At 72.3% G+C, this 115,343-nt stretch carries 88 protein-coding genes, 3 tRNA genes and 4 pseudogenes (2 of these 95 running past the window's edge); 56 read left to right on the forward strand and 39 right to left on the reverse strand.

Annotated features, from left to right (window positions below):
• Positions 1 to 857, forward strand: the 3' portion of a protein-coding gene (locus H305_RS0123965; RefSeq protein ID WP_028802633.1) for a hypothetical protein. It extends 97 nt beyond the left edge of the window; only the last 857 of its 954 coding nucleotides appear in the window; its start codon lies off the left edge, out of view; it ends in the stop codon at positions 855 to 857.
• Between the two features lie 544 nt (positions 858 to 1,401).
• On the opposite strand, the gene clpX is transcribed toward H305_RS0123965, so the two are convergent.
• From clpX to H305_RS0123990, 5 genes are all read right to left on the reverse strand, one after another.
• Positions 1,402 to 2,688: an ATP-dependent Clp protease ATP-binding subunit ClpX gene (gene clpX, locus H305_RS0123970; protein WP_028802634.1), complete on the reverse strand. Its 1,287-nt coding sequence runs from the start codon at positions 2,686 to 2,688 to the stop codon at positions 1,402 to 1,404.
• 160 nt (positions 2,689 to 2,848) lie between these two features.
• Complete coding sequence (locus H305_RS0123975; RefSeq protein WP_028802635.1) at positions 2,849 to 3,529, reverse strand: ATP-dependent Clp protease proteolytic subunit; 681 nt, start codon at positions 3,527 to 3,529, stop codon at positions 2,849 to 2,851.
• A 109-nt stretch (positions 3,530 to 3,638) separates the two neighbouring features.
• The gene (locus H305_RS0123980) at positions 3,639 to 4,247 is read right to left on the reverse strand and encodes an ATP-dependent Clp protease proteolytic subunit (RefSeq protein WP_028802636.1); all 609 of its coding nucleotides are present in this window, start codon (positions 4,245 to 4,247) and stop codon (positions 3,639 to 3,641) included.
• A 634-nt stretch (positions 4,248 to 4,881) separates the two neighbouring features.
• On the reverse strand, positions 4,882 to 6,267 hold the full coding sequence (gene tig / locus H305_RS0123985; protein ID WP_028802637.1) for a trigger factor: 1,386 nt from the start codon (positions 6,265 to 6,267) through the stop codon (positions 4,882 to 4,884).
• Between the two features lie 202 nt (positions 6,268 to 6,469).
• Positions 6,470 to 6,546: transfer RNA gene (locus tag H305_RS0123990), tRNA-Pro, on the reverse strand.
• 152 nt (positions 6,547 to 6,698) lie between these two features.
• On the opposite strand from H305_RS0123990, the gene H305_RS0123995 reads away from it, so the two are divergent.
• Positions 6,699 to 6,772, forward strand: a tRNA-Gly gene (locus H305_RS0123995).
• 186 nt (positions 6,773 to 6,958) lie between these two features.
• Here H305_RS0123995 and H305_RS0124000 read toward each other — a convergent pair.
• Positions 6,959 to 9,106 carry a serine/threonine-protein kinase gene (locus H305_RS0124000; RefSeq protein WP_028802638.1) on the reverse strand — a complete coding sequence of 716 codons (2,148 nt, stop codon included), beginning with the start codon at positions 9,104 to 9,106 and terminating at the stop codon, positions 6,959 to 6,961.
• Positions 9,107 to 9,182: 76 nt separating this feature from the next.
• Positions 9,183 to 9,377, reverse strand: a complete 195-nt coding sequence (locus H305_RS0124005) for a hypothetical protein (protein WP_028802639.1) — start codon at positions 9,375 to 9,377, stop codon at positions 9,183 to 9,185.
• 625 nt (positions 9,378 to 10,002) lie between these two features.
• Here H305_RS0124005 and H305_RS0124010 point away from each other — a divergent pair.
• Complete coding sequence (locus H305_RS0124010; protein ID WP_028802640.1) at positions 10,003 to 11,181, forward strand: acyltransferase family protein; 1,179 nt, start codon at positions 10,003 to 10,005, stop codon at positions 11,179 to 11,181.
• 133 nt (positions 11,182 to 11,314) lie between these two features.
• Here H305_RS0124010 and H305_RS0124015 read toward each other — a convergent pair whose 3' ends face one another.
• Positions 11,315 to 11,770 carry an HD domain-containing protein gene (locus H305_RS0124015; RefSeq protein ID WP_234021017.1) on the reverse strand — a complete coding sequence of 152 codons (456 nt, stop codon included), beginning with the start codon at positions 11,768 to 11,770 and terminating at the stop codon, positions 11,315 to 11,317.
• Between the two features lie 120 nt (positions 11,771 to 11,890).
• Entirely contained in the window at positions 11,891 to 13,066 is a 1,176-nt protein-coding gene (locus H305_RS0124020) for a PP2C family protein-serine/threonine phosphatase (protein WP_028802642.1), read from the reverse strand.
• Between the two features lie 159 nt (positions 13,067 to 13,225).
• Here H305_RS0124020 and H305_RS0124025 point away from each other — a divergent pair, with 159 nt between their 5' ends.
• Positions 13,226 to 14,455, forward strand: coding sequence for a GNAT family N-acetyltransferase (locus tag H305_RS0124025; RefSeq protein WP_028802643.1), 1,230 nt, complete (start codon positions 13,226 to 13,228; stop codon positions 14,453 to 14,455).
• A 52-nt stretch (positions 14,456 to 14,507) separates the two neighbouring features.
• Here H305_RS0124025 and H305_RS0124030 read toward each other — a convergent pair whose 3' ends face one another.
• Both H305_RS0124030 and H305_RS0124035 read right to left on the reverse strand, forming a co-directional pair.
• On the reverse strand, positions 14,508 to 15,317 hold the full coding sequence (locus tag H305_RS0124030) for an Fpg/Nei family DNA glycosylase (RefSeq protein ID WP_028802644.1): 810 nt from the start codon (positions 15,315 to 15,317) through the stop codon (positions 14,508 to 14,510).
• A 114-nt stretch (positions 15,318 to 15,431) separates the two neighbouring features.
• Complete coding sequence (locus tag H305_RS0124035; RefSeq protein WP_028802645.1) at positions 15,432 to 15,920, reverse strand: ribose-5-phosphate isomerase; 489 nt, start codon at positions 15,918 to 15,920, stop codon at positions 15,432 to 15,434.
• A 250-nt stretch (positions 15,921 to 16,170) separates the two neighbouring features.
• Here H305_RS0124035 and H305_RS46890 point away from each other — a divergent pair, with 250 nt between their 5' ends.
• On the forward strand, positions 16,171 to 17,646 hold the full coding sequence (locus tag H305_RS46890; protein ID WP_051370889.1) for an amino acid permease: 1,476 nt from the start codon (positions 16,171 to 16,173) through the stop codon (positions 17,644 to 17,646).
• A 152-nt stretch (positions 17,647 to 17,798) separates the two neighbouring features.
• On the opposite strand, the gene H305_RS54985 is transcribed toward H305_RS46890, so the two are convergent.
• Positions 17,799 to 20,378, reverse strand: a complete 2,580-nt coding sequence (locus tag H305_RS54985) for a protein kinase domain-containing protein (protein WP_420708118.1) — start codon at positions 20,376 to 20,378, stop codon at positions 17,799 to 17,801.
• A gap of 240 nt (positions 20,379 to 20,618) precedes the next feature.
• Between H305_RS54985 and H305_RS0124050 the strand changes: the two genes are divergently transcribed.
• Positions 20,619 to 21,344 carry an LPXTG cell wall anchor domain-containing protein gene (locus tag H305_RS0124050; RefSeq protein WP_051370891.1) on the forward strand — a complete coding sequence of 242 codons (726 nt, stop codon included), beginning with the start codon at positions 20,619 to 20,621 and terminating at the stop codon, positions 21,342 to 21,344.
• Positions 21,345 to 21,717: 373 nt separating this feature from the next.
• The gene (locus H305_RS56090; protein ID WP_028802647.1) at positions 21,718 to 21,963 is read left to right on the forward strand and encodes a hypothetical protein; all 246 of its coding nucleotides are present in this window, start codon (positions 21,718 to 21,720) and stop codon (positions 21,961 to 21,963) included.
• Here H305_RS56090 and H305_RS0124060 read toward each other — a convergent pair.
• Positions 21,953 to 22,534, reverse strand: a complete 582-nt coding sequence (locus tag H305_RS0124060; RefSeq protein ID WP_028802648.1) for a biotin transporter BioY — start codon at positions 22,532 to 22,534, stop codon at positions 21,953 to 21,955. The genes H305_RS56090 and H305_RS0124060 overlap by 11 nt on opposite strands.
• A gap of 558 nt (positions 22,535 to 23,092) precedes the next feature.
• On the opposite strand from H305_RS0124060, the gene H305_RS0124065 reads away from it, so the two are divergent.
• On the forward strand, positions 23,093 to 23,734 hold the full coding sequence (locus H305_RS0124065) for a superoxide dismutase (RefSeq protein ID WP_028802649.1): 642 nt from the start codon (positions 23,093 to 23,095) through the stop codon (positions 23,732 to 23,734).
• Between the two features lie 149 nt (positions 23,735 to 23,883).
• Here H305_RS0124065 and H305_RS0124070 read toward each other — a convergent pair whose 3' ends face one another.
• Positions 23,884 to 24,501, reverse strand: a complete 618-nt coding sequence (locus H305_RS0124070; protein WP_028802650.1) for a histidine phosphatase family protein — start codon at positions 24,499 to 24,501, stop codon at positions 23,884 to 23,886.
• A gap of 29 nt (positions 24,502 to 24,530) precedes the next feature.
• Positions 24,531 to 25,235 (reverse strand): annotated as a pseudogene (locus tag H305_RS54995) (FGGY-family carbohydrate kinase); the annotation flags it as partial.
• Between the two features lie 42 nt (positions 25,236 to 25,277).
• Here H305_RS54995 and H305_RS55000 point away from each other — a divergent pair.
• Positions 25,278 to 25,768 (forward strand): annotated as a pseudogene (locus H305_RS55000) (glycerophosphodiester phosphodiesterase family protein); the annotation flags it as partial.
• Entirely contained in the window at positions 25,765 to 25,989 is a 225-nt protein-coding gene (locus tag H305_RS0124085) for a hypothetical protein (RefSeq protein ID WP_028802653.1), read from the forward strand. The pseudogene H305_RS55000 and the gene H305_RS0124085, both read left to right, overlap by 4 nt.
• Before the next feature lie 3 nt (positions 25,990 to 25,992).
• Here H305_RS0124085 and H305_RS0124090 read toward each other — a convergent pair whose 3' ends face one another.
• On the reverse strand, positions 25,993 to 26,655 hold the full coding sequence (locus H305_RS0124090; RefSeq protein WP_028802654.1) for a DsbA family protein: 663 nt from the start codon (positions 26,653 to 26,655) through the stop codon (positions 25,993 to 25,995).
• Positions 26,656 to 26,802: 147 nt separating this feature from the next.
• On the opposite strand from H305_RS0124090, the gene pepN (H305_RS0124095) reads away from it, so the two are divergent.
• Positions 26,803 to 29,388, forward strand: a complete 2,586-nt coding sequence (gene pepN, locus H305_RS0124095) for an aminopeptidase N (RefSeq protein WP_028802655.1) — start codon at positions 26,803 to 26,805, stop codon at positions 29,386 to 29,388.
• Between the two features lie 396 nt (positions 29,389 to 29,784).
• Positions 29,785 to 30,837, forward strand: a complete 1,053-nt coding sequence (locus H305_RS0124100; protein WP_028802656.1) for a hypothetical protein — start codon at positions 29,785 to 29,787, stop codon at positions 30,835 to 30,837.
• An 86-nt stretch (positions 30,838 to 30,923) separates the two neighbouring features.
• Here the strand turns inward: H305_RS0124100 and H305_RS0124105 are convergent, their stop codons facing one another.
• Positions 30,924 to 31,880 (reverse strand): hypothetical protein, encoded by a 957-nt coding sequence (locus tag H305_RS0124105; RefSeq protein WP_158690569.1) that lies wholly within the window; start codon positions 31,878 to 31,880, stop codon positions 30,924 to 30,926.
• A 41-nt stretch (positions 31,881 to 31,921) separates the two neighbouring features.
• Positions 31,922 to 32,359 carry a hypothetical protein gene (locus H305_RS0124110; protein ID WP_158690570.1) on the reverse strand — a complete coding sequence of 146 codons (438 nt, stop codon included), beginning with the start codon at positions 32,357 to 32,359 and terminating at the stop codon, positions 31,922 to 31,924.
• A gap of 517 nt (positions 32,360 to 32,876) precedes the next feature.
• Between H305_RS0124110 and H305_RS0124115 the strand changes: the two genes are divergently transcribed.
• Positions 32,877 to 33,443 carry a cysteine hydrolase family protein gene (locus tag H305_RS0124115; protein ID WP_028802659.1) on the forward strand — a complete coding sequence of 189 codons (567 nt, stop codon included), beginning with the start codon at positions 32,877 to 32,879 and terminating at the stop codon, positions 33,441 to 33,443.
• A gap of 80 nt (positions 33,444 to 33,523) precedes the next feature.
• Here the strand turns inward: H305_RS0124115 and H305_RS0124120 are convergent, their stop codons facing one another.
• From H305_RS0124120 to H305_RS0124130, 3 genes are all read right to left on the reverse strand, one after another.
• Positions 33,524 to 35,308, reverse strand: a complete 1,785-nt coding sequence (locus H305_RS0124120; RefSeq protein WP_028802660.1) for a TIGR03767 family metallophosphoesterase — start codon at positions 35,306 to 35,308, stop codon at positions 33,524 to 33,526.
• 349 nt (positions 35,309 to 35,657) lie between these two features.
• Complete coding sequence (locus H305_RS0124125; RefSeq protein ID WP_028802661.1) at positions 35,658 to 36,527, reverse strand: pyridoxamine 5'-phosphate oxidase family protein; 870 nt, start codon at positions 36,525 to 36,527, stop codon at positions 35,658 to 35,660.
• A gap of 28 nt (positions 36,528 to 36,555) precedes the next feature.
• On the reverse strand, positions 36,556 to 37,008 hold the full coding sequence (locus tag H305_RS0124130) for a VOC family protein (protein ID WP_028802662.1): 453 nt from the start codon (positions 37,006 to 37,008) through the stop codon (positions 36,556 to 36,558).
• Between the two features lie 152 nt (positions 37,009 to 37,160).
• Between H305_RS0124130 and H305_RS0124135 the strand changes: the two genes are divergently transcribed.
• Entirely contained in the window at positions 37,161 to 37,697 is a 537-nt protein-coding gene (locus H305_RS0124135; protein ID WP_028802663.1) for a CGNR zinc finger domain-containing protein, read from the forward strand.
• 222 nt (positions 37,698 to 37,919) lie between these two features.
• The gene (locus H305_RS0124140; RefSeq protein WP_028802664.1) at positions 37,920 to 41,231 is read left to right on the forward strand and encodes a S8 family serine peptidase; all 3,312 of its coding nucleotides are present in this window, start codon (positions 37,920 to 37,922) and stop codon (positions 41,229 to 41,231) included.
• Positions 41,232 to 41,646: 415 nt separating this feature from the next.
• On the opposite strand, the gene H305_RS0124145 is transcribed toward H305_RS0124140, so the two are convergent.
• Positions 41,647 to 42,429, reverse strand: coding sequence for a hypothetical protein (locus H305_RS0124145; protein WP_028802665.1), 783 nt, complete (start codon positions 42,427 to 42,429; stop codon positions 41,647 to 41,649).
• Between the two features lies 1 nt (position 42,430).
• Positions 42,431 to 42,952, reverse strand: coding sequence for a sigma-70 family RNA polymerase sigma factor (locus tag H305_RS0124150; protein ID WP_028802666.1), 522 nt, complete (start codon positions 42,950 to 42,952; stop codon positions 42,431 to 42,433).
• 146 nt (positions 42,953 to 43,098) lie between these two features.
• Between H305_RS0124150 and H305_RS52565 the strand changes: the two genes are divergently transcribed.
• Both H305_RS52565 and H305_RS0124160 read left to right on the forward strand, forming a co-directional pair.
• On the forward strand, positions 43,099 to 45,393 hold the full coding sequence (locus H305_RS52565) for a TerD family protein (RefSeq protein WP_199791450.1): 2,295 nt from the start codon (positions 43,099 to 43,101) through the stop codon (positions 45,391 to 45,393).
• Between the two features lie 273 nt (positions 45,394 to 45,666).
• The gene (locus H305_RS0124160) at positions 45,667 to 46,683 is read left to right on the forward strand and encodes an aspartate-semialdehyde dehydrogenase (protein ID WP_028802667.1); all 1,017 of its coding nucleotides are present in this window, start codon (positions 45,667 to 45,669) and stop codon (positions 46,681 to 46,683) included.
• 92 nt (positions 46,684 to 46,775) lie between these two features.
• Here H305_RS0124160 and H305_RS0124165 read toward each other — a convergent pair whose 3' ends face one another.
• Positions 46,776 to 47,249 (reverse strand): DUF1203 domain-containing protein, encoded by a 474-nt coding sequence (locus H305_RS0124165; RefSeq protein ID WP_028802668.1) that lies wholly within the window; start codon positions 47,247 to 47,249, stop codon positions 46,776 to 46,778.
• Between the two features lie 112 nt (positions 47,250 to 47,361).
• Between H305_RS0124165 and pepN (H305_RS0124170) the strand changes: the two genes are divergently transcribed.
• Positions 47,362 to 49,941: an aminopeptidase N gene (gene pepN / locus H305_RS0124170; protein WP_028802669.1), complete on the forward strand. Its 2,580-nt coding sequence runs from the start codon at positions 47,362 to 47,364 to the stop codon at positions 49,939 to 49,941.
• 198 nt (positions 49,942 to 50,139) lie between these two features.
• Here pepN (H305_RS0124170) and H305_RS0124175 read toward each other — a convergent pair whose 3' ends face one another.
• On the reverse strand, positions 50,140 to 51,405 hold the full coding sequence (locus H305_RS0124175; RefSeq protein WP_028802670.1) for a M14 family zinc carboxypeptidase: 1,266 nt from the start codon (positions 51,403 to 51,405) through the stop codon (positions 50,140 to 50,142).
• Between the two features lie 388 nt (positions 51,406 to 51,793).
• Between H305_RS0124175 and H305_RS0124180 the strand changes: the two genes are divergently transcribed.
• Positions 51,794 to 53,092, forward strand: a complete 1,299-nt coding sequence (locus tag H305_RS0124180; RefSeq protein ID WP_028802671.1) for a ThiF family adenylyltransferase — start codon at positions 51,794 to 51,796, stop codon at positions 53,090 to 53,092.
• Entirely contained in the window at positions 53,089 to 54,285 is a 1,197-nt protein-coding gene (locus H305_RS46915) for a hypothetical protein (RefSeq protein ID WP_078629215.1), read from the forward strand. Before H305_RS0124180 ends, H305_RS46915 begins: the two co-directional genes overlap by 4 nt.
• Here H305_RS46915 and H305_RS56435 read toward each other — a convergent pair.
• Both H305_RS56435 and H305_RS0124195 read right to left on the reverse strand, forming a co-directional pair.
• Positions 54,242 to 54,466, reverse strand: coding sequence for a hypothetical protein (locus tag H305_RS56435; RefSeq protein WP_028802672.1), 225 nt, complete (start codon positions 54,464 to 54,466; stop codon positions 54,242 to 54,244). The two genes, H305_RS46915 and H305_RS56435, sit on opposite strands and share 44 nt — an antisense overlap.
• 353 nt (positions 54,467 to 54,819) lie before the next feature.
• Positions 54,820 to 55,779 (reverse strand): EamA family transporter, encoded by a 960-nt coding sequence (locus H305_RS0124195; RefSeq protein ID WP_028802673.1) that lies wholly within the window; start codon positions 55,777 to 55,779, stop codon positions 54,820 to 54,822.
• A 196-nt stretch (positions 55,780 to 55,975) separates the two neighbouring features.
• Here H305_RS0124195 and H305_RS56095 point away from each other — a divergent pair, with 196 nt between their 5' ends.
• Positions 55,976 to 56,596, forward strand: coding sequence for a MarR family winged helix-turn-helix transcriptional regulator (locus tag H305_RS56095; protein ID WP_028802674.1), 621 nt, complete (start codon positions 55,976 to 55,978; stop codon positions 56,594 to 56,596).
• Between the two features lie 18 nt (positions 56,597 to 56,614).
• On the opposite strand, the pseudogene H305_RS46925 reads toward H305_RS56095, so the two are convergent.
• Positions 56,615 to 58,162, reverse strand: a pseudogene (locus H305_RS46925) (FAD-dependent monooxygenase); the annotation flags it as partial.
• 178 nt (positions 58,163 to 58,340) lie between these two features.
• Between H305_RS46925 and H305_RS0124210 the strand changes: the two are divergent.
• Positions 58,341 to 58,946, forward strand: a complete 606-nt coding sequence (locus H305_RS0124210) for a TetR family transcriptional regulator (protein WP_028802675.1) — start codon at positions 58,341 to 58,343, stop codon at positions 58,944 to 58,946.
• A 236-nt stretch (positions 58,947 to 59,182) separates the two neighbouring features.
• Here the strand turns inward: H305_RS0124210 and H305_RS0124215 are convergent, their stop codons facing one another.
• From H305_RS0124215 to H305_RS0124225, 3 genes are all read right to left on the reverse strand, one after another.
• Complete coding sequence (locus tag H305_RS0124215) at positions 59,183 to 59,422, reverse strand: hypothetical protein (RefSeq protein WP_028802676.1); 240 nt, start codon at positions 59,420 to 59,422, stop codon at positions 59,183 to 59,185.
• Positions 59,423 to 59,536: 114 nt separating this feature from the next.
• Positions 59,537 to 61,777: a 4-alpha-glucanotransferase gene (gene malQ / locus H305_RS46930; RefSeq protein WP_078629216.1), complete on the reverse strand. Its 2,241-nt coding sequence runs from the start codon at positions 61,775 to 61,777 to the stop codon at positions 59,537 to 59,539.
• Positions 61,778 to 62,056, reverse strand: coding sequence for a hypothetical protein (locus tag H305_RS0124225; protein ID WP_028802677.1), 279 nt, complete (start codon positions 62,054 to 62,056; stop codon positions 61,778 to 61,780). It abuts the gene before it with no gap.
• A gap of 314 nt (positions 62,057 to 62,370) precedes the next feature.
• On the opposite strand from H305_RS0124225, the gene H305_RS0124230 reads away from it, so the two are divergent.
• From H305_RS0124230 to H305_RS0124255, 6 genes are all read left to right on the forward strand, one after another.
• Complete coding sequence (locus tag H305_RS0124230; RefSeq protein ID WP_028802678.1) at positions 62,371 to 65,637, forward strand: beta-N-acetylglucosaminidase domain-containing protein; 3,267 nt, start codon at positions 62,371 to 62,373, stop codon at positions 65,635 to 65,637.
• Positions 65,638 to 65,688: 51 nt separating this feature from the next.
• Entirely contained in the window at positions 65,689 to 66,291 is a 603-nt protein-coding gene (locus tag H305_RS0124235) for an RNA polymerase sigma factor (RefSeq protein ID WP_037765091.1), read from the forward strand.
• Positions 66,288 to 67,229, forward strand: a complete 942-nt coding sequence (locus tag H305_RS0124240; protein ID WP_028802680.1) for a zf-HC2 domain-containing protein — start codon at positions 66,288 to 66,290, stop codon at positions 67,227 to 67,229. Before H305_RS0124235 ends, H305_RS0124240 begins: the two co-directional genes overlap by 4 nt.
• Positions 67,230 to 67,294: 65 nt before the next feature.
• Entirely contained in the window at positions 67,295 to 68,089 is a 795-nt protein-coding gene (locus tag H305_RS0124245; RefSeq protein WP_199791454.1) for an ABC transporter ATP-binding protein, read from the forward strand.
• 134 nt (positions 68,090 to 68,223) lie between these two features.
• On the forward strand, positions 68,224 to 69,636 hold the full coding sequence (locus H305_RS46935) for a hypothetical protein (RefSeq protein WP_078629226.1): 1,413 nt from the start codon (positions 68,224 to 68,226) through the stop codon (positions 69,634 to 69,636).
• 5 nt (positions 69,637 to 69,641) lie between these two features.
• A complete protein-coding gene (locus H305_RS0124255; RefSeq protein WP_234021035.1) occupies positions 69,642 to 70,283 on the forward strand; it encodes a hypothetical protein in 642 nt (213 codons plus the stop codon).
• Positions 70,284 to 70,335: 52 nt separating this feature from the next.
• Here the strand turns inward: H305_RS0124255 and H305_RS0124260 are convergent, their stop codons facing one another.
• On the reverse strand, positions 70,336 to 70,872 hold the full coding sequence (locus tag H305_RS0124260) for an HNH endonuclease (RefSeq protein ID WP_028802683.1): 537 nt from the start codon (positions 70,870 to 70,872) through the stop codon (positions 70,336 to 70,338).
• 272 nt (positions 70,873 to 71,144) lie between these two features.
• Between H305_RS0124260 and H305_RS0124265 the strand changes: the two genes are divergently transcribed.
• The 17 genes from H305_RS0124265 to H305_RS0124345 all read left to right on the forward strand — a co-directional run bounded on the left by H305_RS0124265 (position 71,145) and on the right by H305_RS0124345 (position 92,117).
• A complete protein-coding gene (locus H305_RS0124265; RefSeq protein WP_028802684.1) occupies positions 71,145 to 72,257 on the forward strand; it encodes a mechanosensitive ion channel family protein in 1,113 nt (370 codons plus the stop codon).
• Between the two features lie 229 nt (positions 72,258 to 72,486).
• Positions 72,487 to 73,698 carry an ROK family transcriptional regulator gene (locus H305_RS0124270; RefSeq protein WP_028802685.1) on the forward strand — a complete coding sequence of 404 codons (1,212 nt, stop codon included), beginning with the start codon at positions 72,487 to 72,489 and terminating at the stop codon, positions 73,696 to 73,698.
• Positions 73,699 to 73,758: 60 nt separating this feature from the next.
• On the forward strand, positions 73,759 to 75,096 hold the full coding sequence (locus tag H305_RS0124275; protein ID WP_028802686.1) for an ABC transporter substrate-binding protein: 1,338 nt from the start codon (positions 73,759 to 73,761) through the stop codon (positions 75,094 to 75,096).
• 7 nt (positions 75,097 to 75,103) lie between these two features.
• The gene (locus H305_RS0124280) at positions 75,104 to 76,045 is read left to right on the forward strand and encodes a carbohydrate ABC transporter permease (protein WP_028802687.1); all 942 of its coding nucleotides are present in this window, start codon (positions 75,104 to 75,106) and stop codon (positions 76,043 to 76,045) included.
• 2 nt (positions 76,046 to 76,047) lie between these two features.
• Positions 76,048 to 76,941 (forward strand): carbohydrate ABC transporter permease, encoded by an 894-nt coding sequence (locus tag H305_RS0124285; protein WP_028802688.1) that lies wholly within the window; start codon positions 76,048 to 76,050, stop codon positions 76,939 to 76,941.
• A gap of 7 nt (positions 76,942 to 76,948) precedes the next feature.
• Positions 76,949 to 78,214, forward strand: a complete 1,266-nt coding sequence (locus H305_RS0124290) for a 6-phospho-beta-glucosidase (protein ID WP_028802689.1) — start codon at positions 76,949 to 76,951, stop codon at positions 78,212 to 78,214.
• A complete protein-coding gene (locus H305_RS0124295; RefSeq protein ID WP_078629227.1) occupies positions 78,211 to 79,257 on the forward strand; it encodes an N-acetylglucosamine kinase in 1,047 nt (348 codons plus the stop codon). The genes H305_RS0124290 and H305_RS0124295 overlap by 4 nt, the downstream gene beginning before the upstream one ends.
• Positions 79,258 to 79,368: 111 nt before the next feature.
• Positions 79,369 to 79,842 carry a DUF3995 domain-containing protein gene (locus H305_RS46940; RefSeq protein WP_051370897.1) on the forward strand — a complete coding sequence of 158 codons (474 nt, stop codon included), beginning with the start codon at positions 79,369 to 79,371 and terminating at the stop codon, positions 79,840 to 79,842.
• Positions 79,823 to 80,332, forward strand: coding sequence for an RNA polymerase sigma factor (locus H305_RS0124305; RefSeq protein WP_028802691.1), 510 nt, complete (start codon positions 79,823 to 79,825; stop codon positions 80,330 to 80,332). The genes H305_RS46940 and H305_RS0124305 overlap by 20 nt, the downstream gene beginning before the upstream one ends.
• On the forward strand, positions 80,329 to 80,841 hold the full coding sequence (locus H305_RS0124310; protein ID WP_234021021.1) for a hypothetical protein: 513 nt from the start codon (positions 80,329 to 80,331) through the stop codon (positions 80,839 to 80,841). The genes H305_RS0124305 and H305_RS0124310 overlap by 4 nt, the downstream gene beginning before the upstream one ends.
• A 255-nt stretch (positions 80,842 to 81,096) precedes the next feature.
• Positions 81,097 to 82,560 (forward strand): hypothetical protein, encoded by a 1,464-nt coding sequence (locus tag H305_RS0124315; protein WP_028802693.1) that lies wholly within the window; start codon positions 81,097 to 81,099, stop codon positions 82,558 to 82,560.
• 14 nt (positions 82,561 to 82,574) lie between these two features.
• The gene (locus H305_RS0124320) at positions 82,575 to 83,585 is read left to right on the forward strand and encodes a glutamate ABC transporter substrate-binding protein (protein ID WP_028802694.1); all 1,011 of its coding nucleotides are present in this window, start codon (positions 82,575 to 82,577) and stop codon (positions 83,583 to 83,585) included.
• An 85-nt stretch (positions 83,586 to 83,670) separates the two neighbouring features.
• Positions 83,671 to 85,011, forward strand: a complete 1,341-nt coding sequence (locus H305_RS0124325) for a hypothetical protein (RefSeq protein WP_028802695.1) — start codon at positions 83,671 to 83,673, stop codon at positions 85,009 to 85,011.
• Complete coding sequence (locus H305_RS0124330) at positions 85,008 to 87,557, forward strand: serine/threonine-protein kinase (RefSeq protein WP_028802696.1); 2,550 nt, start codon at positions 85,008 to 85,010, stop codon at positions 87,555 to 87,557. Before H305_RS0124325 ends, H305_RS0124330 begins: the two co-directional genes overlap by 4 nt.
• 3 nt (positions 87,558 to 87,560) lie before the next feature.
• Positions 87,561 to 89,240 carry a protein phosphatase 2C domain-containing protein gene (locus H305_RS0124335; RefSeq protein WP_037765174.1) on the forward strand — a complete coding sequence of 560 codons (1,680 nt, stop codon included), beginning with the start codon at positions 87,561 to 87,563 and terminating at the stop codon, positions 89,238 to 89,240.
• A 189-nt stretch (positions 89,241 to 89,429) separates the two neighbouring features.
• Positions 89,430 to 90,776, forward strand: a complete 1,347-nt coding sequence (locus H305_RS0124340) for a vWA domain-containing protein (protein ID WP_028802698.1) — start codon at positions 89,430 to 89,432, stop codon at positions 90,774 to 90,776.
• Between the two features lie 72 nt (positions 90,777 to 90,848).
• On the forward strand, positions 90,849 to 92,117 hold the full coding sequence (locus H305_RS0124345; protein WP_028802699.1) for an FHA domain-containing protein: 1,269 nt from the start codon (positions 90,849 to 90,851) through the stop codon (positions 92,115 to 92,117).
• Between the two features lie 27 nt (positions 92,118 to 92,144).
• Here the strand turns inward: H305_RS0124345 and H305_RS0124350 are convergent, their stop codons facing one another.
• Entirely contained in the window at positions 92,145 to 93,125 is a 981-nt protein-coding gene (locus tag H305_RS0124350; RefSeq protein ID WP_028802700.1) for a methyltransferase domain-containing protein, read from the reverse strand.
• 107 nt (positions 93,126 to 93,232) lie between these two features.
• Here H305_RS0124350 and H305_RS0124355 point away from each other — a divergent pair, with 107 nt between their 5' ends.
• The 4 genes from H305_RS0124355 to H305_RS0124370 all read left to right on the forward strand — a co-directional run bounded on the left by H305_RS0124355 (position 93,233) and on the right by H305_RS0124370 (position 101,536).
• Positions 93,233 to 93,637, forward strand: a complete 405-nt coding sequence (locus H305_RS0124355) for a globin (RefSeq protein WP_028802701.1) — start codon at positions 93,233 to 93,235, stop codon at positions 93,635 to 93,637.
• 409 nt (positions 93,638 to 94,046) lie between these two features.
• On the forward strand, positions 94,047 to 97,328 hold the full coding sequence (locus H305_RS0124360; protein WP_028802702.1) for an FtsX-like permease family protein: 3,282 nt from the start codon (positions 94,047 to 94,049) through the stop codon (positions 97,326 to 97,328).
• Position 97,329: 1 nt separating this feature from the next.
• Positions 97,330 to 100,176, forward strand: coding sequence for an FtsX-like permease family protein (locus tag H305_RS0124365; RefSeq protein WP_078629218.1), 2,847 nt, complete (start codon positions 97,330 to 97,332; stop codon positions 100,174 to 100,176).
• 388 nt (positions 100,177 to 100,564) lie between these two features.
• Entirely contained in the window at positions 100,565 to 101,536 is a 972-nt protein-coding gene (locus tag H305_RS0124370; protein ID WP_028802704.1) for an ABC transporter ATP-binding protein, read from the forward strand.
• Between the two features lie 69 nt (positions 101,537 to 101,605).
• Here the strand turns inward: H305_RS0124370 and H305_RS0124375 are convergent, their stop codons facing one another.
• The 4 genes from H305_RS0124375 to H305_RS54100 all read right to left on the reverse strand — a co-directional run bounded on the left by H305_RS0124375 (position 101,606) and on the right by H305_RS54100 (position 104,947).
• A complete protein-coding gene (locus H305_RS0124375) occupies positions 101,606 to 102,304 on the reverse strand; it encodes a hypothetical protein (protein WP_028802705.1) in 699 nt (232 codons plus the stop codon).
• Complete coding sequence (locus H305_RS0124380) at positions 102,301 to 102,759, reverse strand: acyl-CoA thioesterase (protein ID WP_028802706.1); 459 nt, start codon at positions 102,757 to 102,759, stop codon at positions 102,301 to 102,303. Before H305_RS0124380 ends, H305_RS0124375 begins: the two co-directional genes overlap by 4 nt.
• 6 nt (positions 102,760 to 102,765) lie before the next feature.
• Positions 102,766 to 104,430, reverse strand: coding sequence for an energy-dependent translational throttle protein EttA (gene ettA / locus H305_RS0124385; RefSeq protein WP_078629219.1), 1,665 nt, complete (start codon positions 104,428 to 104,430; stop codon positions 102,766 to 102,768).
• Between the two features lie 205 nt (positions 104,431 to 104,635).
• On the reverse strand, positions 104,636 to 104,947 hold the full coding sequence (locus H305_RS54100; RefSeq protein ID WP_078629228.1) for a hypothetical protein: 312 nt from the start codon (positions 104,945 to 104,947) through the stop codon (positions 104,636 to 104,638).
• Between the two features lie 300 nt (positions 104,948 to 105,247).
• On the opposite strand from H305_RS54100, the gene H305_RS53485 reads away from it, so the two are divergent.
• Positions 105,248 to 105,679: a hypothetical protein gene (locus tag H305_RS53485; RefSeq protein WP_158690571.1), complete on the forward strand. Its 432-nt coding sequence runs from the start codon at positions 105,248 to 105,250 to the stop codon at positions 105,677 to 105,679.
• A 343-nt stretch (positions 105,680 to 106,022) separates the two neighbouring features.
• On the opposite strand, the gene H305_RS0124395 is transcribed toward H305_RS53485, so the two are convergent.
• Complete coding sequence (locus H305_RS0124395) at positions 106,023 to 106,490, reverse strand: hypothetical protein (protein ID WP_028802708.1); 468 nt, start codon at positions 106,488 to 106,490, stop codon at positions 106,023 to 106,025.
• Between the two features lie 160 nt (positions 106,491 to 106,650).
• On the opposite strand from H305_RS0124395, the pseudogene H305_RS52580 reads away from it, so the two are divergent.
• Both H305_RS52580 and H305_RS0124405 read left to right on the forward strand, forming a co-directional pair.
• Positions 106,651 to 106,785, forward strand: a pseudogene (locus tag H305_RS52580) (site-specific integrase); the annotation flags it as partial.
• A 743-nt stretch (positions 106,786 to 107,528) separates the two neighbouring features.
• Complete coding sequence (locus H305_RS0124405) at positions 107,529 to 107,813, forward strand: DUF1876 domain-containing protein (protein ID WP_028802710.1); 285 nt, start codon at positions 107,529 to 107,531, stop codon at positions 107,811 to 107,813.
• An 870-nt stretch (positions 107,814 to 108,683) separates the two neighbouring features.
• Here H305_RS0124405 and H305_RS0124410 read toward each other — a convergent pair.
• Positions 108,684 to 108,759 (reverse strand) — tRNA-Arg (locus tag H305_RS0124410).
• A gap of 310 nt (positions 108,760 to 109,069) precedes the next feature.
• Between H305_RS0124410 and H305_RS0124415 the strand changes: the two genes are divergently transcribed.
• From H305_RS0124415 to H305_RS0124430, 4 genes are all read left to right on the forward strand, one after another.
• A complete protein-coding gene (locus tag H305_RS0124415) occupies positions 109,070 to 110,680 on the forward strand; it encodes a dynamin family protein (protein WP_028802711.1) in 1,611 nt (536 codons plus the stop codon).
• Positions 110,681 to 110,685: 5 nt separating this feature from the next.
• Positions 110,686 to 113,253 (forward strand): GTPase, encoded by a 2,568-nt coding sequence (locus H305_RS46950; protein ID WP_028802712.1) that lies wholly within the window; start codon positions 110,686 to 110,688, stop codon positions 113,251 to 113,253.
• A 174-nt stretch (positions 113,254 to 113,427) separates the two neighbouring features.
• Complete coding sequence (locus H305_RS0124425; RefSeq protein ID WP_028802713.1) at positions 113,428 to 113,898, forward strand: single-stranded DNA-binding protein; 471 nt, start codon at positions 113,428 to 113,430, stop codon at positions 113,896 to 113,898.
• 258 nt (positions 113,899 to 114,156) lie between these two features.
• A protein-coding gene (locus tag H305_RS0124430) for a Cys-Gln thioester bond-forming surface protein (RefSeq protein WP_234021030.1) crosses the window boundary here: on the forward strand, positions 114,157 to 115,343 show its 5' portion. It continues 223 nt past the right edge of the window; 1,187 of the gene's 1,410 nt are visible here — the first part of the coding sequence; it begins with the start codon at positions 114,157 to 114,159; its stop codon lies beyond the right edge, outside the window.

A 115,343-nucleotide genomic window follows, 5' to 3' on the forward strand; every position in this document is an offset into this window, starting at 1 on the left:
CCCAGCCCGGCTACGGCTACCCCCAGCAGGCACCGCCCGCGCAGCAGCCCGGCTACGGCTACCCGCAGCAGGCCCCCCAGGGCGTCCCGCCGCAGACCCCTCCCTACGGCCAGCAGCCGTACGGCCAGCAGCTCTACGGCGCCGTGCCGCAGCCGCCGGCCCCGGACGGCGGCAAGAAGAAGACCGGCCTCATCATCGGCGCGGTCGCGGTCGTCGCGGCGATCGCGGTGGGCGCGTACTTCGTGATCGGCGGCGGAGGCGGCGGCTCGGACGTCGCGGACGACGGCCCGCACAAGCTGACGACGCCGGAGAAGGTCATCAACGGCGAGTACAAGCGGATGGGCAAGGAGAAGCAGCCGGAGGATCCGACCTCCGGTGACGCCAAGGACCTCGCCGCCAGCGGCATCACGAACGCCAAGTCGGTCAGCGCGATCTACTCCACGATCGACCTGAACGACCCCGACTCGCTGAAGGACCCCACGGTGATCGCCGGTTCGAAGGCCGTCAGCTTCTCCGGGCTCTACGGCAAGGTGAAGGACCCGGCCGCGGCCCTCGACGCCGCGCTCACCAACATGAAGAAGGACGCCGACAAGGACTCGTCCTCCTCCGAGGTCGAGTTCGTGGGCGAGGCGAAGTCCGTGAGCCCGGAGGGCCTTGACGGCGCGCTCATGAAGTGCCAGGAGGCCAAGGCCCCCAACCCGGCGACGGGCAAGACCGACACGCAGTACCTGTGCATGTGGGCCGACTACAGCACACTCGGCTTCGGCGTGGCGGCGGAGGGCGGCCAAGGCGTGAGCATGGAGAAGTCCGCGCAGGTCACCGCGGACCTCCGCAAGGACATCCGGGTCAAGATCTGACCTCGCACGCACGCACCGCAGAGGCGCCCGGCACACAGTGCCGGGCGCCTCTGCCATGAGCCGGACCGTCAGGCCTTTTACAGGCGGCTTGCGCGTCGTCGTTCCTGACGTGAATCGTCAGCGGGCCCTTCAGGCAGAAGGGGTCGGCGACTTCGCCGATGGGCATGTCGAGGGCCTTGTCGTGCAGGCTGCCTTGACCTTCGGTCCCACTCGATACCCGTGGTCGCCTGTGTAGTTGACGCAGGTGCTGTGATCGGCCTGGGCCGCGGTGGCGGTGGCGGTGGCGATGACCAACGGCACCGGACCGGCGGCGCCCACCACTCACAGCGCTGTCACCGCGCGCCTCAACTTCATGTCCGTTGCTCCCGTTTCGCTGTCAACCGACGAGGGGGGCGGCCTCGCCACGGAAAGGGGATGCCGCGGAACGGACCCGGCCCCCACCGATACGGGGCGTCCAGAGGATGAGGTGGACATCACAAGCAGGATTACGGCGTGAGGGGCGCCGACGAGTCCGTCGGCGCCCCACACAAGCTGTGCTCCCCTGCTACGCCGTCTTCTGCTCTCCCGAGCCGCCGCGGCGGGCATCGCGGGGGATCAGGGTGGGGTTCACGTTCGAGTGGACGACGTCCGCCGTGATGACGACCCGGGCGACGTCCTTGCGCGACGGGACCTCGTACATCACGGACATCAGGACTTCCTCCATGATGGCGCGCAGACCACGCGCACCGGTCTGACGGAGGATGGCCTGGTCGGCGATGGCCTCCAGTGCCTCACGCTCGAAGTCCAGCTCCACGCCGTCGAGTTCGAAGAGGCGCTGGTACTGCTTCACCAGTGCGTTGCGCGGCTCGACGAGGATCTGGAGCAGGGCCTCGCGGTCCAGGTTGTGGACCGAGGTGATGACGGGCAGACGCCCGATGAACTCGGGGATCATGCCGAACTTGACCAGGTCCTCGGGCATGACGTCCTCGAACTGGTCCTTGGACTCCAGCTCCCGCTTGGAGCGGATGGTCGCACCGAATCCGATGCCCTTCGCGCCCGCCCGCGCCTCGATGAGCTTCTCCAGGCCCGCGAAGGCACCGCCCACGATGAACAGGACGTTCGTCGTGTCGATCTGGATGAACTCCTGGTGCGGGTGCTTACGGCCGCCCTGGGGCGGTACGGAGGCGGTGGTGCCCTCGAGGATCTTCAGCAGGGCCTGCTGGACGCCCTCACCGGACACGTCACGCGTGATCGACGGGTTCTCGCTCTTGCGGGCGACCTTGTCGATCTCGTCGATGTAGATGATGCCGGTCTCGGCCTTCTTGACGTCGTAGTCCGCCGCCTGGATGAGCTTCAGCAGGATGTTCTCGACGTCCTCGCCGACATACCCCGCCTCGGTCAGCGCGGTCGCGTCGGCGATGGCGAACGGCACGTTCAGCATCCGGGCCAGGGTCTGCGCCAGGAGCGTCTTGCCCGAGCCCGTGGGGCCGAGCAGCAGGATGTTCGACTTCGCCAACTCGATGGCGTCGTCACGGTTCTGGCCGGTGCTGTTCTCGCCGGCCTGGACGCGCTTGTAGTGGTTGTACACCGCGACCGAGAGGGCCTTCTTGGCCGACTCCTGGCCGACCACGTACCCCTCCAGGAACTCGTAGATCTCGCGGGGCTTGGGGAGTTCCTCCCACCGCACCTCGCTCGTCTCCGCGAGCTCCTCTTCGATGATCTCGTTGCAGAGATCGATGCACTCGTCGCAGATGTACACACCGGGGCCTGCGATGAGCTTCTTGACCTGCTTCTGGCTCTTGCCACAGAACGAGCACTTGAGCAGATCGCCGCCGTCACCGATGCGTGCCACGGTGTGCTTCCCCTTCGCCTGGGAGACGCCTAGGTCCAGCGGCTCCTGGTGCTGCCTTATGTCCGACGGTACCTTGCCGAGCCCCCCGTTCGGGCCCCCCTTGGCGTGGTTCACTTTGTCGTGCACCACGCCAAGGAGCGACAGACGGTACAGCGATACGTCACACGACCGCGGAGTTGTTCATCTTCCGGGTGGAGATGATCTGGTCGATCAGACCGTACTCGAGCGCGTCCTCGGCGGTGAGGATCTTGTCGCGCTCGATGTCCTCGCGGATCTTCTCGATCGGCGTGGTCGAGTGCTTGGCCAGCATCTCTTCCAGCTGCGAACGCATCCGGAGGATCTCGTTCGCCGCGATCTCGAGGTCCGAGACCTGGCCGCGGCCGGTCTCGCTGTAGGGCTGGTGGATCAGCACACGGGCGTTCGGCAGCGCCATGCGCTTGCCCGGGGTGCCGGCGGCCAGCAGGATCGCGGCGGCCGAGGCGGCCTGGCCCATGCAGACCGTCTGGATGTCCGGCTTCACGAACTGCATCGTGTCGTAGATGGCCGTGAGCGCCGTGAAAGAGCCGCCGGGGCTGTTGATGTAGACCGAGATGTCACGGTCGGGGTCCATCGACTCCAGGCACAGCAGCTGTGCCATGACGTCGTTGGCGGAGGCGTCGTCGATCTGCACGCCGAGGAAGATCACGCGCTCCTCGAAGAGCTTCGCGTACGGGTCGTACTCGCGCACGCCCTGCGAGGTGCGCTCGACGAAGCGCGGGATGACGTAGCGGGACTCCGCGCGAGGGCCGGTGTACTCGGCCTGCGTGCGGGCGTAGAGGCCGCTGCCGGGGAAGTCGTTCACTGTGTCTCCTGAAGAGCCTGAAAAGGGCTGAGGCGGTCGGCTGGGGGCTTGAGGGGCGCGTGTACGTCGATGCACTCCGGCTCGCGCCACAGTGCGCCGCGTACGCCGGTTACGCCGCCCCGGTGCCGCCGCCGCCCGGCATACCGGCAGCGGTGGGCATGATGTCGTCGATGAGGCCGTACTCCTTGGCCTCGATCGGGTCGAACCAGCGGTCGCGGTCCGAGTCACGAGTGATCTGCTCGACCGTCTGCCCGGTGTGGAAGGAGGTCAGCTCCGCCATCCGCTTCTTGGTGTGCAGCAGCCGCTCGGCGTGGATCTTGATGTCCGACGCGGAGCCGGCGAGGCCCGCGGAGGGCTGGTGGATCAGGATCTCGGCGTTCGGCAGGGCGAAGCGCTTGCCGGGGGTACCGGCACTGAGCAGGAACTGGCCCATCGAGGCCGCCATGCCCATGGCGATCGTCACCACGTCGTTCTTGATGTACTGCATGGTGTCGTAGATCGCCATGCCGGCCGTGATCGATCCGCCGGGGCTGTTGATGTAGAGGTAGATGTCCTTGTCCGGGTCGGAGGCAAGGAGCAGCAGCTGCGCGGTGATCTTGTTGGCGATGTCGTCGTCCACCGGCTGGCCGAGGAAGATGATCCGCTCGTTGAGCAGCCGGTTGTAGACCTGGTCGCCGAGGCCACCACCGAAGTTGGGCTCACCGGCGGCGGAGGGCATCAGATTCGTCACGTATCCACCTGCTCGTCTTACGACGGCGCCGGGCCGTCTCACGTCTTCTGCAGGGGCCTGGGACCCCGGGTTCCGTGCCGCCTCCCGGCGGCGTCCGGGGACTCCCCTGCCCTCGTATTCATGGACCCTAACGCGCGGCTCCCTCCGGGGAATCCCGCAGAGGGAACTGTTCGCTGTGAGCGCATGCGCTCCGCTGGTCCGGGCGGGGATTCTCCCAGGCCCGGCCCGTCACCGGCGCCCGCGGCCGCGCCTCCCGAAAGGGGCACGGGGAAACCCGCGAGCGACCACCGCCCCCCCACGGCCGCGCCCGCCACGACCGGGGTCCGGCGGCGGCTGCGGCCTTCGGGGGCTTCGGCCCCTGCGGGTGTGACCTCCGGGACCGGTCCACCAGCCGGTGCGGCCACCGGGACCGGTCCACCAGCCGGTGCGGCCACCGGGACCGGTCCACCAGCCCGCCCGCTGCGGCCTCCCGGACCGGTCCACCGGCCGCTGCGGCCTCCCGGACCAGCCCACCAGCCGCTACGGCCTCCCAGGGGCCGGTCGAGGTCCCCCGCGGCCCCTGAAGGCCCGATGGCCCCCGGGACACAGGTCCCGGGGGCCATCACGGCGTGCAACGAGGCGATCAGGCCTCGGTCGTCTCCTCGGAGGCGTCGGCGGAGGCGTCCGCGGCCTCGGTGGCCGTCTCCGTCTCCTCCTCCTCGTCGTCCAGGTCGACGATCTCGCCGTTGGTGTCCTTGACCGTGGCGGCCTCGACGACGACCGCGAGGGCCTTGCCGCGGGCGACCTCGCCGACGAGCATCGGCACCTGGCCGCCCTCGACGACGGCCTGGGCGAACTGGTCGGGGGACATGCCGGAGGAGGCCGCGCGCCGCATGAGGTGCTCGGTGAGCTCCTCCTGGTTGACGTTCAGCTTCTCCTTGTTGACGAGCTCGTCAAGGACGAACTGCGTCTTGATGCCCTTGATCGCCGCTTCCTTGGTCTCGGCGTCGAACTCTTCCTCGGTCTTGCCCTGGATCTCCAGGTACTTCGCGAGGTCGAGGCCCATCTGGCCGAGCTGGTGGTGCTCCAGGTTGTGCTTGCGGGTGTTGATCTCGTCCTCGAGCAGCTTCTCGGGGACGGGCACCTCGACCAGCTCGAGCAGCTTCTCCAGGACGCGCTCCTGGGCCTGCGTGGCCTGGTCGTACTGCTTCATGTTCTCGAGGCGCTTGCGGCTGTCCGCCTTGAGCTCGTCGAGGGTGTCGAACTCGGAGGCGAGCTGCGCGAAGTCGTCGTCCAGCTCGGGGAGTTCACGCGCGGCGACCTGGGTGACCTTGACGGCGACCTCGGCCTCCTTGCCGGCGGCGGAGCCGCCCTTGAGCTCGGAGGTGAAGGTGGCCTCGCCACCGGCCTCCAGGCCCTTCACGGCGTCGTCGATGCCGTCGAGCAGCTCGCCGGAGCCGATGGTGTAGGAGACACCGCTGGCGATGCCGTCCTCCAGCACCTCGCCGTCGACCTTGGCCTCCAGGTCGATGGTGACGACGTCGCCCTCGTCGGCGGCGCGCTCGACCGGGGAGGTCGACGCGAAGCGCTCGCGCAGGTCGGAGACGGCCTTGTCGATGTCCTCCTCGCTGACCTCGACTGCGTCGACCTCGACCTCGATGCCGGAGTAGTCCGGGATCTCGATGGCGGGGCGGACGTCGACCTCGGCGGTGAAGTTCAGCGTCTCGCCGTCCTTCAGCTCCGTGATGTCGACCTCGGGCTGGCCGAGGACATTCAGCTCAGCCTCGTTGACCGCTTCGGTGTAGAACTTCGGGAGCGCGTCGTTGACGGCCTCCTCGAGTACGGCGCCCCGACCGAACCGCTGGTCGATGACGCGCGCCGGGATCTTGCCCTTCCGGAAGCCCTTCACCGTGACCTGCTGGTTGATCTTCTTGTACGCCGCGTCGAGGCTGTCCTTGAGCTCCTCGAAGGGCACCTCGACAGTGAGCCGAACCCGGGTCGGGTTCAGGTTCTCCACGGCGCTCTTCACGGTTCGGTCTCCTTGTGGCTGACTTCTTGGGGGTTCTACTGCGTGCTCCCGCCGGAACCGGCAGGGCCTTCAGCGGATTCGCGGCCCTTGAGAGACGTGAGAGTGCAGACACACGGGCGCGCAGCTTGCATAGTAACCGCAGGCGGTACACGCCCCAAAAGGTGATCTTCGGAGGGTCGGAGCCCCGCGGGGTTCCGGCTCCTGGTCGGGGTGGCGGGATTTGAACCCACGGCCTTCCGCTCCCAAAGCGGACGCGCTACCAAGCTGCGCCACACCCCGTCGGTGCGACACGTAGGGTACATGCCCGCAGGCAGTGCGGCTGCCGCATTTCCCCGGCGTGCGGGCGACGTGGAAACGGGGTGTGCGGCGGAGGGGTTCGACCCGCTACGATGCCTCCTGTGCCGCGGTCACTGACCTGCGGCGCCGCTTGTGCGGGCGTAGCTCAATGGTAGAGCCCTAGTCTTCCAAACTAGCTACGCGGGTTCGATTCCCGTCGCCCGCTCCACATGGCTCAGGGCCAGGCCGAGGACCACTCCTCCGCCTGGCCCTGAGGCGTTTCCGGGAGGGCTCCCGCGGGCGCGCCCGCCGGCCGCGGCGTCCGGCGACGGCGTTCGGCCACGGCGTCCGGCGTTCCGGCGACGGCGTTCGGCCACGGCGTCCGGCGTTCGGTCCGGGCGTTCGAAGCCGGCGTTCAGAGGCGGCGTACGTCGACGGAGTACACGCAGCGCGTGCCGTACGGGACGTACAGGGCGTCGCCGACCAGGAGGAGCGGGGCGCCGGAGGCGGCCATGCCGGTGGGGCCGGCGTCGTTGCGGCCGGGGCGGGTGGCGTCGACACGGCCGGTGCGGCGGTCCAGGGCTGCGAGGCGGCCGTTCGGCGAGGCGACGTAGACATGGGTGGCGGAGGCGAGCGGCGGGCCCGGGAACTCCACCGACGAGTTGCTCTCCCAGGCCTGGCGGCCGGTGCGCGGGGAGACGGCGCGGACGCTGCCGTTGCCGAGAGTGAAGTAGAGGGTGCCGCGTGCGAGGTGGACGGCCGCTCCGGCGGGCTGCGGGCGCGCGAGCGGGACTCTGAGCAGCCGGTGGGTGGTGGCGTCCACGGTGGTGAGCGCGCGGTGGGCGGTCTCCGGAGCCGTCTCGGCGAGGATCAGGCGGCCGTGGTCCTGGCCGAGGAGGTCGAGGGAGCCTTCGGCGACGGCCGTCCAGCGGGGCTTTCCGGTGGCGGTGTCGAGGGCGGACACGCTGGTGGTCTCCGCGTCGTCGGCCCGGCACACCAGGTAGGGGCGGTGCGCGGCGGCCACGACGGCGCAGGCCGTGTCCCGGGGCATGGGCCGCGTCCAGCGGATCCGGCCGTCGTCCGCGTCGAGGAGCGCGTACGCGCGGGCGTCGTCGCCGAAGACGGTGACGACGCCCTCGGGGACCGCCGTGGCGCCGCCGTCCTGGAGGTCGGGAGCCAGGGCGCCGGCGCCATCGGCGGTGCGGGTGCGCCAGATCACCTGCCCGGTGGCGGCGTCCACCGACTGGACCGAGTAGTGGGCGTGGCTCGTGCCGGTCTTCCGGCCCCCGGAGGACTCCGTCTCGTCGTTGGCGTAGACGTAGACGTGGCCGGCGCGGGTGCCCAGGACGGAGCCCTCGTCGCTGCCGAAGTCGTCGGGGGTGGAGTCGACGGGCCGGGTCCACGCGTGCCGGCCCGTGGCGAGGGAGAAGCGGGCCGCCTTGACGTCGTCCCCCGCGCAGACCAGGGACCTGCCGGCGGCACCGCAGCCGCTGAACGGCCCGCCGGCCCGCTCGGCGGGGTAGGCCGGCTCCGCGGCGGCGTGCCACGGGCGCCAGCCGGGCGGCAGGTCGCTGCGGACGCGGCCGGCGCCGGTGTACCGCACGACCGCGGCCGAGGCGGCGACGGCGAGCAGCAGGGCGCCCGCGCAGGCGGCGACGAGGAGGCGACGGCGACGCCGGGGGCGGCCGGGCCCGGTGGGCGGGCCCGGGGCCCGGCACGGGGGTCGGGCCGGGCCGGGGCGCGGGTTCGGAGGGGTGCCGTCGCGCAGGAGCGTGAGGAGTTCGTCGGGGTTCGGCCGGGACTTGGGGTGCTTGTGCAGGCACAGCTCGACGAAGGGGCGCAGCCCGGCGGACAGTCCGTCGAGTTCTGGGGCGCCCTCGACGACACGGGTGGCCGTCTCGTAGGGGCTGGGGCTGTCGAAGGGGCCGCGCCCGGTGGCGGCGTAGGCGACGACGGCGCCGAGGGAGAAGATGTCGGCGGCCGGGCCGACGTCGTGCGGGGTCGAGAACTGCTCAGGGGACATGAAGGGCGGGGTGCCCATCACGTGCCCGGTCCGGGTGAGCGCGTCGGCGCCGCCGAACTCGGCCGCGCGCGAGATCCCGAAGTCGATGACGCGGGGCCCGTCGTCGGCGAGCATCACGTTGGCCGGTTTCAGGTCGCGGTGGACGACCCCGGCGCGATGGATGTCGCGCAGCGCCTCGGCGAGGCCCGCGGCGAGCTCGCGCAGCCGGTCCGGCGGCAGCGGGCCGTGGTCGCGCACACGGGTTCCGAGGTTCTCGCCCGGTATGTAGAGCGTGGCCATCCAGGGGCGCGGCGCGTCGGCGTCCGCGTCCACGACGGGGGCCGTGAAGGCTCCGCTCACCTGACGGGCCGCGGCCACCTCGCGGCTGAAGCGGGTGCGGAACTCGTCGTCGTCGGCGTACTGGCCGTGCACGACCTTGATCGCGAGGCGGCGGCCGGAGGCGGAGCGTGCGAGGTAGACGACGCCCATGCCGCCCGATCCGAGGCGGTCCTCGATGCGGTATCCGCCCACCTCCGGCGGGTCCGATGCACGCAGCGCCATCCTCGTACGCCCCCCGCTTCCGCGTCACCCGGCTTCCGCCGGTGTTCCGAGGGCGAGCGTATCCGTCCGGTTCCGCTCAGAAGCTGATCGAGTTGATGGTCTCCGCCAATGAGTTGAGGAAGCGGTTGATGGACGGAGCCATGCCGGTGGACGCGAGGAAGAAGCCGAAGAGCACCGCGACTATGGCAGGTCCCGCCTTGATCGATCCCCCTCGGATCAGCACCACAAGGATGATCGCCAACAGCAGCACCACTGACAGCGAAATGGCCACAACTGATCACACCCTACGGTCGGTCCGCTCTCCCGGCCCGGAGGTGCAAGCCCCGCACACCCCCGCCAGAAACCATCGTGCCACCAACCCGGCCTGCGTATGCGGCCGGTGACGCATCGTCGGCCACGGATGCGCCCGACCTGCACAGGCGCAACGCCTCGGGGTGCGTGAACGGAGTGGCCCCGTACGGCAATTCGAGGCTCCCCCCGCACGAGTACGACGGATGTAATTCAGAGGGACCGTTGCCGTGTCCACACATCCTGTTCGCAGGTAATTCGAATTGTTGCCACGGGCACACCGGGACCCGCGCAAGCCGCCCTGAAAGACTAATCAATCGGACATATCGCCAGAGTCGCCCGCGAACGTTATGCACCATTTAGTCAGGATGAAAGAGGACAGAACACCCCTATACGGTAAGCGGATCGGTATGTGGAACCACTTGCGAAGAGGCAGGCACACTTCTTCAAATACGGGGTACTCGCAGGCGATAAGCAGGAATGACGTCGAGCGTTTTACTAACTCGCACATACAACGCTAGGGTGCCTCAGATGTTCCACGCCGCCACGTCCCCCGCACGCGCAGCGAGGTCCAGGGTCTTCTCCACGAGTGCTTGGTGGGAGGGCCTGTGACGAACTCGCTCCGACCGATCGGCCACCACAGATCGCCACTCCCCCCGGCACAGGAGCCGGCGGACGGAGTACCGAGCCCGCGCTCCCCGCAGACCCCGAGAGCGGCCGGTGACGCCGCCCCGGCGGGCACCAAGCCCGCCAAGCAGCGCGACGCGTTCTTCGACAACGCCAAGTACCTGGCGATCGTGCTCGTGGCCATGGGCCACGCATGGGAGCCGTTGAGGGACCAGAGCCGCATCATCGATGCGATGTACACGGTCGTGTACACCTTCCACATGCCGGCCTTCATCATCATCTCCGGCTACTTCTCCCGCAGTTTCGACATGCGGCCCGACCGGCTGAAGCGCCTGGTCACGGGCGTGCTCGTGCCGTACGTCCTCTTCGAGACGGCGTACTCCCTCTTCAAGCGCTACGCCGCTCCGGACCCCGGCCAATCGATCACCCTGCTCGACCCCTGGTACCTCACCTGGTTCCTGGTCGCGCTCTTCGTCTGGCGGCTGACCGCACCCCTGTGGAAGCTGGTCCGCTGGCCGCTGCCGCTCGCGCTGACGATCGCGGTGGTGGCCTCGATGTCGCCCGACATCGGCGACGACTTGGACCTCCAGCGCGTCCTGCAGTTCCTGCCGTTCTTCGTCCTGGGTCTGGTCATGAAGCCCGAGCACTTCCAGCTGGTGCGCCGGCGCGAGGTGCGGATCCTGTCGGTTCCGGTGCTCGCCGCCGCGCTCGCCGTCGGCTGGTGGGCGGTGCCCCGGATGAACACGGCGTGGTTCTACCACCGTGACGCGGCGCAGGACCTCGGCGCCCCGTGGTGGTCCGGCGCGGTCATGACCTTCGCGCTCTTCGGCTGCTCGCTGCTGCTGACCGCCTGCTTCTTCGCCTGGGTCCCGCGTCGCACCTTCTGGTTCACGGCCCTGGGCGCGGGCACTCTGTACGGCTACCTGCTGCACGGATTCCTGGTCAAGGCCGCCGACTACTGGGGCTGGTACGAGCCCTCCTGGCTGCACAAGCCGCTCGGCGAGATCGCCGTGACGCTCGTCGCGGCCGCGGCGGTCACCCTGCTCTGCACCCGGCCCTTCCAGCGGATCTTCCGCTTCGCGATGGAGCCGAGGATGGAGTGGGCCTTCAAGCGGGACGCCAAGGAGCTGGCCCGGGAGCGGGAGAAGGCCAGGGCGTAGGCGGCGCCGAACGGCACACCTCGGCGATTCGTGCGGCACACATCGGCAGGTCGTACGGCCCCCTGACGGGCGGGAGTGCGGGTCCGGGAGACAACTCCGGGCCCGCACTTCGCTGTTCGGCCTCTGTCGCGTCCTAGCCGGGAGGGAGCCCCAGAAGGGTGCGCATCGCCGCGTACTTCTTGGTCAGCCGGGCCCGGGTGTGCTCGTCGAGGACGGCGAGCCGGACCGGGTCCGCGTTGTGCGCCAGGTCCGAGGCCTTCACCAGGAGGGCGCCCGGCGTCGTGCGGATGCGCCGCGCGTACGACTCCGGCGCCTCGCCCTCCCGCTTCGTCACCGCCAGCACGATGTCCTTGGTGCGCGGGCTCAGGGCGGCCTCGCGCAGCCAGTCCTCGGAGAGCGCGTCGTCCTCGACCGCGTCGTGCAGCCAGGCCGCGGCCACCTGCTCGTCGTCGCCGCCGCGTTCACGGACGCCCTCCGCCACGGCCCGGAGGTGCTCGCTGTAGGGCCGCCCGGCCTTGTCGGTCTGGCCGGCGTGCGCCTCACGGGCGAGGGCCTCGACTTCGGCGAGGGTCAGGAGAGTGTGAGTCACGGCACCAGTGTCACCCCGCACCGGTCCGCTCGGGACCCGTGCGGACGAAGAACCCACGGCACGGGAGGCCGGGCCCGCGCGGTGGATCGGACCCGCGGCCCAGTGGGCTCGCGCGGCGGGTCAGGCCCGCGCCGGAGCCGGGCCCTCGCGGCAGATCAGGAGGAGGGCGCGGTCGTCGTTGACGTCCCTGGCCACCGCCTCGATGAGGTGCCAGGCAGCGCCGTGGAAGCCGCCCGCCACATAGCGGTCGGCCTCACCGGTCAGCCGGTCGATGCCCTCGACGATGTCCCGGTCGGAGGTCTCCACCAGGCCGTCGGTGAACAGCATCAGCACGTCGCCGGGGCGCAGCGAGCCCTTCACCGGGTCGAACTGGGCGCCGTCGTACACGCCCAGCAGGGGCCCCTCGGCGGCCTTCTCCTCCCACCGGCCGCTGCCCGCGCTCAGTTGCAGGCCCGGCGGATGCCCGGCGGAGAAGAGTTCGTAGTCGCCGGAGTCGAGGTCGAGGACCAGGTGGATCGAGGTCGCGAAGCCCTCGTCCCAGTCCTGGCGCAGCAGATAGCCGTTGGCCGCGGGGAGGAAGGCGTGCGGCGGAAGCGAACCGAGGAGGCCGCCGAAGGCTCCCGACAGCAGCAGCGCGCGGGAGCCCGCGTCCATGCCCTTGCCGGAGACGTCGGTGAGCACGACCTCCAGGGTGCGGCCCCCGTTCGTCCGGGCCGCGACCACGAAGTCCCCGGAGAACGACTGTCCCCCGGCCGGACGCAGCGCCATCTCGCGGTGCCAGCCCAGCGGGAGTTTCGGCAGCTTGCTCTGCACCCGGATGCGTTCGCGCAGGTCGAAGAGCATCGTGCCGCCGCGCCGCCAGGGGACGCCCACCCGGCTGCGGAACTGGGCGATCAGCAGACCGAAGAAGCCGCAGGCGGCGACGACGAGGACCACGCCCGGCGTCACCCGGGACGGGCCCTCGGTGTACGGGCCCAGTTGCACGGACTCCACTATCAGCGCGGTGGCGGCGGCCGCGTACAGGCCGAGGAGACTGGCCGGGCGCAGCAGCAGTCCGCCGGCCACGATCGGCAGGACCAGGGCGGCCGGTGAGCACCACACCGAGTTCACCAGCGTCGTGGAGGCGATCACGGGGACCGTGAGCAGCAGGCCGGCCAGCGCGATCCAGTCAGAGCCGTCCCCGCGGAAGTAGTCGACAGCGGATCTGCGCAGCCCTGTGCGGGCCCGGTGCCACTGCTTCTTCAACCGGGCCGTGAACGTATCGGCTTCCGCGCGCCGCTCTCGTCCTGCTGCCATTAGTTCGGGACCCTATCCATCGGACCAGGTGCTTGGCACGGGAGGTCCCACTTGTCCCCCGTCCGAGCGCTGAACTTCACAGATAACATCACCGCGAGCGGCCCCCGCTTCGGCCGAAATTCCCTCGCTCGTACCGCATTGCCCTGGTACTCATGGGCCATGACGACTGACGTGCGGGTGCTGCGGCAGAGCGAGTGGAACACGTGGTACGAGACCCTGATCCGCGCGTTCAGCGGCGTGCAGGAGGCCACGGAGGAGCGCGAGCTCTGGGACGCGCTCACCGAGTGCGACCGCTCGCTGGGAGTGTGGGAAGAAGAGCGGTGCGTGGGCACCGCGGGCGCCTTCTCCTTCCGGATGACTGTCCCCGGCGGCGCCTTGGTGCCGGCGGCGGGCGTCACGATGGTCAGCGTCGCGGCCACGCACCGGCGGCGCGGGGTGCTGACGGCGATGATGCGGCGCCAGCTCGACGACATCCACGCCGCGGGCGAACCGCTCGCCGTCCTGACCGCGTCGGAGCCGGACATCTACGGCCGGTTCGGCTACGGCATCGGCACCTTCCAGATCAGGGCCGAGATCGACACCGGCCGGGTACGGCTGTCCGTGCCGCCCGGCACCGACGGCGTACGGCTGCGCTACGAGGCGCCCGCAGATGTCCTGGACGCGTGCGAGGCGGTGTACGCGCGACTCGTGCCGACCCGTCCGGGCATGCTGGCCCGGCAGCCCGGCTGGGAGCGGGTCGGACTGCTCGACCCGGAGAGCGACCGCGACGGGGCCTCGCCCCTGCAGTGCGTGGTCGCCGAGCGGGACGGCGAGGTCGTCGGCTACACGCGCTTCCGGGTCAAGCCCGCCTGGGGACCGTCCGGCCACGACGGCACGGTGCTGGTGCAGGACGTCGAGGGGCTCGACCCGGCGGCCCGTGCCGCGCTGTGGCGGTTCCTCTTCGGCATCGACCTGACGACCGGGCTGCACACCCGGGGCCGTCCCGTCGACGAGGAGTGGCAGCACATGGTGTCCGACATCCGGCGCTGCGGCCTGCGGGTGAAGGACTCTCTGCATGTGCGGCTGGTCGACGTCGGCGCCGCGCTGGAGGTACGGACCTATCAGGCGCCGGTGGACGTGGTGTTCGAGGTCGAGGACGCGTTCTGCCCCTGGAACGAGGGGCGTTGGCGGCTCACGGGCGACGCGAAGGGCGCCTCCTGCGTACGCACCGAGGACACCGCCGATCTCGCCCTGTCCGTACGGGAGTTGGGGGCGGCCTATCTCGGCGGGGTGTCCCTGGTCTCGCTCGGGGCGGCCGGCCGGGTGCGGGAACTGCGCCAGGGCGCCCTGACGGAGGCGTCCGTCGCGTTCTCCTCGGCGGTCGCGCCCTGGCTGCCGCACGGGTTCTGACCGCGCTCCCGGCGCACGCCGTGCCCACCGGGTCCGGCGCGCGGTCGCGCCGTCAGCGGGTCTGGCAGGTGGGACACCAGAACAGATTGCGGGCGGCCAGACCGGCGGTGCGGATCTCGCCGCCGCAGATGTGGCAGGGCAGGTTCGCCCTGCGGTACACGTAGACCTCGCCGCCGTGGTCGTCGACGCGCGGCGGGCGGCCCATCGCCTCGGGGGTGTGCTCCGGGCGGACCGTGTCGATGCGGTTGTTGCGGACGCCCTCGCGCATGAGGCCCACGAGGTCGGCCCAGATCGCGTCCCACTCGGCGCCGGTGAGGTCCCTGCCTGCGCGGTAGGGGTCGATTCCGTGCCGGAAGAGGACCTCCGCGCGGTAGACGTTGCCCACGCCGGCGACGACCTTCTGGTCCATGAGCAGCGCGGCGACCGTCGTACGGCTGCGGGAGATCCGGCGGTACGCGGCCGCCGGGTCGGCGTCCGGGCGCAGCGGGTCGGGGCCCAGGCGGTCGTGTATCGCCCGCTTCTCGACGTCGGTGATCAGCGCGCAGGTGGTGGGGCCGCGCAGGTCGACGTACGCGGCCTCGTTCGCCAGGCGGAGGCGGACCGTGTCGGTGGGCGGGGGCGCGGGGGCGTCACCGAAGCCGACCTTGCCGAAGAGGCCGAGGTGGATGTGGACCCAGTCGGTGTCGCGGAAGCCGAGGAACAGGTGCTTGCCGTGGGCCTCGGTACGGGTGAGTTCCGCTCCGGTCAGCAGTTCGGCGGCGTCGGAGAACTTGCCCTGCGGGCTGCTCACCCGGGTGGGCATGCCGGCGAAACGGTCGGCGTAGTCCTGCGCCAGCCGGTGGATGGTGTGCCCCTCTGGCACGGTGGCCGCATCCTCTCCTGCCGCCCGGGGCTCCGTCCCGGGGCCCGACTCCCGCCCGTCCGGTCGGCGGTGAGGTCACCTCGGACGGGGGGCGCGGTGCCCCCCCGTCACACGTCAGTCCTGCTGCGGGTGGTGGGCCGGGATCGGGGGCAGGTCGCCCGTCGTCTCGTAGACCGACAGCATGTCGATGCGACGGATGTGGCGCTCGTCGCCGGAGAAGGGCGTGCCGAGGAAGGTCTCGACGAACTTCGTCGCCTCCTCCTGCGTGTGCATGCGGGCGCCGACGGCCACGACGTTGGCGTTGTTGTGCTGGCGGCCGAGGGACGCGGTCTCCTCGCTCCACGCGAGGGCGGCACGGACGCCCTTCACCTTGTTCGCCGCGATCTGCTCGCCGTTGCCGGAGCCGCCGATCACGATGCCGAGGGCCTCGGAGTCCGCGGCCGTGCGCTCCGCGGCGCGCAGGCAGAAGGGCGGGTAGTCGTCCTGGGCGTCATAGATGTGGGGCCCGCAGTCCACGGGCTCGTGGCCGGCGGCCTTGAGCCACTCGACGAGGTGATTCTTGAGTTCGAAGCCGGCATGGTCCGAGCCGAGATACACGCGCATGGACCGAGTGTGACACGGCGGCACCGGGGCAGCAGAGCCGGGTGCCACCCTTCACCCGGCCGCCATTTCGCACTCGCAACGCTTACCGTCGACCTCTAAAAATATGAGCAAGACCACAGATCCTCAAGTAAACCTCAAGTAACAATTTGGATTCAAAGGTTCACGAATTCCTTTGCCTCCGATTCACTGGGCCGATCCGTACGCCGCTCGTACGGAGCAACGCTCACCCGGCGCAAAGGAAATCCCCTCCATGACCTCGCAGCCGACCCCCACGAAGGCCTCACACGGCCCCGGAGGCCCCGGAGAACCCGGTGGTGGCCTCCAGGCCGGTCTCAAGAACCGTCACCTCTCGATGATCGCCATCGGCGGTGTCATCGGAGCCGGACTCTTCGTCGGCTCCAGCACCGGCATCGCCACCGCAGGACCCGGCATCCTCCTGTCCTACGCCCTCGTCGGCACGCTCGTCGTGCTCGTGATGCGGATGCTCGGAGAGATGTCCGCCGCGAACCCGAACTCGGGCTCCTTCTCGGCACACGCCGACCGCGCCCTCGGGCGCTGGGCCGGCTTCTCGATCGGCTGGCTGTACTGGTTCTTCTGGGTGGTGGTGCTGGCCGTGGAGGCCACCGCCGGCGCCAAGATCCTCGAAGGCTGGATCCCTGCGGTGCCCCAGTGGGGCTGGGCCCTCATCGTGATGGTCGTCCTCACCGCCACCAACCTGGTGTCCGTGGGGTCCTACGGCGAGTTCGAGTTCTGGTTCGCCGGTATCAAGGTCGTGGCGATCGGCGGCTTCATCGTCGTCGGTGCGCTCGCCGTCCTCGGAATCCTGCCGGGCGCCGACAGCGACAAGGCCTCGTTCGGCAACCTCACCGACCACGGCGGCTTCCTGCCCAACGGTCCGGGCACGATCCTGACCGGTGTGCTGCTCGTCGTCTTCTCCTTCATGGGCAGCGAGATCGCGACGCTGGCCGCCGGCGAGTCCGAGGACCCGCAGCGGGCGGTCACCAAGTCGACCAACAGCATCATCTGGCGTATCGGCGTCTTCTACCTCGGCTCGATCCTCATCGTGGTCTCCCTGCTGCCCTGGAACGACCCCTCCATCAAGGAGAAGGGCTCCTACGTCGCGGCCCTGGACTCCCTCGGCATCGCGCACGCCGGTCAGATCATGAACTTCATCGTGCTGACCTCGGTGCTGTCCTGTCTCAACTCCGGGCTCTACACGGCCTCCCGCATGGCCTTCTCGCTCGGCCAGCGCGGGGACGCGCCCAAGGCCTTCGCGAAGACCACCTCGCGCGGTGTGCCGACGGCCGCGATCGTCGTCTCCGTCGTCTTCGGCTTCGTCGCCGTCTTCTTCAACTACAAGTTCCCGGACTCGGTCTTCCTCTTCCTGGTGAACTCCTCCGGCGCCGTGGCCCTGTTCGTCTGGCTCGTCATCTGCTTCTCGCAGCTGCGCATGCGGAAGATCATCCAGCGCGAGGCGCCCGAGAAGCTCGTCGTGAAGATGTGGCTGTACCCGTACCTGACCTGGGCGACCGCCGCGCTGATCGTCTTCGTCCTCGGCTACATGCTCACCGACACCGAGGGCGAGAGCAGCGGACGGACGACCGTCCTGCTGTCCCTGCTGGTCGCGGCGGTCGTGATCGTGATCGCCCTGGTCAAGGAGAAGGTCCGCGGCAAGCGCCCGGCGCCCGCCGTCGAGGCCGAGGCGGACAAGGTGTCCGTCGGCTAGCCCCGTCCCCCGCGGCGAGGGGAGGGAGTCCTGCGGGGCTCCCTCCCCTCTCGTGTTCCCGGCACCCGGCACCCGCGGCGCCTCGCGGTCGCGGCCCTTCGCGGGCGAGGCTCCCGGTGTCCATGACACCGCGCGTTCGCGGCATCCGGCCCTCACAGCACGGTGAAGCTCTCCTTGACCTTGTCGTACGTCCTGAGGGCCCGCGCCTCGACCCCCGGCTGGTACCAGGTGTTGATCTGGTACGACTTCCCGCTCTCGTCGAAGCCGAGCAGCCGCGCGTGCCAGTGCTCGCCCTTGAGCGTGAACGTGTACTCCCAGACGACCGCGGGCCGGCCCTGGAACACCGTCTCCTCCAGACGGATCTTCCGGTAGTCCCGCCCCTCGCGGGCGTTGCGCTCCGAGGTCTGCCAGGTGTCCATCAGATCCCCCTTCGCCAGCGAGGACTTGGCCGCCAGTTCCTGGGTGCCGTCGGGCGAGGTGTAGTGCACCTCCGAACCCGTCTTCACATCACGCCGCCAGCCCTTCGGCGTCGCCCACCCGTAGCCGCCCGCCTCCCGGTGCGCTCCCGGAGGCAGGCTGGGCGGGCGGGACGTGCCCTCGACGGTGGGCGAGGACGACGTCCGGGGCGACGGTCCGCCGTTGCCACCGGCGGTGACGGCCGGACCGGAGGAGCCGGACGCCCCGGTCCGGTCGCCCGGCGGTCCGCCCGACCCTGCGACGACGATCCAGACGACGAGTCCCGCGGCGGCCACCGCGCCGGCGGCGAGCAGCCCGACGCGCCGCCCGCCGCGGCGCGCGCCGCCGGCCGCGCCGGAGCCCGACGGCACCCCGGGGCCGGAGATTTCGCCCGGCGGCATGCCGCCGGGCGAGGGCGCCGTCGGCAGCGCGGCCTCCGTCACCGCCCGCGCCGACGCCTCGGGGACGCCCCCGGAGGGGATCTCCGAGCCGGGCTCCGCACGCAGCTCCGAGGGCACTTCGGTGGACGCGTTCCGGGCCTCGGAGTGGGACGACGGCTCCGGGACGGGCGTCGGGACGGGAACGGGGGCAGGGGCGGGAACCTCGGCGGGCGGACGCTCCGAGGGGGGCTTCGTGAAGTCGAGAGAACTCTTGCGCACCGGGGTGCGCGGCACCGGTACCGCGTCGTGCACGGGTGGCGGAACGGCCTCGGGCAGGTCCGAGGGGTGCCGTCGTGCCGCGCGTATCAGCTGGGCGTCGAGCAGCGCGGGAGTCGGCTTCTCCCGGGGGATCCTCCGTGTCCCGTGGATGTCACGGGTGTCGTGCGCCGGTTCCTCACGGGTCGGCGGGACCCGTCCGGGCGCCGAAGGCACGGCTTCCGGTGCGTCGCGGCCCGGCTCGGGCGGGAAGGACGACTCGCCTTCCGCCGGCCCCGGGACCGGCGGTACGGACGGCTCGGACGGCTCGGACGGCTCGGACACAGGATCCGGGCCGGAGGCGGACGTCGCGGCGGACACCTCGGCAGCCGGTGCCGGGGTGGGGGCGACGGGCGGCTCGGCAGCGGGCCCCGGGACCCGGCCGGCGGACGGCTGCCGGGCCTGCCCTGCGGAAGGCCCGGACCCGGGCGCCGGATCGGGCCGGGGCTCCGTGTCCGCGTCCGCGTCCGTGTCCGATATGGAGACCGCGCCAGGCACGGGATCGGACCCGGCCACCGGGGCCATGTCCGGTTCGGGCACGGGGTCCGCACTTGCCCCGGCCCCGGTAGCCACGCCGGGTCCGGGCCGAGAGGGGTCCGGTCCGGCCACGAGCGTCGGGTCGGGCCCGGACACGGCCCCGGGCTCGAAGTCGTACTCGGGCACCGTCTCGACCTCAGGTCCTCGCGCGGTCGCGGACGCGGGCCCCGTCCCGGGCCGCTGTCCGCTCCCCGGTGCCGACGTCCGGTCGGGCCCGGATCCCGCCTCCGGCACGGGCGTCGTGCCGGGCACCAGTTCCTCACGGGACGCGAACTCGGCCTCGCGGTCGACGTCGTACGCGGGCCGTACGATGCGTCCGAGCGCCGCCTCCAGTTCTTCCAGGCCGGGCCGGGCATCCGGTTCCTTGTCCAGGAGGGCGGCCAGCACGTCCCGCAAGTCGCCTGCGGCCGCCGGGAGTTCGGGCTCCTCGTACAACACGGCGTGCAAAGTGGCCAAGGTGGTGGACCTGGAGAAGGGGGAACCTCCGCCGAGGGCCGCGCACAGTGTCGCGCCCAGCGACCAGACGTCGGAGGGCGGTCCCTGGGGCCGGCCGGAGATGCGCTCGGGCGCCATGTAGTCGGGGGAACCGACCAGCATCCCGACCATGGTGAGCGCCTCAGCGTCCTGCAGGGCGGCGATGCCGAAATCGGTGAGGACGACGCGGCGGTGCCCCTGGTGTTCGACGAGCACGTTGCCCGGTTTGATGTCGCGGTGCAGCACTCCCCCGGCGTGCACCTGGCGCAGGGCCGCCACGAGTTCGAGCCCGATCCGGGCCGCCTCACGCTCGTCGAGCGGCCCGTCCCGCACCACGATCTGTTCGAGGGAGCGCCCGGCGACCAGTTCCATGACGATCCACAGCCGCTCGCCCTCGTCCACCACGTCGTAGATGCGCACCACGTTGGGATGGTCGATCCGGGCGGTGGCCCTGGCTTCGCGCAGTGTGCGTTCGCGGCGCGTGCGGGTGTCCTCGGCGTCGAGTCCGTCGATGCGCATTTCCTTGACCGCGACCTGCCGGTCGAGCATTTCGTCGGCGGCTCGCCACACCCGCCCCATTCCCCCCTGTCCGATGCTTTCGACCAGGCGATAACGCCCCGTCACCAGTAATCCCGGGACACCGCCCTGCACGTTCGCCGACAATCCCCGCACCCCCTCAACATCAGTCACACCCGCCCGCCACAATGGAAACACAATGGTCACACTTCAGGCCGTACCAGCATAGTGCGGAGAAATCTTGTGGTACCTCTTCAAGTACTGCGAATTCAGGCGCAGCCAAGGGGGACGAACATGAGTTCTCGTCGCACGACGACCATCGCGGGATCGCTGCTCACGGCATCTTTCTCGGCCGTGATGATCCTTTCCTTCACCGCCGTCGCGGACGACCAGGGACCGGGGAGCAGCAAGGGGGGAAAGGCAATTGACGAGGCGCCGGCCGGTGTCAAGGTGATGACGCTTCTGCCGGAGAAGATCTCGGTCGACAACAGCACGCATAAGACGGCTATCACGGCCACGGTAAAGAATGAAGGGACCAAGGAGAGCGGCCAGATCAGGCTTTTGGTGGTCGGATTCGACGGCCTCGAGGTCAAGGGCGTCAAAGGCTGCGACGCCATGGCCGACAAGGATCTGCCCGACGGTTCGAACAGTGGTTTCGTCTGTTCGGTCGGCAGTCTCGCGGCCGGGAAGTCGAAGTCGTACGCCGTGGACGCGACGTTCGACACGAGCAAGACCGGGAAGATCTGCCTCCCGGTCCAGACGAGCGACGGGAAGAAGACGTACTGGCAGCAGGGTCCCGTGCCGTTCGGGACGACGAACCCGTCGCCCAACGCCCCCGCCACCCCGCTGCTGCTCGGCACCGACAACCAGCCGGTGGCGCCCGGCGGCGACCGGCTGCCGAAGACGGGACCCGGCAGTGAGGTCGTGCCGTTGGGCATGGCGGGTGCCGCACTGATCTCCGCGGGAGCGGCGGGACTGTGGTGGGCCCACCGTCCGCGCAGGCGGCAGCAGCAGTCCTGACGGGACGCGGCGGAGCGCGACGCGGGCCGGGCGCCGAGTACGGCACCCGGCCCGCGTCGCGCTCCCGCCAAGTGGCGGTACCTGGACCGTTTCCGCGCCCCCGGAAAGGCCGGTGCCTGCCCGCGTCCGCGCTGACTCGGCTTCCTGGCGCGGGAGTTCGGGTACGCGGCCGATCATGTGCGGTCGCCGGAGGTGGTCGCGGCCGACAGCCGGCTGCGCCGGGTGACCCGGTAGTCGTGCCCCGACCTGTACTGGGCGCTGCCCGGCGGCGGCCACAACGTCGGCGCGATCACCGGGCTGGAGATCGGCCTGGCGCCGGTGGCCCGGCTGTACGACGGGCCGGTCGTCTCCGACGCGGCCGTGGCCGACCCGGTTGCCGGCGACGGCGGAACCGGAGCAGGCCCGCGGTCCGCCGGACCCGGCGTTCGAGCGCCTCGTCCCGTGGACGACCGGGCGGGCGCTCAACGTCGCGTTCGGGGCGGGCGACCGCACCCGAGGCCTGTACGGCCCCGCGACGCACGAGAGGCTCGCCGGGCCGAATTCTCAGCACGACCCGGCGAACCTCTTCCGCAGGAACTACGACGTCACCGGCCGGAGCCGGCCGGACGTCACCGCTTGACGAGCTTCCAGGCGGTGGGCAGCACACCCATCGCCAGGGCGGCCTTGAGGGCGTCACCGATCAGGAAGGGGGTGAGGCCCGCCGCGACGGCCGCGCTCGCCGACATGCCCGTGGCGAGGGCCAGATAGGGCACGCCGACGGCGTAGATGATCGCCTCGCCGAGGAGCATCGTGCCGGCCATGCGCAGCACGGAACGGTCGGCGCCGCGCCGGGCCAGGGCACCCACGACGGTGGACGCCAGCAGCATGCCGAGGATGTAGCCGAAGGACGGGGCACCGGCACCGGAGCTGCCGCCGGCGAACCACGGCACGCCGGCCATGCCGACGAGCGCGTACACCGCGAGGGACAGGAAGCCGCGGCGGGCGCCGAGCGCCGTGCCGACGAGGAGCGCCGCGAAGGTCTGGCCGGTCACCGGCACCGGGGAGCCCGGCACGGGCACCGAGATCTGGGCGGCGAGCCCGGTGAGCGCGGCACCGCCGATCACGAGGGCGGCATCCCGGACACGGGAGGAAGGCAGCAGATCGGCGAGGACCTCGCCGGGGCGGGAGGTCGTGACGGCAGCGGTGCTCATGGGGACTCCGGCGGGTGCGGGCAGATTCGGGACACGGTGACGCTATCCCAGCGCCCTCGAGCCGATCACCGTCAGCGCTCGACAAAGGCTGGAACGGGGACTTGGTGGGCTCCGGACAAAGAGTGAGGGTTACACCGAGTACGACGTGATACGGGTCACTGAGGTGAAGTGGCCTGGCCTACGAGGACGCGGCGCCCGACGTCTGTAGGGTCCCGCCAAACGTGCCGGCCGCTTCTCGCCGTCTCGCCCGTCGATCGCCGTCTGTGCAGCCGCGGCCAGCTGTGCCGGCTTCGAGCACATGGTTGCCCAGGCCCGGAACTTCTCGTCGAGCACATGGTTGCCCAGGCCCGGAACCTCTCGTCGCGTCGCCACGTCGACCTGCGACGAGTCGGCGCGGCCGCCTGCCGCCCGCGTCAGCGCGCATCGCCGAGGGGCCCTCGCGCGGAGGACGGATCCCGTGCGAGGGCCCTTCGGCGCGCCCACGCACGCGCATCCACCCTCTTGCTGCTAGCTTGCAGTTGCAAGTCCTTTGCAATAAGAGGTCGGAGGGGACCCGCCATGCCCGTCTACACGCTCCCTGAACTTCCGTACGACTACTCCGCGCTCGCCCCCGTGATCAGCCCCGAGATCATCGAGCTGCACCACGACAAGCACCACGCGGCCTATGTGAAGGGCGCCAACGACACGCTGGAGCAGCTCGCGGAAGCGCGCGACAAGGAGGCGTGGGGCTCGGTCAACGGCCTGGAGAAGAATCTGGCCTTCCATCTGTCCGGCCACATCCTGCACTCGATCTACTGGCACAACATGACGGGCGAGGGCGGCGGCGAACCGCTCGCCGCGGACGGCGTGGGCGGCCTGGCCGATGCCATCACCGAGTCGTTCGGCTCCTTCGCCGCCTTCAAGGCCCAGCTGACCAAGGCCGCCGCGACCACGCAGGGCTCGGGCTGGGGCGTCCTCGCCCACGAGCCGCTCAGCGGGCGCCTGATCGTCGAGCAGGTGTACGACCATCAGGGCAACGTCGGCCAGGGGGCGGTGCCGCTCCTCGTCTTCGACGCCTGGGAGCACGCGTTCTACCTCCAGTACAAGAACCAGAAGGTCGACTTCATCGAGGCCATGTGGCAGGTCGTGAACTGGCAGGACGTGGCCCGGCGTCACGAAGCGGCCACGTCTCGCGCCGACGTGTTGCTGCCGGCCCGCTGAGCCGGTATGAAGCGTCCTGCTCGTGATCGTCTTCTCACCCTTCACGTGGCAGGCCGATGAACGGGAAGCCCCCGCGAGGACGTGACTCGCGGGGGCTCCTCCGTCCCGGGGCACCGGCCGACCGCCGCTGACGCGGGCGGGCCGGCCACTCAGCCGCAGGGGACGTTGAGCGACAGCAGGGCGGCTCGTCCGTCCTCGAAGCGGAGTTCGCTGACCGCCGCGTTGCGCAGCTGCGGGAAGACGCGGCGGTACTCGCTCAGCGGGACGGACAGGAGGGAGCACAGCACCAGGCGGAGCAGGGTGTTGTGGGCGACGACCAGGACGCGCTCGCCGGGGTGGGCGGCGGCGACGCGGCGCAGGGCGTCCGTGCCGCGGGCCGCGGCCGTGCGCGGGTCCTCCGCCTCGGGGAAGGGGTACGACACCGGATCCGTCCGGAAGGCCTTCGCGCGCTGCGGGTTCTCGGCCTCGAACTCGGCGAGCGTACGGCCCTCCACGACGCCGAAGTCGCATTCGCGCAGGGCCGGTTCGCGGTGCGGAGTGAGGCCGAGGACCCGGCAGGCGGGACCGGCGGTGGCGATGGCGCGGGGCACGGTCGAGGTCCAGATGGCGTCGACGGGGTGGGCGGCGGCCCAGCGCCCGAGGGCCTCCGCCTGGGCGCGCCCCTCGTCGGTGAGGGCGACGTCGCTCACTCCGGCGTAGCGGTTCTCGGCGTGCCAGACGGTCTGCCCGTGCCGGGCCAGCAGCAAGGTCGTGCTCGTGGTCCTCATGAGCCCGCAGTATCCAGGCCAGGACGCGTTCATGAGCCCGTACCGCCGAGGTCGAGACGCGAGCGCGCGTGCGCGGCGACGGAGGCGGTCAGCCAGCCGCGCCGCTCCAGTTCCGCGACCAGTCGTGCGTAGGACGCGGCGAACAGCGCGGTGCGGGCCGGGCGGTGACGACCGTGCGGACCCGGACCATCCGGTCGGCCGCCCCGGCGAGAGTGGACGCCGCGCCTGTGCCGTGGGCGGCCAGCGCGGCCATGCCCAGGGCGGGCTCGGTCTCCTCGGGGATGTGGGCGGGGCGGCCGAGGATGTCGGCGCGGAGCTGGTTCCAGTACGGGCTGCGGGCGGCGCCGCCCGTGAAGGTGAGCGTGCCGTCCATGGGGGCTCCGAGGGAGTGCAGGGTGTCCAGGCAGAGACGCTCGGCGAAACCGACGCCCTGGAGCAGGGCGGCCCACAGGTCCGCGTCCGAGGCGGGGCTGCCGAGGACGAAGGCGGTGGCCTCGGGGGCGAGGAAGGGAAAACGTTCGCCGGGTGAGGCCAGCGGATAGGCGATGACGGACGCGGGTTCGTGGGCGGCGGCGGCCCGGTCCAGGACGGCGGGGTCGGCGTCGGGGAAGTACACGGCGAGCGCACCGGCACCGACGCTCGACGCGCCGCCCGGCAGCCATCCCCCGTCCGGCGCACGGTGGTTAGACCACGCCGGTGGCGTCCCGCACCGGCCGCGGGGCCGCGCCCCGAAGGCGGACCTCGTCCGCGCGACCTGCGAGGGCATCGGGTTCGCGGCCCGGCACTGCCTGGAGGCCGCGGGCGTCGTGCAGTCCTTCGAACCGACCAGCCTGAAGCGCGTCGCGGACCAGCGGCTCGGTGTGCCGCTCTGGCAGGCGCTGGGGACCACGGGCGGACCCTACGACCTGGTGTCCGCCGGGGACCCGACGACGTACAAGGACATGATGACGCCGGCCGGTCTGGCGAGGATCGCGGAGTACGCCGACTGGATCGGCCCGACAAGACGGCGCTCGTCCCGGTGGGCCCGGACGGCCGGCTCGGCGCACCCACCTCGCTCGTGGCGGACGCCCACGCGGCCGGCCTGCGGATCGGTCCGTACACCTACCGGGCGGAGAACCAGTTCCTGCCGGCCGACTTCCGTCGCGGTACCGGAGCCAATGATTTCGGTGACGCCTTCGCGGAGTACGCGCTGTACTACGGGCTGGGGGTCGGCGCGGTGGTGACCGACTTCCCGGACCTGGCGGTGATCGCGAGGAGGGGCTCATGACCAAGAGCAAGTCCTGTCCGACCTGCGGCACGATGCAGGACTTCCGTCGTCTGGACGACGCCGAGAAGGAAGCGGTGCGCAAGGACAAGGGGATCCGGTACGTCGACGACTACTGGCGCTGCACCGCGCCCGGCTGCCGGACCTACCAGCGCTACGACAAGAAGAGCGACCGCGGCCTCCTGCCCGAGGAGTTCCGGGAGGAGGCCGCCGCGCCCGAGTGAGGCTCAGAGGTTGCTGAAGTCCGGACCGGCCGTGCGCGTCCGCTTGATCTCGTAGAAGCCCGGAACCGAGGCGACGAGGAGGGTGCCGTCCCAGAGCTTGGCGGCCTCCTCGCCCTTGGGGGCGGGCGTGACGACCGGGCCGAAGAAGGCGATCTGCTCACCGTCGGCGCCGGGGACGGCGATGACCGGGGTGCCGACGTCCTGGCCGACCTTCTCGATGCCCTCCTTGTGGGAGGCGCGCAGCTCGGAGTCGAACTCGAAGTCCTCCTGGTCGGCGTAGTCGATGAGGTCGGCGGGCAGGCCCACGTCCGCCAGGGCGCCGGCGATCGCCTCGAGGGTCGGGCCCTCGCCGTCGTTGTGGATGCGGGTGCCGAGCGCGGTGTAGAGCGGGCCGAGGATGTCGGCGCCGTGCTTCTGCCAGGCCGCGGTGACCACGCGCACCGGCTTCCACGCCTTGGTCGCGAGCATGTCCCGGTACTCCTCGGGCAGCTCGTCGAGCCGGTTCTCGTTGAGCACCGCAAGGCTCATGATGTGCCAGCGCACCTCTATGTCGCGGACCTTCTCCACTTCCAGCACCCATCGCGAGGTCATCCAGGCCCAGGGGCAGAGCGGGTCGAACCAGAAGTCGACGGGGGTCTTCGCGGACGTGGTCGCGGTCTCGGACATGGCTCTCCTCAGGAAGGGGTTCTCCGAACCTGCAACAGGGACCCGCGCCGCCTCATTCCCGGGTGTCGACGGTCAGGGGCACATGGCAGGATCGGTGCTGTTGCGCCATGTCCGAAGCGCACCGAGACGTCCGAAGGAGTGCAACCCGTGCCCGGTGAGAACCTGTCCCGCGACGAGGCCCAGGAGCGGGCGGCGCTGCTGTCCGTCGACAGCTACGCGGTCTTCCTCGACCTGCGCTCGGCCGTCGGGGAGGCGGGGGCCGAGGGGGTGCCGCGCACGTTCCGCTCGGTCACCACCATCCGTTTCCGGTGCGCCGAGCCGGGCGCCGCCGCCTTCGCCGACCTGATCGCACCGAGCGTGACCTCGGTCTCGCTCAACGGGAAGGACCTCGACCCGGGGGAGGTCTTCGACGGCTCCCGGATCCAGCTGGAGGACCTGGCCGTGGAGAACGAGCTGGTGGTCGACGCCCAGTGCGCGTACTCGCGCACCGGTGAGGGCATGCACCGCTTCGTCGACCCCGAGGACGGCGAGGTGTACCTGTACACGCAGTACGAGCCCGCGGACTCGCGCCGTGTCTTCGCGAACTTCGAGCAGCCGGACCTCAAGGCTCCGTTCCGCTTCGAGGTGCGGGCCCCCGAGGGGTGGACGGTCTGGAGCAACGGCGCCGGTGAACTCTCGGACGGGCTCTGGAAGTTCGCGGAGACCAAGCCGATCTCGACGTACATCACCGCGGTCGTCGCCGGTCCGTACCACTACGTGACCGACCGCTACACGCGGACCTTCGATGACGGCACGACGCTGGAGATCCCCCTCGGCGCCATGTGCCGCAAGGGCCTCGCCCCCTACTTCGACGCCGACGACGTGTTCCTGGTGACGAAGCAGGGCCTGGACTTCTTCCACGACCACTTCGACTACCCGTACCCGTTCGGGAAGTACGACCAGGCGTTCGTGCCCGAGTACAACCTCGGTGCCATGGAGAACCCGGGTCTCGTCACCTTCCGCGAGGAGTACATCTTCCGCGGCAAGGTGACACAGGCCTCCTACGAGGGCCGGGCGAACGTCATCCTGCACGAGATGGCGCACATGTGGTTCGGCGACCTCGTCACCATGGTGTGGTGGGACGACCTGTGGCTGAAGGAGTCCTTCGCCGACTTCATGGGCACGTTCGCCAACGTCGGCGCGACCCGCTTCACGGACGCCTGGATCACCTTCGCCAACCGGCGCAAGGCCTGGGCGTACCGCGCGGACCAGCTGCCGTCCACCCACCCGATCACGGCCGACATCCGCGACCTCCAGGACGCCAAGCTCAACTTCGACGGCATCACGTACGCCAAGGGTGCCTCCGTGCTCAAGCAGCTGGTGGCGTACGTGGGCCAGGACGCCTTCCTCGACGGCGCCCGCCGCTACTTCAAGCGCCACGCCTACGGCAACACCCGCCTGGGCGACCTGCTGACGGCCCTGGAGGAGACGAGCGGACGGGACATGGCCGGCTGGGCGCGCTCCTGGCTCCAGACCGCGGGCGTCAACTCCCTGACCCCGCAGGTGATCCTGGACTCCGAGGGGCGCGTCACCGAGCTGGCGATCGTCCAGGAGGCCCCGGAGTCGCACCCCGAACTGCGCCCGCACCGGGTGGCGGTGGGCCTGTACCGGCGCGATGACGGGAACGGCCCGCTCGTGCGGTACGCGCGCGCCGAGATCGACGTCCACGGGCCGCGCACGGTCGTCGGCGAACTGGCCGGCGCCGAGGCGCCCGAGCTCGTCCTCGTCAACGACGAGGACCTCACGTACTGCAAGATCCGGTTCGACGAGGGTTCGCTGGCGACCCTGCGGGACGGGCTCGGCGAGATCACGGACCCGTTGGCGCGCGCCCTGTGCTGGTCGGCGCTGTGGAACATGACGCGCGACGCGCTGATGCCGGCCCGCGACTTCATCGACCTGGTCCTGCGGTTCGCGGGCCGCGAGTCCGACATCGGTGTGCTCCAGATGCTGCACGCCTGGGCGAACTCCGCGCTCACCCACTACGCGGCGCCGGACTGGCGCACTGAGGGCGGTCGGCTGCTCACCGAGGGCGCGCTGAAGGAACTGCGGCTCGCCGAGCCGGGCAGCCAGCACCAGCTCACCTGGGCCCGTTTCTTCGCGAACGTCGCGTCCGGCGAGGCCGATCTCCAGCTGCTCGAGGGCCTGCTGGGGGGTACGGCGAAGATCGACGGACTGGACGTCGATCAGGAGCTGCGCTGGGCGTTCCTGGAACCGCTGGCCGCGCACGGTGTCGCGGACGAGTCGGTGCTGGCCGCCGAACTCGCCCGTGACGACACCGCGTCCGGCAAGCGCCACCAGGTCCGCTGCCTGGCGGCGCGCCCCTCGGCGGCGGTGAAGGCGCAGGCCTGGGCGGCGGTGGTCGAGTCCGACTCGCTGTCCAACGCGCTCGTCGAGGCGACGATCGCGGGCTTCATGCAGCCGTCCCAGCGCGCGACGCTCGCCCCGTACGCGGCGAAGTACTTCGCGTCGATCGAGCGTGTCTGGGCCGAGCGGTCCATCCAGATCGGCATGGACGTCGTGAAGGGCCTGTTCCCCGCGCTGCGGGACTCGCAGGACACGCTGGACGCGACGGACGCGTGGCTGGCGGCGCACGAGGACGCGGCACCGGCGCTGCGGCGGCTGGTCCTGGAGGCGCGGGACGACCTGGCCCGGACGCTGCGCGGTCAGGCGTGCGACATCGCCGCGGCGGGCTGAGCCCGGCGCCCGGCTCGGGCGCGCCGGCTCCGACGAGGGTGATCCGGCGGAGGTGATCCGGCGGGCCCGTCACCCGCCCGCCGCACGGCACGGCATCGTGAGGGCACCGGCTCCGGCCGGTGCCCTCGGTCGTACCGGCCTCCGGCCGCACCGGCACCTCCGGTCGCACGGGCGTTCCGCGCAACGCTGTGCGAGTCGATCCTTCCGCTTGTCCGATGGGCGGCACCAGGTGGTTACGAAATACAGGTATTCAGAGCCGTAACCCGTATTACTTCCCGCCCGGACCTGCGCCTTTCGGCAGTCGAACGTCCGTACTTTAGGGCGCCCTTGTCTGCATTTGTCGACGGGCGTGTAACAGCGGTTAGAGGGCGGCTCCAGGGCGGGAAACCCCGGGGCATGAACCACAACACCCCGCTCTCCCCCCGCCCCCTGCACCACCTGTCCGACGCACAGCGGCGGGTCCTGACCTCCGCACAACTGCGCAGCCACGGCGTGACCGCCGCCGAGGCCAACGGACAGTGCCGCCCCGGCGGCCCCTGGCAGCAGATCCTCCCCGGCGTCTTCCTGCTGCACCCCGGCCCGCCCACCTCCGAGGAGCGCCTGCACGCGGTCCTGCTCTACGCCGCCCGCTCCCCCGCACCCGCCACCGCGCACACCATCCCCGCACAGCCCGGCGCCGAGGAGCCGCACGCCCCCCAGCCCTACGCGGACGCGCTGATCACGGGACTGGCGGCACTCACCCTGCACGGCTTCTCGTCGGCTCCGCCCCTGCCGTCCCTCGACCGGATCGACGTCCTCGTCCCCCGCCTGCGCCGGCTGCGCTCCACGGGCTGCGCCCGCATCGTCCGCATGCCCTCCCTGCCCGGCGGATCCTGGATCACCGGTGTCCCGGTCGCGCCCGTCCCCCGCGCCCTCGCCGACGCGGTCGCCGAACTGCCCGACGCGGGCGCCGTACGCCGCCTGCTGACGGAGGCGGTGCGCGACGGCCACTGCGACCCGGCCGTCGTGGTACGGGAGTTGACGCAGGCACGACTGCTGAGCCGCCCGCATGTGGTGGACGCGGTGGACGCGCTGCTCGCCGAGGGCCGCGCCATCGCCGAGCAGCGCCTGTACCGGATGGTCCGCGAACACGGGCTGCCCGACCCGGTCTGGAACGTGGATCTGCGGCTGCCGGGCGGTCCCCATCTGGGCGGTCTGGACGCCTACTGGCCGGAGCAGGCGGTCGCGCTGGAGCTGGACACCCGCGCGCCCCGCCAGGACGAGGACGCGCTGTGGTCCGAGTACGCCCGCAAGCGCGAGCATCTGGAGCGCCTCGGCATCACCGTCGTCCACATCACGCCGAGGAAGCTCCGCGACTCGACGGAGCAGCAGGCCACGGTGGTGCGCACCGCTCTGATGGCGTCGAGCGACCGCGAACCCGCGGCCTATGTCGTGGTGCTGCCCCGGTAGTGACGACCGGAGTCGGTGTCCGGAGGGGGAGGAGGGGCCGCCGGGCTGCCGGCGGCCCCTCCTCGCGTGCGGGTGCCCCGCCCCCCCTAGCGGGACTTCTCGCTGTTGGCGACGGTGGCGGTCTTCATGTCGCGCACGGGCGCCAGTTCCTGCCTGTGCGAGGAGACGAGGTCCTTCTGGATGGCGGTCTCGGCGCCGTGCCAGATGCCGAGCAGGCCGGTCTCCTCCTTGCACAGGGTGTCGGCGGTGGCCGTCTCGATCTCCGCCCGGGACGGCTTGTCGCCGGTCCACCGGGGATCGTTGTTCGCGTCGATCGGCGACGCGTACGCGAAGCCCTTGCCCTTCATGCACACCGACCAGGCCGCGAAGGCCGCCCGGGTCTTCGGGTCGGTGAGGGACTTCTCGTAGGACTGGCCGTCCAGCTCCTCCACGAGGGTGTCGTCGAGGTACGTGTCGGCCTGCCCGCCGGTGACCTCGGCGAGGGCCTGTCCGTAGCAGCCGTCCTTGGGGATCGTCTCCCCCGCCGCGGTCCTGGTCACCCGCTTCGGAGCAGCGGTGCGACCGGCCTGGTAGCCGTCGAGCGCGGCCTCCTCCGCGGGGCTGAACTCGGGTTCCTCGCCGCCCACTTCGCCGTCGCGGGCGAGGGAGGTGGTCTGCGCGAAGGCGGGCCGGTAGCCGTACTTGGCGGCCTCGGTGACGTTGTAGGTGCCATAGCGGAGGTCCTCGTGCGCTTCGAGGCCGTCGGCGACGGGCGCGGGCCGGAAGGTGAAGTCCTTGAACCCGAGGTCGACCATGCACGGCCCTACGAGCGCCCAGGTGGCCTGCCGGCTCCGTTCGTACTCCTCGGGCGAGAGCTGGTAGGCGTCCAGGGGCAGGGTCATACGGGCGACGGTGCGGACCACCGAGGCCTGCACCTTCGTCCGCCGGTCGGCGGCGCCGTCCGGGCCGGAGCCGGAGCCGTCGGCGCCGTGTCCCGCGCAGGCGGTCAGGGCGAATGCCGCCATCGAGGCCGCGGCCGCCAGGGAAGCTGTTCTTGCACGCATGGGTGGGGGGTTCCTTTCCTGGTCAGTGGGTTGCGGTGGCCTCAGTGGCCGGAGCCGTCCTCGTGGCGGGGGTACCAGTTCGTGGAGGAGTTCTTGTTCTTCAGCGCCGAGGTGAGGTTCTTGCGGCCCTGCGGCTTGAGCGAGTTGTAGGGGCCCTTCCACCAGCGGTCGCGGTGGACGCAGAAGGCGGTGTTGCGGGTACGGCTGTCCCAGGACGCGGCGTGGTCCTCCAGCCGCGTGCCCGCTCCGGGGCCCGTGCCGGGCTTGAACACCTCGCCGTCCAGGTTGTAGCCGCCGTTCCCGATCGTCGCCAGGGCTCCCTGCTGGTTGCTGTTGTAGTAGAAGCAGGCCATGCGGTCGTAGCAGCGGTGGGTCGGCGCGGCCGGGGCGACGTCGGCGGAGGCCGGGGAGGCCGAGGCCACCGGTATCGCGAGCAGCGCGGCGGCGAGCGACGGGATCAACAGGCGTGTATTTCTCACGGGTTCCTCTCAGCTCTTTTCTTTTCGTCAGGTGCGGGGGTGTCGGCCTGCACGGGAAGAGAGAAGGGGGAGAGGCGGGGCTACGGAACGAAGGGACACGGAAGAAGGACGTACGGAAGGAACAGGTGCGGAAGAGAAAAGGGAGAGAGAAGGCACGGCACACCCCCGTCATGGAGTCCGGCTGGTCACGGCCTGGTCAGGGCCGCCGGACACCTGATCACTCTAACCACACCGAGAACATGCGAAACAGGGCTCACAGTTGACGCCCGCGACCCGCGACGGACGGGCGGTCGCGCAAGCGGAATGGGCCCGCCACGGACTTTCGGGCCGGAATGCAGAAATCCGGCTGAGTGAAAGCGGTGAAGCGGAACTGGAATTGGCGTAATTCCACCCGTGGAACATGGCCGGTTCCACCGGCACGCCCGGACCCGTCCGCGTTGTCGGTGGCCCCCTCTACCGTGATGCCCACGCGAGGACAGGCACGACTGAGGCAGGACCGAAGAGACAGGAGAGGCCCGTGACGACGCTTCCCGGCCGCCCGAACACCGCACTGCTCGTCATCGACGTCCAGAACGGCGTGATGGAAGGCTGCCACGACCGCGACGGCGTGATCGCCAACATCGACGCCCTGGCCGCCAGGGCCCGCGCCGAGGGCGCGCCGGTGATCTGGGTCCAGCACTCCGACGACCATCTCAAGAAAGGCGGCGAGAGCTGGCAGTACGTGCCCGAGCTGGTCCGCCACGACACCGAGCCCCTGGTCCACAAGCTCTACGCCGACTCGTTCGAGGCCACCGGGCTGGAGGCGCTGCTCGCCGGACTGGGCGTGGGCCGTCTCGTCGTCACGGGCGCCCAGACCGACGCGTGCATCCGCTCCACCCTCCACGGCGGCTTCGTCCGGGGATACGACGTGACGCTGGTCGCCGACGCCCACACGACGGAGGACCTCACCGAGTACGGCGCACCGGCCCCCGCCCTGGTGATCTCCCACACCAACCTCTACTGGGCGGAGCAGAACGCACCCGGCCGCCGGGGCGACACCGTCGTCACGGCGGAGGTGAGCTTCGCATCGGCCGGCACCGCCTGACCGGAGCGCCGTGAGACCGGACGCTCCGGGTGCGGCCGGGCGGGTCGGCCCGCGGACGGATCCGGGTGCGGCCTCGCGGGTCAGCCCTTCTTGAGGACGAGCTCCGTGTTGCGGTCGCGGGAGGCGCCGGACAGGTCGGTGCGGGCTCCGGGCGCGTTGAAGGAGAGCTCCCGGTAGAGCGCCGCCAGCCCGGTCTGGCTGAGGTCGGAGAAGTCCGTGGCGTGCGGGGCCGCGGACTCGACGAGTGTGGTGAAGAGCGAGAGCGTGCCGTCCTTGTTGTCCACCAGCTCGATGACGCGGGCGAGTTGGGGGAAGTCGACGTGGGAGGCGGTGCAGATCTCCCAGAAGGAGCGGTTGCCGGGCACGGCGTGCGGGATGATCTCGTTCTTGTGGGTGTGACCGTTCACCCAGGCCAGGACGTTGGCGAAGCTCGCAAGGAGCGCGACGACCTCGTCGCCGCCGTGGCGCTTCTCGGCGGGGTGGGCCGGGTCGGCGTGGCGGTTGCGCATCGTCTTGCTGGTGTGGTGGCTGAAGACGACGGCGTAGGAGTCCTTGTTCTCGCGCAGGGTCCTCTCCAGCCAGCGGAGCTGCGCCGTGCCGATGGAGCCTTCGTAGTGGCCGCCGGGGTCGGTGGTGTCGAGGCTGACACCGATGACGTCCTCGGCGATACGGAACGTGTAGTACTGGGTGCCCGCGGCCAGGTTCGCCGAGGAGTAGCCGTGCCCGATCGGGCCGGGGCCGGTGTGCGCCGGGTCGAGGTGTGCGCGCAGATACTCGGTCGGCGTGAAGGGGGCGCGGTTCTCGTCGGGCGTGACCGAGCGCATCTGCCGGGCGTGCGACTTGAGCAGGTCCCGCAACGCGGTGCCCTTGGGGCTGCTGCCGTCCTTGATGCTCTTGGCCAGGGCGGTGCACTCGGCGTCGGGCAGCGACATCAGCTTCTTCCCGCCGACGGCGAAGTCGGTGAGGTAGGAGTCGCCGCGGGAGCCGTAGCAGCCGAGCGGCAGCGCGTCGTGGTTGCCGACGGTGGAGTACCAAGGCAGCTTCAGGCCGGGACTGCGGACCTCGCGGATCGCCGCCTCCAGGAAGCCCGGGAGGCGCGGGAAGCCGAGCTGCTTGTCGGCGTCGCGCAGCGCCGCGTCGGGCTGCCAGTACGTCTTGAGGCCGCTGGCCTGGACGCCTTCGTAGTGGCGCGGGTCGCCGCTGTTGGGGGTGATGCGGCCGCCGCTCATGACCTTCAGGAACCAGTCCAGTTCGGTCTTGGAGTTGTTGTCCGTGTTGTCCCCGGTGGTCATGACGAAGTGCAGCGGGGAGCCGGTGACGGGGGCTCCGCGCAGCGAGTTGACCCGTTCGACGAGCGAGACGGCGCCGGCGACGGTCAGGGTCTCCTGGGGGCGCCAGGCGCTCTTGTTCCGGGCGCGCAGGTACTCCAGACGCAACGGGTGCTGCGCGTCGACCAGGTGCAGGTCGGTGAGCTGCACGAACGCGGCGAGCGTGGTGCGCCGGTCGGCGCGGCCGGACTTGGCGGCGGCCAGCTCGTCGCGCAGGATCCGCGTCCAGCCGCGGCCGTCGCCGAGCCGCCGGTATCCGGTGGAGCCGGAGCGCGGGGCGGCGACGGACCGCAGGGTGGTGCCGCGCGTGTACGGGGCCGGCGCGGCGGGAGCCGGCGGGCGCACCGCGGTCGACCTCGCCCCGGTGTGCGCGAGGGAGTCGGCGACGGGCTCCTGACCGGTCGTGGCGGCGTGCGCCGGGGCGTCCGGGCGCAGGGCGAATCCGACCCCCACGGACAGGGACACGGCTCCGGTGGCGGCCAGCAGGGTGCGGCGGTCGAGGGCGGGTAGGGCGGCGACAGAACGTATGCGCGACATGGCGCGGTCTCCCCGAGTGCGAACGCGTCGGCAGTGGTCGCGGGGCGTCCGCCGTGCGAACTCCCCGCTCACACTGGATCGTTGGCACCGGGGGTGACCTGCGCGTTAACTGGGCCGCAACGACCGGCGCAGATCACCGTACGTGGATCTTGGACCACCCTGCGCGGTCATCGAGCCCTCTTCGCACGGCCCGGGGAGGGTCACTCCGTGTTCATCTCCCCGGGTACCGAACCTGGTTCCGGACCGCCGTGGACGGTTCGGGGCCCGAAGCGGGGCCACCGCCGCCGGGCCGGCGGGGGTCGGGGATCTCGCGGGCCGGCGGCGGAGGTTCACGGGGCGGCGCGGTGGCTCACGGGTTGGCGGGTGAGTACTCGGGCGCCGACCAGCGCAGGGGGCTGGCCGCCGGTGTCTCGACGACCCCGGTGACGGTGAAGCACACGCTCCGCTCCCCGTCGGGCGCGAACTCCGTGCGGGCCGTGCCGGTGAGCTGGAGCGTGGTCCCCGCCGTCCAGTCCACGAAGAGCAGTCCGGCCCGCGGGTCGGCCGCCAGGTTCCCGAGGGACAGGAACATGGAGTTCCCGGGATAGTCGGACCACCGCAGCTCGCCGGGCGCGGTGACGCGGACGAAGCCCGGGTTGCCGCCGCGATGACTGACGTCGGCGCCGTGTGCGTGCACCGTGGCGAGGAAGAAGGTGTCGGCCGCCGCCACGGACTCCGCCTGGGCGGGCGAGAGCCGGCTGCCGCGGCGCGGGGTGCCCGGGACGCGCCCGGTCGTCTCGTACGTCTCCCTTCTCTGCAGGTACTTCGGGCAGTTGGAGAAGACCTGGTCGGCCTCGACCGCGAGGCCGCGGGGGGTGGGTCTGGCACGGCCGTCCACACGCATGCGGCGGCGGGTCCGGGGGTCGAGCGCGATGGTGCCGACGGACGTCCCGGGGGTGCGGAGCGCGGGCGCGAGCGGATCGTCGGGCCGGAGCCCGCCCGTGACCGAGATCTGCCGGACGCCCGTGGCCCGGACGAAGCCGGGCGTGCCGGTGAGCAGCGCGGCCCAGACCGCGCCGGTGCCGGGGTCGGCGGCACCGAGGACCAGCATCGGCTGCTGCTCCAGGAAGGCTGCGGCCACCGGCCGGATGCCCTGCCCGATGGACCGGCCCACGTGGTCGGCGAGGTCACGGACGCCGACACGGTCCTGCACGGCGCGCGACCCGGAGTGATAGGTCATGGCGTCTCCTCGGGAAGCCGTCGGCCGGTCAGAAGAATCCGCAGGTGGGAGCGGCGGTGACCGGCGCCGTGGCCTCCTCGGCCCCGCTGGGCGCGTAGATCTCCAGCCGTGTGCCGTCCGGGTCGTGGAAGAAGATGCCGCCGGAGGCCGAGCCCTCGCGGTGGGCGACGACGCCGTCGTAGGCGAAGTCGACGCCGTAGTCGCGCAGTGCGCTCTCGTACTCCCTGACCTGCTCGATCGTGTCCACTTCGAGGGCGAGGTGGTGCAGGCCCGCACGGCCCTTGTCGTACGGAGTCCCCGCCTGCTGCCAGAGCGTGACGACCGGGCGGCCGTCGCCGCTCAGCGAGCCGAGGAAGGCGTACCGCCGCTCTTCCTCCTTGCCCTCGCCGAGCACCCCGAAGCCGAGGACGTCGCGATAGAAGGCGAGCGAGCGGTCGAGGTCGGTGACGTTCAGGCCGATGTGGCCGGTGCGCAAGGTCATGGCAGTCCCCTCTGTCGCTGGCAGCCCCACTCAGGAGCTAACCCTTGTCTGCGACTTTAACGGTTAGATCGAGGAGGTGCAACCGGTGACCTACCCTTGAGTGGTTAGCAGCGAGTGCCGCCGCGGCGACCGGCGGCGAAGGGAGCCCCGCCATGCCCACCCGCCCCGACCCGCGCCCGCTCACCGGGGAGCCGGTCTCGCTCGATCTGCTCAACACCCGCTGGAACCGCGAGGGCGAGACGCAGGACCTGCTGACGGACACCGGGGGGCTGGCCGTGTGGCTGGCGGCGAACGGGCTCGACTTCCCGGCCGGGGAGGCCGTCCTGCGACACACTCTCCAGGCACGCGACGCCCTCCGCGCGGCCGTCGACGAAATCTCCCCGCAGACCGTCGCGCGCGTCGACGCGGTCCTCGCGCACGGGCGGGTCCGCCTGACCCTGACCGAGCAGGGGCCGGCCGAGAACGCCGAGTTCGACGACCCCTCCTGGGGACCGGCCTGGCTGGCGGCCCGCGACTACCTCTCACTGCTGGAGACCGCCCCCGACCGCATCCGCGGCTGCGCCCACGAGGCGTGCATCCTGCACTTCTTCGACACCTCGCGGAACGGCACCCGCCGGTGGTGTTCGATGGCGTCGTGCGGTAACCGCGCGAAGGCATCTCGCCACTACGCGCGCACGAAGGAGAGCTGAGACGCCCCACATGTCCGGCGATACTCCGTCATAACCGGCGTGACGCATGGCGGAAGTACGCCATGACTCCATCCCGCCTCGGTCAACACTCCCCAAACAACTGCCCCTTAGGCAAAGCTGAGCGGTCATCCGGGTCCACATACCGGACTGATGCGATCGGCCCCCGAAGGACCCTCGGAGCCGGTCGCTCCGCGCTCGTTCCTTTACCTACAAGGGATGCAGATGACCTCCGACCCTCAGCGCGCTCCGATATCCGGCGCGAGACGCGCGGCCCGCATCGCCGTGGCGGCCGGCCTGGTGGCCGCGCTCTCCACGGCCGGGCCGATACCCATGGCCTTCTCGGCCGACGCCGGCGCACCGGCAGCCGACCCCGGCACCAAGTCCGCCGCCGCCAAGCTCGGTTCCGCCGACGCCGAACTCCTCACCGAAGCCAAGGCCGGCGGCGACAAGAACGTCACCATGATGATCGCCACCGCTCCCGGTCGGACCGAGCAGGTCGCCGCGGAACTGGACGCGGTCAAGGGCGGCTCCGTGGGCCGCACCTACGACAAGCTCGGGTACGTCCGGGCCACCGTCCCCACCGGCCGGGCCGACGCGGCCATCGCCGCCGCCGCGAAGCTCTCCTCGGTGCACGGGATCGACCTGCGCCAGGAGATCGCGCTGGACGACCCGACGCCGAGCGCCGACACCGCCAAGGGCGCCGAGGAGCAGGCCACTTCGACCGCCACGTACTCCGGCCCGTCCAAGAACACCCCCGCCGAGAACCCGTACAACCCGTCCTTCGAGACGGGCGCCGTCGACTTCGTGAAGGAGCACCCGAAGGCGGACGGCCGGGGCATCACCATCGGCATCCTCGACTCCGGTGTCGACCTCGGCCACCCCGCGCTGCAGAAGACGACGACCGGCGAGCGCAAGATCGTCGACTGGGTCACCGCGACCGACCCGATCGTGGACGGCGACGCGACCTGGCGCCCGATGGTCACCGCGGTGACCGGACCCACCTTCACCTACAGCGGCAGGACCTGGACGGCACCGGCCGGTTCGTACGAGATCAGCACCTTCCGCGAGTCGGTGACCGCGGGCGGTGACGCCAAGGGCGACGCCAACCGCGACGGCGACACCACCGACGCCTGGGGCGTGCTGTACGACCCGGCCGCAGGCACGGTCACCGTCGACCTGAACAACAACGGCGACTTCACCGACGACAAGCCGATGAAGCCGTACAAGGACGGCCACCAGATCGGCTACTTCGGCACCGACGACCCGACGACCGACGTCGCCGAGCGGCAGCCGTTCGTCGTCGAGATCCGCAAGGACGTCCCGATGGACCCCTACGGGGGCGACTGGGTCGGCAAGAAGGCCGACTTCGTCAACATCGGTGTCATCGAGTCCGAGCACGGCACCCACGTCGCCGGCATCACCTCCGCCAACGGCCTGTTCGGCGGGAAGATGAACGGCGCCGCGCCGGGCGCGAAGATCGTCTCCTCCCGGGCCTGCACCTGGACCGGCGGCTGCACCAACGTGGCGCTCACCGAGGGCATGATCGACCTCGTGGCCAACCGCGGCGTGGACATCGTCAACATGTCCATCGGCGGTCTGCCCGCGCTCAACGACGGCAACAACGCACGCGCCGAGCTCTACACGCGTCTCATCGACACCTACGGCGTACAGCTGGTGATCTCCGCGGGCAACTCAGGCCCCGGCGCGAACACCATCGGCGACCCGGGCCTGGCCGACAAGGTCATCTCGGTCGGCGCGACCATCTCCAGGCAGACCTGGGCGGCCAACTACGGCTCGCAGGTGGAGAAGTCGTACGCGATGATGCCGTTCTCCTCGCGCGGCCCGCGCGAGGACGGCGGCTTCACGCCGACGCTCAGCGCGCCCGGCGCCTCCATCAACTCCACGCAGACCTGGCTGCCGGGCTCCCCGGTCGCCGAGGCGGGCTACTCGCTGCCGGCCGGCTACTCGATGCTCCAGGGCACGTCGATGGCGTCGCCGCAGGCCGCGGGGGCGTCCGCGCTGCTGCTGAGCGCCGCCGAGCAGAAGGGCATCGAGCTCAAGCCCGCCACCCTGCGCACGGCACTGACCTCGACGGCCGACCACATCAAGGGTGTGCAGGCGTACGAGGAGGGCGCGGGCCTCATCAACATCCAGGACGCCTGGGACTCCGTCAAGGACGGCGCCACCGCGCACGACTACACCGTGAAGGCACCGGTCGACACCGCGATCGACTTCGCGCTGAAGACGCCGGGCTTCGGCACGGGCCTGTACGACCGCGAGGGCGGGCTCAAGGCCGGTGACAAGAAGACGTACGACATCACGCTGACCCGTACGTCGGGCGCCGACCGGGCGATCCGCCACGAGCTGCACTTCGAGAACAACGCCGGTGACACCTTCCGGATCGTCGGCTCCGACGAGGTGAAGCTGGGGCTGAACCAGCCGGTCACCGTCAAGGTGCAGGCGAACCCGCGGTCCGCGGGCCTCAAGAGCGCGATCCTTGAGGTCGACGACCCGAGGACCGAAGGCGTCGACAAGCAGGTCCTGACGACGGTCGTGGTCTCCGCACCGGTCAAGTACACCTACTCCGCGTCGGGTTCGGTGCAGCGCAACAGCACGCGGTCGTACTTCGTGACCGTTCCCGAGGGCGCCAGGTCGCTGGAGGTCGCGATCGGCGGGCTCAAGGACAAGAGCCAGACCCGGTTCATCTCGATCCACCCGTACGGCGTTCCGGTCGACAACACCTCGACGCCGTTCTGCTACAACAACTACCTCGACGGCAACGGCTGCAAGCCCGACGTGCGTTCGTACGCGGACCCGCAGGCCGGGGTCTGGGAGATCGAGGTCGAGTCGCGCCGCACGTCGCCGCTCCTCGACAACCCGTACGAGCTCGGCGTCTCCGTGCTCGGCGCGGACTTCGACCCGGCCGTCGTGACCGTCCCCGAGGCCAAGGTCGGCACCCCGGCCGCCGCCTCCTGGAAGGTGACGAACAAGTACGCCGCGCTCGACGGCACCCTCAAGGGCGGCCCGCTCGGTTCCTCCAAGAACGCGCGGCCGACCATCGGTGAGGGCGCCACGCAGACCACCACCGTGGAGGTGCCCGCGGGCGCCAAGTCCCTCGACGTCGCCATCGGCAACGTCTCGGACAACGCCGCCGACCTCGACCTGACGGTCTACGACTCCAAGGGCGCGCAGGTCGCGCAGTCCGCGGACGGCGACTCCGAGGAGGCCGTGTCCATCGCCTCCCCCGCCGCCGGGACCTACACCGTCGAGGTGGTCGGCTACTCGGTCCCGTCGGGCTCGACCGCCTACGACTACCAGGACGTGTTCTTCTCGTCCGCGCTCGGCACGGTCACGGTCGACGAGTCCGCGCCGGTCGAGCTCGGCACGGGCGACTCGGCGACGGTGTCCGGCTCGGTCACCGCGGCGGCCCCGGCGCCCGAGGGACGCGAGTTCTTCGGGCAGGTCCAGCTGGTGAACGCGCGCGGCACGGTCGCGGGCATCGGCAGCGTGAAGATCGACAAGGTCACGCCGTAGCGCGTGCGGGGCGTGCGCCGACGCGCGCGTCCCGCCGTGGGACGGGGCCCGGAAACGGGCGCCCGTCCGGACGGCACGGGGCGGGTGTCCGGAACCGGGCGCCCGCCCCTCGCCGCACCCGGGCCCGGCCGGCGCGTTCCCGGGCCCCGCCGGCCGCCGCACCCTCCCGGCCCCACGCCGGGCGGCCCTTTCGGCCCCCGCCGGGCGTGTCCCGCCACCCCGGCCGTGCGTCCCCTCCGCGCCGGCAGGACGTGCCCTCCGGGCGGTGGCCACGGAGCGCGCCCTCGGCCCGCGCCCGGCGATCCCCCCCGCCCGGCAAGGCCGTTCCGGCCGCTTCGGTGAAGCGCGCCCGCCGGTCCCGGCACCGGGCGTGCCCCCTCCGCCCCCGCGGGACGTGTCCTCGGATTCGGTCTGCTCACTCCTTGCAGGTCAGGCCGCGGGAGGCGGGCAGCGCGTCGAGGATCCGGGCCCGTTGCTCGGCGATGGCCTTCTCGCCCGTCGTCCACTGGTCGGCGGTCTCCTGGTGGCGCCGTACGGCGACGAGGGCGTGCTCGCCCTCGTGGAGCCGCGGAACGGAGTCCTCGGCCATCAGGAACGTCACCCGGTCGTCGCCCTTCGCCGGCTTGTAGGAGCGCTCCACGTCCAGGGTCACCCGGTCCTGCCCGCCGCCCGGCACCCGCTCGACCGCCCTCACCCTGCCCTCGACGACGAAACGGGCGCACGCGAGGTAGCCCGGAGCGCTGAGCGAGGAGCCCTCGCCGCTGCCGCGCTGGTCCGACTTCGCCGAGTCCGCCGAGCCTCCCCCGAGCGCCGATCCCCCGCCCTGCGCCAGCAGCCAGCTCATGCCGACGACCACCGCGGCCACCGCGGCGACCGCGAGCGTGCCGAGCGACACGGCGAGCACCCTTGGATGCCGGGAGCGCTTCCCCGGTCCGCCCGCCGGCCCCCGCTTCCCGGTCCGCCGCGGCCTCCTGGCCCGTGCCGCCTTCCCCGGGGCACCCGCCCCGTCCGTCTCCGACACCTTCCCGGCGTCCGCCAGGGCGTCCCCGATGAGTCCCAGCTGCTCCCGCAGCAGCGTCAGGTCCGCCGCCGCCGAGCGGTGTTCGGCCATGAACTCCGCGTCTTCGCGCGCTCCTTCGGGCAACGGCTCGTCAGTGATCGCGGCCAGCAGCGCGTCCACACCTTCGTACTCGGCCACGTCACACCACCTCGTCCTCGTGCAGGCGGGCACGCAGGGCGCGCACCGCGGCGTGCAGCCGGCTCTTGACCGTGCCCTCCGGGACGCCGAGCTCCTCGGCGATCCCGCGCACGGACAGATCGGCGTAGAAGCGCAGGACGAGCACCTGACGCTGGGCGTCGGGCAGTTCGTCCAGTCCCTGGGCGACCGCCAGCGAGAGCACGCTGGAGTCCTCGCCCGAGGGGTGCTCCAGCTGCCTCAGCGAGGCGAGACGTTCACCGAGCCGCTCCTGTCGGCGCTTGGCCCGGTGCCAGTCCATCGCCAGGTTCGAGGCGACGACCGCCGCCCACGCCGACACGTCGCGCGGTGCCTCGTCCCCCTTCGCCGCGCGCTCCAGCAACCGCAGGCGGACCTGCTGCACCCCGTCCGGCAGGTCCGCCTGCGGTACACCGCCGAGCGCGAGCACCGCGCGCACCCGGCGTTCCTGGGCCGCGTCCAGGGGGTCGTCCACCCCCTGAGCGCCGCGGGCCTTTCTGCGCAGCACAGCCACCCCTCCCCTTCCCGCGTTTCCTCTACGACGCGGGTGCGGGCCGAAACGTTCGGCCCTGTTCGGCGCAGTTTTCCGGACCACCGCCCTCCACATTCCCCACCCCTCGACTTCACATGATCCTCACTGTCAGCATGTGCCTCATGACGCACATCACCAAAGGAGCCAACACCCCTGTCCCGGCAGCTCTGTTGCGGGTCGCCGTCTGTCGTCGCGACCTCCCCGGCACGCCGCCCGTGGACGCCTCGGCCCTGCTGCTCGACGCGGCCGGCAAGGTGCGCGGCGACGCCGACCTCGTCTTCTACAACCAGCCGGCGCATCCTTCGGGGGCCGTGCGGCACGCCGGCAACGCGAACGGCGACGGGCAGCTCGCCGAATGGCTGGAGCTGGACCTGCCGCGCGTCGAGCCGCAGGTGCAGCGGGTAGTGATCGCCGGTTCCTGCGACGGCGGGGTCTTCGGCGAGGTGCCCGGCCTCGCCGTGCAGGCGCTGACCGGTGACGGTGCGGTCGTGGCGCACTACGAGGTCACGGACGCGTCGAGCGAGACGGCCTTCGTGCTCGGCGAGTTCTACCGGCGCAACGGGGAGTGGAAGTTCCGGGCGGTCGGCCAGGGGTACGCGTCGGGTCTCGCGGGGCTGGCCACGGACTTCGGCATCGCGGTGGAGGAGGAGCCGGCCGGGCCCCAGCCGTTCGGCGCGGTGCCCCCGCCGCCGTCGGGTCCGGTACCGCTGGACACCGTGCCCTCGAAGACGACGGGACCGGGACCGATACCGATACCGGCGGACGCGGTGCCGACGCCGCCGGGACCCGGTCCGGTGGGCGTCGTACCGCCGGTCCCGCAAGGTGGCGCCCCGTTCCCGTTCGGGCCCGGCTTCGCGCCCGTCGTGCAGCGCGGCCGCGGTCAGGGAGTCGTCAGCGTGGGCGGGTCCGTCCCTCCCGGTCCCGTGCTCGTCGATGCCTGGCACCAGGGCGAGGGCTACATCTACGCGTACACGCTCACCAAGCGGAACAAGGACGACAAGCTCGTCTTCAACAACACCATCACCGACTTCCACGGGCGGGCGCTCGTCTTCCAGGGGGACGACCGGCGCCTGCGGCTGCGGGTCACCGGTGACAACGACTGGACGGTGTCCCTCCAGCCGCTGTCGGCGGTGCGCCATCTCCAAGGCACCGTGCAGGGCATCGGCCCCGAGGTGCTCGCCTACACGGGCACGGAGGCCGACGTCGACGCGGAGTTCGCCGGCGACAGCGACGGCGACGGCTCGTTCGTCGTGTGGAGCGTGGACGCGCACAACCTCCAGGGCTCCCAGGACCTGATCTTCAACGACGTCGGACGGCTCCGGCAGACCGCGCCCGTCCCGGCGGGCCCGCTGCTGCTGCTCGTCGAGGCCGACGGCCCCTGGCAGCTGACCGCCCGGCCGCTGCCCGCCCTCGACCCCGGCCCGGCCATGACGTTCGAGCCGCCGGCCGCCACCGTGCCGCAGGCGCCTCCCACCGCGGTCCCCCCGGCACCTCCCGCCGCCGTCCCCGCGGCGCCGCCCGCCCAGCCGTACGCGGACGCGGGCGACGGCGCGGCCAAGGACGGGCCCCGCACGAAGGGCCTCCTCGGCCGCTTCGGCCGCGCCAAGGAGGAGCACTCGGGCCGCGGCGCGAAGACGGTCACGCTGGTCAACCCGGAGCCGGGGAAGCCCGCGATCCTCGAATACTCGATCAAGGACGAGAACGGGTACGGCGGCTACCGGGTCGAGCGGCTGGACGAGTACGACGACGCCGACAAGTTCATCGAATCGAGCACGCACGGGGTGGAGGGCCGCACCCTCGTGTTCGGTTCGGGCGAGAGCGAGGTCCGGCTGCGGCTGGAGCGCGTGGGCGCGTGGAGTCTGCGCCTGCTGCCCGTCGAGGCCGCGACACCGCTGACCGGGAAGACGGAGGGCAAGGGCAGCACGGTGTTCCGCTACACCGGACCGCCCGCGGTGCAGTCCCTGCGCCGCCTCACCCGGGACGAGGATCCGCTGGAAACCTCCGTCGTCCAGGCGGACGGCAGGAAGAGCATGAGCGCGAGCACGGCGGGGCGGCGCCGGCCCGTCGTCGGCCCCCTGTCGGTGTCGGCGGCCGGATACTGCCACCTCCTGGTCACCGCCCGTCACACGACCGGCTGGCAGATCGAGCCGGCCTCCCTCGACACCGTGCCCGCGTTCACCGACAAGGTGTCGGGGCAGGGCTACGCAGTCGTCCGTCACACCGGCCCGGCGGCCGAGATGATGGTCCGCTACGAGGTGCGCGGCCTGCTCGACCTCATCGCCCTGTGGGAGCTCGACGAGCGCCTCGAACCGATCCGCCGGATCAGCATGGCCACCGGTCTCCAGCACATACCGCAGGGCATCGTCCAGGTCAGGACGAGCGGCGGCGGCAAGTGGACCATCGAGGCGCGCGGCTGACACCGCCGCGCACACTCCACCGGCCCGGAGTCGTACGTCACACCGCTCGGCGCCGAGGGGCGGCGGCCGCGCCGTACGGCTTGCGGTCCGGGGCGTGCGGCGGACGGTTTTCTTCGGACCGGAGGCAGCCGGCACCGGACGATCGGGGCGGGTCCACCCGTTCCGGGCGTCCCACTCCTCGGTCACCACGACGAAAGGATTGGACACGCGGGGACTGGTGAGACGCATCATGGAAGCGCTGGACCACGTGAAACGCACGCAGAGGGAGTCGCCGTGAAGGTCGGAATCGTCGGAGCCACCGGTCAGGTCGGCACGGTCATGCGCAGGATCCTGGTCGAGCGGGAGTTCCCGGTCGAGGAGCTGCGCCTGTTCGCCTCGGCCCGCTCGGCCGGGACGGAGATCGACGGTGTGACGGTGGAGGACGCTTCCACGGCGGACTACTCGGGCCTGGACATCGTGCTGTTCTCGGCGGGCGGCGCGACCTCGCGCGCGCTGGCCGAGAAGGTCGCCTCCCAGGGCGCCGTCGTGATCGACAACTCCTCCGCCTGGCGCAAGGACCCCGAGGTGCCCCTGGTGGTGTCCGAGGTGAACCCGCACGCGATCGCGGACCGCCCCAAGGGCATCATCGCCAACCCGAACTGCACGACGATGGCCGCCATGCCGGTGCTGAAGCCGCTGCACGAGGAGGCGGGCCTGGAGGCGCTGGTCGTCGCCACCTACCAGGCGGTCTCCGGCTCCGGCCTCGCGGGCGTCGCCGAGCTGCACGGCCAGGCCATGAAGGTCGTGGCCGACGCCGACAGGCTGACCCACGACGGCGAGGCGGTCGACTTCCCCGAGCCGCAGGTCTACAAGCGCCCCATCGCGTTCAACGTGCTCCCGCTGGCCGGTTCCGTCGTCGACGACGGGCTGAACGAGACCGACGAGGAGCAGAAGCTCCGCAACGAGTCCCGCAAGATCCTGGAGATCCCGGCCCTGAAGGTCTCCGGCACCTGCGTCCGGGTCCCGGTCTTCTCCGGGCACTCCCTCCAGGTGAACGCCCGCTTCGCGCGTCCGCTGAGCGCCGAGCGCGCCACGGAGCTGCTCGCGGGCGCCCCCGGCGTGGCCCTCTCCGACATCCCGACCCCGCTCCAGGCCGCCGGCAAGGACGCCTCGTATGTGGGCCGGATCCGCTCGGACGAGACGGTCGAGCACGGCATCGCCCTCTTCATCTCGAACGACAACCTCCGCAAGGGTGCCGCGCTGAACGCGGTCCAGATCGCGGAGCTGGTCGCCGCCGAGCTGCGCGGCTGACCTTCCGGGACGCTACACACAGCCCCCGGGGCGGGACCTGACCGGTCCCGCCCCGGGGGCTGTGTGCCGGCGGGGCGGCGCGCCTCGTGGCGTCAGGGGCGGCGCACCTCGTAGAGGAAGCAGCCGTACTCCACGGCCCGCACATGGACGAGGGCCACCTCGGGGTCGGCGAAGGCCTCGTCGAAGGCGTCATCGAACTCCGCGGGGGCCGCCACGAGCCGCCCGCCGAGGATGCGGCCGTCCGCGGAGTAGCGGCGCACCGTGCGGTGGGCGTTCGTGAACGGAAGGCCGCCGTCCGGCCCCGCGCACTCCTCGGCGTGCACGAAGACGGGCCCCTGCTCGTCGTACGCCCCGGGATCGGCCCCCGACTCGGCGGCCCACCGCCGCAGCGGCGCGTAGGAGACGAGCACGATCCGCTCCCCCGGCTCGCTGCGGCGCAGACAGCAGCGCAGCGGGGCGCCCCCCTCGTCGTCCACGAGGGGGACACGGCGGCGGCCCGCGTCGTCGGTGTCGCGGAGCTCCTTCAGGACGGCCGGCAGGACGGCTTGTGCGGTGTACGTCGTCATGTGTCCAGGCTCGCGCCCGCCGGGGGCCCGCACCGGCGGGAAACGGACATCGCGTTCGGTGCAGGTCCCGTGGAAGGATGGCGCAACCCACACATAACGAGGAGATGACCGCGTGCCTGGCACAAACCTGACCCGCGAAGAGGCGCAGCAGCGCGCGAAGCTGCTCACCGTTGACTCGTACGAGGTCGATCTCGACCTCTCCGGCGCGCAGGAGGGCGGCACCTACAGGTCCGTGACCACGGTGCGCTTCGACTCCGCCGAGACCGGCGCGGAGTCCTTCATCGACCTGGTGGCCCCGACCGTCCACGAGGTCACCCTGAACGGGGACGCGCTCGACCCGTCGGAGGTCTTCGCCGACTCGCGGATCGCGCTGCCCAACCTGCTGGAGGGCCGCAACGTGCTCCGCGTGGTCGCCGACTGCGCGTACACCAACACCGGTGAGGGTCTGCACCGGTTCGTCGACCCGGTCGACGAGCAGGCCTACCTGTACACCCAGTTCGAGGTCCCGGACGCCCGGCGCGTGTTCGCCTCCTTCGAGCAGCCCGACCTGAAGGCCACCTTCCAGTTCACCGTGAAGGCGCCCTCGGGCTGGACCGTCATCTCCAACTCGCCGGCGCCGGAGCCCAAGGACGACGTCTGGGCGTTCGAGCCGACGCCGCGGATCTCGACGTACATCACCGCGCTGATCGTGGGCCCGTACCACTCGGTGCACAGCGTGTACGAGAAGGACGGGCAGTCCGTCCCGCTCGGCATCTACTGCCGCCCCTCGCTCGCCGAGTTCCTCGACTCGGACGCGATCTTCGAGGTCACCCGGCAGGGCTTCGACTGGTTCCAGGAGAAGTTCGACTACGCGTACCCGTTCAAGAAGTACGACCAGCTGTTCGTGCCCGAGTTCAACGCGGGCGCCATGGAGAACGCCGGTGCCGTGACCATCCGGGACCAGTACGTCTTCCGGTCCAAGGTGACGGACGCGGCGTACGAGGTGCGTGCCGAGACCATCCTGCACGAGCTGGCCCACATGTGGTTCGGCGACCTCGTGACCATGGAGTGGTGGAACGACCTCTGGCTGAACGAGTCCTTCGCCACCTACACCTCCATCGCCTGTCAGGCGTACGCGCCGGACAGCCGCTGGCCGCACTCGTGGACCACGTTCGCCAACTCCATGAAGACGTGGGCGTACCGGCAGGACCAGCTCCCGTCGACCCACCCGATCATGGCCGAGATCCGCGACCTGGACGACGTCCTCGTCAACTTCGACGGCATCACCTACGCCAAGGGCGCCAGCGTCCTGAAGCAGCTCGTCGCCTACGTCGGCATGGACGAGTTCTTCCGCGGCGTGCAGGCCTACTTCAAGGCGCACGCGTTCGGCAACACGCGCCTGTCCGACCTGCTGGGCGCCCTGGAGGAGACGTCCGGACGCGACCTGAAGACCTGGTCGCAGAAGTGGCTCCAGACCGCGGGCATCAACATCCTGCGCCCGGAGGTCGAGACGGACGCGGACGGCGTCATCACGTCCTTCGCGATCCGTCAGGAGGCCCCGGCGCTGCCCGCCGGCGCGAAGGGCGAGCCGACGCTGCGCCCGCACCGCATCGCGGTGGGCCTGTACGACCTGGACGCGGACAGCGGCAAGCTGGTGCGCGGCGAGCGCGTCGAACTGGACGTGGACGGCGAACTGACCGCCGTGCCGCAGCTCGTCGGCAAGGCCCGCCCGGCCGTCGTCCTGCTCAACGACGACGACCTGTCGTACGCCAAGGTGCGTCTGGACGAGGCCTCGCTGGCCTTCGTCACCGAGCACCTCGGCGACTTCGAGGCCTCCCTGCCGCGCGCCCTGTGCTGGGCGTCCGCCTGGGACATGACGCGTGACGCGGAGCTCGCGACCCGCGACTACCTGTCCCTGGTGCTGTCCGGCATCGGCAAGGAGTCCGACATCGGCGTGGTGCAGTCCCTGCACCGCCAGGTGAAGCTGGCGATCGAGCTGTACGCCGACCCGTCGGCCCGCGAGGCCCTGCTGACCCGCTGGACCGACGCGACGCTCGCCCACCTGCGCGCGGCCGAGCCGGGCAGCGACCACCAGCTGGCCTGGGCGCGTGCCTTCGCGGCGACCGCCCGTACGCCGGAGCAGCTGGACCTCCTGGAGGCGCTGCTCGAAGGCCGCGAGACCATCGAGGGTCTCGCCGTCGACACCGAGCTGCGCTGGGCGTTCGTGGAGCGGCTGGCGGCCGTCGGGCGCTTCGACGAGGCGGAGATCGCCTCCGAGTACGAGCGCGACAAGACGGCGGCCGGCGAGCGGCACGCGGCCACGGCCCGTGCGGCCCGTCCCACCGAGGAGGCCAAGGCGGAGGCGTGGGCCTCGGTCGTCGAGTCGGACAAGCTCCCGAACGCCGTGCAGGAGGCGGTCATCGCGGGCTTCGTGCAGACCGACCAGCGTGAGCTGCTGGCGCCCTACACGGACCGGTTCTTCGACGTGGTCAAGGACGTCTGGGACGCCCGGTCGCACGAGATGGCGCAGCAGATCGCCGTCGGTCTCTACCCGTCCGTGCAGGTCTTCGAGGACACCCTCGCCAAGACGGACGCGTGGCTGGCCGCCGCCGAGCCCAACGCGGCCCTGCGGCGCCTGGTCTCGGAGTCCCGCTCGGGCGTCGAGCGGGCCCTGAAGGCGCAGCGGGCCGACGCGCAGGCGGCGACCGCCTAGGGCCGGTCTGACCGTTCGCGGCGTCGCCCGAAGGGCGGCCCGGCGGCGTCAGGCGGGTGCGCTCGGTGTGCCGGGCGCGGCCCCTCGTACTGGATGTACTCGGGGCTGTGTCCGGTGCGGCGAGCGTGCGTGGATGGCGTCGCCGGGCAGGCGGCCATGGTCGGACGGGGCCGGGCGGCGGGCGGGTGACCGGGCCGGTCACCCGCCCGGCGCGCACACCAGACGGGCCGTGTCGAGCATGGTCCGCACATGCAGTCCGGTCTGCGCGGACACCGGCACCCACCGCAGGTCGTACGACTTCTGCAGTTCCTGGCACCACTCTCGCACGAGGTCCGCGAGGACGGCGGCCGTGTCGGGTCGGGTGCGGGCCAGGGCCCGGCGCATCATGGCCGCCGCGCGCAGCGGGATGCGGCGCGCGGAGATCCCGAGGGTCGCGAAGTGCCCCTGGTGGGCGCTCGGTTCCTCCGCGGCCCAGGTCCGCACGATCGACGGCGCCACCTCGACGAGTTCGCGTGCCGCGTCGTAGAGCGGCATCAGGTCGTCGGGTACGTCGGCGGCCGTCCGGCCGCCGAGCGCCTCCGCGAGTTCCCGGGTGTGTCCCAGCAGGACGTCGCCGACGCGCGCGATCTCCCGATCCGGGGCGCCGGCGGGGCGTGCGTCGCTCATCGCCGGCACGCACCAGGCCGGGGTCTCGACCAGGACGGTGAGGGTGCCGTACCGGCGGGGGTAGAGCCAGGTGCTCTCGGCGACGAAACCGCTCGGGTCCCGTTCGCCGCCGCCGCGCTCGTCGGGCAGCAACAGGACGCCGGGCGCGTCCAGCCGCCAGTCGGGGCCGTCGCAGGGGTGCCGGTCGAGAGGGATCCGCAGGCGGGCGGCCGTCCTCCTGAAGGCGTCGGCCGCGCCGGGCACCTCCCGCGTCGCCATCATGAAGGCGGCGCCGACCTCGATGCCGTGCAGCGTGAACTGTGCGACGGGCCGCAGTTCGTCGAGCAGCCGCACGAGCGCCCTCGACTCCGGGAGCGGTGCGCGGGGCTCGTCGGGGGCGGGCAGCGACTCCGGCTGGCGGGCGAACGCCGGCCGGTAGAAGGCGCGGTGGCACTCCTCCAGGGAGGGTTGCGGCTCCTCGGGCGTCCAGCCGTGCGCGAGCCGCGCGCCGTCCGGGTCGAGGCAGAGCAGGAAGTGCCAGGTGCAGTCGAGGCGTTCGAGCAGCCCGGGCCGGCGGGCGAACAGCGTGGCGAGGCGGAGCACGGAGGTGCCGCCCACCGGTTCGTTGGCGTGCGCGCCGGCGACGGTGAGGATCTGCCGGTCCCCGTGCCCGGCGGACAGCAGCCACAGCGGGTGCCCGGCGCGGCTCTCGCCGGCCGGGCGCAGCCGCAGCACCCGCGGTGCCGCGGCGACCAGCGCGCGGGCCCGCCGCTCCAGTTCGTCGACGGCCGGGTAGACCGGATGGAGCGGTGTCCGCACGCTGGTCCTCCGATCAGGCGCCCTGGGAGTTACTGTCCCCAGTGGTCTCCTTCTTGTCCAGCGGGCGAATCACGATCTTGGTAGGCATGCCGACTCCTCTCCGTTCACAACCTGGGGTGTGCTGAGGGGTGTTGTCCGAGCGACGGGGGCACTCAGCCGCCGTTGCCTCCGCTGCTGTCGCCCGTGGTCTCCTTCTTGTCCAGCGGGCGGATCACGATCTTGGTGGGCACGTCAACTCCTCACCTCTGTTGTGGGGTTGCGCTCTCCGACCTCATGGTCGATCACTCTTGTCAAGGCTCGACTCGTGGGATCAGAGTGTCAAGGCATGTGCCTGTAAACGGGAGGGATCCTGGTGACAGTGACGGTCGAAGCACTCCGGCGGCCCCGCATCAAGCCCGAGCACCGTGCCTATCGCACGGTCGACGGCAACGTCCGCATCGGCAGCGTCATTCACGGCATCGGCGCGGAGATCGCCGACCCGCAGGGCTGGGTCTGGACGCTGGTCGAGGCGATGGACGGCACACGAGGGCCGGCCGCGGTGGTCGAGGAGGTGACGCGGGCGCACCCGGACCTCCCCGGCGAGGACGCCCGCCAGGCGATGGCGGACCTGCTCGCCGCCGGGTTCGTGGACGACGCGGGCGCGGCCGTGCCGCTGCCCGAGCGGGAACGGGTCCGCTACAGCCGCGGGGTGCCGCTGCTGCGCTGGATGGACCTGGCCCCGCGCAGCAACCCGTGGGACGCCCAGCTGCGGCTGCGCCGGGCCCGTGTCCTGCTGATCGGCGTCGGCGGCACGGGCGGTCACGCCGCGCAGAGTCTTGTCGCCTCCGGCGTCGGCCGGGTGCACTGCGTGGACCCGGACGTCGTGGAGCTGTCGAACCTCAACCGCCAGCCCCTGTTCCGCGAGTCCGACATCGGCCGCCCCAAGGCGGAGGCGGCGGTCGCCGCGCTGCGGGCCGTCAACTCGGACGTCACCGTGACCGGGGAGCGCCGCGAGGTCCGGGGCCCGGCGGACCTGGCGGACCTCGTGGCCGGTGCCCGGGACCCGGACCCCGACGGCCTCGCCCCGCACTCCGTGACCGGCCCCCGGGACCCGGACCCCGACGGCCTCGCCCCGCACTCCGTATCCGGTTCCCGGGACCCGGACCCGTCAGGGCCCGCCGCGGGGCTGCCGGAAGACGCCCGCCGGCCGGACCCGCCCGCCGCGGCGCCGGGCACCGGGCCTCGCTCGTCCGCCTACGACCTGCTCGTCCTCGCCGCCGACCGGCCCGACGACATCCGCCGCTGGGCGAACCGGGTCTGTCTGGCCGCGGGCCTGTCGTGGGCCGACGCCGGCTACCGCGGCCCGCTGGTGACGGCGGGGGTGTACGTGCCCGGCCGGGGCGCCTGCTGGGAGTGTCTGCGCGCCGGTGAGGCAGCCCGCCGCGATCTGCGCCTCGCGCCCGGCCAGGACCCGGAGGTCGCCTCCCCGCGCATGCCCTGGAACCCCGCGAGCGCCGTCACCGCCGGACTCTCCGGGGGCCTCCTCGCCCATGCGGCCCTCGCCCTGCTGACCGGGGTCCCGGCCCTCGAACCCGGCTTCCGCTTCGGGATCAACCTGATGCTGCCGGGTGACCCGGTCCTCCAGCGCACCCCGCGGCACCTCGACTGCGCGGCCTGCGGCGACCGGGCGGGCGGGGTGGCCGAGTGACCCACGTCCGCCTGCACGCGCTGGAGTCCCGTCCCGACGGCGAGGAATGGATCGTCGGGCGGATGGCCACGGGCCGGTTCGTCGCGCTTCCCGAGGTCGGCAAGCAGGCGCTGGACCTGCTCGCGCAGGGGCTGAGCGCCGCCGAGGTCGGGGAACGGCTGCGGGTGGAGACCGGCGACGAGATCGACGTACCGGACTTCGTGGAGGCCCTGGTGGGGCTGGGGTTCGTCGCCGAGATGGACGGCCGGGCCGTACCGCAGCCCGCCTCGCCGAAGCCGACGCTCGCCGGGATACGGCCGCGGCACGTGCGCTGGACGCTGAGCCCCGTCGCGCCCTGCCTCGTCGGCCTGCTGATCGCGGTGACCCTGCTCACCCGTCCGCCGGTCCCGATGAACTACCGGACCCTGCTGTGGAGCCCGCACGGCAGCGCGGTCATCGCCCTCGGCGCGGGCGTGGGCTGGGGCCTGCTGTTCCTGCACGAGTGCGCGCATCTGCTGACCGCGCGCGCCACCGGCGTTCCGGGTCGGATGCGGCTGGGCACGCGGCTCCAGTTCCTGGTCATGCAGACGGACATCAGCGGCATCGAACTCGCCCCGCGCCGCCACCGGCTGACCGCGTACCTCGCCGGGATCGCGACGAATCTGACGGTGTCCTGCCTCGCCGCACTCGGCGCGGGGGCCGCCGACGGCGCCGCCCGGCGGGTCCTCGCCGCCGTCGCCCTGCTCGCCCTGCTGCCGCTCCCCTTCCAGCTGATGGTCTTCATGCGCACGGACCTCTACTTCGTGCTCCAGGACGTGACGCGCTGCCGCGACCTGTACGGGGACGGGGTGGCGTACACGAAGTACGCGGCACGGCGGCTGCTGCGCCGCACCGGGGAGCCCGACCCCAGTCTCGGGCTCCCGCGCCACGAACGGCGGGCCGTGCGCGCGTACAGCGTGGTCCTCGTCGTCGGCACCACGCTGTGTCTCGCGTTCCTCGCCACCGTCACCCTGCCCGCGGACATCACGCTGTTCGCGCGTGCGGTGACCCGGCTGGGCCCCGGGGAGCCGACGGCGCGGAACCTCGACGCCGCGGCGGTCGTCGTCGCGCTGGGCGGCATCCATCTGCTGTGGGCCCGCACCTGGTGGCGCGGGCGCCGGGAGCGCAGGATCAGCCGGGCGACATCCCCCGGTGACGTCGAGGAACGCCGGTGATGCCGCCTGCGTGGCCGGAGGCGAGGAATGCGGCGGTGGCCGCGATCTCGGGGAGCGTCGGGTTGCGGCGGGTCATCCGCATGCCCGCCAGGTCGGTCAGCAGTCCCTGGACGGCGTTCTCGTCGAGATCCATGCCGCTGTCGAGCGCGGCGAGTTCCTCCTCGGGCAGCGTCTCGGGCACGCCGGCCGCCCACAGGGCCCACGGCGCGCAGTCCGCGCGGGCCGAGCTCCCCCGCCAGGTGGCGCACCAGCGTGTCGATCGCCGCGTCCGCGGGCCCGGTGCCGCCCGTCATCGGACTGCCGTGCGCGGAACCGCTGTTGAGGGTGAGGATCACGCCGGAGCCGCGCTCCCACGATCCACTGCCCGGCGGTGAAGTCGGCGAGCCGCACGTCCGGCGCGGTGGCGAGCGGGTGGACGGGCTCGGTGGTCTCGGCGGACCCGGCGGCCCCCTGCGGGCACGCACTGCGTTCGCGTCCGGTCCAGGACTGTCACAGGTACGCCTCGCCTCCCCGTTGGTCGGGTGGGTGGCCCGGCTACCGTCGCACCACGGAACCCGTCACGTCCGTCGGATCTTTTCGCGCATTCCTTTCGGCAGAACTGAAAGATCCGGACCCGGAGACGGTCCCGACCGCCACCGGGCGGGGCCGGAGCTGACCGAGGACGGTCGCCCCGAACGCGAGCCCCATGCCCGCCAGTTGCACCGGAGTCAGCTCCTGTCCCAGCGCCGCCCAGCCGATCACCGCCGCGGTCAGGGGCGAGAGCGGTCCGAGGAAGGTGACCTGGGTGGCGGAGAGCCGCCCGATACCGCGGAACCAGAGCCAGTAGGCGAGGGCCGTGTTCGCCAGCGCCAGGTACAGATAGCCGCCGACCGCGCGGCCGTCCAGCGCGGGCGGCGCGCCCTCGACCACGAGAGCGAGCGGCGCGATCAGCAGTCCGCCGGCCGTCAACTGCCAGGCGGTGAGCGCCAGCGGCCCGACCCCGTCGGGGCGTCCCCAGCGCTTGGTGAGGACGGTTCCCGTGGACATCGACGCGGTCGAGGCGAGCGCGGCGAGCACACCCACCGTGTCGAGGGCCCCGGCGGCCTTCAGCACGACCAGGCTGACCCCGAGGGCCGCGGCGACACCGGTGAGGAGCGTGCGAAGGGTCGGCCGGTCGCCGAGCAGCAGCACCGAGAGCCCCGCGACGAACAGCGGGCCGACGGAGCCGACCACCGCGGCCATACCGCCGGGCAGCCGGTACGCGGACAGGAACAGCAGCGGGAAGAAGGCGCCGATGTTCAGCGCGCCCAGCACCGCCGCCTTGCCCCACCAGACGCCGCGCGGCAGCACCCGCGCGAGGGCGAGGAGGAGCAGTCCGGCGGGCAGGGCGCGCATCACCGCCGTGAACAGGGGGCGGTCGGCGGGCAGCAGCTCCGTCGTGACGGCGTACGTGCTGCCCCAGGACACGGGGGCGAGCGCGGTGAGGGCTATGAGGGCGGGGCGGTTCATGGCCATGGGGCACCCGATTTCCAGTGGACCGGCGAGAACTGGGCCAGGACAAGCACGTCGGCCGCGAACGACTCGACCCTGAGTAGCTTACTGGCAAGCTATTTATCGTCAAGCCGCTTCTTACTGATCTACTCAGCGCCCATCCACTCTCTTGTGAGCTACTTCCTTGCGACCGATCCGGCGTCGGCGGATACTCACCCGCATGAACACCCCCAAGGACCCCGTCGAGAACCCCGTCGAGAACCCCGTCGAGAACCCCGTCGACGACTCCGCCGAGGTCTCCACGGAGGGCCTGGTCGAGGCCGCCGCCGAGGCTCCGGCCGACGCCGCGCCGGACAAGGACGCCGTCGACGCGATCATCGAGCAGTGGGCCGCCGTGCGGCCGGACCTCGACACCACCGCGATGGAGGTCTTCGGGCGGATCTTCCGGCTCTCGCGGGCGATGGGCGACCGGATGGAGAAGGCCTACACGCGTTTCGGGATCTCCCGGGGCGAATTCGACGTGCTCGCCACGCTCCGCCGCTCCGACGCCCCGTACACGCTCTCCCCCCGGCAGCTCTCGGCGACACTCATGCTCACCACCGGCGGGATGACCGGACGCCTGGACAAACTGGAGCGTGCCGGACTGCTGCGCCGCTCACCCGATCCGCACGACCGGCGCGGACTCCAGGTCACGCTCACCGACGAGGGACTGCGCCTGATCGACGAGGCCGTCGGGGCGGGACTCGCCGTCCAGACCGACGCGCTCGCCGGCCTCGACGAGGCCCGGGCCGGCCAACTCGCCGACCTGCTGCGCCGACTGCTGACCAGTACCGCCCTCTAGGCGACGGTCGCCCGGCGCGCCCAGCGCGGTCTTGAGCGCCGCCTCGACCGCCGCCGCATCCGGGGACTCCGCGGCCCAGGCCACGTGTCCGTCGGGCCGCACCAGCACCGTCGTGCTCCTGTCGTCGGCCCACCGTTCCACGGCGAGGCGGTCCGCGCGGCCTTGCGCGGCGTGGGGCCGCGGGGCGATCAGGACGAACCGGCCGCCGCGCAACGCCTCGTAGAGCCGGCCGCTCCTCAGCGCGACGTCCGGGATACGCCGGCCGACCAGCGGGTGGGAGCCGTGCGGCGCCCCGTACGCGTACCCGATGCCCGTGATCTGGCCGAGCGCCCTGCGCCGGGCCGGCCCGACATGGCTCAGGATCGCGCCGAGCCCGGTGCGCAGCGCCAGCGTCCAGGGGTACTTGGCCATCGCGAGCCGCACGATGCCGCCGCTGCTGCGCAGCACGGCCCGGCCGACCGGGTGGCGCTCCGCCTGGTAGGTGTCCAACAGGGCCGCGTCCACGTGCCCGCCGAGGACGGCTGCCAGCTTCCAGCCGAGGTTCGCCGCGTCCTGGAGGCCGGTGTTCATGCCCTGGCCGCCGGCCGGGGTGTGCACGTGCGCGGCGTCACCGGCGAGGAAGACGCGCCCCACCCGGTAGGCGGGCGCCTGGCGTTCGTCGCTGTGGAAGCGGGACATCCAGCGGGCGTCCCGCATGCCGTAGTCGCGGCCGAGGGCGAGCCGGGTGATCTCCTTGACCTCGTCGAGATCGAGCGGCTCGTCGTCGCGGACGTTCCGGCCGCGGTGCCAGCCGATCACCCGGTAGTAGCCGTCGCCGAAGGGAGCGAGGAAGGCGAAGGCGTCCCCGACCGCGTCGGCGGTCAGCACCGACTCGGGTTCCTCGTCGAGCCGGACGTCCGCGAGCACCACGGACCGGATCACCGACTTGCCGGGGAACGGCAGCCCGGCCTCCGCCCGCACCACGCTGCGCATCCCGTCGGCCCCGACGACGTACGCCGACGTCAGCTCCGCCGTCGCGCCGTCCGGACGGCGGACCGTCAGCGTCACGCCGTCCGCGTCCTGGCCCAGACCGGTCACCTCGGTCTCGTACAGGAAGCGCACCCCGGCGTCCTCCGCCCTGCGCACCAGCACCTTCTCCACCTCGTACTGCGGGATCACGAGCAGGTGGTTGAAGCGGGAGGGGAGGGTGTCGAGCGAGAGGGAGAACGCGCCGAAGAGCTGGAGACGGTCGAGCCGCCGGCCCTCGCGCTCCAGGTCGTCGGCGAGGCCGCGGGCGTCGAGCTGCTCCAGCGTGCGGGCGTGCAGCACGAAGGCCCGGGAGAGGTTGCTGATCCCGTGCGGCCGCTTCTCGACGACGGTGACGGGAACGCCGGCGGCGGCGAGGTCACCGGCGAGCAGCAGCCCGGTGGGGCCGGAGCCGACGACGACGACACCGCGGGGGTCGACGGCGGGGCGCGTCGCCGGACGGCGAGGGGCGGTGGCGTCCGCGGCGGCGGCGCGGGGCTCGGCGGGCTGTTCTTCATGCGTGCCGCGCATGGCCTGTGCGTTCCGCGTGCGGTCCTTCATGGTGACCTCCGATGCCAACGCTTGTGGGCCAACGGTGATGGGCCAACCGCGGTTGACCCGCAGCACCTGTCGGCCGATCCGGGCCTCCCGCTTGCCAACACTTGTTGGCCAACACTTGTTTGCCAACATAGGACGACCTCACTGGACTGTCAACACGTGTTGGCCTACGGTCGTTGGCATGACACTCAAGGAACACCGCGCACCCACGTCGGCGGCGACGGACGCGCCCGCGCCCCGCCGCTCCGACGCGACCCGCACCGCGATCCTCGACGCGGCACGCGCCCGCTTCGCCGCCGACGGCTACGAGCGCGCCACCATCCGCGCCATCGCCAGGGACGCCCGGATCGACCCGTCGATGGTCATGCGCTACTACGGCTCGAAGGACGGGCTGTTCGCCGCCGTCCTCGACGTCGACCTGCGGCTGCCGGATCCGGCGGGCTTCGATCCGCGGGACGTGGGCCGCGTCCTGGTGAGCCACTTCCTCGACATGTGGGAGGAGAACGGCGTCCTCACCGCGATACTCCGCGTGGGTGTCACCAATCAGGCGGGCGCCGAGCGCCTCCAGGGCATCTTCAAGGACCAGCTCACGCCGGTCGCACGACGCGCCTGCCCCGATCCCGAGCAGGCGCCGGCACGGGCCGCGCTGTGCGCCTCGCAACTGCTCGGGCTCGCCCTCACCCGCTACGTCCTGCGGATCGGCCCGGCCGTCGCGCTGAGCCGTGCGGAGATCGTGGCCTGGCTGGGCCCGACGGTCCAGCGGTACCTGACGGCGCCGCACCCGTAGGCCGCGAAGCCGACCCGATCACCCTCGCCACGAGCGGACCCGGCGGCATGAGCACGGGCGGACCTTCCGCTGCGGGGCGGGCGGACCCGGCGCCACCGGAGCAGGGGGCACAGGGGGTGCGGCGCTACGGGCCCGGCGCGGGAGGCACCACGGGCGCGGGACAAACACATCGAGGGAGCCCGCGCGACACGTGCGCGGACTCCCTCGACGGAAGTGAAGAAACCGGTGTACCCGGGTCAGCTCTGCTTCTGCGGCCTGTCGGACTTGTCGAGGACCATCACGAGGCCGGCGATGACCAGGAACAGCACGATCGGCAGCGCCACGTACAGGCCCAGGGTGTCGATCACGCTCAGGCCGGTGCCGGGGTCGTCGCCGTCGTCGCGGGTCAGCGCGAGCGCGGGGGACGACATGAGCAGCATCATCAGCGTCGTACCGGCAGCCAGGGCGCCGGCGCGCAGGGCGTTCTTCTTGTCCACGGTGCAAACGTAGCGAACACCTGAATGAGTCGCGCGCCCGGGGGTGCCGTACGGAGGCCCCGGGGCCTCCGGGGCACCCCCGCGCGGGGCCCGGGACGCGGGTCCTGCGCGCCCTCAGGCCGGTGTCCCGGCCGTCTTTCCGTCGGCCTCCGCAACCGGCCCCGCCGCCCGGGCGCCCCCCGCACCCGTGCCGTCCCCCGCACCCACGCCGTCCCGCGGGCCCGAACCGTCCGCCGCACCCGCGCCGTCCCGCACGGCCCGGTCCCCCGCCGCGCGTCCCCGCACCACGTCGATCAGGGCGTGCAGCCGGGGCGAGGCGGCGAGGTCCTCCAGGGTCACCGGCCGGCCCTCGGCGTCGGCGACGGGCAGGCGCCAGTTGGGGTACTCGTCCCAGGTGCCGGGGAGGTTCTGCGGACGGCGGTCGCCCACGGCGTCCGGGAGCCAGACGCCGACCAGCCGGGCCGGGGTGCGCAGCAGGAACCGGTGCACGGCCTGGATCTCGGCCTCCTCCGACACCGCCGCGCAGCCGCCGCTCGCGCCGCGCAGCAGCCCTAGCCGGGCGAGCAGCGCCAGCCACTCCCCGGTGTCCGCGGCGGCCGCGGCCCGTTCCTGTTCCAGTGAGCCGGTCAACAGGCCGAGCCGGTCGCGGAGTTCGACGTGGTCGCCGGTGAGCCGGGAGGCGGTGGACGGCAGATCGTGCGTGGTCGCGGTGGCCAGGCAGTCGGCGCGCCAGCGTTCGGGGGGAAGCGGGAGTCCGTCACCGTCCCAGTCCCGTTCGAACCACAGCACCGAGGTGCCGAGCACCCCGCGTGACTGGAGCGTCTCGCGCACACCGGGCTCCACGGTGCCGAGGTCCTCACCGATCACCAGCGCTCCGGCCCGGGATGCCTCCAGGGTGAGGATCGCGAGCATGGCCTCGCCGTCGTAACGGACGTACGTGCCCTCGGTGGGCGGGTGTCCCTGCGGGATCCACCAGAGCCGGAACAGGCCCATGACGTGGTCGATGCGCAGGGCGCCGGCGTGCCGGAACAGCGCGCGCAGGAGGCGGCGGCAGGGGGCGTAGCCGGACGCGGCGAGCCGGTCGGGACGCCAGGGCGGCAGGCCCCAGTCCTGACCGCGGGAGTTGAAGGCGTCCGGGGGCGCGCCGACCGACATGCCCGCGGCGAAGTACTCCCGCTGGGCCCAGGCGTCGGCGCCGTCGGGGTGGACGCCGACGGCGAGGTCGTGCACGAGTCCGACCGCCATGCCCGCGTCGCGCGCGGCCCGCTGCGCGGCGGTCAGCTGGGTGTCGGTGAGCCAGGCGAGGCGACTGTGGAAGTCGACGCGGTCCATCAACTCGCCCCGGGCTCGGGCGGTTTCGGACGAGCGGGGGTCGCGCAGGCCGGGTGGCCAGCGCCGCCAGTCGGATCCGTACAGCTCGGCGAGCGCGCACCAGGTGGCGTGGTCCTCCAGGGCCTCGCCCTCCTCGGCGAGGAAGTCGGCGTACGCGGCCTGCCGACCGGGACCGAGCGGCACCGCGCACACGGCTTCGAGCGCCTCGCGCTTGAGCTCCCAGACGGCGTCGCGGTCGATCAGGGCGCCTTCGGTCAGTACGGAGTCGCGGAGCCGTTCGGCGCGTTCCAGCAGCGACCGGTCGCAGCCGTCGGCGTAGGCGTACTCGGGGATGTCCTCGACGCGCAGGTGCACCGGGTCGGGGAAGCGGCGGGAGGAGGGCCGGTAGGGGGACGGGTCGGTGGGTGTGCCGGGCACGGCCGCGTGCAGCGGGTTGACCTGGACGAATCCGGCACCGAGTGCCCGTCCCGCCCAGGCGGCCAGCTCCCCGAGGTCGCCGAGATCGCCCATGCCCCAGGAGCGTCGCGACAGCAGGGAGTAGAGCTGGACGAGCAGCCCGTACGCGCGTCCGGGCGGCGCGGGGAGGCGAGCGGGCGCGACGACGAGGTGGACGTCGGCGGTGCGGCCGTCGGGCGCGGCGGCGTGCAGGGCGTGTACGCCGGGCGGGAGTTGTTCGGGCCGGGCGCGGGTCTCGCCCTGCTCGGTCACGATGCGGAGCCGGGTTCCGTCCGGCAGGGCGGCCAGCGCCGCGGGGGCGCCCTCGCCCCAGGACACCACCGTCGGCGGCAGCAGCCGTCCCCGCAGCGCGTCTTCCCGCGCCGTGAGGGCGGCGCGCACGGCGTCCGGGGTGCCCGCGTCGACGCCGAGCGCCGCCAGGGCCGCGACGAGCGCGGTGTCGGACGCGGCGACCGTACGGCCCGGGGAAGGCTCGTAGGACGTGGCGACGCCGTGCAGGTCGGCGAGCCGCGACAGGGGCGTCGGTGACGGCGCCTGCGGTGGATCGGCGGGCCGGCGAGGTGGCATCTAGACCTCCGACACGGCGCCGGGGTAGGGGGGCGCCCCCTGGTCGGGCAGGGCCGAGAGCCGGGGGGAGGGCTCGCTCGTCAGGGGCACGGCGTCGGTGAGCGGCGGCTCGCTGGTGAGCGGTTCGGCGTCGGGCAGCGGGGGTTCGCTGGTCAGCGGCGCCTCCGCGCAGGCGCCTTCGGCGCTGAGCAGGCACAGGTAGGCGCCTTGGGGTTCGGCGGACAGCTCCGCCTCGCGTTTGGAGAGGGCCGAGAGCAGAAGGTGTGCCGATGCGGCCACGGGGGCCTCCTTGTCGAGTACGTCGAGTACGGCGGCCCAGGGCGGTTCCCGCGGAGTCGTGCCGCGCGCTCCGGCCCTGGCGGTCAACGCAGCCCTACCCAGCGGGCGCGATGGCAGACGTACAAGGGCGGACAACGTGCTCCTGGTCACATTCTGTCTCCGTGGTGTGACTCCAAATCTGGGCAATCTTCGCACTTCGACCAGTCTCATTGACACCCTCACCACGCGGATGGTGGGCTCGGCGCCTCAGCGACATGGCTGTCGGGGAACCGGGCACAGGGCTGCCGGGGAGCCGGGCCACGAGGAGGGGGAGCGTGCAGCTCCGGCGTGGGAAAGGGGCGGCCGCGCTCGCGTTCGCCGTTGTCGCGGGCGCACTGGGATCGGCGCCCGCCGCCGTCGCCGCGCCTGTGTCACCGCTGCCGTCCGCGGACGAAGTCGAGCCCACCGGGGGCGGGCAGCCCGCGGTCTGGCCGCGCCCCCAGTCGCTGCGCGCCGGCGGCACCGAGGTCACGGTCACCGACGAGGTCGTCCTGGTCACCGAAGTGCCGGGCGCATCCGGCCCCACCGCCGGGTCCGGTCCGTACGCGCCCGGCGCGACGACCGATCCGTACGCCCTCGACGCATTGCGCGCGCTGTTGCGCCAGGCCGGCGCGCGGAAGATCACCACGGTGCGCGACGGGGACGCACTCCCGGCCGGTGCGCTGGTGGTGCGCCTCGGCGAGGACCCGGCAGCCGCGCCCCGGTCCGGCGTACGGGGCGCGACGGACAGCGGCGCCGCGACGGGCACGCCTGCCGCACGCGGCCGCATGAGCACGAAGGTCACCGGCTCCTCGCACTCCCCTTCGATCCCGGCCTCGCGCCACTCCTTCGGCGGACACGCCGGAAGCAGGGCCTCCGAGGGAGCGCACGGCCTTGGCGCGCGTGCCGGTGCGAGCTCCCTGGAGCGGGTCCTCACGGCTCTCGGCGCCGCCCCCCGCGCCGACCTGCCCGCCGGGGGCTACCGGCTGGCCGTCGGCCGCACGCACGGCCGGGACACGGTGGTGCTGGCCGGAGTGGGCGAGGACGGCCTCTTCCACGCGGTGCAGACACTGCGTCAGCTCGTCGGCTCCGACGGGCGCATCAAGGGCGTCGTCGTCCGCGACTGGCCCGGCACGCCCGTGCGTGGCACCACCGAGGGCTTCTACGGCACCCCGTGGACCCGTGAACAGCGCCTGTCCCAGCTGGACTTCATGGGCAGCACCAAGCAGAACCGCTATGTGTACGCCCCCGGCGACGACCTCTACCGGCAGGCGCGCTGGCGGGAGCCGTACCCGGCCGCGCAACGCTCGGACTTCCGGGAGCTGACCGAGCGGGCGCTTCGCAACCACGTCGCCCTGACGTGGACCGTGGCCCCCGGCCAGGCGATGTGCTTCTCGTCGGACGCCGACGTGAAGGCCCTGACACGCAAGCTCGACGCCATGTGGGCACTCGGGTTCCGGTCCTTCCAGCTCCAGTTCCAGGACGTCAGTTACAGCGAGTGGCACTGCGGCGCGGACGCCCACGCCTTCGGCTCCGGCCCGGAGGCGGCCGCGAAGGCGCAGGCCCGGGTGGCGAACACGGTCGCCCGGTATCTCGCCGAGCGCCGCCCGGACACCACCGCCCTGTCCCTGATGCCGACGGAGTACTACGAGGACGGCTCGACCGACTACCGCCGGGAGCTGGCGAGCGCCCTGGACGAGGGGATCGAGATCGCCTGGACCGGCGTCGGCGTCGTGCCGAGGACGATCACCGGAGCCGAACTGGCGCGCGCCCGGGACGCGTTCGGCGGCCACCGGCTCGTCACCATGGACAACTACCCTGTCAACGACTACGCGCGGGACCGGATCTTCCTCGGCCCGTACCAGGGACGCGAGCCCGCGGTCGCCACCGGCTCGGCGGCGCTGCTGGCGAACGCGATGCCGCAGGCCGTGGCCTCGCGCATCCCTCTGTTCACCGCCGCCGACTATGCGTGGAACCCACGGGACTACCGCCCCCAGGAGTCCTGGAGGGCGGCGGTGGACGACCTGGCGGGCGGGGACCCGGACCGCGGGGAGGCGCTGCGCGCCCTCGCCGGCAACGACGCGTCCTCCGTCCTCGGCGGCGAGGAGTCGGCGTATCTGCGCCCGCTGATCGACGCGCTCTGGCAGGCGCGGACGAGCACGGACCGGACGGCGAACGAGACGGCCGCACGTCGGCTGCGTGCCGCGTTCACCGTGATGCGCGAGACCCCCGAGCGGCTGTCCGACAGCACCCTCGATGTCGAAGTGGCGCCCTGGGCCGAGCAGTTGGCGCGCTACGGGGAGGCCGGCGAGACCGCGGTCGACATGCTGCGCGCCCAGGCGGGCGGCGACGCGACGGCGGCCTGGACGGCGTACCGCACCCTGGGCCGGCTGCGTGCCGGGATCGCCGCGAGCGAGGTGACGGTCGGTGAGGGGGTGCTGGACACGTTCCTGAAGAAGGCGCGAGGGGCGTACGGGTCGTGGGCGGGCCTCGGCCACGAACCGGCCGCGGAGCACGGTGCGGCCACGGACGGCCGCACCGTCCGCTTCCCGCGCGCCCGCACCCTCACCGCCGTGAGCGTCCTCACCGAGCCCGGCGCGGCCGGCTCCGTCGAGGCGCACGTGCCGGGTGAGGGCTGGCGGCGGCTCGGCCCCCTCGCGGCCGGAGGCGCGACGGAGGTCCGGGCAGGGAAGAACACGGCCGGGAAGGACACGGCTGGGAACGGCACGGGCGAGGATGCCGGGGAAGGCGGGGCGACGGCGGCAGGGCTGCGCGCCGACGCCGTCCGCGTGACCGGCCCCCGGCCCTTGCTGGTGCGCCATCTCGTGCCGTGGTTCGCCGACTCCCCGGCCGCCGCGCTGGAACTGGCGCGTTCCGAGACCGACGTGGAGATCGGCGGCACGGGCCGGGTGACGGCCCGGCTGACGTCGCTGCGCCCGGCCGACGTGCACGGCGAACTGACCGCGAAGGCGCCGAAGGGCATCCGGGCCGAGGTCCCGCGGGCGCCTGCCGCCCTCCCGCGCGGAACGGCCGTCGACGTCCCCGTCGAGGTCACCGTGCCACCGGGGACACCGGCCGGCTCCTACACCGTCACCGTCGCCTTCGGCTCGCAGACCCGCACCCTGACGGTGCGTGCCTTCCCCCGCACCGCGGGCCCCGACCTGGCCCGGACCGGCACGGCCTCCTCCTCGGGCGACGAGACGCCCGATTTCCCCGCCGCGGCGGCGAACGACGGCGACCCGGCGACGCGTTGGTCGTCACCTGTGGAGGACGGCGCCTGGTGGCAGGTACGGCTCGCCGAACCGGCGCACCTCGGCCAGGTCGTGCTGCACTGGCAGGACGCCCACCCGTCGGAGTACCGGGTCCAGGTCTCCGCCGACGGCCGCACCTGGCGCACGGCGGCGGCGGTGCGGGACGGCCGGGGCGGGCGCGAGTCGGTCCGTTTCGACGAACGCGGTGTACGCCACGTCCGCGTCCAGGGGCTCAAGCGGGCCACGCGGTACGGGTATTCGCTCTGGTCGGTGGAGGCGTACGAAGTCGCGGAGAAGACCGCGGGGGAATGAACCGATGGCCCCGGGGCGGGCGATAGACGGGGTGTGAGACTGTTCCGCCCCATGAGGGGCCACCGGGAGGACGACACGGACGCAGCGCTGCTGCGGGCCGTGTCGGACGGGGACTCGGCGGCGATGGCCGCGCTGTACGACCGGCATGCCGGGTGGCTGCACACGCGGCTGACCCGACGATGCGCCGATCCCGAGGTGGTGCGCGAGGTGTTGCAGGACACCTTCGTGGCCGTGTGGCGGTCGGCCGGCGCGCACCGGGGCGTGGAGGTGGGCGGCTGGCTGTGGACCATCGCGGCGCGCCGTCTGGTGGACGCGCGACGCACGCAGGAGCGGGCGGAGCGTGTGGAGTACGCGGCGCCGACGCCTGCGCCCTCCGCCGAGGAGCGCGTGCTGGCGGGCCTGGAGTACGGGGACGTGGGCACGGCCTTGGACCGGATCTCCCCCGAACTGCGCGAGGTGCTGCGGGCCACCGTCGTCGACGGGCTGACCACGCGGGAGACCGCCCGTCTCCTCGGTATCCCGGAAGGCACGGTGAAGACCCGCGCCATGCGCGCCCGCGCCGAACTCCGCGCCGCCCTCGCCCAACTGAACCCGCCCCTGAGTTCCCCTCTGAATCCGTCCCTGGCCCCGTCCCCGCTGGGAGGCCCGGCATGACCGGCTGGCACGCCCCCGACGACCTCGTCACCCGCTACGCGGACGGCTCCCTTCCGGAGGCGGACGCCTGGTCCCTGGAGACACACCTGGAGAACTGCGGGCCGTGCGCCGTACGGGTCTCGCACGCGGCACGCGCAGGAGCGGCCGGAGTGATGCTGGCTCAGGTACGGGGCGCGGTTCTGAACGCGGTACGCGAACCGGCACCGGCCACCGCGCGCACCCCGGCCCCCGCGACCACCCAGGTCCCGGTTTCCGCCTCCGCACCGGCGGTGCCGAGGGGCGCACGGGCCGTCGGGGGGCGGCTCGCTCGGATCGCCTGGGCCGCCGGCCCCGCCTTGCGTGGAGCCTGGTCCGCGGCCGTCGTGCTGGTGGCCGTGGGGGCGGTGGCACTCGCGTACGGGGGCGGGTCGGCGAGCGCGCGGCCGTTCCTGCTGGCTGTCGCACCGATCGTGCCCGTGGCCGGGGTCGCCCTCTCCTACGGGCGGCATGCGGATCCGCTGCACGAGATCGTCGCGGCCTCTCCCTCCGGCGGGCTGCGCCTCCTGCTGATGCGCACGTCCGCCGTGCTGGCGGTGAGTCTGCCGTTGCTGACGGCGGCGGGGCTGTTGCTCCCGCCCTCCGGCTCCCGCCTGCCCGCGGCGCCGGCGGCGGCCACCTGGCTGCTGCCGGGCCTGGCCCTGACGCTGGCCTCGCTCGTGCTGTCCGGGTACGTGGGTTGCCGCAACGCGACGGCGGTGGTCGGCGGAGGCTGGTTGCTCGCGCTCGCGGCCCCCGCCCTCTCGGCCACGGGCTCCGGCCTGACGGCCCGGCTCACGCAGCAGCTCTCCCTCTACTTCACCGGCGCCTCGCTCCAGGGGGGCTGGGCGGCGGCGGCCGCGCTCTGCGCCCTCCTCCTCGCCGCGCGCCGCAGCGCATACGACCGTCTGGAGACGATGTGAACATCCACCGCACGACCGGCATGCCGGCCTTGAGCGGCGATGACCTTCCCGGGACAGCCGCGGCCATGGACGGCGGCGGTCCGCGGACCACCGCCATACGGGTGTCCGGGCTGACCGTCCGGCACCGCAGGACCACCGCCCTGGACTCCGTCGACCTGGACTTCGGCCCCGGCGTCCACGGTCTGCTCGGCCCCAACGGCGCCGGCAAGACCTCACTCGTCCGTGTCCTCGCCACGGTCGCGAAGCCCACCGCGGGCCAGGTGGAGATGCTCGGAAGCGACCTCCACGGCCACCGGGAGCGCAGCGCGGTCCGCCGGGAACTCGGCTATCTGCCACAGGACTTCGGGTACTACCCGGGCTTCACCGTGCGGGAGTTCGTCGCCTACGCGGGGTGGCTGAAGGAGCTGTCGGCCGCGAGCGCCCCGGCCGCGGTCGAACGGGCCGTGGCCCGGGTCGGCCTCGCGGACCGTATCGACGCGAAGGTCAAGACCCTGTCCGGCGGCATGATCCGCCGCGTCGGCATCGCCCAGGCCATCGTGAACGACCCCCGCGTCCTGCTCCTCGACGAACCCACCGCGGGCCTCGACCCGGAACAGCGCGTCGAGTTCCGTGCGCTGCTGCGGGAGTTGGGCAGCACCTCGACCGTGCTCGTCTCCACCCACCTGGTGGAGGACGTGGCCGCGGCCTGCACGAACGTGACCCTGATCGAGGCCGGCCAGGTCGCCTACCGCGGCACACCCCGCTCGCTCGCCGCCCTCGGCGCGAACGGTCACGAGTCCGACGGCAACGCCATCGAGCGCGGTTACACGGCGGCCCTGCGCGGCCACCGCTCGGCGACAGCGGCGGGGGCCGGCCGATGAACGTACGCATCCAGCCGGACGGAGACGGCCCGGCCGGCACGCACGCCCCGGCCCTCGGAGGCCGTCGTACGAGTCGGCGAACCGGACCGGACGACACACCTCCGTCGGACCGGCAGGTCGAGGACGGTCACCCGGTGGACACGCGGACCCACCAGTCCGGCGCAGACCGTCAGCAGACCACGAGCCGCCCGGATCCGTCTGCCCCCGGACCTCGCCCCCGGTCCGCTCCCCACCCCCTCCGCGTCGAGTCCCTGCGTGGCTTCGCCCCCTGGGCAGGCGCGGGGCTGCTCCTCGCTCTCGCGTGGCCCATCGCCACCAAAGCGGATCAGTGGCAGGGCAGCTGGGGCGCGACGACCGAAACGCTGAGCACCGCGGCCGGCCTGATCGGCGCTCCCTTCGCGCTCGCCGCGGGCGCCTGGCAGGGCGGCCGGGAGCGCAGACTGCGGATGACGGAGCTGCGCGCCTCGACCGCTCGTACGCCTCTCGTCCAATTCCTGACGGCCGCCCTGCCCCTCGCCTGCTGGCTGGCGACGGCCTACCTGGTGGTCGTCGCGGGAGCGCTGCTCGCCTGCGCGCCGTACGCCTCGGCGGGCGGCCCGGTGCCGATCGTCCACGCCGGGACCGCCCTCTCGCTCGCCGCCTGCGCGGTCCTCGGTCACACGGCAGGGCGGGCGGCCCCCTTCCGGCTGACCGCTCCCGTGCTCGCGATCTGCGGATACGTCGTCCTCGGCATCGTCGGCAGCGGGCGGTCCGGTCTCCGCTACCTCGCGCTCGCCTCGGTCCACCCCTTCGGTGACGAAAACCTCGTCGTCTGGTGGTATCCGCTCGTGTCAGCCGTATGGACGGCCGGGCTCGCCGCCGCCGCGGTCCTGGTCCACACCGCGTACCGCCGTGCCACCGCGCTGCTCCCGCTCGCGGCCGCGCTCGGCGCGGCCGTCCTCCTGGTCCAGACGGGCGACGGGCTGCTGCGCGACAACCCGCTCGCCCACCGGCAGGTGTGCGACGACTCGACCACACCGCGCGTCTGCGTCAACGCCACCTATCCGGGCCTGCTGCCGGAGGTGACCCACGCGCTGTCCGGTCTCACCGGCCGTCTGAAGGGTGTGCAGAACCTGCCGGTCCGCTACGAGGACCTCGGGGGATCACCGCACCGGGACGAGGCACAGTTGCCGATACTCAAGCCGTTCGGCTGGAGCGCCGTCCGCGGCAAGGTGACCGATCCGGAGCGGTACGCGTGGGAGGCCGCCCAGATGCTGGTCCGTCGGGACTGCGAGGAATCGCCGGCCGCGCAGCGGGTGCAGGTCACCGACGAGGCCGTCCTGCGCTGGCTCGCCCCGGATCACTTGTTCGAGGAGGTACGCGACCACTCCGTGGCGCAGGCCCGGCAGCGCGGTGACACGGAGGAACTCGCAAGGTTCCGCGCCGAGGACAAGGCGTACGCGCACCTCACCGCCATGGCCGACGGCGAACGCCGCTCCTGGCTCAGTGGCTACTTCGCGACGGTCACGCAGTGCGACCCGAACCCGAGCGAGGTCCCGTCCCTGTGAAGGCCATACAGAGAATCAGAGGGAACGCCGTACCCGGCCCGGCGCCGACCCCGCTCGCCCTCTACGCCCGCTCCCGCGGTATCCCGGCGACCCTGGCGGCCCTGGTCTGTGCCGCGCTCCTCACCCTGTGGGTGGCGAGCCGTCCGGACACCTATCTCGACCCGTACCGCAGAGTGCCGCTGATCTCGCTCGCCCCGCTGCTCACTTCGTCGGCGATCGGCGTGAGCCTCCACACGTACACGCGCGACCTGGACGAGACCGCCGTACGCCCGTGGTGGCCGAGGCGCCTGGCCCACCTGCTGGTCCTGACCGCGCTCGCGGCGGCGCTGCTGGCCCTCGCCGTGCCGGGGCACTCCCAGGAGTTCGGCGCGGCGGCCATGATCCGCAACACTCTGGGGGCCGTCGGCATCACCGCGGCGGCGGCCGTGCTGATCGACGCCCGGCTGAGCTGGATGCCGCCGACGCTCTACTTCGGCGCCGTGTACCTCTCGGCCTCCTCGCCCCGTGTGAGCAATGCGACAGTTCTGGCCTGGTCCATGCAACCGGGTCCACAGCGCGGTGCCTGGGTCGTCGGCCTCGCACTCTTCGTGATCGGGACGGCACTCTACGCGGCACGCGGTGCCCGCCCCGAAGGACCCCGCGCCTGACGCGGGGTCTCACGGCCCGGAACCGGGACGGGGTATGCAAAAGCCCGGATCGTCAGGCGGAAATGCCGTCGATCCGGGCCATCGCGTCGTCCGCGCCGTACGGCTGCAGGTATGGCAGCCAGCGCGGGTCCCTATGCCCGGTTCCGATGATGCGCCACGCGAGCCCCGTCGGCGGGGCGGGTTTGTGGCGCAGGCGCCAGCCGATCTCGACCAGGTGGCGGTCGGCCTTGACGTGGTTGCAGCGGCGGCACGACGCCACCACGTTGTCCCAGACGTGCTGACCCCCGCGACTGCGCGGGATGACGTGGTCGACGCTGGTTGCGACGCCACCGCAGTACATGCACCGGCCGCCGTCGCGGGCGAACAGTGCTCGCCTGGTCAGCGGAACGGGCCCCCGGTAAGGGACCCGCACGAACCTTTTCAGCCGGACCACGCTGGGTGCGGGGACAGTAACGGTTGCACTGTGCATGAAGGCGCCGGATTCCTCGAGACAGACAGCCTTGTTCTCGAGGACGAGGACGAGCGCGCGGCGGAGCGGTACGACGCCGAGGGGCTCGTACGACGCGTTGAGGACCAGGACATGCGGCACGGATGCCTCCTTGTACGCCGGCGGCGCGTGGCTCGCGCCGGGACGATCTGCAGTCAGTCTCCCCTCATGCCTGGTGGAAGCGCCACCATGTCCCGGTAACGGGCTGGGAGTGTTTTCGACCACACCCCCTTCATCCCCAGGTGAGCACGGTCTCTCCCTCGAACATTGCAACGATCCCCACACGATGCCCCGTTAGTGTGGTGGTTCTGCCCGACGGTGCCCTTCTTGTGTCCCCTGCCGCGGGCGGACCGCTACGCCTGGAGGTACCTGCCGTGTCCCTGCCCGTCCTACTGGCCGTCGGTTCGACGCCTTCGCCGTCCCCCTCGACGTCGACGGACCCGGCGACCGCCACGCTTCAGGACGCCCAGGAAAGTGCGACCAACGCCGCGAGCTGGGTCCAGCAGAACTGGTCGACCTGGCTCGCCATCGGACTGCGGGTGCTGCTGATCCTGGTGATCGCGGCGGTACTGCGAGTGGCCGTCCGGCGGGCGATCACCAAGCTCATCGACCGCATGAACCGCACGGCGCAGGCGGTCGACGGCACCTCGCTGGGCGGCCTGCTGGTGAACGTGGAGCGCCGCCGGCAGCGCTCGCAGGCCATCGGCTCGGTCCTGCGCTCGGTGGCGTCGTTCCTGATCATGGGCACCGCCGCGCTGATGATCCTCGGCACCTTCGAGATCAATCTGGCCCCGCTGCTCGCCTCCGCGGGTGTGGCCGGTGTGGCGATCGGTTTCGGCGCCCGCAACCTGGTCACCGACTTCCTCTCCGGCGTCTTCATGATCCTGGAGGACCAGTACGGCGTCGGCGACACGATCGACGCGGGCGTCGCCTCCGGCGAGGTCGTCGAGGTGGGCCTGCGCGTCACCAAGCTGCGCGGCGACAACGGCGAGATCTGGTACGTCCGCAACGGCGAGGTCAAGCGCATCGGCAACCTCTCCCAGGGCTGGGCCACGGCCGGCGTCGACGTCACGGTGCGCGCGTCGGAGGACCTGGACGAGGTCCGGTCCGTGCTCACCGAGGTCGCCGAGTCCATGAGCAAGGCCGAGCCGTGGAACGAGCAGCTGTGGGGCCCCGTCGAGGTGCTCGGCCTGGACAGTGTGCTGCTCGACTCGATGGTCGTGCGTGTCTCGGCCAAGACCATGCCCGGCAAGGCGCTGTCCGTGGAGCGCGAGCTGCGCTGGCGCATCAAGCGGGCCTTCGACGCCGCGGACATCCGCATCGTCGGCGGCCCGAGCGCGGTACCCGAGGAGGAGGCGCCCGACCCGACGGAGAACGTCGCGGCGCCCTCCGCCCTCGCCAACCCCGCGTCGCCGCAGACCGCCGCCGTCGCGCCGATCCCCGCACCGGCCGTCGCGCCGGGCACCCCGCCCGGCCCGGCGAGGTAGCACGGCCCCGCAGGCAGGCACACCGCCCCCGCAGGTAACGAGTCTGTTGCCTCGGGGGCGGTTTCTCTTGACGCCCCCTCGGCCCCCGGCCTACGTTCCTCCCACCGAACAGGAAACTTTCCTAACAGTGATCTTGCGGTGGTCCGCGCGACGTCACGCGGACCCCCGTGGACTCCCCCGTCCGGTCACTGGGAAGCTGGGCAGTCGAGAAAGGCAGGTGTCGACCCCGATGGCAGGATCCGCCGGTACGCCGGGCACCCCGCGCGTCCTGCGCGCCATGAACGACCGCGCCGCTCTCGACCTGCTCCTCGCGCACGGACCGCTGTCGCGGACCAGGATCGGGAAGCTCACCGGGCTGTCCAAGCCCACCGCGTCGCAGCTCCTCGCCCGTCTGGAGGCGGCGGGCCTCGTCCTCGCCACCGGCACCAGCGAGGGCCGCCCCGGCCCCAACGCCCAGCTGTACGTCGTCAACCCGGGCGCGGGCCACGCCGCGGGCCTGGACGTCACCCCCGAGCGCATCCTCGCCGCCGTCGCCGACATCACCGGCCGCACGGTCGGCGAGTACGAACTGCCCACCCCCGGCCGGCACCCCTCCCAGCCGGTCGTCCGCCAGGTCACCGACGCCCTCGACGGCGCGGTGAAGGCGGCCGGGCTCGCCCGCGACGACGTCCGCCGGCTCGTCATCGGCACCCCCGGCGCCTTCGACCCGAACACCGGCCGGCTGCGCTACGCCTCGCACCTGCCCGGCTGGCACTCCCCCAGCCTGCTCGACGAACTGGCGGCCGCACTGCCGATGCCCGTCGAGTACGAGAACGACGTCAACCTCGTGGCCATCGCCGAACAGCGGCTGGGCGCGGCCCGCGGCCACGACGACTTCGTCCTGCTGTGGAACGAGGGCGGTCTCGGCGCCGCACTCGTCCTGGGCGGGCGGCTGCACCGGGGCTGGACCGGCGGCGCGGGCGAGGTCGGCTTCCTGCCGGTGCCGGGCGCACCCCTGGTCCGCCAGGTCACCAAGGCCAACAGCGGCGGCTACCAGGAGCTGGCGGGTTCGCAGGCCATCCCCAAGCTGGCGCGCGAGCTCGGCATCAAGGACGTACCCACCGGTCCGTACGCCGAGGTCGCCGCCGCCGTCGTCGAGCGGGCCGCCACTCTCGAGGAGGGGCCGCACCGGCGGCTGCTGGAGACGTACGCGACGGGTCTCGCCACGGGTCTCGCCTCGCTCGTCTCGGTGCTCGATCCCGAGCTCGTGGTCCTCAGCGGCGCCTCGCTCACCGCGGGCGGCGAGCCGCTGCGCGCCCTGGTCCAGTCCGAGCTGGAGGAGCTGGCCGCGTCCCGGCCGCGCCTCGTCGTCGGCGACGTACACGAACACCCCGTGCTCCGGGGCGCGCTGGAAAGCGCCCTGGCGGCCACCCGCGACGAGGTCTTCGACACCTCCCGCTAGCCGGTTCCCGCACCCTCTCGACCCCCTTCACCGCCCCGCCCTGCCTAGGGAGACCCCGTTATGCCCGGAATGTCCAGGAAAGCGGTCGTCGCGCTCGCCGCCTCCGCCTCCATAGCCCTCCTCACCACCGCCTGTACCGGCCAGTCCGGCTCCGGCGCCGACGACGACGCGTCCAAGGAACAGACGATCAACTTCTGGCACGCGTGGAGCGCGCCGGGTGAGGTCAAGGCCGTGAAGTCGCTGGTCGCGGGCTTCGAGAAGGCGCACCCCAACATCCACGTGAACATCGTCGGCAACATGACGGACGACAAGATCAACCAGGCGCTGCGGGCGGGCGGCGACAAGGCGCCCGACGTCGTCTCGTCCTTCACCACCAACAACGTCGGCAAGTTCTGCTCGTCGGGCGCCTTCGTCGACCTGAACCCCTTCTTCAAGAAGTCGGGCGTCGACCCGGAGACGACGTTCCCGAAGGCGATGAACGAGTACACCCAGTTCGACGGCAACCGGTGCACGGTGCCGCTGCTCGGTGACGCGTACGGGCTCTACTACAACAAGACCGCCTTCGAGAAGGCCGGGATCGCCGGTCCGCCGAAGACCTGGTCCGAGTTCGAGAAGGACGCCAAGAAACTCACCGTCTCCAAGGGCGACTCCTACGAGCAGCTCGGCTTCATGCCGAACTACCACGGCTGGGAGTCCACCACCGAGCACTACTTCGGGCAGTTCTCGCCGACGTACTTCGACAGCAGCGGCAAGTCGAACATCGCCAAGGACCCCGCCTTCACGGCCGGGTTCACCCTCCAGAAGAAGCTCGTCGACGAGCTCGGCGGCTTCCAGAAGCTGGAGCGGTACCGCTCCAGGCTCGGCGACGAGTGGGGACCCAAGCACCCCTTCCACACCGGCCAGGTCGCCATGCAACTGGACGGCGAGTGGCGCCTCGGCATGGCCGAGGACGCCAAGCCCGGCTTCGAGATCGGCGTGGCGCCGCTGCCCGTGCCCGACGACCAGGCCGACCAGTACGGCAAGGGCTACATCACCGGCACCATCGCGGGCATCGCGTCCACCAGCAAGAAGCAGAACGCGGCCTGGGAACTGGTCGAATACATGACCACGAACACCGACGCGGTGGTCGGCTTCGCCAACGACATCCACAACGTCCCGTCCACGCTCGCCGCGCTCAAGTCGCCGAAGCTGAAGTACGACCCGCGCTTCAAGACCTTCCTGGACATCGCGTCCGACCCGAACTCGACGACGACGCCCGCCTCGATCAACGGCGGTACCTACCTCGTGACGATCCAGCAGTTCGGGTACGACTACGAGAGCGGCAAGGCCAAGGATCTCAAGGCGGGCCTGGAGAGCACCGCCAAGCAGATCGACACGGACATCGCGCAGGCGAAGTAGGCCCGGAATGACCACCGTCACGCTGGCTTCGAAGCGCCGCCGTTCGGCGCTTCGGACCCTCGCCTTCATGTCCCCCTGGCTGATCGGCTTCGCGGTCTTCTTCGCCTACCCGCTGATCTCGACCGTCTACTTCTCCTTCATGCACTACGACGGCTTCCGGCCGCCGACGTGGAGCGGCACGAAGAACTGGACGTACGTCTTCGAGAACTACCCGCTGTTCTGGCCCGCGTTGCGCAACACCCTGTGGCTGGTCGTCGTGATGGTCAGCCTGCGGGTCGTGTTCGGACTCGGGATCGGCCTGCTGATCACGAAGATCAAGACAGGGCCGGGGATCTTCCGCACCCTCTTCTACCTGCCCTACCTGGCACCGCCCGTCGCCGCCACGATGGCCTTCGCCTTCCTCCTCAATCCTGGTACGGGACCGGTCGACTCGATCCTGGAGAAGGCGGGCGTCCCGGCCCCCGGCTGGTTCAACGACCCGACGTGGTCGAAGCCCGCCCTGACCCTGCTGGCCCTGTGGGGCATCGGCGACCTGATGGTCATCTTCATGGCCGCGCTGCTCGACGTGCCCACCGAGCAGTACGAGGCCGCCCAGCTGGACGGCGCCTCCGCGTGGCAGCGGTTCCGGTACGTCACGCTGCCGAACATCTCGCCGATCGTGATGTTCGCCGTGGTCACGGGGGTCATCCAGACCATGCAGTACTACACGCAGCCGCTGATCGCCGGGAAGGTCGCCTCGGGCGTCATCCAGGGCGCCGGCACGCAGTTCGAGCCCGGCTACCCCGACAAGTCCACGCTCACCCTGCCGCAGCTCGTCTACAACCTCGGCTTCCAGCGCTTCGACTACGGCTCCGCCTGTGTGGTCGCGCTCGTGCTGTTCGCCCTGTCCATGGTGTTCACCGCGTTCCTGATGCGGCGCCGGGGCGGCCTCATCCAGGCAGGTGACTGACCATGACCCAAGTACTCGACAAGCCTGTGGGACTGAAGGCACCCTCCTCGCCCGCCGAGCGCACCGCCCGCCGCCGGGCCCTCCTGGAGTGGGTCGCGGTCCACGCGCTGGGCATCGCCGCGGCCCTCTTCTTCGTCCTGCCCTTCGTGTTCGTGTTCCTGACCTCGCTGATGAGCGACACCCAGGCCCTCAGCCGCGACCTGATCCCGCACACCTGGGAGTGGGGGAACTACAAGAAGGTCTTCGACACGCCCGGCTTCCTGACCTGGTGGAAGAACACCCTGCTGTACGCCGGTGCCGGCACCGTCCTCACGGTCGTGTCGTCCATCCCCGTGGCGTACGCGCTCGCCAAGTTCCGCTTCCGCGGCCGGAACCTGTCGCTGATGCTGGTCATCTCGATGATGATGCTGCCGCCGCAGGTCGTCGTCATCCCGATGTACCTCTTCTGGGCGAAGCAGCTGGACCTGTCCGGCACACTGTGGCCACTGATCATCCCGATGGCCTTCGGGGACGCGTTCTCCATCTTCCTGCTGCGCCAGTTCCTGATGACCATCCCGAACGAGTACGTGGACGCGGCGAGGGTGGACGGCTGCGGGGAGCTGCGGACCCTGCTGAGGATCGTCCTGCCGATGGCCAGGCCCGGCATCGCCGCCGTCGCGCTCTTCCAGTTCTTCTACGCCTGGAACGACTACTTCGGGCCCCAGATCTACGCGTCCGAGAACCCGGGCGCCTGGACCCTCAGTTACGGACTGGAGTCGTTCAAGGGCGCGCACCACACCGACTGGAACCTCACCATGGCCGCTACCGTGCTGGTCATGGCCCCTGTGATCCTCGTGTTCTTCTTCGCACAGAAGGCGTTCGTCGAGGGTGTCACGCTCACCGGAGTGAAGGGTTGAACCACACATGAAACTCACCGTGGTCGGCGGGGGATCGACCTACACCCCCGAACTCGTCGACGGGTTCGCGCGGCTCAGGGACACCCTGCCCGTCGAGGAACTGGTCCTCGTCGACCCCGCCGCCGAGCGCCTCGAACTGGTGGGCGGCCTCGCCCGGCGGATCTTCGCGAAGCAGGGGCACCCCGGACGGATCGTCACCACGTCCGACCTGGACGCCGGGGTCGAGGGCGCCGACGCCGTACTGCTGCAACTGCGCGTCGGCGGCCAGGCCGCACGCCTGCAGGACGAGACCTGGCCGCTGGAGTGCGGCTGCATCGGGCAGGAGACCACGGGCGCGGGCGGCCTGGCGAAGGCGCTGCGCACGGTCCCGGTGGTGCTCGACATCGCCGAGCGTGTCCGCCGGACCAACCCGGACGCCTGGATCATCGACTTCACCAACCCCGTGGGCATCGTCACCCGCGCCCTGCTCCAGGCCGGCCACCGGACGGTCGGACTGTGCAACGTGGCCATCGGCTTCCAGCGGAAGTTCGCCGCGCTGCTCGGCGTCGCCCCCGCCGACGTGCACCTCGACCACGTCGGCCTCAACCACCTCACTTGGGAGACCGGCGTACGCCTCGGCGGCCCCGAGGGCGAGAACGTGCTGCCCAAGCTGCTCGCCGAGCACGGCGACGCCGTCGCCGACGACCTGCGCCTGCCGCGCACCCTCGTCGACCGCCTCGGCGTCGTCCCCTCCTACTACCTGCGCTACTACTACGCGCACGACGAGGTCGTGCGCGACCTGCGGACCAAGCGGTCCCGGGCCGCCGAAGTCGCCGCCATGGAGAAGCAGTTGCTGGAGATGTACGGTGACCCGGCGCTCGACGAGAAGCCCGAGCTGCTCGCCCGGCGCGGCGGGGCCTACTACTCCGAGGCGGCCGTGGACCTCGCGGCCTCCCTGCTCGGTGGCGGGGGCAGCCCGTACCAGGTCGTGAACACGTACAACAAGGGCACGCTCCCCTTCCTGCCCGACGACGCCGTCGTCGAAGTGCAGGCCGCCATCGGGTCCCACGGGCCCGCACCGCTGCCCGTGCCCGCCGTGGACCCGCTGTACGCGGGCCTGATGGCGAACGTGACCGCGTACGAGGACCTGGCGCTGGAGGCCGCCCTGCGCGGTGGCCGCGACCGCGTCTTCCGGGCTCTCCTCGCCCATCCCCTGATCGGCCAGTACGCGTACGCCGACACCCTCACCGACCAGCTGATCGCGCACAACCGGGAGCACCTCGCGTGGGCATGACGTCATCGGGTCCCGGCGCCGGGACGGCCGCCGGGACCGGCCCCGCGCACCCCGCGTCCGCCCCGGCCGCCCGGGACACGGCGCTGGTCCTGGCCATCGACGCGGGGAACAGCAAGACCGACGTCGCCGTGATCACCGCCGCCGGCGACGTCACCGGCACGGCGCGCGGCGGCGGCTTCCGGCCCCCGGCCGTGGGGGTCGACACCGCCGTGGACACGGTCGGCGAGGCGGTACGGAGGGCATTCGCCGAAGCCGGGGTGGCCTCCGCCTCGCACGTGTCCGCGTGTCTCGCCAACGCGGACCTCCCCGTGGAGGAGGAGCAGCTGGCCGCCGCACTGCGGGCGCGCGCGTGGGGACCGAGCGTGGACGTGCGCAACGACACCTTCGCGATCCTGCGTGCCGGGATCGCCGAACCGCGTGGTGTGGCCGTGGTGTGCGGGGCCGGCATCAACTGCGTCGGCATGCGGCCCGACGGCCGCACCGCCCGCTTCCCCGCGATAGGTCGCATCTCCGGTGACTGGGGCGGCGGTTGGGGCCTGGCGGAGGAGGCCCTGTGGTACGCCGCACGCGCCGAGGACGGACGCGGCGGGCCCACCGCCCTGGCCCGGACCCTGCCCGCGCACTTCGGGCTCACCTCCATGTACGCGCTCATCGAGGCGCTCCACCTGGGGGACGTCGACACCGCCCGGCGGCACGAGCTGACGCCCGTGCTGTTCGCCACCGCGGCGGACGGCGACGCGGTGGCCCGTTCCCTCGTCGACCGGCTCGCGAACGAGGTGGTGGCGATGGCCACGGTCGCGCTGACCCGTCTCGACCTGCTCGCCGAGGAGACCCCGGTCCTGCTCGGCGGGTCCGTCCTCGCGGCGCGCCACCCCCAGCTCGACGACCGCATACGCGAACTCCTCGCCGCCCGCGCCCCCAAGGCGGTCCCCCGCGTGGTCACCACCAGCCCGGTGCTCGGCGCGGCACTCCTGGGCCTCGATCACGTCGACGCCCCGGACGCGGTGCACGCACGCGTGCGGGCGCACTACGAGGAGGCCTGAGGCCACGTCGGGCCGCCGGACGGGCCGCGCCGGGAATTCCCGCACATCCGGGGGAACGAACGGCGCGGACGGCGCCTCTGGTGGGTGTCGATCCCTACCGCAGGAGGTCTCATGTCCGACCGCACGGCACGACGAGCCGCCGCACCGCTCGCCACGGTGCTCACCGCGGACGCCCTGCTCCACCTCTTCTGGGCGACCGGCTCCACCTGGCCGGCCGCCGACGAGAAGAGCCTGTCGCACGCCGTCCTGGGCGTCGAGGCACCGTTCACGCCGCCCGTCCTCCTGCCGCTCGCCGCGCTCCTGCTGACGGCGAGCGGCATCGTCGTCGCCCAGTCCGTACGGCCCGGCCGTCTGCTGCGGCTGGGCACCCTCGCCGTGGCGGCCGGACTGTCGCTGCGCGCTCTCGCCGGCGTCTACTGGGTCTTCGCCCAGGACACCTCGACGGTGTTCCACCGGCTCAACCTCACGCTCTACACCCCGTTGTGCGCCCTGCTGTGCGTCGCCGCCCTGCACGTCGCCCGGCACCGGCGCACCGCTGTCTCGGGGTTCCCCGCGCGCGGGGAAGATGCCGTACGTGTCCGATGACGAAACGGCCCGCCTGGTGCGTGCCGCCCAGCGCGGCGACACCCTCGCCATGGCCGGGCTGCTCGACGAACTCGCCCCCTACGTGGCCCGTATCTGCGGTCCCATCGCACTGGACCAGGGACCGGACGCCGCGCAGGAGGCCCTCGTCGCGGTCTTCCGTTCACTGCGCTCCCTGCGGGACCCGGCCGCGCTGCGCGGCTGGGTCCGCGCCATCGCGGTGCGCGAGGCGGTCCGGCTGGCCGGGCGGGCCGGCCGCACGGTGCCGGCCGATCTGAGCACCCTCCCGGCCCGCGGAGACCCCCAACTCGGCGCCGACATCAGGGACGTGCTGGACCGCCTGTCCCCGGAGCACCGGGCCGTGCTCGTCCTGCGCGACGTGGAGGGCCTGGACGAGCGGGCCGCTGCCGGCCTGCTCGGCATCCGCGTCGGCACGGTCAAGTCCCGGCTGCACCGGGCACGCGACACCTTCCGGAAGGCGTGGAGCTCATGACGGAACCCGACAGGACCGAACCCGGGGCGCCCGGGCCCATGGCGCGCCCCTCCGGGACGGCCGGCGGATGGCCGGTCGCCGGCCTCGACCCGGTGCGGCGGCTGCGGGTCCTCGCCGCCGGTGTCCGGGGCGCACACGTCACCGAGGGCGTCGTGCCGGCTCCGTACGACCGCGTGCGGGCGCTGCTCGACGACCTGGAGGGCGACTTCGGGCGGATCGTCCCCGACATGCGGGGGCTGCGCGTGGTGCGGCGCGACGGGCCGCACGTGGAGGCGCTGGCCCGCAGCAGGTACGGGATGCGGGCCGGGCTGCGCGGGGAGCAACGGCCCGGCTGGTGCTGGCTGCAGAGCCGTTTCCTGCTGATCGGTGTCGCGGCGGCGCCCGAGGGCACCGGGACCCGGGTTGCCTTCACCGGAGGGGTGCGGGTGCCGGGACGCGCGGCGCTGGTCCCGCTCGGCGTGCGACGCGAGGGGGAGCGCAGCCTGCGGCGGCTCACCGGTCTCCTCTGACACGAACGGGAACCGAACAGATCCGGATCGCGTATTCATGGGAAGGGGGGTGGCGCGGGGGTTTCGCGCTGCGCTGCCGCCCGAACGGCCCGCTGTCGTACGGAGGGTGCGCGGCAATCCGAACAAGATCCAGTCAAGGCCTGTGCGGATGTCAGCCACGGCGGGGATACTTGCGGCCGTGCACCTTCGTCCGCGCTCCGTACCACCGGCGCACGGGACGACGGTGACGGAACGGATGACCATGGGGGAGGTCAAGTGACACAGCCGCCGAAGGGCAGCACGGCACCACCGGGACGGGCCACGCCCACGATGCCCGCGGTCCCGCCGCAGCCCGGGCCTCCCGGCCCGTGGAGCGGCCCCGCCGGCCCGCGGACGGACCCCGCGGCCCCCGCCCGGCGCACGGCCTGGGCGGAGGGCGTCGACCGTCTGCGCGCCGCCGCCACGACCGAGCCGGGCCGGCTGCGGATCATCGGCGCGCTGCTCGCGCTGCTGGTCGTCGCGTTCGGCGCGGTCACCGCCTGGCAGATGACGGAGCGCGCGGCGGCGGCGGACGACGTGCTGCACAGCAGCCAGCCGCTGAGCGCGAGCGCCGCCGACATCTACCGCTCACTGGCGGACGCGAACACGGCGGCCTCCAGCGGCTTCCTGGCCGGCGGCCAGGAGACGAAGGCCTCCCGCGACCGGTACGAGCTGGACATCAGGACGGCGGCCGCCAAGCTGATCACGGCGGCCAACAGTTCGAAGCCGGGCTCCCCCTCGGCGAAGACCATCACCAAGCTGAACCGTCTGCTGCCCGAGTACAAGGGCCTGATCGAGCGGGCGCGTGCCAACAACCGCCAGGGCTACCCGCTGGGCGGCGCGTACCTGCGCTACGCGAACGACAAGATGCAGAACGACATGCTGCCCGCCGCCGAGGACCTCTACAAGCGGGAGAACCAGCGGCTCGGTTCCGACTACGCGGACGCCAAGCCGTACCCGTGGGCCGCGATCGGCCTCGGTGTCCTCGCGCTCGGCGGTCTGGTGTGGGCGCAGCGGCGCAACTACCGCCGCACGAACCGCGTGCTGAACCAGGGCATGGTCGCCGCCTCCGCCGCCGCCACGGTCGTGCTGCTCTGGCTGGTGGTCGGACACAGCGTCGCGCGGGCCGGGCTCGATGAGTCGTACGACCACGGAGTCCGCTCGCTGAACGTGCTGCACGACGCCCGGATCGCCTCCCTCAAGGCCCGGGGCAACGAGAACCTGACCCTGGTCAGCCGCGGCGCGGAGACCAAGACGCTGGCCGACGGCAAGACGACCGTCGACCTGTACGACTACGACTTCCAGCGGGACATGAAGACGCTCACCAAGGGCCTGGCGAAGGCCGCGGAGCTCTCCGACGACGCGGCGGGCGATACGCCCGTCAAGGCGGCGACCGCCAACATGAAGGTGTGGAAGTCCCGCCACGCCGATGCCCGCGAGGCCGACAACGGCGGCGACTACCAGGGTGCCCTGGACCTGGTGATCGGCTCCGACAAGGTCAAGCCGACCGGCGAGTGCTTCGACGGCGTGGACAAGAATCTGGAGAAGGCGCTCGACCACGAGCAGGCCGAATTCAAGCAGGCGGCGGACGGCGGACTGGACGCGATGACCGGGCTGCCGGTCGGCGCGGCGGTCCTCGCGGTGCTGGCCGCGGCGGGCGCGGTGCTCGGTATCGGGCGCAGGCTTTCGGAGTACCGGTGAGAGGGGGAGCGGCAATGACGGCACGACGCCTGAGGGCGAGCCTGAAGGGCTGGGGCGGCGTGGGCGCGATGGCCGTCGCCTGCGCTCTCGCCGTGATCTTCGCCCTGCTGCTGCCCCTGAACGGCAGCGGTGGGGACGACAGCACGGGAATCGGCGGCCGGGGCGTGGCCGAGGGCACCCAGGCGAAGGCCGAGGAGTGCACCGACCCGCAGGACCGGAGCCTCGCCCCGTCCGGCGACGAGAGCGGCGACACCATCGCCGCCATCAAGAAGCGCGGCTATCTGTCGGTGGGTGTCGACCAGAACAGCTACCGCTGGGGCTATCGCAACCCGAACCGCGGCGGCAGCGACCTGGAGGGCTTCGACATCGACCTCGCGCACCGCATCGCGCGCGAGATCCTCGGCGACGAGAACGCGATCCGGTTCCACGCCATCCCCACCAACCAGCGCATCCCGGCGATCCAGAGCGGCCAGGTCGACATGGTGGTCCGCACCATGACGATCAACTGCGAGCGCCTGGGCCAGGTCGCCTTCTCCGCACCGTACTTCAAGACCGGCCAGCAGGTCCTCGCCCCGCGGACCTCCCCCATCAAGGGGTACGACAAGACGCTGGCGCACCAGCGGATCTGCACGGCCACGGGCTCCACGGCCCACGACAAGCTGGACGCGGACAAGAAGGCGGACAAGCTCGTCCCCTCCGCCGACATCTCCACCACGGTCCCCAACCAGCTCGACTGCCTCGTGCGGCTCCAACTGGGCGAGGTCGACGCCGTGGTGACCGATGGCGCGCTCGCCGCGAGCCAGGCCGCGCAGGACCCGACGGTCGTGCTGAAGGGCGACACGTTCACGACGGAGTACTACGGCGTGGCGATGAAACTGGGCGCGCACGATCTGGTACGCCGGGTCAACCAGGTCCTCGTGGACTACCGCAAGAGCGGCTGGCGCGCCTCGTACGACAAGTGGCTGTCCGCCACCCTGGGCGAGGGCTCGCTGTCGGCGGACCCGCCCGCGGCGAAGTACAAGTAACCGACGACACGACTGGAGAGTTACCCGGCGCGGACCACCCGCAACGGCGGGCGCACGGGCAACGACGGAGAGCGAGAGGTGATCGATGGGCGTCACGGGACCCCCCGGGCCGGTGATGGACCGGGACGAGGTGGACCGTGCGCTGGCGCGGCTCGGCGCGGAGCACGAGGCCATCGAGACCTCGCTCCTCGCCCTGCAGGACCACGCGGGCCGCAGGCTCCTGGAGGGCGCCGAGCTCACCGGCACCACCAAGGAGCGCTGGAGGGCCGCGGACGCGTCGATCACCCTGCTGTGGGCCTACTTCGACGCGTACACGGACGCGCTGCGCTCCGCGCGCGACATCCGCTCCCGCAGACGCTGGTCCAGCCGTGACGACCTGGTCGAACTCACCGAACTGCTGCGCGGCGAGAGCGTCACGGTCGCGGGCAGCGCGACCGCCACGGCGAACGCCCCGACGCTCTCCGCCGGCAAGCTCAGCGAACAGTTCTCGCTGGCCGCGCTGGTGGAGCGGATGAACGAGCTGTACGCGTCCTCCCTGGACATGGTCGTCGCCGCGGACGCCGTCTGGTCCGCGCTGCCCGCCCGCATCGATTTACTGGCCGCGGAGCTCCAGCGCACCCGCCGGCTCGCACACTCCGTCGGCGTGCGCCCGGGCGAGCACCCGGCGGGCGACGACCTGGAGCGGATCACCCGCACGCTCACCGCGCTGCGCGAGCGGGTGGTGTCCGACCCGCTGGCCTTCTGGACTCCCGCGCAGGGCAGTTCGGCGCCGGGCGGCGGCCGTCCGGACACGACGACGTACGACCGTGAGGCGCGTGCCCTGGAGGACGTGCGCCGGGAGATCGACGCGGTGCTCACCGTCCGGCAGGACGCGGAGGCACGGCTTGTGAAGCTGCGGGACGTACTCAGCCGCGCGGACCGCACGCTCGCCGAGGCGCGCAGCGCCCGCGGTGAGGTTCTGGCGAAGATCGCCGCGTCCGAGGTCCCCGTGGTCAGCGGTCCGCCGACCGCGCTCCAGGAGCAGCTGGCGACGGCCGCGGAGTACCGCAGGCACGCGCAGTGGCACCGGCTCTCCCCGCTGCTCGAATCGCTGGAGGAGCGGGCCGAGGACGAACTCCTGCGCGCCCGCGAGTCGTTGACCGCGGTCACCGCGCCGCTGGCGGTCCGCGCGGAGCTGCGCGGCCGCCTCGACGCGTACAGGGCGAAGGTGGCACGGCACGGCCTCGCCGAGGACCCGTTCCTCGTCGAGCGGTACGACGCGGCGCGCCGCATGCTGTGGAGCGCGCCCTGCGATCTGCGGGTCGCCGGGGAGGCCGTGCTGCGCTATCAGCGGGCCGCGGCCGACCTGTTGAGTCCGCGCGTGCCTGAGCAGGGCGGCGAGCCCGTCGACCGGATCGACGGGGCGGACCGGAGGGGGGAATCGTGAGTCAGCAGGCCCCGGGTGGGCAGCAGAAGTGCCAGCGGCCCGGTTGCTCGGGTTCGTACGAGGACGTGGGCGGCGGAGAGCTGTACTGCGACACGTGCGGGCTGGCGCCGGTGGTGTCGGCGACCGGCATGGTGGGCTCGCCCCCGACCGGGATCACCGCGGGCGGGAAGGGCTCGCGCGGCTCCGGCACGGGGTCCAGCAGCAGTTCACGGGCGAGCTCGCGCAGTTCGTCACGTTCCTCGCAGTCACGCCGCTCGGTCTCCGGACGCCTGTCGCGCTCGCTGTCGGGCCGGACGACGGGCCGCTCGGTGTCGGTCCGCAGTTCCGGTTCGACCGCCGGTGCCTCCGGGCGCGGCCGGCTCGGGGCGGGTCTCGTCGAGGTGCCGGACGTGCCGCGGCCCGACCCGCGCGCGATGGTCCAGGAGAACCCCGAGGTCCCCGAGCGCAAGCGGTTCTGCTCGCGCTCCGACTGCGGGGCTCCGGTGGGTCGCGCCCGCGGCGAACGGCCCGGACGCACCGAGGGTTTCTGCACCAAGTGCGGCCACCCGTACTCGTTCGTGCCCAAGCTGCACACGGGCGACATCGTGCACGGCCAGTACGAGGTGGTGGGCTGTCTCGCGCACGGCGGGCTGGGCTGGGTCTATCTCGCCGTCGACCGCGCGGTCTCCGACCGCTGGGTGGTCCTCAAGGGCCTGCTCGACACCGGCGACCAGGACGCGATGGCCGCCGCGATCTCCGAGCGGCGCTTCCTCGCCGAGATCGAGCACGCCAACATCGTGCGGATCTACAACTTCGTCGAGCACCTCGACCAGCGGACGGGTTCGCTGGACGGCTACATCGTCATGGAGTACGTCGGCGGGAAGTCGCTGAAGGAGATCGCCAACGGCCGCCGCACACCGGACGGGAAGCGGGACCCGCTGCCCGTGGAGCAGGCCTGCGCCTACGGCATCGAGGCGCTGGAGGCCCTCGGTCACCTGCACAGCCGCAACCTCCTGTACTGCGACTTCAAGGTCGACAACGCGATCCAGACCGAGGACCAGCTGAAGCTGATCGACATGGGCGCGGTGCGCAGGATGGACGACGACGAGTCGGCCATCTACGGCACGGTCGGCTATCAGGCGCCGGAGGTCGCGGAGCTCGGGCCGTCGGTGGCGAGCGACCTGTACACGGTCGCCCGCACCCTCGCGGTGCTCACCTTCGACTTCCAGGGCTACACGAACGTCTTCGTGGACTCCCTGCCGGACCCGGACAACATCGAGGTCTTCCGCCGGTACGAGTCGTTCTACCGGCTCCTCGTCCGGGCCACCGATCCCGACCCGGCCCGCAGGTTCGCGTCCGCGCAGGAGATGTCCGAGCAGCTGACCGGTGTCCTGCGCGAGGTCGTCTCCCTCCAGACGGGCCGGGCGCGGCCGGCGCTGTCGACGCTGTTCGGCCCCGAACTGAAGGTCACCGACACCGAGTTGTTCGGGAAGCTGGACGGCCAGGTGTCGCGCCTGGGCGCACGGGCTCTACCCGTACGCGGGAAGAAGGACACGGCCCTGCGGCCGGACGGGGTGAACGCGACTCCCGCGCTGCCCCCGACGACGGCACCGAGCGCGCTCGTCAAACCCGTCCAGGCGGGCGGCACGGCGCTCGCGCTGCCCGTCCCGCTGGTGGACCCGAGCGACCCCAACGCGGGTTTCCTCGCCGGTCTCATGGCGTCCGCCCCGGCGGAGCTGATCACCGCGCTGCGGGCGGCGCCGGCCGGATCGCCCGAGCTCAGGCTGCGCGAGCTGCGGGCCCGCCTCGAAATGGGCGAGCTGACCAGCGCGGGCAAGGCCCTCGACTCCCTGGAGGCGGACCATCCCGACGACTGGCGGGTGGTCTGGTACCGCGGTGTCGCGGCGCTGGCCACCGGGGAGTTCGAGATCGCGGCGCTGTCCTTCGACGCGGTCTACGACGCCTTCCCCGGGGAGCCCGCACCCAAGCTGGCGCTCGGTCTGTGCGCGGAGGTGCTCGGGCAGCTGGACAACGCCGCCGAGTACTACCGGCTGGTGTGGACCACCGACCCCAGCTATGTGAGTTCGGCGTTCGGGCTGGCCCGCGTGCAGCTCGCCGCGGGCGACCGGCGCGCCGCCGTGGCCACCCTGGAGTCCGTGCCGGAGGCGTCGATCCACTACACCGCCGCGCGGGTCGCGGCCGTCCGGGCTCGGCTGCGCCAACGGCTGGCCGAGGAAGCGGCGGCAGCGGCGTTCCTGGACGACCTGACCGCGGCGGCGGGCCAGGTCGAGGCGCTCGACGGATACGGTCTGGACGCGGTCCGACGCGAGCAGTTGTCGACGGAAGTCCTTGGCTGTGCGCTGGACTGGGTACTCTCCGGTAGCCAGGGTTCCGCTCCGGCTCCCGGAGGCGGACGTGTGCTGCTCGGCAGCGCGCTGGACGAGCGCGGTCTCCGCTTCGGACTGGAGCGTTCGTACCGCACGCTGGCCCGGCTCGCGCAGGGCGGCGAGGAGAGGATCGACCTGGTGGAACGTGCGAATCGTTACCGCCCCCGGACGTGGGTGTGATTGATGTCCCAGATGCCCCAGCCGACGGCCCTTTCGCGGTGCCCCGTGTGCGAGGAGCCGCTGGAGGCGGGTGACCGTTTCTGCGGTGCGTGCGGCTACGACCTGTCGGCCGTGCCCGCACCGCCGCAGGACAGCCCGGACGACGCGACGATCACGATGAACGGCACGTCGGCTCGGCCTCCGGCCGCCGCCGCGTCCGTGGAGTGGCCCGTCGCTCCCGAGGCCGACAGCTCCGACATGCCCGCGCCGATGCACCGGGCCACCGACATCCGCGGCACGGATTCGGGCGGCTCCGAACTCCCGCACCCGCACCCGGACCTGGAGTCCGCGGGTGCGCACGAGCCCGGTCCGGCGCGGCCCGGGGGCGTCCCGGCCGCCGGTGCGCGGCCGCCCGCCCCGCAGGCTCCGACGGCGCCCCCCGCTCCTCAGGGCCCCGGCACTCCGGCGCCGGGGGCGCAGCCGCCCGTCGGACAGGTGCCGGGCGGACAACCCCCCGGCACGCAGGCACCCGTCGGACAGGTGTCCGGCGGACATCTCCCCGACGCCCGGCCGCCCGCCACGGCGGCGGGCGCACCGTCTCCGGACGGCCGGCCGTCCGGCGGGCAGGCGCCCGGGGCGGAGCACTCCGGGGTGCGCTTCGACCGGCCCTCCGAACCGGACGAGTACCCCCTGGCGCCCCCGGCGGCCGAGGCCCCCGCAGCCGGCAGCGGCGCGGCCGGCGCCCCCGCGGATCCCCGCACCGCCGATCTGGCGAGCCCGTCCGCGGGTACCAAGCTGTGCGTCGCCTGCCGTTCGGGCCGCGTCGACGACGACGGCTACTGCGAGAACTGCGGCCACGCGCAGCCCCGGGAGCGCGATCACATGGAGCAGGAGCTCGGCGCGGTCGCGGCGGTCAGCGACCGCGGTCTGCGCCACCACCGCAACGAGGACGCGTTCGCGATCTCGTCCACCGCGCTGCCCGACGGGTCGCCCGCGGTCGTCGCGATCGTGTGCGACGGCGTCTCCTCGGCGACCCGTCCGGACGAGGCGTCGCTCGCCGCGTCGAACGCGGCCAACGAGGCGCTGCTGGCGGCCCTGCCGCGGGGCACGCATCCGCAGCAGGCGATGCACGACGCGATCGTCGCCGCCGCGGACGCCGTCAACGCGCTGGCCGACGCGTCCACCGCGCAGGGCGAGCACGCGCCCCACGTCAACGCGCCCGCGTGCACCCTCGTCGGCGCGGTCGTCACGAGCGCCCTGCTGGTCGTCGGCTGGGTCGGCGACAGCCGCGCCTACTGGGTGCCCGTCGACCGCTCCTCGCCGCCGGCCCGGCTCACCGAGGACGACTCGTGGGCCGCCCAGATGGTCGCGGCGGGCCTGATGAACGAGGCGGAGGCGTACGCCGACGAGCGCGCCCACGCCATCACGGGCTGGCTCGGTGCGGACGCCTACGAACTGGAGCCGCACACCGCTTCCTTCAAGCCGGACCGGCCGGGTGTAGTGGTGGTGTGCACCGACGGTCTGTGGAACTACGCGGAGGCGGCCGAGGACATGGCCGAGGCCGTACCCCTCGACGCCGCCGAACGACCGCTGCACAGCGCGCAGGTGCTGGTCGGTCACGCCCTGGACGGCGGGGGCCACGACAACGTAACAGTGGCCGTCGTGCCGTTCCCCGCCCCACCGCAGGGGGCAGGATCGGCCTGAGGCCGCGAAACCCGGACCAGCCGGGCCACGGATCCACCGGCCCGCGGACCGCGGGTCCGCGGGTGGTGGCACCGCGGGTCCCGGCACCGCGGACCGCGCACAGGGCGACGGCCTCGGACCGGAGGGGACCGGTCCGCATACAGTCATCACCTCCGTCAGCACCGGAGGCCCGAGGGGGACAGAGAAGGCATGGCCAATTTCTCGAAGTCGAACGTGCCGCAGTTCTCGGTCGACGTGTACCAGAACGAGTACCTGCCCGAGGGCGGTCGTGAGGTCAACGCGATCGTCACCGTGAGCGCGACCGGCGGCGGCACCATCGGAAGCGCCGTGGCGGCACCGCACCTCTACACGCCCGGACAGGGACCGGACGCGGCCGTGGCGATCATGGTCGACTGTTCGGGGTCGATGGACTACCCGCCGACCAAGATGCGCAACGCCCGTGACGCGACGGCCGCCGCGATCGACACGCTGCGCGACGGCGTGCACTTCGCGGTGATCGGCGGCACGCACGTCGCCAAGGAGGTCTATCCCGGCGGCGGGCGGCTCGCCGTCGCCGACGCGGCCACCCGCGACCAGGCGAAGCAGGCCCTGCGCCGGCTCAGCGCGGGCGGCGGCACGGCCATCGGCACCTGGCTGCGCCTGGCCGACCGGCTGCTGTCCTCCGCGGAGGTCTCCATCCGGCACGGCATCCTGCTCACCGACGGGCGCAACGAACACGAGTCGCCCGAGGACCTGAAGGCCGCGCTGGACTCCTGCGCCGGACGGTTCACGTGTGACGCGCGTGGAGTGGGCACCGACTGGGAGGTCAAGGAGGTCACCGGCATCGCCTCCGCGCTCCTCGGCACCGCCGACATCGTGGCCGACCCCGCCGCCCTCTCCGCCGACTTCACGCAGATGATGGAGACGGCCATGGGCAAGGAGGTCGCGGACGTCGCGCTGCGCCTGTGGACGCCGGTCGGGACGCAGATCAAGTTCGTCAAGCAAGTGGCGCCCACGGTCGCGGAACTGACGGAGCGCCGGAGCGAGGCCGGGCCTCGTGCCGGGGACTACCCGACCGGTTCCTGGGGCGACGAGTCGCGCGACTACCACGTGTGCGTGGAGGTCCCGGCGGCCGGGATCGGCCAGGAGATGCTGGCGGCCCGCGTGTCGCTGGTCATCCCGCAGGGCGACGGCAGCGTGCAGAACCTCGGCGCGCAGGGTCTCGTCCGGGCGGTGTGGACGGACGACATGGCCGCCTCGACGTCGATCAACCCGCAGGTGGCGCACTACACAGGACAGGCCGAACTGGCGCAAGTCATCCAACAAGGCCTGGATGCGCGCAAAGCGGGTGATGTGGACGGCGCAACAGCCAAGCTGGGACGTGCCGTTCAGCTCGCCGGCGCCTCCGGCAATGCCGATACTGCGAAACTGCTTGCGAAGGTGGTGGACGTGGTCGACGCCGCGGCAGGTACTGTGCGATTGAAGGCAAAGGTCGAAGAGGCCGACGAGATGACTCTCGAGACACGGTCCACAAAGACCGTTCGTGTAAAGAAGTAGCGAGCCCGGTTCCCTCGGGGAGCCGGAGAAACCCGGCCCCCAGGGCCGGAAAGGAAAGGGGGAAGCGCCGACATGCCGACCTGCCCGAACGGACATCAGTCGGGTTCCGACGACTGGTGCGAGGTCTGCGGTCACCGCATGGCCGGAGCCGTGCCCCCGCCACCTCCCCCGCCGCCCGGCGCCGGGTACGGCTATCCGCCGCCCGGTTCGCCCCCGCCGCCGCCCGGCTCAGGCGGGCGCCAGCACCTGTCCCCCGTGCCCGACCCCGATCCGGAGCTCTGCCCGCAGTGCCGCACGCCCCGCGAGGGCGCCGCGCCGTTCTGCGAGGAGTGCCGGTGGAACTTCCTGACCAACACCGCCACGTCGTACACGCCGGCGGCGCCGCGTCCGCCGGCCGGCGGCATGGGCGGTCCCGGTGGCATGGGCGGTCCCGGTGGCAACCCCCCGCCGCGGTTCCCGCAGCAGGGCCCCGGCCAGCCGGGCGGTCCCGGTGCCGGTCCCGGTCACGACCCGTTCGAGTACCAGAGTTCGCGGCCCTCGCAGATGAACCGGCCCGCCGAGCCGATCCCGCCCGGCCCGCCCTCCTCCCCGTGGGGTGCGGACGGCCCCTCGGGCTTCGGCGGCGACCCCTCGCGGCCCGTGCCGCCGCCTCCGGGCCCGACGCCCGGCGGCCCCGGCGCCCCGCAGGCGTACACCCAGCAGCCCGCCTCGCCCTTCACCCAGGGCGGCCCGCCGCAGCCCGGCGTCCCGCAGCCCGGCGGCCCGGCCTTCGGCGGTGACGACGACTGGGTGATCTCCCCGCCCTCGGGGGGTGCGCCCGGCGCTCCTGCCGGTCCCGGCGGTCCGAACGGTCCCGGCGCGGGCCAGGGCGGCTACGGCTACCCGCAGCCCGGCGTGACCCAGGCGCCGCCCGGCCCCGGCTACCAGCAGCAGCCGCTGGCGTGGAGCGTGACGATCGGTCCCGACCGCGAATACTTCATGGCGATGATGCAGCGCTCGGGCCCCGAGGCCGCGGGGCTGAACCTGCCCGCGTACTCGCCGGAGCAGCAGCGTCCGCTCACCGGCAACCAGATGACGATCGGCCGTCGCCGGCACTCCACCGGCGACACCCCGGACATCGACCTGTCGGTGCCCCCGGAGGACCCGGGCGTCTCGCACCAGCACGCCGTCCTGGTCCAGCAGCCGGACGGGGGCTGGGCGGTCGTCGACCAGAACTCGACGAACGGCACCACGGTCAACGGCGGGGAGGAGCCCATCCAGCCGTTCGTGCCGGTGCCTCTCCAGGACGGCGACCGGGTGCACGTCGGCGCCTGGACGACGATCACGCTCCGCCGGGGCTGAGCACCGCCCCACGAGCCCGCACGGGATTCACGGCAGCGGCCAGGTGTGCGGCCCCTCGGGGTCGTCCAGCCAGGCCCGGGCGCGATCCCCGCTGACCGTGATCCCGTACCGCTCCCGCACCGGGTGGCCCTCGCGCTCCCAGAGCTCGTAGGCCTCCCGCGGGTCGAGACCGCCCACGGTCAGGGCCAGCAGGAAGCGGAGCAGTTCCTCGTTCCGGGCCCGGGCGGGCAGCCCTCCGACGTGCTCCGGCGCGCGTTCGGGCCGGGTCGCGCCGCGCAGGGGTACGAAGTAGGCCGGCGTGTGCAGGAAGCGCCCCTCGGCGTGCCGGGCGTCCCGCACCCGCAACGCGATCAGACCGGTGGCCAGCGGCGCGAGGATGCGGGCACCGGGGGTGCACTGGGCCAGCCAGGGGCGCGGGATCGTGGTCAGCGTGCAGGTGGCGATGATCCGGTCGAACGGAGCGCGCCCGGGGACACCACGGGCTCCGTCGCCGGTGACGACGAGCGGGTGATGGCCGGCGGCCGCGAGATGCCGGCGCGCTGATTCGGTGATCTCGGCGTCCAGGTCGATCGTGGTCACCCGGTCGTCGCCGAGCCGGTGGGCGAGCAGGGCCGCGTTGTAGCCGGTCCCGGCACCGATCTCCAGGACGGCGTCCCCGTCCCGTACCTCCAGTTCGGTGAGCATGGCCGCCATCAGGGAGGGCTGGCTGCTGGAGGAGACCAGTTCGCCGTCGCGCACGCGGGTGGCCAGCGGGGCGTCGGCGTACGCACCGCGCACCCAGCGCTCCCGGCTGCGCGGGTCCGGGTCCTCGCCCCACACGCGCTCGAAGCCCCCGAGGACGCCGACGTAGTAGTACGGCACGAAGAGGTGGCGCGGGACCGTCTCGAACGCCTCCCGCCAGACGGGATCGGCCTCCCAGGCACCGCTCGCCTCGATCTCGCGCACCATCGCGGCCCGCGCCTGCGCGGCGAGGTCGTCGAGTTCGTGGTCGAGTGCGTGCGCGCCCATGTCTCCACTGTGCTGCCCGACGGGCCGCCGGGCGAGCGACGGACCCGGCGAGGGCGAGGAGTCCTAAGCCTCAAGTCCTCGGTCACCCCGTCTGAGACCATGGACGGGTGAAAGAGATTCGGCGCGGCACGCTTCAGGAGCAGACCTTCTACGAGCAGGTCGGCGGCGAGGAGACCTTCCGGCGCCTGGTGCACCGGTTCTACCAGGGTGTCGCCGAGGACCCGCTGCTGAAGCCCATGTATCCCGAGGAGGACCTGGGCCCGGCGGAGGAGCGGTTCACGCTGTTCCTGATGCAGTACTGGGGCGGCCCGAACACGTACAGCGTGAACCGCGGCCACCCCCGGCTGCGGATGCGCCACGCCCCCTTCACCGTGGACCAGGCGGCACACGATGCCTGGCTCAAACACATGCGGGTCGCCGTCGAGGAGCTCGGCCTCTCCGAGGAGCACGAGACCACGCTGTGGAACTACCTGACGTACGCGGCGGCTTCGATGGTGAACACCCCGGGCTGATCCCGCCGCCGGTCCGTCGCTCGGCGGCGGACCGGAATCGCTCACCGGCCGCTCGGCGCCGTCTCGCGACCGGTCGCCGCCGTCTCGCGACCGGTCGGCGTCACGTCCCGACCGCTCGATGCGGTTTCCCGTCGGATCGGCGTCCCTTCCCGTCGGATCGGCGTCCCTTCCCGCCGGCTCGGCGTTCCTTCCCGCCGGACCCGGCGTCGGTTCCGAACGGCCCGGGACCGGCCCCGCGCGGAGGCTGACGGGCGCATTCCGGTCGCCGGACGCCGAATTCCGGTCACAATCCGGTCAAGGCCTGCCTACAAGCGCTTACCAGCGGCCCTGTCCCTCTGCCAGCATCGCCGGAGGTCCCGGGACGACGACAGAGGGACCGACGGGGTGACGGGGGCGGGCGGGGGTCCGGGTGACGGGGTTCGTACTACTGCGGGCGCGGGCGCACCGCCTGCTGCTCGCCGCAGCGCTGCTCACCGTCCTGCTGACGACGGCGGTGCTGGCGACCCTCACCGCCTACTCCGGCTCGATCGGCGACGCGTCCCTGCGCCACGCGCTCAAGGACCCGGGGAACGCCGTGAGCACCGCCCTGATCGTCCGGGCCGACGTCCCCGCCGGGGAGCGCGGGGCCGCCGACAGCGCCGTGCGCGAGGGCGCCCGGAAGACCTTCTCCGGGCTGCCGGTCACCCGGCGGACCCTGACACGCTCGGGCCCGTACGCCCTGCCCCGCTCCCTCCAGCCCCCCGCCGCCCGCGCCGGTGACCCGGACCTCACGCACTTCGCCGCCCTCGACCACAGCCAGGTGCGGGTCACCGACGGGCGGCTGCCCGGCGGCCCGGACGGCCCTGTCGTCGATGTCGCCCTGCCCGTCGCCGCCGCCGACCGCCTCGGCCTGAAGCCCGGCGCCCGCCTCACCCTCGTCGACCGGCTCGGCGGCCCCAAGATCCACGTCCGCATCACCGGCCTCTACAAGCCGGTCCGCCCCACCGCCCCGTACTGGCAGTTGGACGCGCTGCGCGGCCGGGGGATCAACAAGGTGGACTTCACGACGTACGGGCCGCTGCTCACCGATCCCGCGGTCCTCTCCGCGGGCCGGGTGAGCGCCGGTGAGACCGCGTGGCTGGCGTCCGCCGACTTCTCCACGCTGACGCCCGGCATGATCGGCGCGCTGCGCGAGGCCGCCCGCGACGGCCAGCGGAAGCTGCGCAAGGACCCCGCCCTGACCGGGGCGACGGCCGTGTCGACCTCGCTGCCCGAGGTCCTGGACAGCGTCGAGCGCTCGCTGCTCGTCTCGCGTTCGACACTCCTGATCGTCGCGTCGCAGCTGGCCCTGCTCGCCGGATACGCGCTGCTGCTCGTCGCCCGGCTGCTGAGCGCCGAGCGAGTCGGCGAGACCGAGGTGTTGCGGGCGCGCGGCGCCTCGCGCGCCCGCGTCGGGACGCTCGCCGCGCTGGAGGCACTGCTCCTCGCCCTTCCCGCCGCGCTCTGCGCGCCGCTCCTCGCCGGACCGCTGACCCGGCTGCTCGCCGGACAGGGGGCGCTGGCACGGATCGGGCTGCGCCTCGACACCTCGCAGGGGCTCGGCGCGGTGTGGCTGGTCGCGGCGGGCGTGGCGCTGGGCTGCGCGCTCGCGGTGATCGTGCCGGCACTGACGGCGGGCGACAGCGACAGAGGCCGGGCGCGCACGCTGCCCGCGCCGGTGCGCGCGGGCGCGGACGTCGGGCTGCTGGCGATCGCGGGCGTCGCGTACTGGCAGCTGGACCGGCAGACGTCCGGCGCCGTCAGCGGCGACATCACGGGCACCCTCGGCGTCGATCCCCTGCTGGTCTCCGCCCCCGCCCTCGCCCTGCTCGCCGGGACCGTCCTCACGCTGCGGCTGCTGCCGCCGGTGGCGCGGCTCGCGGAACACCGGGCCGCGAGCGGCCGGGGACTGCCCACGGCGCTCGCGGGCTGGCAGCTCAGCCGCCGCCCGATGCGCGGCGCCGGACCGGTCCTCCTGCTCGTGCTCGCCGTCGCCATGGGCATGCTCGCCATCGGCCAGGGCGCGTCCTGGAACCGCTCGCAGGACGACCAGGCGGACTTCCGGGCCGGTACGTCGGTCCGTGTCCTCGCGGGCGACGAGGACGCGCTCGGCCAGGCCGAGGCGTACGCGGCCCTGCCCCGCGTACGACAGGCCGCTCCCGCCGTCCGCACCACGCTGCCGCTGTCGGGCAGCCGTACCGCGACGGTGCTCGCCCTCGACACGGCGCACGCGGCGGACGGTGTGCTGCTGCGCCGGGATCTGGCCGCCCGGCCGGTGCGCCCGCTGCTCGGGGGACTGGGGCCGAAGGGGGGCTCCAGGGGGACGCCGGTCCCCAAGGGCAGCGAACGGCTCGGCATGACCGTACGTCTGAGCAGCACGGGCGGCACGACGACCGCGGACGTGTCGGTCACCCTGGAGGACCGCTACGGAACACCCCACTCGCTGCGGATCGGCCGACTCCCCTCCGACGGGCGGGCGCACCCGCTCGCCCTCGACCTCCCGCGGAGCACCGCGGCCCTGCTGCTCACCGGACTCCAGCTGGACATGACCCAGCCCACCGACACCGCGCAGCAACACCGCTTCGGTGTCGAGGCGTTGAACGCGACCGGCGCCGACGGCAAGGAGCACGCGCTGCCGCTGCCCACCGACTGGAAGACGGCGTCGGGGACCACCAGCACCGCGGCGTCCCCCGACGATTCCACCCGCCCCACTCCCCCGCGCGTGGACAAGGCCTCGAAGCGGTCGCTCTCGGTCCGCTACGGCACCGGCTACCTCCCGCTCCAACTCGCCTGGCAGATCACCTCGGTGACCGTCCGTATGCAGGTGGTGCAGCCGAAGGCTCCGGAGATCACGGCGATCGCGACGGACCGCTTCCTCACCTCGTCGGGCGCCCGGACGGGAGACCGGGTGGACGTTCCGTTCGGCGGCCGTACGGTGCCGGTGCGGATCGTGGACAGCGTTCGCGCGCTGCCGACGACGGACAGCCCGCCGGACGGCACGGCGGCCGGAGCGACGATCCGGGCCTCGGAGAACGGCGGTGCGCTGATCGTCGATCTCCGGTCGGTGAACCGGGTGCTCCAGGCGCGCTACGGGCAGAGCGTCCCGCCCGGCGAATGGTGGCTGCGGACGGCGCCCGGCGACTCGGCACGGGTCGCGGCGGAGCTGCGGGAGCGGCCCGGCATCGAGCCGTCGCAGGTCGTCGTCCGCGACGAGATCGCGGACCGGTTGCGCGACGACCCGTTCGGGGCGGGCCCCCAGGCCGCGTTCGCCGCGGCGGCCGTGGTGGCCGCGGCCCTCGCGGCGGTCGGATTCGCGGTGAGCACCGCCGGGTCGCTGCGGGAGCGCGGAGCCGAGTTCGCGGTGCTGCGGGCGCTGGGCGCGCCACGCCGCCAGCTGGCCCGGCTGATCGCCGTCGAGCAGGGCGTCCTGGTGACCCTGGCGCTGGTGGTGGGCGTGGCCCTGGGCGCGGTGCTGGCACGGGCCGTGGTGCCGCTGATCGTGCTGACGTCCCAGGCGACCCGGCCGACCCCCGAAGTCCTGGTCCGACTGCCGCTCCCGCACGTGGCGGTGCTGCTGGCCGCCGTGGCGGTGACCCCGCTGGCGATCACGGCTTTCCTCGCGCTGCACCGCCCTGACCCGGCGACTTCACTGCGACGGCAGGGGGGTGAGTGACATGACCGGCCTCACGAACGAGACGAACGGCGCGGGCGGCGCGGGCGGCACCGACGCCGCCGCGAGCACCGGCGTCGTGGCGGTGGTGGCGGCCCCGTGGGTGCGCACCCGGCTGCGCGCCGCACCCGGCGTGGCGGTCGCCCTGGCCCTGCTCGTCGCGGTGACCGCGTGCCTGGCAGCCGCGTTCCCGCGAGCGGTCGACCGCTACGAGGACGCGGGGCTGCGCCGACTGCTCGACGACGCCACCGCCCGGCAGACCACCGTGCAGCTGTACGCCCCGCAGCCGGGCCTCGAACTCCCGCAGGCGGAGCGGGAACAGGCCCTGCGCGGCGCCGCCCTGCGCGCGGCGTACGGAAAAGTACTCGCCGCCGTCGAGCGGCCCCTCGAGCCCGACCGTGCCCAGTCCTCGTACGGGGTCCGCACCACCAACCCCGGCGCCGCGCTGGACCCCTGGCTGCCCCGGCCCACCGGGCTGCCCGCCCGTATGTCGCTGACCGCGCAGAACGGTCTCGCCGACCATGCCAGGCTGCGCGACGGCCGCCTTCCGCGCGTGCGGGGCGCCGTGACCGCAGCGACGCCCGAGGTGGAGGCGGCCGTCACCACCGCCACGGCCAGGACGCTGCGGATCAAGGTGGGTTCGGTGATCCACCTGCCCGGCGTGGAGCGCGCGCCGCTGGCCGTACGGGTCACCGGGATCGTCGAGCCGAGCGAGCCCGACGGCTCGTACTGGTCGGCGATGCCCGTGCTGCGCAAGCCCTCCTTGATCCAGATTCCTACCCAGGGCGGCCCGCCGGACAGGTACTGGCTGGGCGCGCTGCTGCTGCCGCCGGACGCGGCGCCCGTCCTGCTCGGCACGGCGGGGAAGCCCGAGCGCTACTGGCAGCTGGCGCCCGCCACCGCGTCGCTGACCGCGCACGAGGTGGACCGGCTGTCCTCCGCTGTCGCCGCGCTGGAGTCGGGGCCGGGGCTGGGGCGGGTGCGCGAGAGGGTCGACCCGCTGGCCGACGCGACCACGGACCTGGACGACGTCCTGACGGCGTTCGACCGGCTGCGGTCCGGCATCGGCCCGCTGGTGGCCGTGGCCGCCTTCGGCGCCGGCACGGTCGCGGCCGTCGTACTGCTGATGGCGGGCGGCCTCGCCGTCGACCGGCGCCGCGCCGAACTGGCGCTGCTGCGCGCCCGCGGCGGCTCCTTGCGCGGCGTGGCGGGACGGCTGCTGGCCGAGACGGCCGTCGTCGCGGTACCCGCGGGCGCCCTCGGCCTCGCGGTGGCACTGCTCGCCGTGCCCGGGGTCCGCCTCGCCCACGCGGTCGCCGCCGCCGTCGCCGTGACCGCCCTGGCGTGCGCCACCCTGCCCGTGGGGGCGGCGTTCGCCCACCGCGCCGTACGCGTCCACGGGGGCCGCGAGGATCTGGCGTCCCTACGTCCCTCACGTCGTCGCACGGTCGCGGAACTCACCCTGCTGGTGCTGGCGTCGGGTGCCGTCGTCGCACTGCGGCGCCGCGGGGCGTCCGGTGATCAGCTGGTCGCGCTGGCGCCGGTTCTGGTGGGCGTCATCGCGGCGCTGGTCCTGGTCCGGCTCTACCCGCTGCCGCTGCGCCGGCTGGCCCGGCCCGCCGGGCGGCTGCGGGGCGCCGTCGCCCACCTTTCTCTGGCCCGCGCGGGACGCACCTCCACCTCCACCGTGCTGCCTCTCCTCGCCCTGCTCACCGCCCTGACCACCGCCGCGTTCGGCGGCTCGGTCCTCGCGGGCGTCCACGACGCCCGCGACCGCGCCGCGCTCCTGGTCACCGGCGCGGACGCCCGCATCGAGGCGCCCCACCCGCTCCCGGCCGACTTGCCGGGACAGGTCCGGCGGGCGTCCGGCGTCCGTGAGGTCACACCGGTGAGCATCGCCTACGAGGCGCAGGTGGGCGACGGCTCCGGGACCGAGCAGGAAGTGGTGGCTCTGGTGGGCGTGGAGCCGGGGGCGTACGGGCGGCTGGCCCGGCGCGTCGGCCTCGGGGGCTTCTCCGGCACGGAGCTGGCCGTCCCCGCCGCGCGCGGCTCCTCGGGGACCGGTTCAGCGGCCACCGCGCGCGCGGAGAAACGGGTGCTCCCCGCGCTCGCCTCGCCCGCCGTCGCCGGCCGGTACGGCGAGCGTCCGTTCGCGGTGCGGCTGGAGGACGGCAGCCAGGTGACCGTGCGGATCACCGCCGTGCGGGACCTGACCCCGGCCGTCTCCGACCTCGACTTCCTGGTGGTGGACCGCGCGGGTCTGCCCGCCCGTCCCGCCCGGCCGACGGCGCTGTTCGTGACCGGCGGCCACCTCGACGGGGGCGCCCTGCGCGACGCGGCGGGCACCGGTGTGGAGGTGCGGCTGCGGGCCGAGGTGCGGGACGGGTACGTGGACTCGCCGTTGCAGTCCGGTGCGGAGCGGATCTACACAGCCGCGGTCGCCGCGGGCGCCGGGTACGCCGTGCTGGCGCTGCTGCTGGCCCTCGTGCGCGCCGCGCCCGAACGGACCGCGCTCCTCGCCCGCCTGCGCACCATGGGGCTCACCCGTGCCCAGGGCCGCCGCCTGCTCGTCCTGGAGGCCCTGCCCCAGGCTCTGCTGGCCGCGGCGGGCGGCGCGCTCACCGGCTGGGCGGCGATCCGTCTGCTGTCCCCCGGCATCGACCTGAGGGCGATCGCCCTCGCCACGCCCGACTCCTCGTCGGGGGGCGCCCCGCTGCGCACCGACGCCGTCTCGCTGATCCTGCCGTCCCTGACCGTCCTGGCCCTGGCGACGGGCATCGCGGCGGTGCAGGCGTGGTGGTCGGGTCGACGGGGGTCGGTCCGGGAACTGAGGGCGGGGGACTCCCGATGATCCCGTCGACCCCGGGCCCGGCCCCGGCGCACGCCTCGGCCCGCCCGGTCATGTGGCGTGAGTCCCGCCGCGCGGGACGGGGCACGAGCGGACTGGGCCGGCCGGCCCGGCAGGCCCCTGCCCCGGAAAGCGACTCGACCCGGCAGGCCCCTGCCCCGGAAAGCGACTCGACCCGGCATGCCTCCGGCTCAGGAAGACCCGCGGCCCGGCAGGTCATCCGCCCCGGATGCCGCCCGCCCCGAAAGGCCGGCCGTCCTGGAATCCGCCCGCCCCGACAGGCCCCCGATGCAGGAACCCACCCGGCCCGGCACGGCCCTCCGGCTCGGCCGGCCGTGCGCCCGGACCCGTACTCGACCAGTGTCCCCGTGACCCCCGCCGGAGGCAGGCGATGACCACCACCGATCCCACCTTCGCCGATCTCGCCGACCGTGCCACCGCGCGCCGGGACCGTCCCGCCTACGGCCACGACGCCCTGATCACCTGTGACCGGCTGGTCCGGATCTTCTCCGCGGACGGCGTGGAGGTCCAGGCGCTCCAGGGGCTCGACCTGCTGGTCCGCGAGGGCGAGTTGATGGCGCTGGTGGGCGCGTCGGGCAGCGGCAAGTCGACCCTGATGAACATCCTGGCCGGCCTGGACACCCCCACCGCGGGCGCCGCGCGCGTCGCGGGACGCGACCTGCTGACGATGGGGTCGAAGGACCGGCTGCGCTACCGCAGGGAGGTCGTCGGGTTCGTCTGGCAGCAGACGTCCCGCAACCTCCTGCCCTATCTGACCGCGGCCCAGAACATCGCCCTGCCGATGCAGTTGTCCGGCGCCGCCCGAGGAGGCCGCCGCACCCGCCGCGCCCAGTCCGAACGCGCCCTGGAGCTGCTGGAGCTGCTGGGGATCGCCGACTGCCGCAACCGGCGCCCGCACCAGATGTCGGGCGGCCAGCAGCAGCGTGTCGCCATCGCCGTGGCGCTGGCGAACGCCCCCGCCGTGCTGCTGGCGGACGAGCCCACCGGCGAACTCGACTCCCACACCGCCGAGCAGATCTTCGCCGCGTTCCGCACGGCGAACGAACACCTCGGCACCACCATCGTGATCGTCACCCACGACCAGGCGGTCGCCGGCGAGGTCCGCCGCACGGTCGCGATCCGCGACGGTCGCACCTCCACGGAGGTGCTGCGCCGCACCGAGGTCGACGCCGCGACAGGTCAGGAGGCGGTGGTCGCCCGTGAGTACGCCATGCTCGACCGGGCGGGCCGTCTCCAGCTCCCCGCCGACCACACCGAGGCGCTGGGCATGCGGGACCGCGTGGCGCTGGAACTGGAGCCGGACCACATCGGCGTCTGGCCGGACGACAGCACGCCCGGCTGAGGAGCCCGCGAAGGCAGCGCCCCGCACGGCCGGCGGACGAAGCCCGCGAAGGCGGTGCCGTGCGCGCGGTCAGCGGACGCTGACGTCCAGCGCGCCGAGTCCCGCCCGGCGGACCGCGATCGACCCGTACGGCGTGCGCAACCGCAGCCACGCGCCCGACGAGTACAGCCCGAGCGGGCTCTCCCCGTCCCCGGACCCCGTCCCGGGCCGCGCGGGTCGCAGGAATCCCAGTGACTGCGCCGCGTGCGCGGCCCGCACCGGAAGACCGGTGTCGCCGATCGGCCGGGACCAGATCTCCCGCCCGATCCGGTCGAGTTCGGCGCGCGTGCGCCGCTCGGGCGCCAACTCCTGCGTACGGGACCTGAATTCGGCCACCGCACCGGCGACCATGGCGCGCACGGAGTCCGCGGCGGGCAGTCCCGGCTCGGGCCTCCAGCCGCCGCGCGGCGGGAGCACCCCGGCCCACGGCGGCCCCGTGACGGCGGCCGGGACCGCAGCGGTGGCCGCCGACTCGTCGACGGACTCCAGGAGTTCACCGGCCGAGACGGTCACGTCCAGGGTGAGGTCGAGCCCGTTCTCGTACGGCTTGGCGAGGCGTGCCGTACGGACGGCGAGGACCTCGAACGACGGTGGCCGGCCGAAGACCGCGAGCGTGGTGCCCTGCGCCTGAAGGCGCACGGCCGCCGCGCGGTCGTAGTGGACCAGCCGGGAGAGGAAGGCGGCGAGGTCCGCCGCCTCCCCCGCGTCGACGAGGTGCAGGACGGTCATGCCGCGACGGCCTCGCCGTCCTTGTCGAGCTTTCCGTCCTCGGCGGCCTCGGCGCCCCTGCCGCCCTCGTCGTCCCGGTACTCCTCCAGGAACTCACGTTCCTCGGCGGTGATGCGACGCGGACGCTGGGCCTCGAAGTCGAACGGCACGACCACGGTCGCGGCACGGACGTAGAGCTGCTCCGCGTCCTTGACCTCGTACGTGATCGTGAACGCCGCCGCCCTTATCTCCGTGATCCACAGCTCGATGTCCACCGGCTCGCGCCGGTGGACGAGCTGCCGCTTGTAGTCGATCTCGTGGCGCGCCACCACGGACCCCTGCTTGAACTGCTTGTCCGGGCGGGTCAGGAAGTCGATACGTGCTTCCTCCAGGTAGCGGAGGAAGACCGCGTTGTTGACGTGGCCGTACGCGTCCATGTCCGCCCAGCGCAGCGGGCAGCGGTAGATGTGCCGCAAGATCGATCAGCCCCGGGTCAGCTTCTTGTAGGTGGCACGGTGCGGACGCGCGGCCTCGGCGCCGAGCCGCTCGATCTTGTTCTTCTCGTACGACTCGAAGTTGCCCTCGAACCAGAACCACTTGGACTCACCCTCGTACGCGAGGATGTGGGTCGCGACCCGGTCCAGGAACCAGCGGTCGTGGGAGACGACCACGGCCGCGCCCGGGAACTCGAGCAGCGCGTTCTCCAGGGAGGACAGCGTCTCGACGTCGAGGTCGTTGGTCGGCTCGTCGAGGAGCAGCAGGTTGCCGCCCTGCTTGAGCGTCAGCGCCAGGTTGAGGCGGTTGCGCTCACCACCGGAGAGGACGCCGGCCGGCTTCTGCTGGTCGGGGCCCTTGAAGCCGAAGGCGGAGACGTACGCCCGCGACGGCATCTCGACCTGGCCCACGTTGATGTAGTCCAGCTCGTCGGAGACGACGGCCCACAGCGTCTTCTTCGGGTCGATGTTCTCGCGGCTCTGGTCGACGTACGAGATCTTGACGGTGTCGCCGACCTTGATCGAGCCGGAGTCCGGCGTCTCCAGGCCCTGGATCATCTTGAAGAGCGTGGTCTTGCCGGCGCCGTTCGGGCCGATGACACCGACGATCCCGTTGCGCGGCAGCGTGAAGGAGAGGTCGTCGATCAGGACCTTCTCGCCGAAGGCCTTGGAGAGGTTGTTGACCTCGACGACGATGGAGCCCAGGCGCGGGCCCGGCGGGATCTGGATCTCCTCGAAGTCCAGCTTCCGCATCTTGTCGGCCTCGGCGGCCATCTCCTCGTAGCGCGCGAGACGCGCCTTGGACTTGGCCTGACGCCCCTTGGCGTTGGACCGCACCCACTCCAGCTCTTCCTTGAGCCGCTTGGCGCGCTTGGCGTCCTTCTGGCCCTCGATCTTCAGACGGGAGGCCTTGTTGTCGAGGTAGGTGGAGTAGTTGCCCTCGTAGGGGATGGCGCGGCCGCGGTCGAGTTCGAGGATCCACTCGGCGACGTTGTCGAGGAAGTACCGGTCGTGGGTGACGGCGACGACGGTGCCCGCGTACTTCGCGAGGTGCTGCTCCAGCCACTGCACGGACTCGGCGTCCAGGTGGTTGGTGGGCTCGTCGAGCAGCAGCAGGTCGGGCGCCTCGATGAGCAGCTTGCACAGCGCGACGCGGCGCTTCTCGCCACCGGAGAGGTTGGTGACCGGCCAGTCGCCGGGCGGGCAGCCCAGGGCGTCCATGGCCTGCTCCAGCTGGGCGTCCAGGTCCCACGCGTTGGCGTGGTCCAGGTCGTCCTGGAGCTTGCCCATCTCCTCCATGAGCGCGTCCGAGTAGTCGGTCGCCATGAGCTCGGCGACCTCGTTGAAGCGCTTGAGCTTGCCCATGATCTCGGCGGCGCCGTCCTGCACGTTCTCCAGGACCGTCTTGGACTCGTCGAGCGGCGGCTCCTGCAGCAGCATGCCGACGCTGTAGCCCGGCGACAGGAACGCGTCACCGTTGGAGGGCTGCTCGAGACCCGCCATGATCTTGAGAACGGTGGACTTACCGGCTCCGTTCGGACCGACCACACCGATCTTCGCACCCGGCAGGAAGTTCAAGGTGACGTCGTCGAGGATCACCTTGTCGCCGTGCGCCTTGCGCGTCTTGCGCATGGTGTAAATGAACTCAGCCAAGAGAAACCGTCCGGACGCTTGAAATCGGCAGTGGGCAGATACACCCCATCTTGCCTGACCGCCACCCCTGGATGGAAACCCGTTAGGTTTGAGGCCGCTGACCTGGGGTTTCGCGGCTGCCGGCTGCCGCTCGTCTGTCACTGTCGGTCGCCGTTGGTCGGCCTTGGGCACCTTCGCAGGGGCCAGGGACGGCCCAGCGCAATCACTACGGCCGGTCCCACTCGTCCAGCTTGATCTTCACTTGGTGGTTGTGATCTGCATGCCAGATGACCACGCCTGCGACCGCAGCTCCCATGGCGGGCAGCTCCAGATCATGCGGCATGCTGCCGACCTCGGCCAGTCCCACGGCATCGGGCATCCCGTGAATCCGGATGAAGACACCGAACCGCTGACGGCCGATGACCTCTCCTTCGATGCGGGCGCCCTCAGGTAGCGCCGCGACGGTTGCTGTCCAGCTCTCTCGAATTGCCTCTGCCGTCGGCACTCCAGGACCCGCCGGCCGTCTGAACTCATCCATGGCTAGAGCATGGCTGTCGAGCGGCGCCTTGTAAGGGCGGCGCATGGGATGGTCCTTGGGCCCTGTTAACGCGGGCTCCAGCAGTAGTCCAGGTCATCGGTGCCAGCCACCGTTGACAGTGGTTGAGCCTCCGGTGTGGGACGACTGCACCATGCACCGACACCCGCATGAAGAGTCTGGCTACCGGGGCCGACTCCCCTCTAGCACGACTGAAATCCGCACCTTAGACTTACGCCCGAATAAGCCCAGGCACATAGATCATTGAACCCGCCGAAGCGCATGAATTGACGGAGGTTCGCTATGCAATTTGCCGGAGTAGCCATTTCCATTCTTGCGCTCGGAATCAGCATTTTCTCGCTCGCAGATCGAAAGAAGCTTGACAGACGAGACCTCACTCTCAAGCTACACGAGACGCTAATCTCTCCCGAATTGCAAGCCGGAAGGCACATTCTTTTCAACCTGGACAAAGAGGTATCCGAACTTAGTCGAGAAGAATACGGTAGCGCCAATAGGGCATTGGCTACCCTTGACGTCGCAGGCTTCTATTGCGCCAAGGGGTACATCAACGAGGGGGACTTTCTTGAACTCTGGTCACCTTCGTTGGCTAAACTTAAATACAAGGCGGCACCGTTCCTTGCTCATCGAGACGCAACAAGGCCAGCCGATCTGCCAGCCTGGCCTTACTATAGACAACTGGTCGATAAGGCCGAGAATTCTCTTGACTCTCGCTGAAATCCACTGTCCGCCCACATAAACAAACATATGATCCGTAGCTCTAGCCGGATCGGTCAGCGACCGTCATACCGGCCGCTACGAGGCCCCGGAGGGACGCCACTGGCCGCTGCTGATCGAATCTGCCGATCGGACATGGACCACGCCGCTCTTCCTCACCGAGGACGGCGGCGCACTAGTGGCCTCCGCCGGCTGGCCGCTGCCGCTGGCTGTCAGGGAGCCACCGCTTTAGGAGCGAGGTTGGGCGATCACGGACGTGACCCGCGGATACCTACTCTGGGCGGACGCCAGCCGAATTACTGAAATTGAACTCGTGATGTCGGGCCTCGCGGGCTGAGGTGTGTCAGATGTGGGCCCTGATTTGCTGCACTGGATGTCCGAGCGCGTCCCCGATGGCGTTCAGTTCCTCGTCGCTGAACCAGGCGCGCTCGGGGTTCCAGATGGCGATCTCGAATCGAGCAAAGCCACAGGGCCAGTCGTAGTCCAGTGCGTCCAGCGAGGTCGCGATGCCGCAGCAGGGGACCACCACGGCGAGGGTTGCGAAGCCGTCGTCGCAGTGGGCTTCGAGTAGGTCGCCCCACCATTCGGTGTCGATCGACGCGCCGCAGTGGGGACAACCGATCTTCTGCAGATTCTGACCACAGTCGACAATGGTGAGTGTGTCGTGCCAGGTCACTTCGATCTCGACGTCGACGCCGCCGGGGAGCCCGGGGGCCAGGTCCTCCACGATCGACGCAGTACGGTCGGCCGCGGCCTGTTCGGGCTGCCAGTGCGGGTCGGTCGGAATGACAGAGAGAACGTCGTCGCTCATGGGCTCACTCGACTCGTCGGCCGGGAACCTCATCCAGGCGACGCGATGCTACTGATCGCGTGTGCGGGTGGCAGGTTCCCAGTTGGTCACGCGTCGAGGGCCAGTCCGGTGCCGGTGCCGGTGCCGGTGCCGGTGCCGGTGCCGGTGCCGGTGAGACAGCCTGCCTGACCGCTACCAGGCCATGCCGGACGTCGGCGCGGGGTGCGGACTCCGCCAAGGCGAGATCTTCGGTCTCGCGGTCGACGACCGGGGAGATCTCGGCTGGCTCTACGTCCGGCAGCAGGTGAAGAAGGTCCCGGCTATGGTGCGTCTGTCGCTACTGATTGCCCTCGCCGTCCTCGCACGGCCACAGACGGCCAGGCCCTCGACGACGATGGAGCCCAGGCGCGGGCCGGGCGGGATCTACAGGGGAGGGGTGGGCATGGACATCGTGGACCTCATGGAATGGCTGATCGAGCAGGGGTGCTGCGCAGTCTTCAAAGCTGACGGCGAGCGCACCCCGGGCACACGATGGATGGTCATCGTCTCCGGCGGAGCCTTGGGCAAGGATTCGTTCTTTCGTACCGACCAGCCCTCGCCGGACGCGTGTCTTCAGGACTTGCTCGATCACCTTGAGACTTCTGGAATCTCTCCCATCGCCTGAGGACGGCGACTGCTCCCCTGAGGACGGCGGTTGCAGTGCTCTTGGAGACCGTCGTGGCAACGGTGTCACCGCGGGCGTCGGCCGAGGCGGCGCCGAGCGGGCCGAAGGCAGGAGGGCGGGCGCAGCCAGAGCCGGGAAGCGCGCCCGGCACAGCGGAGCGCAGCCGGGTGCAGGGGGCTGTGACCTGGCCCTTCCCTGCCGCCGCTCGCGCCCGACCCGGCACTGGCTGCCGCCGTCGGCCGCTGCCGACCGCCGCCGTCCGGCTCCCCGCCACACCCTGTGGGTGCCCGGCGAGTGACTGCGCGTCCTGGTCGACCGCCACCTCGTGCGGAGCGGGGCGAAGGGGCACATTCTGGTAGTAGGGGCTGGGTCCTGCCCCGGAGGTGATCACAATGATGGAGACAAAGACACGGACCGCGGTCGGATGGCACGTGGAGATGGAGTTCGAGGAGGACGACCACCGCACACGTGCCGCCGCGCTCCTGAGACTGCCCGACGGCAGTGAGGTACGCGCACACGGATACGCCAGCCGCCACCCCTCCGACTCGAATCAGCCGAGGGTCGGCGAGGAGGTCGCGGGGGCTCGTGCTCTGAACGAGCTGGCCATGAGGCTGCTGACCAAGGCGCACGACGAGATCGACGAGGCGTCGGGCAGGACCTCGCACCCGCTGAGGGCCTGACCCGAACGGACCGGCCCGGGCCGCTCGGTCCGGGCAGCCGCGCCCGGTCGGCCGGACACGGACCTTCCCGACCGGGGTCGGTCCGGGCAGCGTGCTCCGTCGGACGAAACCGGGCCTCCCCCGTCAGGGTCGACCCGGGTAGCCAGGACGACCGGGCCTCTCCGGCCCGACTTCTTCGACCGGGCCGCCGACACCGGCGGGGCGTCCCGCACCGGATTCACGGTGCGGGACGCCGCCGTTCCCAGGGACACCCCCGCACGCACGGACGCCGTCGTACGCAGGGACCCCGTCGTACGCAGGGACCCGGTCGTACACAGAGACTCGGGCCGACTCGGGGCGGGCCGGCACGCGCCGAGTGGAAGGGCCGCTCCCGCCCCTGAGCCACCGTCAGCGCACAAGGCCCGCAGCTCCTTTCGGCAAGCGGCGTGCAAGTACCGCGCCGTTCCGGCACGCACCGCCGGAACGTCCAGACCGTCGGAGCGTCCGCGCCGTGCCGCACTCCGGGTCGTCGACACGCGGGGTCGACGACACGCGGGGGCGCCCGGACGTCCGAGGGCCCGGTCTCGCCCCGGGCAGGCGTCGGAGTCGGATCGCGCCGGCGTGTCGTCCTCGATGACCGCCATCCGGGCGATGACCTCGCGGAAATTCGTGATCGCGCCGGAGAGACGGTTCCACCGTTCGTCCCCGCGCGGGCCGGCCCCGGGTCCGCTCCGTCAGGTCGGCCGTCGCGGCGCACGCGGCGCGCTCATGGGTGTGGTGCCGGAGAGGTGGGCGAAAGTGACCACAGGCGCTTGGCCCGGGCTCGAGGAAGCGGTTGAGTCACCGTCCCGAGCGCTTGATCGAACCGCGAATCCGCAGGTCTGAGCAGCATGGCGCCCCCGGCAGGACTCGAACCTGCGGCCAAGCGCTTAGAAGGCGCCTGCTCTATCCACTGAGCTACGGGGGCCGGGTGTGGTGGCCTGTGTCGCGGTGCCCGGGTGTGGGCTGATCCTTGACCTTGCCGGGCACAAGGATAGGGCTCCCGCCTCCTTGTCCCTCGCGCTTCGCCTCCGTGGCTCGATGTGGAGGTTCAGTGAAGCGGTCCCGATAATCGCAGGCGGGTACGAATCGTGCACCGCTTTTGGCGCCTCGCGCATCGGGTGTTGTGCACTCGTTATGCCTGCGCCCCAGTCATCCCTTCCGCCCCGTGTGTCCTGTCGGCGCGCAGACGCACCCATATGCTTCAGAATGCCGCCAAAATTGGGCATTCTTCGCATGTGGTGACCTTGGACGTACGGCCTCAGCTGCTCGACGCACTCTCCGCCCTGCGCGACCGTGTCGCCGCCGCACGCTTTCCGCTGCCCCTGGCGGGGGCTCCCCGCGCGCGTGCCAACCGCGACGAACTGCTCGCACAGCTCGACGACTATTTGGTGCCCCGGCTGAGACAGCCCGAAGCACCGCTTCTCGCCGTGATCGGTGGATCGACCGGCGCGGGCAAGTCGACTCTCGTCAACTCCCTTGTCGGACGGCGTGTCAGCGAGGCGGGGGTGCTGCGGCCGACGACCCGCACCCCGGTGCTCGTATGCCATCCCGAAGACCATCACTGGTTCAGCGGGATGCGCGTGCTGCCCCAGCTCACGCGCGTGTGGAAACCCCATCAGGAGCCGGGCGACGATCTTCCCGGGCTCTCCGGGCAGTCCATGGAGCCGGTGCTGCGCATCGAGACCGCCGACACGCTCCCCCGCAACCTCGCCCTGCTCGACGCCCCGGACATCGACTCCCTGGTCGCCGACAATCGTGTGCTCGCGGCCGAGCTGATCTGCGCGGCCGACATCTGGGTCATGGTCACTACGGCCGCCCGGTACGCCGATGCCGTGCCGTGGCACATGCTGCGCACGGCCAAGGAGAACAAGGCGACCCTGGTCACCGTGCTCGACCGGGTGCCCCACCAGGTGGTGTCGGAGGTCTCGCGGCAGTACGGCGCCCTGCTCACCAAGGCCGGGCTCGGCGAGGTGCCCCGCTTCACCGTGCCCGAACTGCCGGAGTCCGCGTGGGGCGGCGGTCTGCTGCCCGCCACCGCCGTCGCGCCGCTGCGTACGTGGCTCCTGCACCGCGCGCAGGAGCCGGTGGCCCGCCACGAGGCGATGGCCCGCACGGCGCAGGGAGTGCTCGACTCGCTGATGAGGCGGATGCCCGAACTGGCCGGTGCGGCAGCCGCGCAGTACGCCGCGGCGCTGCGGCTCACCTCGGCCGTCGAGAGTGCGTACGACAGCGAACACGCGCGCGTGAAGGGCCGTTTGCAGGCCGGCGCCGTGCTCTCCGGGGGTGCGCTCAAGAGGTGGCGCGCCTTTCCCCTGGACTGCACCGCCGGCGAGCTGCTCGACTCCCTGGTCGAGAGCCTGAGCGCGCTGCTGCTGTGCTCGGTCACGGCGGCCGACGAGCGCGTCGACGAGGTGTGGCGGCGCGAACCGGGCGCGCAGGCCCCGGGCCTGATGGACCGCGACCCGACGCTGGAGAGCGCCGAGCACCGGATCGGGATGGCCGTACGGCGCTGGCGGCGCGTCATGGAGGAGTACGCGGAGGAGGAGGTGCGCGGCCTCGAGAAGAGCGCCGCGCCCGACACCGAGATGGTGGCCGCGCTGGTCGCCACCGCGCTCCTGGGCGGTCGCCGGGCGCGGAACGCGGGCGAGGGGCTCGCGGAGCGGATCGGCGCCCACCGCGCGTTGCGGCTGCGCGACCGGGGCGGCCGGCTGCTGACGGACTACCTCGACAGGACCCTGAACAACGAGCGCGAACGCCGTCTCGCGCCGCTCGACGCACTCGACGTCCACGCGGAACCCCAGGCCGAACTCATCGCCGCGCTGTCCGTACTGCAGAAGGAGAGGTGACCGCGGTGACTGCCGTCACTGACCACACGGATCACGCCGACCGTCCCGGAGACAACCCGCACGGAGACAACCCGCACGGGGACGAGCCGCGCGGAGACACTCCCCGCGGGGAGGCCACGCACGGTCAGGAGCGCCCCGGCGACGAACGCCCCGGGGACGGCCGCCTCGGGGGCGGTCGTCCCACCGGCGGGCACGACGGGGACGCGCACGACGACGAGGGACGTGGCACGCGGGGGCCCGAGCGAGAGGGCCGCCCCGCGGAGGCCGGGCCGCAGGAAGGGCGCCCACGGGACGAGCGGTCCGCGGGCGGCGGTACGCCGCAGGGCCGGGGCGAGGACGCCCGTCCGGCAGACGCCCGGTCCGGAGAGGCCCGGTCCGCGGACGCCCTCCCCGCGAGGGCCCGGTCCGACGAGGCACGCCCCGGAGGTACTGAGCACTCACCGGCCCGTTCCGAGGGCCGGAATCCGCGAGAGGCCCGGTCCGAAGACAGGGGGACTCAGGAGGGCCGTTCCCAGGACACCCGGGCCGACACCCGTACCGAGGCCGCCCCGTCCGGAGGCGTCCGGTCCGGGGACGCGCCCTTTGAGGGCGGCGGCCGACCGGGCCGGAACCGCGCGGGCGACGAGCGCTCCGCGGGCGCCGCCGGGGACGACGCCCCCTCCGAGGACGCGCGCCGGAAGAGCACCGGCCTCCTCAAGGAGCGACGGGCGGCCCGCAAGGAGGCGGCTGCCGCCGAGGGCCGGTTCCGCAGGGGCCCCGGAGCCGGGAAGCCCTACGGGGCCGGACTCCCCCAGGGCGCCCCGGCCGGTGAAGGCGACGGGCACGCGCGCGTGAACGGCGACGACGAGTCCGCGCGCGCGGACGGCGACGCGGTCTGGGACGACGGGCTCATCGCACGGCGCGTGACGGAGCCGGCCACCGGAGGGGAACCGCCCGCTCCGGACACCAGACCCGCCGCGCAGGCCCCGCCGGCACCGCTCTCGTACGACGCCCCGCTGCGCGCGCGTCTGGACGCGCTGCGTGAACTCGTGGGCGTATCGCGGGCGCGGCTCGACAGCGAAACCCTCGCGGAGGCCGGCCGGGTCCTCGACGAGGCCGCGGCGCGCCGCAAGCTGTCCGGGCAGCACACCGTCGTGGCCATCGCCGGGGCGACGGGCAGCGGCAAGTCCCAGCTGTTCAACGCGCTGGCGGGCGTGGCGATTTCGGAGACCGGCGTCCGCCGGCCGACCACCGCGGCGCCCATCGCGTGCAGTTGGAGCGACGGCGCGGCCACCCTCATCGACCGGCTCGGCATCCCGGGCCGGCTCCGCAGGCGGCCGTTGCAGAGCCCGGAGGCCGAGGCGCAGCTGCGCGGTCTCGTCCTGGTCGATCTGCCCGACCACGATTCCGCCGCCGTCCAGCACCGCGAGCAGGTCGACCGCGTCCTGAAGCTCGTCGACGCGGTCATCTGGGTGGTGGATCCCGAGAAGTACGCGGACGCCGTCATCCACGAGCGCTACCTGCGGCCCATGGCCGGACACGCCGAGGTCATGTTCGTCGTGCTCAACCAGGTGGACCGGCTGCCCGGGGAGGCCGCCCACCAGGTCCTGGACGACCTGCGGCGGCTGCTCGACGAGGACGGCATCGCGCTCGGCGAGCACGGCGAACCGGGCGCGACCGTGCTCGCGCTGTCCGCGCTCACCGGGGACGGCGTCGGGGAACTGCGGGAGGTCCTCGGCCAGTTCGTGACCCGGCGCAACGCGCCCGGGCGCCGGATCTCGGCCGATGTCGACGCGACCGCCACGCAGCTGCGCCCGGCGTACGTGACCGGTCGGCGCGTCGGGCTCAGCGAGGAGGCCCGCGACGAGTTCTCGGACCGGCTCGCGGACGCGGTGGGCGCCGTCGCGGCCGGGGAGGCGGCCGAGCGCGCCTGGCGCCGCAACGCCAACCGCGCCTGCGGCACGCCCTGGCTGCGCCTGTGGCGGTGGACGCAGGAACGCCGCGATCCCCAGACGGCGCGTCTGCCGGTGCGGGACCCCGCCGACGAGGAGGCCACGGCACGCCAGCGCGTGGAGCAGGCCGTACGGGTGGTCGCGGACCGGGCGGCGTACGGACTGCCCGCCCCCTGGTCCCTGGCGGTGCGCGAGGCCGCCGTGCGAGGGGCGCAGGGGCTGCCCGAGGCCCTGGACGAGATGGCGGTGCGCGCCACGACTCCGGCGAGGCGTCCGCCGCGGCCCGGCTGGTGGCCGGTCGCCGTGCTCGCGCAGGCGTCGATGACGATCCTCCAGATCGTCGGCGGACTGTGGCTGGTGGCGCAGATCGTCGGGGTGATGGCGCCGAACCTCGGGGTGCCGGTGCTGCTGATGGTGGCGGGCATCGTCGGAGGTCCGCTCGTCGAGTGGGGCAGCAGAATGGCGGCCCGTGGACCGGCCCGGCGCTACGGGCAGGAGGCGGAACGGCGGCTGCGCGAGGCGGCCACCGCATGCGGCAGGGCCCGTGTGCTCGATCCCCTGGCCGCGGAGTTGTTGCGGTATCGGGAGGTCCGGGAGGAGTACGGGCGGGTGACGGGGGCGGCGCCGGCCTCCGTCGGGTAGCGGCATCGTGTCGGACGGCTGCCGCTCCTTCGGGTGAGACGGTTGTCCACAATCGGCCGGTGGCCCACAGGGCCCGGCGGGCCCGGCCCGGCGCAGGCAGTCTGAACTCGCGGCGACCGCAGCAGCGCAGCGGTCGCCGCGTCGGACGCATTCGCACGGGAGAGGGGTTCGGGCATGAACGAGACGACGGTGTGCGTGGTGGGGAACGTCGCGACGCAACCGGTCTACCGGGAGGCGTCGACCGGGGCGTCGGCCCGGTTCCGGCTGGCGGTCACCTCGCGTTACTGGGACCGCGAGAAGAACCAGTGGGTCGACGGGCACACCAATTTCTTCACGGTGTGGGCGAAGAAGTCCCTCGCGACGAACGTGGGGGCGTCCGTGTCCGTGGGGGATCCGGTCCTCGTCCAGGGGCGGTTGAAGGTCCGTACGGAGACGCGGGACGGCCAGAGCTGGACGTCCGCGGACGTCGAGGCGACGGCGATCGGACACGACCTGTCACGTGGCACATCGGCCTTCCGCCGGCCGCCGAAGGGCGACACGGGACCGGTCTCGCCGCCCCAGCCTGAACCGAGTTGGGAGACACCCCCACCCACCTCTGCGGACGCGACCTCCCAACAGCGCCCCGAGCCTGTCGGAGTGACGTGACGTCAAAGGATCGCGCGATCTGACCGAACTGCGCCTTATCGGCGAATTCGAACCGATCCGCCATCGTGGATTTGTCGATAAGCGCAGCTCACAAGCAGGTGAGGGATAACGATTCCGAGTCGGATCGGTTATCGGATGGAATGACCGGGGAGCGTGGTGCGCCGCGTCTTTAGGATGCCGGGCATAGCTCACGGGGCTTCTGATTCTGCTGGCGGGACCGTCCCCCACATCAACGGGTCCTGCGCGAAGGGGAATTCTGTGTTTCGTTCGTTCTCTGCGTCGTTCGCGCGCAGGCGGGTGACAGCCCGTCTCACCGCCGCGACGTTGGTGTCGGGTCTCGTCGCCGCGGGGGCGCTCGCCACCGCCGGCACGGCCGCCGCCGACGAGACCCCGCAGAGCCCGGGTGGTGCGACCGCCACCATCGGCGACCTGAAGACCTACGGCTCCGCCGTCATCCACGATCACGGCGAGGACTCGTGGGTCTCCGCGGGTCTGTTCGAGATGTCCGTCGACGACGGCGGCATGCTGCAGACCTACTGCGTCGACCTCCACAACCCGACCCAGCGGGACGCCAAGTACCAGGAGACGCCCTGGAGCGGCACGTCGTTGGGCGCCAACAAGGACGCGGGCAAGATCCGCTGGATCCTGCAGAACTCCTACCCGCAGGTGAACGACCTCGCGGCCCTCGCCGCGAAGGCCGGTGTCGCGAACCTCACGGAGAAGGACGCGGCCGCCGGTACGCAGGTGGCCATCTGGCGGTACTCGGACGGCGCCGACGTGGACGCGGCCGATCCCGGGGCGCAGAAACTCGCGGACTACCTTCAGAAGAGCGCGCGAGATCTCCCCGAGCCCAAGGCCTCGCTGACCCTCACCCCGCCCGCGGTCTCCGGCCATGCCGGCGAGCGGCTCGGCCCGGTCACGGTGCACACCAACGCGGACAGCGTGACGGTGGCGCCCCCGGCGGACGCCGCGGCCGCGGGCGTGGAGATCGTCGACAAGGACGGCAAGCCGGTGACGTCCGCCGTCGACGGCGGCCACGTCTACTTCGACGTACCGAAGGACAGCGCGGACGGTGCGGCCGCGCTGACGGTGCAGGCCTCCACGACCGTGCCGGTCGGCCGCGCTTTCACCTCCGAGACCCGCAGTCAGACACAGATCCTCGCGGGCTCCAGCGAGTCGACGGTCTCCGCGACGGCGACCGCCGGCTGGGCCGCGAAGGGCGCCATACCCGCTCTGTCCGCCGAGAAGAACTGCGCCGAGGGCGGCGTGGACATCACGGCGCGCAATGAGGGCGACGAGCCGTTCACCTTCGAGCTGATGGGGAGCGAGCACACCATCGGGGCGGGGGCGTCCGGGACGGTGACCATTCCGCTCCAGGAGGACCAGGCGTACGACTTCACGATCACCGGTCCGAACGGCTTCCAGAAGCGGTTCAAGGGCGTCCT

Source organism: Streptomyces sp. 142MFCol3.1, assembly GCF_000424945.1.
Classification (GTDB): Bacteria; Actinomycetota; Actinomycetes; order Streptomycetales; family Streptomycetaceae; genus Streptomyces; species Streptomyces siamensis.

Excerpts from the sequence above, each read along its gene's own strand:
- H305_RS0123980 (WP_028802636.1), bottom strand. The coding sequence starts at position 4,247 with ATGCCCTCCGCCGCCGGTGAGCCCAACTTCGGTGGTGGCCTCGGCGAC.
- H305_RS0124000 (WP_028802638.1), bottom strand. The coding sequence starts at position 9,106 with ATGGCGCTGCGTGCATCGGACCCGCCGGAGGTGGGCGGATACCGCATC.
- H305_RS0124020 (WP_028802642.1), bottom strand. The coding sequence starts at position 13,066 with ATGGCAGCAGGACGAGAGCGGCGCGCGGAAGCCGATACGTTCACGGCC.
- H305_RS0124025 (WP_028802643.1), top strand. The coding sequence starts at position 13,226 with ATGACGACTGACGTGCGGGTGCTGCGGCAGAGCGAGTGGAACACGTGG.
- H305_RS0124035 (WP_028802645.1), bottom strand. The coding sequence starts at position 15,920 with ATGCGCGTGTATCTCGGCTCGGACCATGCCGGCTTCGAACTCAAGAAT.
- H305_RS46890 (WP_051370889.1), top strand. The coding sequence starts at position 16,171 with ATGACCTCGCAGCCGACCCCCACGAAGGCCTCACACGGCCCCGGAGGC.
- H305_RS0124050 (WP_051370891.1), top strand. The coding sequence starts at position 20,619 with ATGAGTTCTCGTCGCACGACGACCATCGCGGGATCGCTGCTCACGGCA.
- H305_RS0124060 (WP_028802648.1), bottom strand. The coding sequence starts at position 22,534 with ATGAGCACCGCTGCCGTCACGACCTCCCGCCCCGGCGAGGTCCTCGCC.
- H305_RS0124065 (WP_028802649.1), top strand. The coding sequence starts at position 23,093 with ATGCCCGTCTACACGCTCCCTGAACTTCCGTACGACTACTCCGCGCTC.
- H305_RS0124070 (WP_028802650.1), bottom strand. The coding sequence starts at position 24,501 with ATGAGGACCACGAGCACGACCTTGCTGCTGGCCCGGCACGGGCAGACC.
- H305_RS0124085 (WP_028802653.1), top strand. The coding sequence starts at position 25,765 with ATGACCAAGAGCAAGTCCTGTCCGACCTGCGGCACGATGCAGGACTTC.
- H305_RS0124090 (WP_028802654.1), bottom strand. The coding sequence starts at position 26,655 with ATGTCCGAGACCGCGACCACGTCCGCGAAGACCCCCGTCGACTTCTGG.
- H305_RS0124100 (WP_028802656.1), top strand. The coding sequence starts at position 29,785 with ATGAACCACAACACCCCGCTCTCCCCCCGCCCCCTGCACCACCTGTCC.
- H305_RS0124105 (WP_158690569.1), bottom strand. The coding sequence starts at position 31,880 with ATGCGTGCAAGAACAGCTTCCCTGGCGGCCGCGGCCTCGATGGCGGCA.
- H305_RS0124120 (WP_028802660.1), bottom strand. The coding sequence starts at position 35,308 with ATGTCGCGCATACGTTCTGTCGCCGCCCTACCCGCCCTCGACCGCCGC.
- H305_RS0124125 (WP_028802661.1), bottom strand. The coding sequence starts at position 36,527 with ATGACCTATCACTCCGGGTCGCGCGCCGTGCAGGACCGTGTCGGCGTC.
- H305_RS0124130 (WP_028802662.1), bottom strand. The coding sequence starts at position 37,008 with ATGACCTTGCGCACCGGCCACATCGGCCTGAACGTCACCGACCTCGAC.
- H305_RS0124135 (WP_028802663.1), top strand. The coding sequence starts at position 37,161 with ATGCCCACCCGCCCCGACCCGCGCCCGCTCACCGGGGAGCCGGTCTCG.
- H305_RS0124140 (WP_028802664.1), top strand. The coding sequence starts at position 37,920 with ATGACCTCCGACCCTCAGCGCGCTCCGATATCCGGCGCGAGACGCGCG.
- H305_RS52565 (WP_199791450.1), top strand. The coding sequence starts at position 43,099 with ATGACGCACATCACCAAAGGAGCCAACACCCCTGTCCCGGCAGCTCTG.
- H305_RS0124165 (WP_028802668.1), bottom strand. The coding sequence starts at position 47,249 with ATGACGACGTACACCGCACAAGCCGTCCTGCCGGCCGTCCTGAAGGAG.
- H305_RS0124195 (WP_028802673.1), bottom strand. The coding sequence starts at position 55,779 with ATGGCCATGAACCGCCCCGCCCTCATAGCCCTCACCGCGCTCGCCCCC.
- H305_RS56095 (WP_028802674.1), top strand. The coding sequence starts at position 55,976 with ATGAACACCCCCAAGGACCCCGTCGAGAACCCCGTCGAGAACCCCGTC.
- H305_RS0124210 (WP_028802675.1), top strand. The coding sequence starts at position 58,341 with ATGACACTCAAGGAACACCGCGCACCCACGTCGGCGGCGACGGACGCG.
- malQ (WP_078629216.1), bottom strand. The coding sequence starts at position 61,777 with ATGCCACCTCGCCGGCCCGCCGATCCACCGCAGGCGCCGTCACCGACG.
- H305_RS0124235 (WP_037765091.1), top strand. The coding sequence starts at position 65,689 with ATGAGGGGCCACCGGGAGGACGACACGGACGCAGCGCTGCTGCGGGCC.
- H305_RS0124240 (WP_028802680.1), top strand. The coding sequence starts at position 66,288 with ATGACCGGCTGGCACGCCCCCGACGACCTCGTCACCCGCTACGCGGAC.
- H305_RS0124245 (WP_199791454.1), top strand. The coding sequence starts at position 67,295 with ATGGACGGCGGCGGTCCGCGGACCACCGCCATACGGGTGTCCGGGCTG.
- H305_RS0124270 (WP_028802685.1), top strand. The coding sequence starts at position 72,487 with ATGGCAGGATCCGCCGGTACGCCGGGCACCCCGCGCGTCCTGCGCGCC.
- H305_RS0124275 (WP_028802686.1), top strand. The coding sequence starts at position 73,759 with ATGCCCGGAATGTCCAGGAAAGCGGTCGTCGCGCTCGCCGCCTCCGCC.
- H305_RS0124280 (WP_028802687.1), top strand. The coding sequence starts at position 75,104 with ATGACCACCGTCACGCTGGCTTCGAAGCGCCGCCGTTCGGCGCTTCGG.
- H305_RS0124285 (WP_028802688.1), top strand. The coding sequence starts at position 76,048 with ATGACCCAAGTACTCGACAAGCCTGTGGGACTGAAGGCACCCTCCTCG.
- H305_RS0124290 (WP_028802689.1), top strand. The coding sequence starts at position 76,949 with ATGAAACTCACCGTGGTCGGCGGGGGATCGACCTACACCCCCGAACTC.
- H305_RS0124295 (WP_078629227.1), top strand. The coding sequence starts at position 78,211 with ATGACGTCATCGGGTCCCGGCGCCGGGACGGCCGCCGGGACCGGCCCC.
- H305_RS46940 (WP_051370897.1), top strand. The coding sequence starts at position 79,369 with ATGTCCGACCGCACGGCACGACGAGCCGCCGCACCGCTCGCCACGGTG.
- H305_RS0124305 (WP_028802691.1), top strand. The coding sequence starts at position 79,823 with ATGCCGTACGTGTCCGATGACGAAACGGCCCGCCTGGTGCGTGCCGCC.
- H305_RS0124310 (WP_234021021.1), top strand. The coding sequence starts at position 80,329 with ATGACGGAACCCGACAGGACCGAACCCGGGGCGCCCGGGCCCATGGCG.
- H305_RS0124320 (WP_028802694.1), top strand. The coding sequence starts at position 82,575 with ATGACGGCACGACGCCTGAGGGCGAGCCTGAAGGGCTGGGGCGGCGTG.
- H305_RS0124325 (WP_028802695.1), top strand. The coding sequence starts at position 83,671 with ATGGGCGTCACGGGACCCCCCGGGCCGGTGATGGACCGGGACGAGGTG.
- H305_RS0124335 (WP_037765174.1), top strand. The coding sequence starts at position 87,561 with ATGTCCCAGATGCCCCAGCCGACGGCCCTTTCGCGGTGCCCCGTGTGC.
- H305_RS0124340 (WP_028802698.1), top strand. The coding sequence starts at position 89,430 with ATGGCCAATTTCTCGAAGTCGAACGTGCCGCAGTTCTCGGTCGACGTG.
- H305_RS0124345 (WP_028802699.1), top strand. The coding sequence starts at position 90,849 with ATGCCGACCTGCCCGAACGGACATCAGTCGGGTTCCGACGACTGGTGC.
- H305_RS0124350 (WP_028802700.1), bottom strand. The coding sequence starts at position 93,125 with ATGGGCGCGCACGCACTCGACCACGAACTCGACGACCTCGCCGCGCAG.
- H305_RS0124365 (WP_078629218.1), top strand. The coding sequence starts at position 97,330 with ATGACCGGCCTCACGAACGAGACGAACGGCGCGGGCGGCGCGGGCGGC.
- H305_RS0124370 (WP_028802704.1), top strand. The coding sequence starts at position 100,565 with ATGACCACCACCGATCCCACCTTCGCCGATCTCGCCGACCGTGCCACC.
- H305_RS0124375 (WP_028802705.1), bottom strand. The coding sequence starts at position 102,304 with ATGACCGTCCTGCACCTCGTCGACGCGGGGGAGGCGGCGGACCTCGCC.
- H305_RS54100 (WP_078629228.1), bottom strand. The coding sequence starts at position 104,947 with ATGGATGAGTTCAGACGGCCGGCGGGTCCTGGAGTGCCGACGGCAGAG.
- H305_RS53485 (WP_158690571.1), top strand. The coding sequence starts at position 105,248 with ATGCAATTTGCCGGAGTAGCCATTTCCATTCTTGCGCTCGGAATCAGC.
- H305_RS0124395 (WP_028802708.1), bottom strand. The coding sequence starts at position 106,490 with ATGAGCGACGACGTTCTCTCTGTCATTCCGACCGACCCGCACTGGCAG.
- H305_RS0124405 (WP_028802710.1), top strand. The coding sequence starts at position 107,529 with ATGGAGACAAAGACACGGACCGCGGTCGGATGGCACGTGGAGATGGAG.
- H305_RS0124425 (WP_028802713.1), top strand. The coding sequence starts at position 113,428 with ATGAACGAGACGACGGTGTGCGTGGTGGGGAACGTCGCGACGCAACCG.